Consider the following 114,884-nt stretch of genomic DNA (forward strand, 5'->3'; position numbering starts at 1 on the left):
AGGCTGGTCTGCGCACAGGCGCTGCCGGCCAGCAGCGCGGCGGTCGCCGCCATGCATGATTTTTTCTTCAATTGGAATTCCTCCTTGTTTGATCACCGTGTGTGTCTTTTTTTGAAAACCGTCTCCCGCCGCGGTATTTTTTATGTCATGTCAACTCCTCCCGATACTTGAAGACGCAGCAATTCCTCGCGGCGGCGATGTTTGACTTCCTTGGTTAAAACGAGGCCGGGGCCGCCGGGCTACAAGCGGTATTCGGCGAAAGCGCCCGGCTGATAGGGTTTGCGCGCTATCCACATGGTGCGGCTGGCAGCGTCGATCAGGGTCGTCGCGACTGTCGCGTAGTGCGCGTCGACACCTTCGGCATCAGGTTTGCGCAACACACCGCCGGCGCCGGAAAAATCGTCCGCCAGCGCCTTCTTTACCGTTGCCCAATCGATTTTTCCCGGACCATGATTGATGGCTTGCAGCATCGCCGTCTCCACGGACCGCTGGCGATAGAGGGAATCCGGATTAAAGGCCAGCCCCTGTTCGCGCAGCTTGCTGCGCGCCACCGGGCACAACCAGTGATTGGCATGCACCAGCAAGCCGTGTTGCGGCGTCAGCCAGAAAATTTCGTCCGGCGCGCACTCCAGGTCGACCGCATCGCCAATGTGCTGGCCGTCGCCGCTGACCCCGGCCTGCGCCAGCATCAGGTTGTTGGAGCAGAAGCGCCGTGTCCGCCACAGCAGCTTCATGGCTGCGTTCATGCTCGGCGCTTCCAGCATCTTGCGCCGCACCAGCACCAGCGGCACATCGGCCAGCAGGCGGTAATCGCGGTCCGAACTCAGGAAATTGCCGGTCAGGGACAGGCCGGCGCTATTGAAACCGTGCCGCGCCAGGCTGCCGGCTTCGGTGAAGACGAGCAGGTCCGGCTCCAGCGCATCGCCGCCGCGCCGGACGCGCAGGACGATGCCGGTATCCAGGCACTCTTCCCGCCAGTCCCAGTTGTGGGCATGCATCAGGCGCCCGCTTTCCGCGTTTTCCGGCAACACCACCAGGTTGGTGCAGCCGTCGTCCAGCTCCTTGCATATTGCGGCGAGCTCGCCATGGCCAAACAGCATTTCGGTCCGGCAGTTGATCAGGATGACATCCTCCAGCGGCACGCCGGCGCCGCGCGCAATGCCCTGCATTTCCTCCAGGTAGTCGGGATCGAAGCCCTTGATCGCCGGCAGCATGCCCAGCGCCAGGGCGCTTAGCCGTTCGGCGCAGACGTTTTGCCGCGCCAGCTGCTGGCGGTAAAGGCGCGCGCTGCGCACGATGCGTTCAGGCACTGCCGCGCCATGCTGCCGTCCGCGCTGGAAAGGCGAACCGCAAACATCCACCTCCGGAAACGATTCGATCGCCGCTGCAATGCCATGCATACAAGTAGCCTCCGAAATTGTCTCATTGACAATTAATAGATAATTTCGGAGTATCTTGTATTAACTTTTTGATAAAATCAATTCAATGTTACCTTTTGAGAATTGCCTTATCCATTGCAGGCGCTCGCCCCGCTTGCCCTATAGTTTACTCATATGATATTAATCATTTAACATTGAGCGAATGTAAACCTAAACAGCGGCACCTGAATGAGCAAAACCATAAAACCTAGCCGCCCCAGTCCTTTGCAACTTGACCTGGCAAATCGCCTGATCCAGCAGATCACCACCGGCGAACTGCCCGCCGGCACCCACCTGACCGAAGAAGGCCTGGCCAGCCAGTTCGACGTCTCGCGGACCCCGGTCAAAGCTGCATTGCGGCTGGTGGCGGAGCAAGAGTTGCTGGACTATCACGTCAACAGCGGCTACTTCGTCAGCAGCAATGCGCGGCCTGAAAGCGCGGCGGAAATGGTGGTCGACGGCATCAGCGGCGACACCCTGTACCTGCGCCTGATCGACGACCGCGCCCGCAACCTGCTGCCCGACACCATGACGGAAACCGATTTCCTGGAGCGCTATGCGGTGCCGCGCAGCCTGTTGCGGGGGACGCTGGTGCGCATGGCGGCGGACGGCCTGATCGAGAAGCGCCGCGGCCAGGGCTGGAATTTCCCGCCGACCATAGGTTCACCTGAGCTGATGACCGAAAGCTACCAGTTCCGGATCATGGTGGAGTGCGGCGGACTGCTGGAAAGCAGCTTCCGGATCGACCCCGTCCAACTGCAGAACAGCCGCCTGGCGCACGAAAAATTATTGCAGCAGACACCCGGCGACTATTCGGCTGCGGCGTTTTTCGCCCTCAACGCCGCCTTCCATGAAATGCTGGCGCGCTTCTCCGGCAACCGCTTCGTGCTGCAGGCGGTGCAGCAGCAAAACCAGCTCAGGCGGCTGGGCGAACATATCGCATTCCACCGCGATCCGCGCCAGATCGATTCATGCAAGGAACACCTGCAAATCATCCAGGCGCTGGAAAACGACAACCGGGAATGGGCATCTGCCCTAATGCGGCACCATCTTGGCATCGCCCGCGATATTAAGTGATTGAAATGACGATGTATTTATAAACCCAAAAGATCGGCGCCGGTTTGGAACCCCTGGCGGCCGATTCGCCCCTACTGAAAATGGCGAATGTTGTCGCCTTGCCGCATATAGGCTCGGCTAACCATGAAACCAGACACGGCATGGCGCTCTGCGCGGCCCACAACCTGCTGGATGCCTTGAGCGGCAAGGCAACGCCCAACGCGGCGAATCGCGCCTAGGAACGGTTTGCGTCGTGGTTCAGACAGGATGCGGCAAGCGGGCGTCGGCAGCGGCCAGACGTGCCTCCAGCGCCTGGATCCGTTGCAGCAGATTGAGCGCCACCGCCAGGCCTTGCGTATCGAGTTCAAAGTCGTCACGCAGGCGCCGTGCGGTCCTGGCCACCACAATAGTCTGCGACCTGAATATATGTGCGGGCGCCGGGCTGCCGGGCGCCGGGCCGCGGTCCGGTTCGATGGCGCCCAGCGCCACCAACTCCGCCAGCTCGGCGTGGCTGAGTCCGGAATATTCCGCCAGCTCTTCCAGCGTGCAGGCGTCCGCATCGTTCAGCCAGACGGCTTCTACTAACAGGCTAGTCATTGCCACTCTCCTCAATGCAAATGCTGACGCGGATCAAAAGCCGATTCCGCAGCGAGCTGCTCAAACAACTCACGCTCGCGCGCCGTGGGCGTCTTCGGCACCTCTATCCTGACTACCGCATACATATTGCCCTGCTCGCCGCCGGCGGACGGCAGCCCGCGCTTGGCCAGGCGGAACTGGCGGTTGGCGGCGGTGCCGGCGGGGACATTCAATTCCACCTTGCCGCCCAGAGTCGGCACCTGCACTACCGCGCCCAGCACGGCTTCCCACGGCGTCAGCGGCAGATCGAAATACAGGTCCTTGCCGCTAACCCGGTACAGGGGATGCGGGATCAGCTTCATCACCACGTACAGGTCGCCATGCTTGCCGCCATCGCTGCCCTGCCCGCCCTTGCCTGACAAGCGCAGGCGCTGGCCGTCTTCCGCGCCTTTCGGTATGCGTATCCGGAAGGTGCGCGGCACCCGGTGCAATTTGCCGTGCTCGTCGTATTCAGGCATGCTCAGCCGGACATCGGTTTCACCGCCCTCGTAAATCTGCTCCAGCGTGACGGGCGTGTTGACTTCGTAGTCCTCGCCCCTGCTCGGCCGCGGCCGGCCACCCTGGCGCGACGCGGCAAAAGCAGCCAGGATGTCGGCCATGTCGACGTCGCCAAAGGACGTTCCGCCATCGCTGAACCCCTGCTGCCAGGCAGGCGGCGGCTCAACGTTTTCACCGGGCTGGTGGCTGCCCAGCTGGTCGTAGGCGGCGCGTTTTTCCGTATCCTTCAGGGTCGAATAAGCTTCCGCGATTTCCTTGAATTTCTCTTCCCCGGCCGGATCCTTGGAGACATCCGGATGGTATTTGTGCGCCAGCTTGCGGTAAGCACTCTTGATCTCGGCGGCGCTGGCCGTGCGTTCAACGCCAAGGGCGCTGTAATAGTCTTTGAATTTCATGTTCAGTTTTTCAAGAACTCGACAAAATTCCGGTTGAATTCCCTGAGCTGCTCGCGCACCTGCTCGTCGACCAGCTCACCGCTTTCGTTGAATGCCTTGCCGGCGTGCGACACCATCAGGCGGCCGCCGAACCACGGTTGCATGCCCAGCGTGCGCAATACCGGCAGCCAGGCGTTCTGCGACAGCACGGTGCCGAAACCGCCGGGCGAGGCGCCGATCACCGCCACCCGGCGGCCGCGGAAGATGCGGGCGCTGTCGGCCGGCGGCCTGGACAGCCAGTCAAGCGCGTTCTTGAACACGCCTGGCATCGAATTATTGTATTCCGGCGTCACCAGCAGCAGCGCATCGGCCACCGCGATCTGTTCTTTCAGCAGCGCCACCGCGGGCGGGATACCCTCGGCCTGTTCGAGATCGCCGTCATACAGGGGGATCCCTTTGATGGTGCCGATTTCCAGCTCTGAACCGGCCGGCATCAGCTCGGCTGCCGCACGCAGCAAGGCGGCGTTCAGCGAACCGCTGCGCAGGCTGCCGGCCACTCCAACGATCTTCGACATGCGTTTCTCCTCAGGACAGGTCAGGCGCGCGGCTCAAGCGGGGCCGGATTCAAGGTAGTCTGGATTTCCGTACCTTGCCTGATGGTCTTGGTGACCGGCGTCTTTTCACAGATCTCGCCCAGCCTGCCGATCTGTTCCGGGCTGAGCCGGGCGCCGAAAGCGACCGTGCGATCGATCTTTTCGCGCCCTTGTTCGTCGCGCGAAAAGCGCATCCGCACATCGATCAGCCCCAGCTCCCATTGTTTACGATCGGCGTACATGCGTAAAGTCAAGGAGGTGCAGGCGGCCAGGCCGGCCAGCAGCAGTTCATAGGGCGCCGGACCGCTATCGGTGCCGCCGTTATCGAGCGGTTCGTCGGCCTGCAACTGGTGCGACCTGGCCTGGATTTGCTGGACATATCCAGTAATGCTTTGTAAGTGTACAGACGCCATGAGTTCCCCATATCAGGTTGGAATTTGATATGGAGACTATAGCTGTTTTAAGGGAAGGATATGCTAAAGCAGCTCGATCTGATGGCGCAAGGCGGCGCAGGCCGCCTCCAGCTGCGCCTGATCGACGGCCAGGCCGGTATTGAGCACGGCTTCAATGTGCAGCGTGGCGTCGACCATGGCTGCCATGCGGAAAATCATGGCCGCGCCTTTCAGCCGGTGCGTCGTCTGCTGCACGGCACTGTAGTCGCGGCTGGCCAGGGCTTGCTCGATGCCGGCCAGATCATGCCTGGCGCTGGCCAGGAACAGATCGTCCAGTCCAAGCTCGGATTCGTCCAAAGGCAATAGCGGATCTGGTGGCGGCTGGCTACCTTTGCTCTTGTTCATTTCATCCACTTCTAGTGTTTATCCCGGAATGCCGCGACGACTGCCCGCATGTACAGCAGGCAAGGCGCGCGGCCTGTATCCATCCTTTTATCGCCAGATGAACAGAGATAGCCTAGATTTGGAGCTTACTTGCAGCAATGGCAAACTTATATATTTCACAATCGTTAACATTGGGTAACAACAATCCGTCGGCCGCAGCCGCAAAAAACCGACGAATTTACAACATTTATTTGCCGCATGGCAATGAAAAGCGAATATTTTTCACTGGCCCGATTTAAGCCACTCGATTCAAGCTGCCCCTAGCCGCCACAGCGAAGTCAGCTCAGCGGCGCGCGCGGCGTGCAGCGGATCGGCCTCATCGCTGGCCTTGGGATGCTGCGGCCGGATATCGGTTTTTCCCAGCACTTTCAAGCCGGCCGCCTCGATCGCCGCCAGCAGCTCGGCGCGCGAACGCAAGCCCAGGTGCTCAGCCAGGTCGGACAGGATCAGCCAGCCCTCGCCGCCCGGTTCCAGATGTTGCGCCAGGCCGCCCAGGAAACCGCGCAGCATGCGGCTCTCGGGATCGTATACCGCGTGTTCGATCGGCGAGCTGGGGCGCGCCGGAATCCAGGGCGGATTGCAGATCACCAGCGGCGCCCGGCCCTCAGGAAACAAATCGGCCTGCAGCAGGGTGACCTGGCCGTCCAGCTCCAGCCGCACCAGGTTCTCGCGCGCGCAACGCAGGGCGCGCGGGTCCATATCGGTCGCCACGATGCGCTCTACGCCGCGCTTAGCCAATAACGCCGCGAGTACGCCAGTGCCGGTGCCGATATCAAAAGCCAGCTTGGTGGACGGCAACGGCGCCGCCTCCACCAGTCCGATATATTCGCCGCGCACCGGCGAATACACGCCGTAGTGTGGATGGATGCGCGCGCCCAGGGCGGCGATCTCGACGCCCTTCTTGCGCCACTCGTGGGCCCCGATCAGGCCCAGCAATTCACGCAGCGAGGCCACGAACGGCTCGGCTGGCGCGCCATAGGCTTCGTTGCAGGCGAGCTGCACATCGGGTGCGCGGCGCAGGGGGATGCTGTAGTCGGCGTCGAACGGCAGCAGCAGCATGCCCAGGGTGCGCGCCCGCTGCGACTGGGCCTGGCGATGCAGGTTGAAGGCATCGGTCGGCGACACCGGCTGTTTGCGCGGCTTGCCGCGCTTGTCGGCTTTCGGTTCGGCGCGGCGCGCCAGCGCCTGCAGCAATTGGCGGGCGTTCTGGAAATCTCCGCGCCACAGCATGCCGGTGCCTTCGCAGGCCAGGCGGTAAGCGCTGTCGGCGGTCATCCGGTCGTCCGCAATCACCACCCGCTTGGGCGCCGGATTGCCGTTTTCCGAGCGCCAGCGCGCCGAACGCGGCTGATCTTCCTCGATCCAATGGATCATCGGCTGTTCGCTCGCCGTCATAGGACGCCCGCGGGACGGTCGGCCGAAGTCAATTCGACAGTAGTGGAATTCAAACGCATGGATTGGTCTCGATCAGTGTAGGTAGGCAGGAAGCAGGTCACGATGCCTTGCAAAACATCGTCCGCGCTGTCCGTTTGCCATCATGGCAGGCGGACATCTTCGATAGCCCCAAGTATACCTCCTGACCGCGGCTATGCGCCGTTTCTTTCATCCGGACAAATTCAGGGCCGCCGGCGCCCTGCAAACCACCCTGTCAAAACGTCTCCCAGTCATCCGCATTGGACGCCGCCAGCTTGACCGCAGGGGCTTTCCATGATGTTGGCTGCGCCTTGCCGGCTGCAAGCTTGCCAGCGCCAGTGCGCGTCTTGCCAGCGGCGACAGTCTTCAGGACCGGGGGTGAGGCACGTCTAGCCGGCGCCGGTCTGGCGCTTGGCAGCGGCTCCGCACGCTTGGCCAGCGCCGGCGGCGCACTGCTGCGCGGCTGCTCAGCCATGCGGAATACCGACACCGCATCCTGCAGGCGCAGCGCCTGCCCTTCCAGCGAACCGGCCGCGGCCGCCACCTGCTCCACCAGCGCGGCGTTCTGCTGCGTCACCTGGTCCATCTGCGTAACCGCCTGGTTGACTTGTTCGATGCCGCTGCTCTGTTCTTCCGACGCCACCGTGACTTCCGCCATGATGTCGGTCACGCGCTTGACCGCCTGCACGATTTCATCCATGGTCTGGCCGGCCCGGGCCACCAGCTCGGAGCCGCCGTCGACCTTGTCGACCGAATCCCCTATCAGTTCCTTGATTTCCTTAGCCGCCTGGGCGCTGCGCTGGGCCAGGCTGCGCACCTCGGCCGCCACCACCGCAAAACCGCGCCCTTGCTCGCCGGCCCGGGCCGCCTCCACCGCTGCGTTCAGCGCCAGGATATTGGTCTGGAACGCAATGCCGTCGATTACCCCGATGATGTCGGCGATGCGCCTGGAGCTGTCGGTAATGCCTTGCATGGTGTGAACCACCTGCCCGACTACTTCGCCGCCCTTGGCGGCGATGCTGGAAGCGCTCTGCGCCAGCTGCCCGGCCTGCCTGGCGTTGTCGGCATTCTGCCGCACGGTGGCGGTCAGTTGCTCCATGCTGGCGGCGGTCTGCTGCAGCGAAGCGGCCTGCTGTTCGGTGCGCGCCGACAAATCGCTGTTGCCGGCGGAAATTTCCTTGATCGAAGCGCCGATGTTGTGGGTGCCTTCGCGAATCTCGGTGATGGCCGCCGCCAGCTGCAGCTGCATCTGCCGCATCGCATGCAGCAGGCTGGACTTGTCCTTGCCGTCGACCAGCACCGCCAGGTCCAGCTCGCCGCCGGCGATCCTGGCGGCGATGGCGGCAGCATAACTCGGTTCTCCGCCCAGGCTGCGCGTCACGCTACGGATAATCAGCAGCATGGTGGCCGACACTGTCGCACCGATGACGAACATGATCAGCAGCTGCTTGAGCAGGTTGTCGTAAAACGCCGCCTGCACATCGTTGACGAACACGCCCGACACCAGGAACCAGTCCCACGGCGCGAAATAATTCACCTGGCTGATTTTCTCGGCGCGGGTGTCGGCGGTGCCCGGCAAGCGCCCCATGTAATGGACGATGCCCTGCTGTTGCTGTTTGCCCAGCTTGACCATTTCCACGTAATACAGCTTGCCATCGGTATCCTTGCGCTCGCCGACGTTCTTGTTGACGATATCCTTGCTGGTCGGGTGCATCAGCACCACCGGCCGCGAATCGAAGACAAACACATAGTTGTCCTGCGCATAGCGCATGCTGCTGATGCGCTGCAAGGCCTGGCTTTGCGCGTCCGCCAGGCTAAGCCGGCTGGCGGCGACATCGTCGGCATACCCCTTGACGATGCCGGCCGCGGTTTCCACCACATTCTTCAGCCCGGCTTCGCGTTCCTTCATCATGGTGTCGCGCGTGTTCAGGGCGGACCAGCCGGCCAGCAGCAGCAACCCCAGCCACATGACCGCCAGCACCAGCCACAACTTTGCTTTCAGACTCAGATTTTTCATGCCTGCGTACTTTCCTTAAAAAATAAAATCTAGGCTGCTACCCGCCGCGCCGCCGGCCTGTTTCCCAATTGCGCCTGGTGCGGCGTGATATCCAACGGCCGCCTGGCGGCGCCGGCATGCAGTGCCGGGCTGGCAGGTCCGCTGTCGGTCTTGAACACGCTCACCATCTGCGCCAGGCTGACCGCCTGTTCCTGCAGCGAGGCGGCGGCAGCGGCAGCCTGCTCCACCAGCGCCGCATTTTGCTGGGTGACCTCGTCCATTTGCGTGATCGCGTGGTTGACCTGCTCGATGCCGCTGCTTTGCTCCTGGCTGGCGGTCGCGATCTCGCCGATGATGTCGGTCACCCGCTTGACGCTGGTCACCACCTCGCCCATGGTGGCGCCGGCCTGCTCCACCAGCCGGCTGCCGCTGCCGACCTGGCTGACGGAATCGTCGATCAGCACCTTGATTTCCTTGGCCGCTGCCGCCGAGCGTTGGGCCAGGCTGCGCACTTCCGCCGCCACCACGGCGAAGCCGCGTCCCTGTTCGCCGGCACGCGCTGCTTCCACCGCGGCGTTGAGGGCCAGGATATTGGTCTGGAAAGCGATGCCGTCGATGACGCCGATGATGTCGACGATTTTCTTCGATGAGCTGCGGATATTGCCCATGGTGTCGACCACCTGCGACACCACCGCGCTGCTGTTGCTCGCCACTTGCGATGCGGTCACCGCCAGCTGGTTGGCCTGCCGTGCGTTATCGGCGTTCTGCTTGACGGTCGAGGTCAGCTGTTCCATCGCCGACGCGGTTTCTTCCAGCGATCCGGCTTGCTGTTCGGTGCGGCTCGACAGGTCCAGGTTGCCGCTGGCGATCTGGCCGGAGGCGGTGGCGATGGTGTCGGCCGAACTCTTGATGTTGGTGATCGTGTGCAGCAGCGATGCGCGCATGCATTTCATCGCATACACCAGGCTGCGCGTATCGCCGGGCCGGGTCGCGATGTCCAGGCTGAGGTCGCCGCCGGCGATGCGGTTGGCGATATCGGCTGCATGGCCGGGATCGCCGCCGATCGCGGCCAGCATGCTGCGGTTGGAATAGATCACCAGCGCTACCAGCGCCAGCGCAACCGCCAGCAGGATGGCGCCGGCCTGGTACAGCGATTGCATGAAAGCCCGGTTGAGGTCGTCCACATAAATGCCGGTGGTGGCGATCCAGTCCCACGGCTGGTAGCCAAGCGCGAACGACATCTTCGGCACCGCCTCGGCCGCACCGACGCGCGGCCAGACGTAGTTGATGAAACCGCCGCCGCTCTGGCTGCCGGCCTTGGAAATCAGGACGAACACCAGGTTGCCGTCGGGATCCTTGAAGTCGCTCATCTTGCGCCCATCCAGCTCCGGCTTGATCGGGTGCATGACCATCACTTCATTCGAGGTCGACACCGAAAAATAGCCATCCTTGCCGTAGCGCATGGCCTTCAACCGTGCCAGCGCCTGCTGCTGCGCCTCGCTCTTGCCGAGGGCGCCGCTGGCGGCCATGGCGCCGTATTCCTTGATCACGTTCATGGCGACATTGGAGACATTGACCAGATCGCTTTTACGTTCGTCCAGCCGGATCTGCCGCGCCTGGTAGGCATTGAAGACGGAGATTGAAAATAGTGCGACCAGGCTGACCAGCAGCGGCAGCCACAGTTTCTGCGTAAAAGACAATCTGTTCATGAATGGGTCTCCGTTTGCCTTGGCAATTATCGATGGCGTGCGGCGTCGAAGCGCCGGCACGGGACGCAATTACTGCGTTCCTTTGCTGCTTTCTTTTACGTTAACGGCAGCGTCGCTGCATAACTGAAGGGGGGACAAAAAGAATAGTGCGCAACCACGCCGGGCACGGCTGCCGCGGCAGAATCTGCCGGACGCCAGTTTGACAATCGGAATCGCCGCTGGCGCAGGCGTAAGGGATTATCGATTGTTACCTTTGAGATTTCACAATGATATACAAATCAGTATCCAAAAATCTGCAATAATCGGCGCCCGGCACTGGTCCGGCATCGCCAAAAATTCGCCCGCTTTCGATCTGGCTGGTTTATTGTATCCACTTAGAAACTCACCGGAACGGCGCAGTTGTCAGTTCAGCAATTCAGGCCGTTCTCAAGCCGCAGACCAGGAGAACGCAGCGATCATCGCGCAGTAATCATCGATTAACGACAGGAGAGATAACACGTGAAGCAATGGACTATTCGGCAAAGAATGCTGGTCAGTTTTGGGCTTATCCTGGCGTTGATGGGATTCATGGCTGGCATCACCTATCTCAAGCTGGCGGCGATCGAACACGAAACCATCAGCTTCCAGACCGATTCCATGCCCGGCCTCGAATTGAGCACCGGCATACGCTCGACCTGGTTCCAGAGTTATCTGCTGGCGCTGCAGGTAGTGGCGCTGGACAATCCGGATGAACGCAAGCAGGACCTGGCCACCATGCGCGCCGACGCCGAAAAAATGGACAAGCTGATCGCAGACTACGACAAGACCATTTTCGAAAGCGAGGACAGGACCAACTTCAACGCCTTCAAGGCTGCGCGCGCGCAATACGACCGGCTCATGGCGGAAGTATTGAAACTGGACGACTTGCAAAAGAATCCGCAAGCGCGCGCGCTGCTGATCCAGCAGTTGGAACCGGCCTGGCAATTGGGGCGCAGCGCCGCCACCCAGCTGCGCGACTTCAACCAGCAGGCAGAAGTCCGTTCGGTGGACAAGATCGAAGCCGCGGTAGTGGTCGCCAAGAGCACCTTGCTGGTAGCGCTGGTAATCGCCCTGGTAGCGGCCCTGATCTGCGGTTTCTTCCTGCTGCGCGCCATCACGCGGCCGATGGCGGACCTGATCGCGGCGTTGGAAGTGATCCGTTCCGGCGACCTGTCGCAGCGCCTGAACCTGAATCGCCATGACGAATTCCAGGCGCTGGAAGTGGGCCTCAACCGCATGTCGGACGAATTGACCGGGCTGGTCGGGCAAGCGCAGAAATCGGCGGTGCAGGTCACCACCTCGGTGGTCGAGATCGCCGCCACCGCCAAGCAGCAGCAAGCCACCGCCAACGAAACCGCCGCCACCACCACCGAGATCGGCGCCACTTCGCGCGAGATCTATTCCACTTCGCGCGAACTGGTCAACACCATGAACGAAGTCTCGTCCGGCGCGGAGGAAGCCGCGCGGCTGGTCGGCACCGGCCAGGCCGGACTGACCCAGATGGAAGACACCATGCACCACGTGATGGATGCAGCCGGCTCGGTCAACGCCAAGCTGGCCATCCTCAACGAGAAGGCCAGCAATATCAACCAGGTGGTGACCACCATCACCAAGGTCGCCGGCCAGACCAACCTGCTGTCGCTGAACGCCGCCATCGAGGCTGAAAAAGCCGGCGAATACGGCCGCGGGTTTTCCGTGGTGGCGACCGAAATCCGCCGCCTGGCCGACCAGACCGCGGTGGCGACCTACGACATCGAACAGATGGTCAAAGAGATCCAGTCCGCGGTATCTGCCGGCGTCATGGGCATGGACAAATTCTCCGAAGAAGTGCGGCGCGGCATCGCCGACGTGCAGAACGTCGGCACCCAGCTGTCGCAAATTATCCAGCAAGTGCAGGCTTTGACGCCGCGCTTCCAGTCGGTCAACGAAGGGGTGCAAGCGCAAGCCGTCGGCGCCGAGCAGATCAGCCAGGCGCTGACGCAGCTGAGCGAAGCGGCCCAGCAAAGCGTGGAATCGCTGCGCCAGTCGAGCCAGGCGATCGATGAACTGACGCTGACCGCCAACGGCTTGCGCAACGGCGTATCGCGCTTCAAACTGAAATCCGGCTGAGGCAGCCGCAGAGTTGCGGAGTTACCGGAGTTACATACAATGCTTTTTTTATTGTTCCAAATCGGCCAGGACCATTACGCACTCGACACCCGCCAGGTGGCGGTGGTGCTGTCGCTGGCCAACCTGAAACAGATACCGGCAAGCGCGCCCTGGGTGGCCGGCGTGTTCACCTATCGCGGGCAGTCGGTGCCGGTGATCGATCTCAGCCAGCTGGCGCTGGGCCGCCCTGCCCAGCGCCGCCTCAGCACCCGCATGGTGCTGGTGCATTACCCGACGCCAGGCCCGGACAGCCGCCTGCTGGGGCTGGTGCTGGAAAAATCCAGCGAAATCATGCGCCGCGAACCTTCCGAGTTTCGCGACAGCGGCCTCGACCACAGCGATGCTCCCTACCTGGGGCAGGTCACCGACGATGCGCGCGGGCTGATCCAGTCGGTCCAGGTGCAAGACCTGTTGCCGCCTGAAGTCCGGGCGCAGCTGTTTCCGGCAGCGGAGCAATAATGCCGCTGGCAAAATTCGAAACCATGCTGAAACGTACAATGGGGCTGGATGTCCAGTCCATCGGCCGGCCCATGCTGGAGCGCGCCTTGCATGAGAGACGCGACAAAAGCGGGGTCGACGACCTTGACGCCTACTGGCTGCTGCTGCAGATGTCGGAGCAGGAACAGCTGCACCTGATCGAATCGGTGATCGTGCCGGAAACCTGGTTCTTCCGCAACCGCGAAGCGTTCAATGAAATGGCGCAGCTGCAGCCGCAGCGGCCGATCAGCGCCGGCCAGCCTTTGCGCATCCTGAGCCTGCCCTGCTCCACCGGCGAAGAACCGTACTCGATTGCGATGGCCTTGCTGGACATCGGCATGCCGCCGCAGCATTTCCGCATCGACGCCATCGACATCAGCGCACAATCGCTCGCCGTCGCGCGCCAGGCGGTATACGGCAAGAACTCGTTCCGCGGCAATTCGCTGGCGTTCCGCGACCACTATTTCGCCCTCAATGAACAAGGCTACGCGCTGTCGGAGACAGTGCGCCAGCAGGTGCGCTTCATCCAGAGCAACCTGTTTGCACCAACCCTGCTGTACGGCGAAGCGCCCTACGACATCGTCTTTTGCCGCAACCTGCTGATCTATTTCGACCGCACCACCCAGCACCAGGCCGTCACTATCCTGACCCAGCGGCTGGCGCCCGAGGGCCTGCTGTTTGTCGGCCCGGCGGAAAGCGCGCTGATGATGCAGCATGCGCTGACGCCGATCAAGGCGCCGATGGCCTTCGCCTTCCGCCAGGGCGCGCCCAAACAGGAGCCGGTCAAGCCTGCAGCGGCGCCAATCGCAGCCTTTGCGCCACAGCCGCCGGCGCCGTTGCGGCCGGCGCCAAGAGCAGCCGCCGCGCGCGCAGCGCCGTCAAGGATCCGGCCTGCGGCAGAGCTGCCTGTGCTGCCGCAGACCACCCTGGCGACAGTGCAGCTGCTGGCCGACCAGGGCCAGCTGAGCGAAGCCGCCAGCCTGTGCGAACAGCTGATCCAGCGCCACGGCCCGTCGGCCGCGGCATATTACCTGATGGGCGTGATCCATGACGCCGCCGACCGCAAGCAAGCCGCGGCGGACTGCTATCGCAAAGCCTTGTACCTGGAGCCGGCCCATGCCGGCGCCATGACCCACCTGGCGGCCCTGCTGCAAACCCAGGGCGACACCGCCGGCGCCAGGCTGCTGCAGCAGCGGGCACGGCGTTCGGCAGAAAACAACCCGTCCTGACATGCGCTTGATGCTGATATCTTCCTTCAAGGGCGTTGCCGCTTCGGGCTGGCCGAAGTTAGTGGACTGCAACAACCGAATCAAGAGCGCTTGTCACGTATCCGACGTGCATGGCGGCGTTGCAAATGCTCGCAATAGTCTCGCTATTGCTGCGCTTCGCGCGGGGCGGCCATCCGCCTTGCCCTGCGCATCGGATACGCGCCCTTCACTCTCGATTCGGCTATTACAGTCCACTAGTCGTATGATGTGCCAATCATGACTACATCACTTGATTATCAAACCGACACCATGGCATTGATCGACGATTGCTGGAACCGCATCGGCGTACGCGGCGATTCGTCCTGCGAACGCCTGGCGCTGCATATCGATTGCCGCAACTGCCCGGTCCATGCGCGCGCCGCGGCCGAGCTGCTGGACCGGCTGCAGCTGGACGGCGGCAGCGACGGCTGGCTTGAGCCGGGCGAAGAGCCGCAGCAAGACGACGCCGACCTCCACTCCCTGCTGCTGTTCCGCATCGGCGAAGAGTGGCTGGCGCTGCCGACCGCGCTGCTGGAAGAAATCACCGAACTGCGCAGCGTGCACCGCTTGCCGCACCGGCAAAACGCGGTTGTGCTCGGCATCACCAACATCCGCGGAGCGCTGGTGACTTGCGTGTCGCTGGCGGCGATGCTCGGCATCGGTGACAGCAGCAGCGACAGCAAGGCCAGCGCGCGCCAGGAACTGCTGCGGCGCATGCTGATCGTCAGGCACAACGGCCAGACCACTGCGTTCACCGCGGATGAAGTGCACGGCACCTTGCGCGTCGCCGCCTCGGCCCGGCAGCCGGTGCCAACCACCCTGATCCGGGCCACCGGCCACTTCACCGACGCCGTGATCCAGTGGAACGGGCATAGCGTCGGCCTGCTGGACCAGGAACTGCTGTTTCACACGCTGGATCGGAGCCTGGCATGAACGCCGACGAATTGCGCGACGCCTCCATGCTCGACCTGTTCCGCATGGAGGTAGAAACCCAGGCGCAAGTGATGAGCAGCGGCCTGCTGGCGATTGAACGCGCGCCGCAACATGAGCCGCCGCAACAGCAGCTGGAAGCCTGCATGCGCGCCGCCCACTCGATCAAGGGCGCGGCGCGGATTGTCGGCGTCCAGGCCGGGGTCGACGTCACCCATGTCATGGAGGACTGTTTTGTCTGGGCGCAGCAGGGAAAAGTGCAGCTTGGACCGCGCCGCATCGACCTGCTGCTGCACGGCGTCGACCTGCTGCAGCGGATCGCCGCCAGCGCAGAGGACCTGGAACTGTGGCAGGCCGGCAGCGGCCGCAAGGAAATCGAAACTTTCCTGCGCGGCCTGGAAACCAGCTTGCAGCAAGCCGATGACCGCGCCCGCGAAGCGGAATCGGTCCCGGAATTGGTCCCGTTCTCGGTCCCGATCTCGGAACCGGCAATTGTGGCGGCGGCAGAAACGGACGACGCCGTACCGGCAGCCGATGAGGCGATGACAGGCCAGAACCAGGGCAAAAACCAGGACAAGATCAAGAACCAGGACCAGGGCGACCGCATGCTGCGCGTCACCGCCGCGCACTTGAACCAGCTGGTCAGCCTGTCCGGCGAATCGCTGGTGGAATCGCGCTGGCTGCCCGCCTTCAACCAATCCCTGCTGCGCTTGAAACGGCTGCAGCAGAACACCGCGCAATCGCTGGAAGCCTTGCATGATTCGCTGCGCGAGGGCAATCTCGCAGGCGCCCACCTCAAGGCCTTGCAGGATGTCCGGCAAAATATCGACGCCAGCCAGAAGATGCTGGCCGAGCGCCTGACTGAACTGGAGCTGTTCGAACGGCGCAACAGCAGCCGCGCGCAGCGTCTGTACGACCAGGCGCTGGCCAGCCGCATGCGGCCGTTCGCCGATCGCGTGGTCGGCTACGACCGCATGGTGCGCGACCTCGGGCGCACGCTGGGAAAGCAGGTCAAGCTGGAGATCAACGGCCAGACCACCCAGGTTGACCGCGACATCCTCGAGCAGCTGGACGCGCCGCTGGTGCACCTGCTGCGCAATGCGCTCGACCACGGCATCGAAACGCCGCAGCAGCGGCGCGCCGCCGGCAAGGATGAAGAAGGCCTGGTCACGCTGACCGCGCGCCATCATGCCGGCCTGCTGCAAATCACCATCAGCGACGACGGCAACGGCGTCGACCTGGAACAATTGCGTGCCGCCGTGGTGCGGCGCGGCCTGGTGGACCACGCCACCGCGGGCCGCCTGAGCGATGCCGAGCTGCTGCATTTCCTGCTGCTGCCCGGCTTCAGCATGCGCGACACGGTGACCGAAATTTCCGGGCGCGGGGTCGGCCTGGATGTGGTCCACAACATGCTCAAGCGCATGCGCGGCACCGTCCAGATTTTCAGCGAAGCCGGCCACGGCATGCGTTTCCAGCTGCAATTGCCGCTGACGCTGTCGCTGGTGCGCAGCCTGCTGGTCAGCATTGGCGGCGAGCCCTACGCCTTTCCGCTGGCGTACGTCAACCGCACCATGATATTGGAGCGGAGCCAGATCGAATCGCTGGAAGGCCGCCAGCATTTTGCCTTTGAAGAACGCCAGATCGGCCTGGTCGCTGCCAGCCAGATCCTGCAGAGCGGCGATGCGGCCGCAAGCGGCGACCGCATTGCCCTGGTAGTGATCGGCGACCAGACCCAGACCTACGGTTTGCAGGTTGACCGACTGCTGGGCGAACACATGCTGGTGGTGCAACCGCTGGATGCACGCCTGGGCAAGATCAAGGATGTGGCGGCGGCGGCGCTGATGGAAGACGGCTCCCCGGTGCTGATACTGGACGTGGCCGACATGCTCAATTCGGTTGAGAAACTGATTGCCCAGGGCCAGCTCAGCAAGATCCAAGGCAACAGCAGCCAGCAGCAGGTGCAGACCAGCAAGCGGGTGCTGGTGGTCGACGATTCGCTTACCGTGCGCGAACTGGAACGCAAGCTGCTGAGCAACCGCGGTTATACGGTGCGCGTCGCGGTGGACGGCATGGACGGCTGGAACGCCCTGCGCAGCGAACCGTTCGACCTGGTGGTGACCGATATCGACATGCCGCGCATGGATGGCATCGAGCTGGTCACCTTGATCAAGAAAAACCTGCAGCTGAAAGCCATCCCGGTCATGATCGTGTCATACAAGGACCGCCAGGAAGACCGCCAGCGCGGGCTCGAAGCCGGCGCCGATTATTACCTGGCCAAAGCCAGCTTCCATGACGAAACCCTGCTGCAGGCGGTGGAAGACCTGATCGGCGAGGCCCACTCATGAAGATCGGTATTGTCAACGATGCGCCGATTGCGGTGGAAGCGCTGCGCCGCACGCTGGTCCAGCGCCAGGACCACGAGATCATCTGGATTGCCGAGGATGGCCAGCGCGCCATTGAGCTGTGTGCATGGCAGGTGCCGGACCTGATCCTGATGGACCTGATGATGCCGGTGCTGGACGGCGTCGCCGCCACCCGCCACATCATGGCGCATACGCCATGTGCGATCCTGATCGTCACCGGCGACGTCGGCGCCAATGTCTCGGCAGTCTATGATGCCATGGCTTACGGCGCGCTGGATGCGATCGATACCCCGAGCACCCTGAGCGGTTACCAGCGCAACGACGTCAACACCATGCTGGCCAAGATCGACTCTATCGAAAAACTGCTCAACCAGCGCCAGTCGCTGCCGGAACAGCGGGCGCCGGCTGCCGCGGCGGTCACCACGACTGCCGCCGCCGGCGCTAAAAGAACATCGCTGCCGGCCCCCGACTCAAAATACCTGATCGCCATCGGCGCTTCCGCCGGCGGTCCCGCGGCGCTGGCCACCCTGCTGTCGCAGCTGCCGGCCGATTTCCCGGCGGCCCTGGTGGTGGTGCAGCATGTGGATGCCCAGTTCGCTTCCGGCATGGCCGAATGGCTCAGCGGCCAGTCGAAACTGCCGGTGCGGCTGGCGCAGGCCGGCGACAGCCCGGCGCCAGGCCAGGTGCTGCTGGCCGGGACCGACGACCATCTGCGCCTGACCCGGCCGTTCCAGCTCGGCTACACCGAACAACCCAGCGGCTATCCCTACCGGCCGTCGATCGACGTTTTTTTCCAGAGCGTGGTCGAATTGTGGGCGGGGAAAGCGGTCGGCATCCTGCTGACCGGCATGGGCCGCGACGGCGCCCTGGGGCTCAAAGCCATGCGCGACAAAGGTTACTACACGATCGCCCAGGACCGTGAATCCAGCGCTGTGTATGGCATGCCGAAGGCAGCCGCCCTGCTCGATGCGGCCGACGCCATCCTGCCGGTGAACCAGATAGCGGCAAAGCTGGTCAGCATCATATGCAAACGATAACTGCGCAAACGACAACTGCGCAAACGACAACTGCGGCAAACGATAGCTACAATCAGTACAGATACGGAGTAAGTCATGCCTAAAGAACTCAATCTCGACATCGATCAGCCGCCGGACGACTATCCGGTCATGGTGCTGCTGGTCGACGACCAGGCCATGGTGGGCGAAGCCGTCAGGCGCGCGCTGGCGAACCAGATCAACATCGATTTCCATTACTGCGCCCATCCCGATGAAGCGATCGAAGCCGCCCAGAAAACCCGGCCCACGGTCATCCTGCAAGACCTGGTGATGCCCGGCATCGACGGCCTGACGCTGGTGCGCCAGTACCGCGCCAATCCGGCCACCCGCAACGTGCCTATCATCGTGCTGTCGACCCGCGAAGATCCCGCGGTCAAGAGCGCGGCGTTTACCGCCGGCGCCAACGACTATCTGGTCAAGCTGCCCGACACCATAGAGCTGGTGGCGCGCATCCGCTACCATTCGCGCTCTTACGTCAACCTGCTGCAGCGCGACGAGGCCTATCGCGCGCTGCGCCAGAGCCAGCAGCAGCTGCTGGAAACCAACCTGGAGCTGCAGCGCCTGACCAATTCGGACGGCCTCACCGGGCTCGCCAACCGCCGTTATTTCGATGAATATTTCAGCGCCGAATGGAAGCGCGCCGAACGCGAGCAAAGCTCGCTGTCGCTGCTGATGATCGATGTCGACGATTTCAAGCTGTATAACGATACCTACGGCCATCTGGCCGGCGACACCGCGCTCAAGCAGGTGGCGGAAAGCATCGGCCACTTTGCAAGGCGCCCGACCGATCTCGCGGCGCGCATCGGCGGTGAGGAGTTTGTACTGGTGCTGCCGTCCATGTCGCGCGAGCACATGGAGATCCAGGCCGACAAGCTGCAGGCGGCGGTGCATGCGCTGGGCATCGCTCATGCCTCATCCAGCAATGACGCCAGAGTCACGGTCAGCGTCGGTGGCGCCAGCATGGTGCCGCAGCGCGGCAGCTCGCAGGAAAAACTGGTGGAAGCGGCCGACCAGGCGCTGTATCGCGCCAAGCGCGGCGGCAAGAACCGGGTCGAGATCGCGCAGTAAGACAAGCTTGCGGCGCGTTCCGGCCGCAGCTTATTCGGCGACCGCCGTACGTCGCCTGCTTGCCTTCGGCAAAGCCAGTTGCGCCGCATGCCGCGCCGCCAGCATGCGTGCGCGGCGCTTGCGCGCCCAGATGATCACGCCGGTCGCGCTCAGCAAGGCCACTACCGCCCCCATCAAGGAAATCAGGATGCGTCCGGTAAGGCCAAGGATGCGTCCCGAATGCAAAGGAAACTGCGCCTGCATGAAAATGTCTCCGGCGCTGCCGCTGCCGGGGATCTTGGCGCCGGCAGCATGGCCGTCGGCGGCATCGTAATACAGCCAGCTGTTGCCCAGGCCGACATCGCCATGGTCGTTGCCGGCTTCGAAAAACCCGACGCCGTACAAACCGAAGGCGGAAGAATAGAATACCCCGCCGACCGGTACCATCCAGCCGCGGCGCTGTCCGTCCTCGCGCGCCAGTTGCGCTACCCGTTCGCGGCTGACCGCCGGTTCTGTCTTGGCAGCCAATGCCGGTGCGACCGGCTTGCGGCTGTCGAACGGATCCGGCGTCAGCGTCGAGAAGGTTTGCACGATGGGACGCATCACCGGGTTATACAGGTTCATCGAAACCGAGGTCACCGCCAGCAACAGCAGCAACATCCAGAGCCAGACGCCGCCGGAGCGATGCAGGTCGAAATTGAACTTGTGCCCGCCCTGGCGCCAGCGGAATGCGAACGACTTGCGCCAGCTGCGCCAGTTGGGGAACGACAGCCACAAGGCGATGAAACAGTCCAGCACCCAGACGATGCCGATGAGACCCATCAGCCATACCCCCAGCTCGATGCCACCGACCTCGGGCAGATGCATGGTGTAGTGCAGCTTGTACAGGAACGGCAGCAGGTTCTCGCGGCTGAGCGAGATGGCGCCCCACATGCGCTTGCCCTGTATCTCGGCGCTGACCGGATCGACCGCGACCTGGTTGAAGCCGAGGTCGTAGGGCTTGCCGCTGGCCGGATCGATGCGCCCTTCCACCATCATGCTGCTGGTATGCCCGGGTTCGCTTTCCGTCATCACGTAGGTGACGCGCAGGCGCGGATCCTGCGCTTCCACCCGGTTCGCCAGCTCCAGCCCTGGCAAGGCCTTGCCGGACAAGGGCTGGTCGGCGCTGTAGGCATGGAACAGCTGCGGATTAAGCCAGGCGTCGAGTTCATGATCCCAGGAAATGACGGCGCCGGTAGCGCCGGCGATGAACAGGAACACCGCAGCCGCCAGGCCGAACCAGCGATGCAGGATGACCATGAAAGGACGTGTCGTCATGATCGGCTTCAGTATTTCCAGTTAATCGCAACGCTGCCGTTGATCGGCTCGCCATAATAACCCTGGCTCGCATACAGGCTGGAAATGTACTTTTTGTTGGTGAGGTTGTTGAGGTTGGCGGTGACGCTGACCTGCTTGCTGATGTCGTAGCGCGCCATCAGGTTGAGCAAGGCATAACCTTGCTGCACCGTGGTGACGTTCTGGGTCGCGGTCAGCGCATCGGTGCGGCTGGTATTGCCTTGCCAGTTGACGCTGGCGCCTACTTTCAGCTGTTCCAGCTGCGGCAGCCGGTAGGTGGTGGCCAGCCGTACGGTCTTTTTCGGGACGTAGTTCTTGGCCGAATTGCCGTCCTGGTCCTTGATGGTCATCACGGTGTAGCCGAGGCTGCCCTGCAAACCCTTCGCCAGTTCGCCGGACAATTCCAGCTCCAGGCCTTCCGAATGGGCGTCGATGGCACGGTAATAGGCCTTGGCGCCGAGATAACCGGCCTGTTCCGCCGTGTTGTTCTGCTCCACCCTGAACAGGGCTGCCGATGCATTCAGCTTGCGGTTGAAAAATTCGCTCTTCAAGCCCAGCTCGTAGCTCTTGCCTTCGACCGGCTTGAGCGTGGCGCCGCTGATGTCGGTCTGGTACTGCGGATTGAAAATCTCGGTATAGCTGGCGTAAGCCGATACGTTGCGGTTCAGGTCGTACACCAGGCCGGCGTATGGCGTGGTGGAGCTGGCGCTGGTCTGTTGGCTGACGCCGTAGGCAATGCCGGCGGTGCTGGCGTCGGTGTAGTTGGCGCCAAGCAGCAGCTTGAGATTGTCGGCCAGGTTGAGGCGGGTTGCGCCGTACAGGGTCTTGCGCTTGCCGGTGTAGGAGCTCCCGTCGATCGAGGCGTCGAAGCTCGGTTGCGGATAACTGCCGTCGAATGCGCCCGAGGCTGTCAGCGCGGCGCCGATTCCTTGTCCGTAATGGGAAATGTCGTCCAGCGTCGAACGCGACCAGCTGGCGCCGAAAGTCAGGTCGTGCTCGCGTCCGCCCAATGCATATTTGCCGCTGACATAACTGTCGACCACGGTCTGCCGGTTGTCGGAATTGTACAGCGACGGATAACTGAACAGGCCGGCGCCGCTAGCCCGGTCCGGCGTGCCGTAGACATAGAACAGCTTGCCGTCGGTGCTCAGCTTATTGTGGCTGAGGGTGGTTTTCCATTGCCAGTCGTTGCCGAAGCGATGGTTCAGTTCGGCGAAGGCGCGCTGCTCCTCCGAATTCCAGGACGACCAGCTGGCTGAGGTGCTGGTGCCGACGCCGTAACTGGTCGGCGTGCCGTCGGTGTAATATAGCGGCAAAGCGCCCCAGATGGCGCCCTTGCCGTCGTTTTTCTGGTAGCTGTAACCCAGGGTCAGCAAGGTGTCGTTGCTCAGGTCGGCTTCGATCACGCCGTAGAACACGTCCTTGCTGGGCTGGTAGCGGTCCAGGTAGGAGTTGCCGTCTTCATGGGCCACCACCACGCGCGCCGCCACGGTCTTGTCGCTGTTGAGCGCGCCCGAGACGTCGGCATCGATGCGGCGCGTATTCCAGGAACCGTAGCTGACGCCGGCGGCGGCCTGGAAATCGTAGGTCGGACGCTTGCGCACGAAGTTGACGGTAGCCGAAGGATTGCCGGTGGAAGAAGTCAGGCCATTGGCGCCGCGCACCACTTCGACGCGATCATACAAGGCGGTATCCAGGTCGCCGTCCTGCAGGCCGAAGGTGAGCGGGATGCCGACGCCGTCGAACTGGAAATTGGTGATGTCGAAACCGCGCGCGGTGTAGTAAGTGCGGTTGGTTTCCACTTTTTCGACGGAAACGCCGGTGGTGCCGGCCAGTACCCGGTCGACGTTGTCCAGCTTGAAATCATCCATCTTGGCGCGGGTGATCACCGATACCGACTGCGGCGTTTCGCGCAGCGACATGTCCATCTTGGTGGCGGAATTGCTCCTGCGCACGGTGTAGCTGCCGGTCTTCTCGGTCGGGGCTTGGTCGTTGCCCGCCGTGACCACGACTTCCGGCAGCGCGGCATCGTTGCCTGCGGCCGCCAGCTGCTGCGCCGCAGGTTGTGCTGAAGTCAACTGCGGCGCCATGGCCGACAGCGCCAGCGTTACCGCCAGGCTCATGACGCGAAGCGATGGCTTGACTGGCGCTGTGCGTGAAAGAATACCTGCCGACGGCGTCGTCGCGGCGCTATAAGTTGTCATTTACTACCCCTGAGTTGATTGCTTGTTTTTTGTTTTAGTGTGCTGCGGTTTTGATGGAGAACAACAGTGCCGGAAACACAGGAAACCCTCTTCGCGAGAGCCTGCGCCATGCCGCGGCTGGCGCGGGATGGGAGGCACGGATCCGGAAGAATGGTGTTTAAAGCAGAGAAATTCTTCAAAAGAAGAATGATAATGCGAACGATTGCTATTATCAATCAAATATTTGGGGGATTTACATAAGGAAATAACTGCGCGTGGAATCCGCGGCGAACCGGCGATCGGCCGTCCACACTGGCCGTCCACAAATGAAAACGGATGCATGCCAGGCATGCATCCGTGTGGTTTACATCAATGTCGCCTCAGGCATGCACGTGTACCTCCTCAGGCGCACTGTAATTGCAGCCGTCCTCGGTATGGGCGCAGGGACTGAGCTCGAACTGCAGCGTGGTGTGATACACCGCAAACTGCGACGCCAGGACTTCCTTCAGCACCGGCAGCAATTGTTCCGCCGGATAAGCCGGGTCGTACACCACATGCGCGGTCAGGCTGGCCTTGCCGCTGGTGACCGCCCATAAGTGGAAATCATGCACGCTCACCACCCCTGGCACCGCGCGCAGCGCGCCCTGCACCTGTTCGATGTCCATCCCTTCCGGTACCCCTTCCAGCAGGATATTGATGCTCTCCTTGAGCAGGATCCAGGTGCGCGGCAAGACCCAGAAGCCGATCAACACCGCAATCAGCGAATCGACCCATTCCCAGCCGGTATAGCGGATCACCAGCGCGCCGACAATCACGCCGACCGAACCCAGCATGTCGCTCCAGACTTCCAGGTAGGCTCCCTTGACGTTCAGGCTGGCGTCCTTGCCGCCGCTCAGCAGGCGCATGCTGACCAGGTTGACGAGCAGGCCGAAGACGGCGATCACCAGCATGCCGGTCGACTGGATTTCAGCCGGACTGCGGAAACGCTGGTAGGCCTCGTACAGGATGTACATCGCCACCAGGAACAACAAGACGGCGTTGAATGCTGCAGCCAGGATCTCGAAACGGTGGTAGCCAAAGGTACGCTTGGCGTCCGGCGCCCTCCTGGCGATGCGGATCGCCGCCAGCGCAATCGCCAGCGCCATGGTATCGGTCAGCATGTGCGCTGCGTCCGAGATCAGCGCCAGGCTGCCGGTGATCAGGCCGCCGATCACTTCGACCACCAGGAAGGTCGAAGTCAGTCCTAAGGCGATCCAGATGTATTTTTCGTTCTGGCTGGTGGGTAAGGCGTGCGAGTGGCCTGCGCTCATGATTGTCCTTGGGTTAAGTGAGGCTAATGTACCGCCTTATTGCGGCACGCCGCAATTGCCGCAGAATTTTGCACCTGCGACCTTGGCAATGCCGCAACCGCTGCAACCCGGCGCTTGCAGGGAATTGCCGCACTGCTGGCAAAAACGTGCGCCGGCGACATTGCCGGCATTGCATTTCAGGCAATTATTCTGGGCGGGTGCGGCCGCACCCCAGGTATTCTGCTGGGCGCCGCCGTGCTTGCCGCGGTATGGCGCATTGTGGCCGCCGCCATGGTGTCCTAGGCCCAGCAGGTTTTTGAAAAAGCTCATTTTCTACTCCTTTGCGGTTGTACTTACGTTTGCATGGCTCCATTTAAAACCCTGTAGTAACTATAGGGTCAAGCAAATACATAAAAAAATCCGCAAGAAAGAAAGCGGACTACACTATTGCTTGCTTTCCCCTATAACCTGCACGAAGGAAAACACATGACTACCCTACTAAAAAATGTAAAGCCATCGTTGTTCGCTTCTGTTGCACTGGCCCTGCTGCTTGCGGCGTGTTCGACAATGTCCGCCGATACCAACCATAGCAGCGAAGTAACCCTGGACGGCGCCCATGAAGTGCCGGCCAACGGCTCGAGCGCAAGCGGCGCCGGCACCATCGTGGTCAAGGCCGACAAATCGGTCAGCGGCAGCGTCACCACCCGCGGCATACAAGGGAAAGTGGCGCATATCCATGAAGGCGCGCTGGGCAAGAACGGCCCCGTCCTGGTGGGCCTGACCAAGACCGGCGACAACATGTGGTCGGTGCCGGACGGCACCAAGTTCACCGATGCCCAGTACGCCAGCTACATGGCGGGCAACCTGTATATCAACGTCCACAGCGCCACCAATCCCGGCGGCGAAATCCGCGGCCAGCTGCTGCCCTGAGCAGGACGCCAGCAGCCGCCATGCACGCAGCGCAAGCCGGCCATGGCGGCTGACATGAAACCTTAAGCAGCTTATGCATCCAACCATCCGGATTTTCGGCGCCTTCTTCTTGGCCATCGCGCTTGCCAGCGGCGTTCTGTATGCGATCGACCATTCGCTCGGCAACGGCAAGAGCGTCGAGCAGCCGGCAAAAACAGTGGCCGCCGCGCCGCTGGCAGGCAATCCCGCGCCACTCGCTACGCCGGCATTGGCGCCGCCGGCAGCCAGCGACACTGCTCCGCCGCCGGCCGCCCCGCTCTCTGCCGACAATACCGGCGCCATCGCCAAATGCAGCATAGACGGCAAGATCGTCTATACCGACAAAGGCTGTCCGCAAGGCAGCAAGGCAAAGTCCTTGCAAATCACCGACAACGCCGTCATCCCCGGCGTCGACCAGGCGACCATCGAACGCACGCTGCGCCAGCCACTGCCTCCGCTGGCCCAGGCAGCGCCGCCCGCGGCCGTCATCGAGCCGGTGACCACGATCGGCACCGAGCCCGGCGTCAACTGCCCGGCGCTTGGACGGCGCCTTGCATGGCTGGGCGACATGGGACACCGCCGGCAACCGCCGCACATACGCGACCGCATGCGGCGCGAACGCGACGAACTGCAGACCAGGTGGTTCTGGGCCCATTGCTAGTCCGGCGGTCCTTGTCCGGCAAAGATGCTTGATATGCAAGCAGTTATTGATGCATCATTCGAGCCCATGACCCGAACCGAAAAATATCAATGCTGCATGGTGATGGCGGGCGGCGGCTTCCGCTTCGGCTACTACCTCGGCATGTACGCCGCGGCAGTCGAAACAGGCAACCGGCCGGACCTGCTGCTGGCCAGCTGCGGCGGCTCGATCGCCGCCGCCGTGATCCAGGCGCTGCCGGACGATGCGCAGCGCAAGGCCTGGATCAGCTCGCCGGCCATGTACCAGTTCCTGTGCGGCTTGCAATCGACACCCAAGGCGGCCATCGGCCGCTCGTTCATCCATGCGGTCAAACGCCGCCTGACCGCCAGCCGCGCCGCGCTCATCCCGGACCTGTTCAACGATTATTTCTTCGACATCCCGCCGCAATTGCCGCTGCCGCCGCTGCAGGCGCAAGCGCAAGACCTGCCTGCGGTCGCCATCGTCGGCGGCAAAATGCTGTTTTCCAAGGACCAGGTGGGACAGCCCAGGGCCGGCCGCAAGCTGTTTGCCGAGACCGTGTTCTGCGATCCGCGCACGGCAGCGCTGCTGGACAGCATGCCCTCGCCCATGAGCGATCCGATGTGGGGCGACAACGCCATCGCGCCGCAATTGCTGACCGACGTCCAGATGCCGATCGGCGACGCCGTGCGGATTTCGATTTCCGACATGTTTTATTTTCCCTGCCACTCGCACCAGGGCGGGCACTATACCGGCGGCGTGGTCGACCTGTTTCCCATCGAGCTGGCGAAAAAACTGGCGCAGCGGGTGGTGATGGAATTGAAGGCGCCGTTCAGCCAGGCGCTGGCGATCCCAGCCTGGCGCGCGGTGCTGGGCGTGGACGGCAACCAGCGCCTGCGCCACGTGCACAGCCAGCATGCCGACGTCTGGATCGATGCCTCGGATGTGGAAAGCGTATTCCACAAGCGCGGCATGCAGCAGAAACTGTCGTGGCCGAAAAACCGCCTGCGCCTGCTGATGCCGGCCCGCCATGAAACTTACCTGGAACATGTGGAAGCGCAATGGCAGTATGGCTATCAGCGCGGGCTGGAAGCCTTTGGCCAGCCTGGTCCTAATTACAAGCAGCACATGCGTCACGCCACCAGGCATAACAAGGCCTCGCCAGGTTAGGCCCCAGCCTCCTAGTTTTTCAGCCAGCCCTGCAGCGCTACCCGGCGCGGCTCGCCGTCCAGGTCGCCGCGCACCAGAACCTTGGAACGCATTGCGATGTAGGCCGCCATGCCCGGCTGGGCCAGTATCGGCTGGATCTTTTCCAATTCGGCGATCAGCTCAGGCGTCAGCCGGTCCAGCACCGGCCGCACATCGCGCCCCAGGTCCGGCGCGTCGTCGAAACGGCCCTGGCCTTGGCGGCGCCATTGCGCATGCAGGCCGAGCTGCATGGCCTTGCTGGCGTCGAACTGGGCCTGGAAGAAACGCCGGGCAAACACCGGATCCAGCCCTTTAGCCTGGGCCACCACGGCATCCAGTATCAATTGCTCGCGCGGCGGATCGTTGACGGCGCCGCCGGAATTCCATTTCGCCTTGGCGACCAGGGGAGCAACCGCCAGCCGCTGGTCTATCAGCGTCAGCAGGCGGTCGACCTGGGCGGCGTCGGCAGCGCCGGGCGCCGGCGCCATGCCCTGGCAGCCCGCCAGAAGAAATAACAGGAACCAGCAGGCAAAGAATTTGCCCAAGGATGGCGTTTTTGAAAATTTCATGGACTCTCTTTCAGCAACAAATCAAAACATAACATTCATTAACAACCGATTTCGATAAACTAACCGTACACTATCGACTTTGCATTTTATAAAATTTTGCATGCTATCAACACTAAAACTCATTTCCGCCGACCCCAACTCTGACAATATCGACCATCTGGTGGCCTTGATAAAGACCCTGCGCCCCAGCAAACCAGAGCTCGGACAGGAAGCGGCAGAGAATGTGCGGATGCTGGTGCAATTGCTGCACGGCGAGCCGGTACAGGCCAGCGCCCTGCGCCACTATATCCTGCGGCTGTTTTCGACACGGCGCCAGATCAGCCTGTACACCGATACCGGCATCCTGCCGAACGCCGGCTTTTTTACCGAACTGTTCCAGCGCCTGTCGTTTCGCATGCTGCCGCCGGCGCTGGATGAAAACTACCTGCGCGATTGCCTCGACCGCCTGCTGCCGGTGGAGACCGATTACCTGTGGATCAACGCCGTACCCGCGGCAGATTGGCTAAGCCTGTTCGACCTGCTGAGCCAGGCCGCGCCGTATACAGACGCCGAGAACAACGCCGCCAGCGACGCCGTCGATCGCCACAAGACCGTGGGCGAACTGCTGGAGGCGATCCAGACCCTCTCTTACCGTATCAGCGCCATGGGGCTGGAGCCGGCGCTGCTGCGGCTCTACCCGAGCATCGACGAGTTCGAATCGCCGTTCCTGATGCAGAACGTCGAACTGCACCTTTACCTGAACAGCTATCGCCGCCACCTGGCTGCCGCCGACTCGGCCTTCGACCTGGGCGAGCTGCCGCCGCTGGAAGACGCCCGCCATCTGTCGGTGATGCTGGACCAGTGCGAAACCATCGTCCTCAAGATCCGCAAGAACGCCTTGCGCATGGGCAGCAGCGTCTCCCTCACCTACCTGCTGGTGCGGCTCGAGCAAAGCATCGCGCGCCTGCGCAAGCTGCTCGACCTGGTCGACGTCGGCCCGGCCGAGGCCAGCCAGGCAGATGCAGCGCCCGATCCCGCCGCCGCCGAGGCCAGGCAACTCGCCAAACGCAGCCAGGCGCTGGCGCTGGGCCAGGAACTGATCGAAGGCCATAACCGCAAATACGCGGTGCGCGAACTGTTCACCGACAATATCAACCTGCTGGCGCGCAACGTCACCGAAAACGCCAGCCGCACCGGCGAACACTATATCGCCGAAGACCGCTCCGAATACGGCGCGATGTTCCGCTCCGCTTCCGGCGCCGGCCTGATCATCGGCTTCATGTCGCTGCTGAAGATCCTGGCGTCCTACCTGCGCGCCGCGCCGCTGGTGGAAGCATTCTTATTCAGCATGAACTATTCGTTCGGTTTCATGCTGATCCATGTCCTGCATTTCACGGTAGCCACCAAACAGCCGGCAATGACGGCGTCGCGCATCGCTTCCGGCCTGCAAAGCCGCGACGGCCGCAATATCGACCTCGACAGCCTGGTGGAACTGATCGTCAAGGTGATCCGCACGCAATTCATTGCGGTCGCCGGCAACCTGCTGCTGGCTTTTCCGGTGGCTTACCTGATCGCGCTCGGCTACCAGGCGCTGTTCGGCCATCACCTGGTGACGCCCGACAAGGCGGCGCACCTGCTGCACGATATCGATCCGTTTGCCAGCCTGGCGCTGTTCCATGCGGCGATCGCCGGCGTCTGCCTGTTCCTGGCCGGCCTGATCTCCGGCTACTACGACAACAAGGCGCTCTACACCCACATGGCGCAACGGGTAGCGCGCGCACACTGGCTGCGCAAGCTGCTGGGACAGGAACGGCTGGCCCGCTTCGGCGAATACCTGGAGCGCAACCTGGGCGGCCTGATGGGGAATTTCTACTTCGGCATCCTGCTCGGCACCATCGGCACCATCGGTTTCATGCTGGGCCTGCCGATCGACATCCGCCACATCACGTTTTCGGCGACTAATTTCGCCACCGCCCTGGTCGGCCTCGACAACCACATGAGCTGGCAAACCGCGGCCGTTTCGGTCATCGGCGTGCTGGGGATAGGCACGGTCAACCTGTGGGTCAGCTTTTCGCTGGCGCTGTTCGTCGCTCTGCGCGCGCGCCAGGTGCGCTTCCGCCATGGCCTGGCGCTGGCCAAAGGGGTGTTCACGCGTTTCAGGAAAGGTCCCAAGGATTTTTTCATTCCGCCGAAAAGACTGGTGCCGATGGAAGAGGAAAAGCCTAGCGTTTAACTATTAAAAACAGACGTTGCGGGTTAGTCCGCAATACGATTAATCAAGCAAAAACCGGCGCAACACGGTAGTATCCGAACGGCAATATATTTGAATCCGCTAGTGTGGTGTTTCGTACGTAATGGCACTTAAGAAATGGTGGATTTTCGTGCCAGGCTAGGCGCGAACCGGAGCGATAGTGGCGCTATCGCGAGGATTTGCAACGACGCATGGCGCGAAAAGACGCCGTTTATTAAGTGTCATTATGTGCGAAACACTACACTAGGTCTGAAGACATGCTGAACGCTCAGTTGCAAAGATTATTTCTAAGATACGCCGCCGCCCTGCTGTGCGTCCTGACCGCGGCTTGCTCGACCTTGCCCGACGTCAGCAACCTGGGCGCCTCTGTATCGCAGGTATCCGCAGCCAGCAGCGGCCCGATGAGCGCCTCGGCCCGGCTCAACGCGCTGGCCGCGATGGAAGAAGCGGTGACCGGCAGCCCGCTGGTCAAGGGCAACAAGGTCACCCTGCTGTTCGACGGGCCGGAGACCATGACGGCGATGATGGCCGCCATTCAACAGGCCAAAAGCACGATCAATTTTGAAACCTATATTTTCGACCAGGACCAGCTCGGCCTGCAGTTTGCCGATCTGCTGATTGAAAAGCAGCGCGCCGGCGTCCAGGTCAACATCATCTATGACAGCGTCGGCAGCATCGGCACCCCCGCCGAATTTTTCGAGCGCATGCGCGCCGCCGGCATCAAGCTGATCGAATTCAATCCGGTCAACCCGCTCAAGCGTTTCGGCCGCTGGCAGCTGAACCATCGGGATCACCGCAAGATACTGGTGGTGGACGGCAAGATCGGTTTTACCGGCGGCGTCAACATCAGCGCCGCGTACGCCAACAGCTCTCTGTTCCGCTCGCGCCGCCGTGCCAGTACCGGCGCAGGTCCAGGAACCATCGGCTGGCGCGATACCCACCTGCAGATCGAAGGGCCGGCAGTCGCTTCCCTGCAATTGCTGTTCATGCAAACCTGGGGCACCCAACACGCTGAAGATTTGCCGGACCTCGATTATTTTCCCAAGCTGGACAACGCCGGCGACAAGACCGTACATGTGCTGAGCACCCAGCCCGACAGCGACTACAGCCTTTACAAGGCCTATATCCTGGCGATCCAGCAAGCGCGCAAAAGCATACACATCACCACGCCCTACTTCACTCCCGACCGTCAGCTGGTGGATGCGCTGGTGGCCGCGGCCGGGCGCGGCGTCGATGTCACCCTAATCTTGCCGAGCGTGACCGACATCGGCCTGATGTTCTACGCCGGCCAATCGTTTTATACGCAATTGCTGAGCGCCGGCATCCGCATTTATCAGCTGCAGGTTGCAGTGCTGCACGCCAAGACCGCCGTGATCGACGGCAGCTGGTCCACCGTCGGCTCCGCCAACCTGGACATCCGCAGCTTCCTCCACAACTATGAAGCCAACGTGATCGTGATCGACGAACAGTTTGGCCGCGAAATGGAAAAAGCCTTCCGCGAAGACATCCGCGGCTCTCAGCAAATCACGCTGGAGCAATGGCAGCAGCGGCCGTTTTCCGACCACATCAAGGAATGGGCCGCGCGCTCGCTCGGCTACTGGTTGTAAGGAATCAGTTCGATGCGTGGCTGTCGGCCCAGGCCAGCATCGTTTCCATGAAGCGCCGCAAAGTCGGCCGCACCCGCGCCGCACGCTGTTCGTCGAAAGCAAACGGCAGCTGCTCTTCCATATAGGTGAGTTGCGCCTGCTCCAGCTGCACCGCGTGGATATTCTGCTGCGGCTGGCCGTAATGGCGGGTAATGTGGCCGCCCTTGAAACGGCCGTTCACCGCATGGCTGTAACCGGCCTCGGCAGCCTGGGCGGCGATGGCTTGCAATTGTTGCGTCAATTCCGGCGCGCAGGAGCTGCCGGCGCCGGTGCCCAGGTTAAGGTCGGGCAAGCGCCCTTCGAAAAAGCGCGGCACCACCGATGCGATCGAATGCGCATCCCATAGCATCGCGACGCCATGTTCGGCGCGCATGCGCTGCAGCTCCTGCTCCAGCTGCTGATGGTAGGGACGCCAGTATTGCGTGATGCGGCGCTGTACTTCGGCCTCATCGGGATCTTTCCCGACCTGATACAAGGCTTGCTTGTGGAAGGTATCCAGCGGACACAGCCCGGTCGTATCCTGCCCCGGGTAGAGGTTGACATTGTCCTCCGGCCGGTTGAGGTCGATCACGTAACGCGAATGGGTCGCCACCAGGACCGAGGCGCCCATCTCTTCCAGGAAATCATATAAGCGCGGCATGTGCCAGTCGGTATCGGCAATCTCCAGTGCTGCGGCGCTCATGCCGGCAGCGATATCGGGCGGGATATGCTCTCCCGCATGCGGCATCGACACCAGCAGCGGCAATCTGCCGCGATGAAACAGGAATTTTTCCACAGGCAAGCTCATCGTCTATCCTTAATCCAGCAATGCTTAATCCAGCAACTTCTTCATGGCGCCAGCATAAGCAGCGGCACTCTGCTCCTGCCGGCCGTGCTTATGGTCGCGGATGACCCAATGGCCGCCGACCATGACATCGCGCACCGGCGTTTGTCCGTGCTGGCAAAACACAAAACTGTCGAGCAGCTGATCGCCGTGCTTGCCGCTCAGGTCTGCGTGATGCGGATCCAGCACCAGCAAGTCGGCGCGCTGTCCGATTTCCAGGCCGCCCACCGGGCGGCCGCTGGCGGCAGCGCCGCCGCGCAGGGCTTGCCGATACAGATAACCGCCCACCGCGGCGCCGTCATTACTACTGCCGACCAGCATGTTGCGCTGGCGGTGCTGCAGGCGCTGGCTGTATTCATACAAGCGCAGTTCTTCGCTGACGCTGGTGCTGATGTGGCTGTCGGACCCTATGCCCCACACGCCATCGGCGCCGGCATAGGCGACGCCATTGAAGATGCCGTCGCCCAGGTTGGCTTCGGTAGTCGGGCAGATGCCGGCGACCGCTCCGCTGCGCGCCAGTTTTTCCGTTTCGGCGGTAGTCATGTGGGTAGCGTGCACCAGGCACCAGCGGCGGTCGACCTCGACATTCTCCAGCAGCCAGGCCACCGGCCGCGCGCCTAAAGCGGCGACGCAGTCTTCAACTTCCTTGTTCTGTTCAGCGATGTGGATATGCACGGGCGCCTGCGCATCCCATTGCCCGAGCAGCGTCAGCAACTGCAGCAGCGATTGCGGCGCTACTGCCCGCAGTGAATGGGGCGCAACGCCGTAACGCAAGCCGGCGTGCTGCGGATGGGCCGCCTGCAAGCGCTGCAGCACATCCATGATCCATTCCGGCGAATTGATGAAACGCGCCTGCCCGGCATGCGGCGCCTGGGCGCCGAAGCCACTGTACTGGTACATCACCGGCAGCAAGGTCAGGCCGATGCCAGCCTCTTGCGCCGCTTCGATCAGGCACACCAGGTTTTCGGCCGGGTTGGCATAGGGCTTGCCATCCTTGTCGTGATGCAGGTAATGGAATTCGCAGACCGAGGTGTAGCCGGCCTGCAGCATCTCGATGTACAGCTGAACCGCAATCGCCTTCAGGTCGGCCGGCGCCAGCTTGCCGGCGAACTTGTACATCAGGGTGCGCCAGCTCCAGAAACTGTCGTTCGGATCGGAGCGGTATTCGGTCAGGCCCGCCATCGCCCTCTGGAATGCGTGCGAATGCAGGTTGGCGATGCCAGGCAATACCGTGCCCGTAACAGCCAGGGCGACAGCATCGGAATCGGGGCTGACGCGGGTCAGGAGGCCGTTGTCGTCCCACTCCAGAAAGACATTGTTGCGCCAGCCTTCAGGCAACAGGGCGCGGTCGGCAATCACTTGTTTCATGACATTTCCTTTCGCGATTCGGTGCTGAATACAGTGCTGAATCTACCGCCGCGCACTATCGCACTGCAGGGATTGAGTCCCGACCAGTAGGCAAGTTCCGCCAGCGATTCCACCGACCAGAGCACGAAGTCGGCGGCGCGTCCCGCCGCCAGCAAGCCGTGGCGGTCCGCCTTGCCGAGCGCCAGCGCGGCATTAGCGCTTACCCCCATCAAGGCTTCCGCCACAGTCATGCGGAACAAGGTGCAGGACATGTTCAGCATCAGCAGCAAGGAGGTGCTGGGCGAGGTGCCCGGATTGCTGTCGGTGGAAATCGCGACCGGGATCCGGTAGCGCCGCAACAGTTCCAGCGGCGGCTGTTTTGTTTCGCGGATGAAGTAATAGGCGCCGGGCAGCAGCACGGCGACCGTGCCGTTTTGCTGCATCTCCACCACATCCGCTTCATTCAGATGCTCCAGATGATCGACCGACAGCGCCTTGTAGCGCGCCGCCAGCTGGGTTGCGCCGATATTGGAAAGCTGCTCGGCGTGCATTTTTACCGGCAGGCCGAGCTTGCCGGCGGCGATGAATACCTGCTCGCTCTGCGCCACGGAAAAGCCTATGTTCTCGCAAAACACATCGACCGCGTCGATCAGCCCTTCCGCATGCAAGGCCGGCAGCATCTGGTCGCACACCAGCCTGATATAGTCGTCGGCGCGGCCCTGGTATTCCGGCGGCAAGGCGTGGGCACCAAGGAAGGTGGTGTAGACGGTGACCGGATAAGACGCGTCCAGGCGCCGCGCCACCCGCAGCATCTTGCGTTCGGTATGCAGGTCGAGGCCGTAGCCGGATTTGATTTCAATCGTGGTCACGCCTTCCGCCAGCAGGGCTTCCAGGCGCCGCGCCGATTGCCGGAACAGGCTGTCTTCATCGGCCAGGCGGGTGGCCCGCACGGTCGATACGATGCCGCCGCCGCTCCTGGCGATTTCTTCATAACTGGCGCCGGCCAGGCGCATGGCGAATTCGTCGGCGCGGTTGCCGCCATACACCAGGTGGGTATGGCAGTCGATCAAGCCGGGCGTGATCCAGCGGTTGCCGGCATCGTGGTATGCCAGCCCGGCCAGCCCCGCTTGCCTGAACTCGTCCGGCAGCTCTGCTTCGCTGCCGATCCAGGCAATCAGGCCGTCGCGCACCACCATGGCGCCGTCGATAATGACTTGATCGGGATTGCCGGCCGGTGCGATCCTGGCCTTGTGCCAGATGCCGTCGGCTAACCGGGCTGGTTCAACTTGACTCTGCGGCATGCTGATTTTCCTATAGCAGATTGATGCTGACACTGATAACGATACTGCCGCCCTGCAGCGAACGCAACGCCAGTCCGCCTGCCTGGTCGTCGCAGACCAGGGTCTGGCGCGGCTCCAGTGTTGTCTGTTCGCCATTCTCGGTCAGCACGTCCCAGCGCCCTTGGGCGCAAAACAGCAGGCTGCAGCCGTGCGGCAGGTCCCGGTCGGCATGCCAGACGTTAACTTCGCCGGTAGCCGCGCCGCGCCGCAGCATCAGGTTGAAATCCCGGCAGGCGCCGCCTTCCAGCTGCGCGCTGACCTGTTCCTCGCCGCGAAAACGATGCGGTTGCAAAGGCAGCAACAAGACCGGTTGGCCGCCGGCCGAGGACAGCTGCATGCCCTCTCCCTCCAGCAAGGTAATCACCCGGTCGACGCCGGGAAAACTGGAAAACGCGCCCGACTGGCTGACATCGGCAATGCTCACCCGCCATAAAAATGCATCGAATGAAGCGCCGGCCGGATAACCATGCAGCTCGCGCGTGACACCGCCGCCGTTTTTCCAGGGCGTGGCCTGCAGCTCCTCGAACTTGAGCCGCCGCATGTTACTGGCCGTACAGGCCGGCAAACAAGGCATGGCAGCTGCCGCTGACCGCGCCCTGCAGCACCAGCTGCTTGGCGGCTTCGATATCCGGCGCGAAGAAACGGTCCTTGTCGTAGAACGCGACCTGCTTGCGCAACCGCTGCTGCACCTCGTCCAGCATAGGCGAAGTAGTCAGCGGCAAATGGCAATCCACGCCCTGCGCCGCCGCCAGCAATTCAATCGCGACGATGGTGGCGGTATTGTGCGCCATCTCGTGCAGGCGGCGGCCGGCGAAAGTCGCCATGCTGACGTGGTCTTCCTGGTTGGCGGAAGTCGGCAGGCTGTCGACGCTGGCCGGGTGCGCCAGCGATTTGTTCTCGGACGCCAGCGCCGCCGCGGTGACATGCGCGATCATGAAACCGGAATTGAGGCCGGACGATTGCACCAGGAATGGCGGCAGGCCCGACAGGGAGGAATCGATCAGCAAAGCGATGCGGCGTTCCGACAAGGCGCCGATTTCGGCAATCGCCAGCGCCAGCGTGTCGGCGGCAAACGCCACCGGCTCGGCATGGAAATTGCCGCCCGAGATGACTTCGTCGTGCTCGGCGTAAATCAGCGGATTGTCGGTGACCGCATTGGCTTCGATCAACAAGGTGCGCGCGGCATTGCCGATCAGGTCGACGCAAGCGCCCATCACCTGCGGCTGGCAACGCAAGCTGTAGGGATCCTGCACCCGTTCGTCGTTGACCAGGTGCGACTGGCGGATAGCGCTGCCACTCAGCAGCTGGCGGTAAATCTTGGCGGTGGCGATCTGCCCCGGCTGGCCGCGCACTTCATGCACGCGCGGGTCGAACGGCGCATCGCTGCCGCGGGCGGCGTCGACCGCCAGTGCGCCGGTGACGGTGGCCGCTTCCAGCACGCGCTCGGCCAGGAACAGGCCGTTCAAAGTCAATGCAGTGGAAACCTGGGTGCCGTTGATCAGCGCCAGTCCTTCCTTGGCCGCCAGCACGATAGGCGCGATGCCAGCCTTGGCCAGCGCATCCTTGGCGTCGACCAGCTTACCGTCGACCCGCACCTGGCCCTCGCCCAGTATCGCCAGGGTCATGTGCGACAACGGCGCCAGGTCGCCGGAAGCGCCGACCGAACCCTTGACCGGGATGCAAGGCATGATGCCGGCGTTGTAGATCGCCAGCAGAGTATCGATCACCTGCGCCCGGATGCCGGAGAAACCGCGCGCCAGGCTGCCGATCTTCATGGCCAGGATCAGGCGCACGGCGCCATCGTCGATCAGGTCGCCGGTGCCGACCGAGTGCGACAGGATCAGGTTACGCTGCAGCAGCTCCAGCTGCTCGTCCGGGATGCGGGTCTTGGCCAGCTTGCCGAAGCCGGTATTGATGCCGTAGGCGGCATCGCCGCGTTCGACGATGCGGGCCACGGTGGCGGCGGAAGCATTGATGGCGGCATACGCCGCCGGCGGCAATTCGAGCGGCACGGCCTCGGCCCAGATGCGGCGGATCTCTGCCAAAGACATTTTTCCTGGCTGCAGAGTCAACGGTGTTTTCATGGTCATTTCTTTCAGATTAGCGTAAAGCAGAATGCGATTTTATGGCAAGGTCAGCCGATCGGCCGGCCCGCCTTTTCTTGTATCAGGGGCAGCGACAATATGGCGATCAAGGCGCAGCCGATTACATACCACGAGGGCGCCAGGTTGCTGCCGGACAGCGCCATCAGCTCGGCCGCGAAAAACGGCGCGAAGCCGCCGAAGATGGAAACGCCGACACAGTACACCACGGACATGCCGGTGACGCGCACCGCGCGCGGAAACAGTTCCGGCAGCATCACCAGGCCAGGCACCGCAATAAAAGTCGTCAGCAATGACAGCAAGGCGATGGTCGGCAGCAATACAGGCAACGCTGTATGGGCGTTGATCAGCGCGAATGCCGGGTAGATCGCCAGCGACAATAGCAGGCAGAATGCGGCAAACACTTTCTTGCGGCCGACCCGGTCCGACTTTCCCGTAACCGGGAGGCTGGCCTCAGCCTGGCTTATTTCCATGAACCGTCTCCTGCTTGGTTTCCTACTGAGTTCCGGCTTATCTGGCGGCGCCGTTGCCTGCTGTTTTGGATATATGGCAACGGCGCAGCATTCGCCAGCGCTATCGGCGCAATATCAACGATCAATCATCGGCAGGTTCAGCTTATGCCGCTTGGCGCACTCGATCGCCGCTTCATAGCCGGCGTCGGCATGGCGCATCACGCCGGAGGCGCAATCGTTGACCAGCACCCGCGCCAGGCGCTTGGCGGCCGCTTCGGTGCCGTCGGCGACGATCACCATGCCGGCATGCTGCGAATAACCCATGCCGACCCCGCCGCCATGATGCAGCGAAACCCAGGTAGCGCCGCCGGAAGTATTCAGCAAGGCGTTCAGCAAAGGCCAGTCGGAAACCGCGTCGGTGCCGTCTTTCATGCTTTCGGTTTCGCGGTTCGGGCTGGCGACGGAGCCGGTATCCAGGTGGTCGCGGCCGATCACGATCGGCGCTTTCAATTCACCGGTGCGCACCATTTCGTTGAACGCGAGGCCGGCGATATGGCGTTCGCCCAGTCCCAGCCAGCAGATCCGCGCCGGCAAACCCTGGAAGGAAATGCGTTCGCGCGCCATGTCGAGCCAGCGGTGCACATGCTTGTTTTGCGGGAACAGTTCTTTGATCTTGGCGTCGGTCTTGTAGATATCCTCGGGATCGCCCGACAAGGCGACCCAGCGGAACGGCCCCTTGCCTTCGCAAAACAGCGGCCGGATATAGGCCGGCACGAAACCGGGGAAATCGAAGGCGTTCTTGACGCCCTGGTCGAATGCGACCTGGCGGATGTTGTTGCCGTAGTCGACGGTCTTGATGCCCATCGCGTGGAAATCCAGCATTGCTTGCACGTGCTGCGCGCAGGATTGCGCCGCGTCGGCAGTCAGCCGCGCCTGCTGCGACGGATCGTTCTGCGCCGCTATCCATTGCTCGACGCTCCAGCCCAGCGGCAGATAGCCGTTGATCAGGTCATGCGCCGAGGTCTGGTCAGTCACCAGGTCGGGCTTGATGCCGCCGGCCTTGGCGCGCCTGACCAGCTCTGGCAGCACTTCCGCGGCGTTGCCGAGCAGGCCGATGGAAATCGCTTCCTTGCGTTCGGTATGGTATTTGACCAGCTCCAGTGCATCGTCCAGGTTCTTGGCCTGCTTGTCGAGATAACGTGTGCGCAGGCGGAAATCGATGCTGGACTGCTTGCATTCGATAGTCAGCGAGGCGGCGCCGGCCAGGGTTGCCGCCAGCGGCTGCGCGCCGCCCATGCCGCCCAGGCCGGCGGTCAGGATCCAGCGTCCGGCCAGGTCGCCGCCAAAATGCTGGCGCCCGGCTTCGGCAAAGGTTTCAAACGTGCCTTGCACGATACCCTGGCTGCCGATGTAGATCCAGCTGCCGGCGGTCATCTGGCCGTACATAAACAGGCCTTTGCGGTCGAGTTCGTTGAAATGTTCCCAGTTGGCCCATTTCGGCACCAGGTTGGAGTTGGCCAGCAGCACCCGCGGCGCATCGGCGTGGGTCTGGAATACGCCGACCGGCTTGCCGGACTGGATCAGTAGGGTCTGGTCGTCGTCCAGCTTGGTCAGGGCCTCGACGATCTTGTCGAAACAGGCCCAGTCGCGCGCGGCGCGGCCGATGCCGCCGTAGACCACCAGGTCGTTCGGCCGCTCCGCCACTTCCGGATCGAGATTGTTCATCAACATGCGCAGCGGCGCTTCGGTCAGCCAGCTCTTGGCGGTCAGGGTGGCGCCGCGCGGGGCACGGATGGTGCGGCTGGGGTCGCGCCGCGGATCTGTATTGGTGCTCATGTTGGCTGATCTCCTTAAAAGTGGCTGCAGACCGATCTTTATCATTAAGATCGCTGGAAAACAAAACGGCAAGTTGTATAGTCCAGTAAAATATAATGCCTATACAACTTAGTCAACCGAATTTGAGCAGACTGGTAAAAATTTATGTTGACTTCAAGGCCACTTGAACTTGCATACTTGGCTGATCGGCAACTGCGCTGGTAACTGAGTTAGTATCCGTGATGAATTTCTTGAGTAGGAGCCTGCATATGCATGGCGCAACAACAAACAAAGCTGTCCCGGCATTTCAACAGGTCAAGGACCATGTCTTGCAGCAGATCCGCAGCGGCGATTGGAAACCGGGCGACCTGATTCCCTCGGAACGCGAACTGATGCTGCAATTCAGCCTGTCGCGCATGACCGTCAATCGCGCCCTGCGCGAACTGACCGACAACCAGCTGCTGGTGCGGATCCAGGGTTCAGGCACTTACGTCGCGCCCGGCAAATACCAGTCTACACTGGTCGAGATACACAGTATCGACGACGAACTGGTGGCGCGCGGCCACCGCTACCGCAGCCAGGTGCTGACGCTGGAAGCCAGCAATGCGCCGGTCGCCTTGAAGGCGCTGGAGCTGGAAAGCGGCCCGGCCTTCCATTCGGTGATCGTGCATTTTGCCGACGACATCCCGATCCAGCTGGAAGACCGCTACACCAATCCGCAGCTGTTTCCCGACTACCTGCAGCAGGATTTCCACCGCATCACGCCGAATCACTACATGGTGCAGATTGCACCGCTCGACAAAGCCGAATACAGCATCGAATCCAAGATGCCGGACGCCGCGGTGCGCAAGCTACTGCAGATGGAAGCCGGCGAACCGTGCCTGCTGCTGTCGCGCCGCACCTGGGTGCGGCAGGCGGTGGCGACTTCGGTCGCCTTGTGGCATCCCGGCTCAAGATATCAGTTCACCGGCGGATTCTGATCCGCGCGGACAGACTACGACGGCCGGGCGGCCGCAGTAAAATTTCAATCAGAACGCAGCAAACAGGACATATCGATTCATGTCAGCCACCCCTACTTCGCCCGACGCACCCTCCGCCAGCTGGGCCGACCTGCTGTCGGGGCGCAATGCCTTGCGCTCCATCACGCTGGCCGGCGGCATCGGCATGCACGCCACCAATGTCTATATCGTCACCACCATCCTGCCGTCGGTAGTCAAGGACATCGGCGGCCTGGAATACTATGCTTGGGCCACCTCGCTGTTTGTGGTGGCTTCCATCATCGCCGCCGGCCTGGCTTCGCGGCTGGTCGAATGGATCGGCTATCGTCCCGCCTGCCTGCTGGCGCTGCTGGTGTTTTCGCTGGGTTCGGCCGGCTGCGCGCTGGCGCCGCACATGGTGTGGCTGCTGCTGGCGCGCACCGTGCAAGGTTTCGGCGGCGGCGTGCTGGTGGCGCTGTCCTACGCCATGATCCGGGTAGTATTTGCCCCGCCGCTGTGGTCGCGCGCGATGGCATTGATGTCGGGCATGTGGGGGATTTCCACGCTGTCCGGCCCGGCCATCGGCGGCATGTTTGCGCAGGCCGGCAGTTGGCGCGGCGCGTTCTGGTCGCTATTGCCGGCAGCCGTCATACTTGCGCTGCTGGTGCAGTTCACTCTGAAGGTTCCGGCAGAAACGCGTGCGGAAGAGAAAGCGAACAGCATTCCCATCACAAAAATCCTGCTGCTGGCGGCGGCGGTGCTGTCGGTGTCGGCGGCCAGCCTGTTCAGCAGCGCCATCTTCAATCTCGGCGGCATCCTGCTCGGCATCGCCCTGGTCGGCCTGATCGCCTGGCTGGAGCAGCGCGGTGGCACCCGTTTGCTGCCGACCGGGGCGTTTTCCCTGCGCAGCCGCATCGGCGCCCTGTACGCCACCATGATCTTGATGATCCTGGGACTGACCACCGAAATCTACGTGCCGTATTTCCTGCAAGTGATCCAGGGCCACTCGCCGCTGCTGGCCGGCTACCTGACCGGCATCATGTCCTGCGGCTGGACTTTGGCGGCGCTGCTGTTCTCCAGTTATGGCGGGAGCCGTGCGAAATTTGTCATGAAAGCCGGGCCGCTGGTGGTGATCGCGGCATTGCTGGCGCTGTCGTTCATGCTGCCGTCGGCCGCGGCGCTGAACGACTACGGCCTGCTGCCCCTGTGCATCGCGCTGATACTGGTCGGTTTCGGCATCGGCATGGGCATGCCGCACCTGATGGCGAAGATATTGAGCAGCGCGCCCCCGGATGAAGGCAATCTCGCCGCCTATTCGCTCACCACCGTGCAATTGTTCGCCACCGCCATCGGCGCCGCCCTGGCCGGGATGGTGACCTCGCTGGCCGGGCTGGCCGACCCGGGCGGTTTGCCCGGCGCTGCAAATGCGGCACAATGGCTATTCATCTGCTTCGCGGCGGCGCCGCTGCTGGCTTTCTTTACGGTGCGCCAAGCCTTGCGCCTGAACGCCCCAGCCGTCGCCGGTGCAGTCCGCAGCGAACAACTACAGGAACCCCTGTCATGAGCAGCTCGCCTCCAAAAACGCCGGTTTCCCAGCTCAAGGCCAGTACCGAAACCGTCACCAGTGTGCATTACTGGACCGACAAGCTACTGTCGTTCCGCACTACGCGGCCGGCCGGCTACCAGTTCACGCCGGGCCAGTTTGCCCGGCTCGGGGTGACGGCCGGCGAGGAAACCCTGTGGCGCGCCTATTCGGTCACCTCGGCGGCCGGCGAAGATGAGCTGGAATATTTCCTGGTCCAGGTTCCCGGCGGCTTGTTCACTGAACAGTTGAAAAGCCTGAAGCCGGGTTACCCGATCCTGGTGGAAAAATTCAGCTACGGCTTCATGACCGTGGACCGGTTTGTAGACGGCGAAGATCTGTGGATGCTGGCCACCGGCACCGGTCTCGGCCCGTTCATCTCGATCCTGCAGGATCCGGCGGTATGGAAAAAATTCCGCAACCTGGTCCTGGTCCATTGCGTCAGGAACAGCGACGAGCTGGCCTACCAGGAACTGCTGTCCGCCCTGCCGCAGCGGCCGGAGCTGGTAGCCGGCGGCGCCAGGCTGCAACTGATACGCTCCACCACACGCGATCAGCAGGCGACCGCTCCCGGCAACCTGCAAGGCCGCATCACTACCCTGCTGAGCAACGGCGAACTGGAAGCGGCGGCCGGGCTGGATATCACAGTGGAAAAATCGCGCATCATGATGTGCGGCAATCCGGAAATGATTACCGCTACCCGCGACATCCTCTACCAGCGCGGCTTGCGCCCATGCCGGCGCGCGGTGCCTGGGCAGTTTGTGACGGAAGATTACTGGTGACCTAGGGCCTGCCGCGCGTTCGCACTCCCAAATCAAATGAGGACAGACCCTAGACTTCCAGCCATTTCTGTCGTATCTCCGGATTGGCGCGCAATTCGTCCGGAGTACCGGCAAACACGATCTGTCCGTGTCCCATCACCAGCACGCGGTCGGAGATTTCCAGCGCGATGCCGAGTTTCTGCTCCACCAGCAATACACCCAGCCCTTGCGCCCGCAATAACTGCAAATGCCGGGCCACCGACTGCACCATGTGCGGCGCCAGGCCTTCGGTCGGTTCATCCACCATGATCAGCCGCGGTTTGCCCATCAGGCTGCGGCACAGGCTGAGCATCTGCTGTTCGCCGCCGGACAGCAAACCAGCGGCCACATGCTTGCGCGCCGCCAGCTGCGGCATCAGTTGCCACATTTCCTCAATCGCCACGCGCTCGCGCTGCTGGCCCAAGAGCAGGTTCTGCTGCACCGTCAGCGTCGGAAACACGGCCCGTTCTTCCGGCACGTAAGCCAGGCCGTGGCGGGCAATCTGGAAGGTTTTCAAACCGTTCAGCTCGACGCCGCTGAAACGCACCGAGCCGCGGCTGCGCAGCATGCCCATGAGCGCTTTCAGGGTCGAGGAACGGCCGGCGCCGTTGCGCCCCAGCAGGCTGACGATTTCACCCGCTCCGACATCAAGATCGACGCCGTGCAAGACGTGGCTCTGGCCGTAAAAAGCGTGCAAGCCGCGCACTTCGAGCAAGGCCGTCATGCTGCAGGCTCCGCCTCGACGCTGCCGAGATAAGCTGCCTGCACCGCGCGATTGCCGCGGATTGCCTCTGGCGTGTCGCAAGCGATAATGCGGCCTTCGACCAGCACAGCGATCCGGTCCACCAGCCCGAACACCACTTCCATATCATGTTCGATCATCAGCAAGGTCTTGCCGACGCTGACGCTGCGGATCAGCTCGGCGGCAGCCGCCGATTCGTCCCGGCTCATGCCGGCGGTCGGTTCGTCCAGCAGGATCAAGCTGGCATCGCCGGCGATCGTGATGCCGATTTCCAGTGCGCGCTGGGCGGCATAACTGAGGTCGCCGCCAAGGGTGTCGCGCTGCGCATGCAAACCGCACGACAGCAATACTTCTTCAGTGCGCTGGTTGACAGCACGCAGGGTCGACAGGCGGCGCCAGAACACATTGCGGTAACCATGCGACGACATTACGGCGGCGCGCAGGTTTTCCCGGACGCTCAACTGCGGGAATATATTGGTGATCTGGAAGCTGCGCGCCAGGCCCAGGCGATTGACCTGGAACGGGCTGAGGCCGCTGATATCGCGGCCATGCAGCAGGATCTCGCCGCTGCTGGCGACGGTGCGGCCCGAGATCAGGTTGAACAGCGTCGATTTTCCGGCGCCGTTGGGGCCGATCAACGCCAGTCTTTCACCTTGTTTCAATTGCAGGTCTGCGCCGCGGATGATAGGCGTGTCTCCGAACTGCCTGTGCAGCTTGCGCAATTCCAGAATAACCAGGTCAGTTGCGCTCATAGGCCCGCCGTCCGCCGGTACAGCATTTCAATCAAGAATACGGATCCGCCCGCCAGCAGCAACAGGGCGGCAGAACGCAGCAAAAACGGCAGCAGAAATGGTAACGTCAGCCGTCGAACAGAGGCCAGCCGCACCAGAACGCCGGCGATGCCGCCGGGCGCAAACAGCACCACGATCACAAACAGCAGGCCAAGGTACAGCTGCCAGCCTCGCGTATAGGTCGAAAGCAAGCCAGAAAACAGCACGCCGACCAAAGCTCCTATCATCGGCCCGAAGAAATAGCCGGCGCCGCCGATAAAGGTAAACAGCAGGATTTGCGCCGAACGCAGCAAACCCAGGTTTTCGGCGCTGGCGATTTCGAAATTGATGGCGGTCAGCGCGCCGCCGACGCCGGCGAAGAACGCCGACAGCATGAACATCAGGTAACGCACGCGGCGCGGATCATAGCCGATGAAAGCCGCCCGCTCCGGGTTGTCGCGCACGGCGTTGGCGATGCGGCCCAGCGGCGTACGCGTCAGTCCGTACATGGCGGCGGCAGAGACGAACAGCCAGCAGGCGATCAGGTAATACACCTGCAACTGCGAAGCAAAATCAATGCCGAACATCGGCGCGCCGAGCACGCGATCGGTGCTGATTCCGCTCTCGCCGCCGAACCATCCCGGCAGCATCAAGGCCCCGGCTGCCACCAGCTCGACCAACGCCAGGCTGATCATCGACAAGGCAGTACCCGATTTGCGGGTAGTAATGAAACCGAACACGGCGCCGCACAACAAACCGGCGCAACCGCCGACCAGCGGCACCAGCGCCAGCGCGGCAGGACTGCCGCCGGCCCACCGGTTCATCACGTGCACTGCCGCAAACGCGGCCAGGCCGGCGTACACGGCGTGGCCGAAGGACAGCATGCCGGTCTGCCCCAGCAGCATGTTGAAAGAAAGCGCCAGGATCATCATGCTGCCGCATTGCGACAGCAGCGACAGCGCCGCGCTTTGCGGAAACACCCAGGGCGCCGCCAGCAACACCAGCGCAAACGCCAGCCAGATCCATTTTCGCGTCAAGCGTTTCTTCATCAGTCGCGCACTCCAGACAAACCGCGCGGACGCAACAGCATGACCAGCACCAGCAGCAGGTACGGCAGCACCGGCGCCAGCTGGGCCAGCGTCAGTTGCAGCAGCGGATAAGCCGCTGCCTCAGGATCGACGGTTACGCCCCAATGCGCCAGGCCGCCGGCCAGGGATACATCCAGCGCCACCGCAAAAGTCTGCAGGATGGCGATCAGCAGCGACGCCAGGAACGCCCCGCGCAGCGAACCCAGGCCGCCGACCACTACCACCACGAAGATGATGCTGCCGACCCCGGCCGCCATGCCCGGTTCGGTGACAAAGGCATTGCCGCCCACCACTCCCGCCAATCCGGCCAGGCCGCAACCGGCCGCAAACACCAGGGTGAACATGCGCGGCACGTTGTGGCCGAGCGCTTCGACCATCTGCGGATGGGTCAGCGCCGCCTGAATCAGCAAGCCAGTGCGCGACCGTTTCAGCAGCCAGCCCGCGGCCAGCAGGACCAGCAACGCCAGCAGCATCATGAAGCCGCGATAAATGGGAAACGTGGTCGAATAAAAGGTAAACAGCGGCCCGTCTAGCTGCTTTGGTATCGCATACGGCAGCGCCGATTTGCCCCAGGCCAGCTGCACCAGTTCGACGATCACGTAGGAAAGGCCAAAAGTGAACAGCAGCTCCGCCACCTGCCCGTGGCGCCGCACATGGCGCAGCCCGAAGCGCTCGACTAGCGCTCCCAGCAGGCCAACCAGCAACGGCGCCAGCAGCAGCGCCGGCCAGAATCCGAGCTTGATGCTGATCGCATAAGCGAAATAGGCGCCCAGCATGTAGAAACTCGCATGCGCAAAATTCAGCACGCCCAGCATGCTGAAGATCAGCGTCAGTCCCGACGACAACAGGAACAGCAGCAAGCCGTAACTGAGGCCGTTCAGCAAAGTGATGAGGGTAAATTCCATTGCGCAGGATTATGTGAAACGGTAACGACGGGCAGTCCGGCATTCTACCGGTTTGCCGGCCACCGGTTTGCCGGCCACCGGTTCGCCGGCCATTATCGATACAAAATAAGCATTCTTATTTTTACCAAGGTAATATTGACACGCAAATTAAACCCGGGTAATATTTATCCATCCACACATTCCATGAGAAACAGATGAGCACCATTACCCCCCACGCGGTCATCGCTTTTGCCGGCGCCCACCGCATCGCTTCCGGCCAGCTGGCCCTGGTGGCCCTGAAAGCCAAAGAACTGCTCGACAGGAACGACGCCGCAACCGTCCTGATTTTCGACGATATCACCAGCGAACAGGTCGAGGTCGACTTCCGCGGCAGCGCCGAGCAGGTGCTGCAGCGCCTGTCGGCAACCGCAGCCGCTGCTGTCGCGGCAGAACATCCCGCCGGCGCCAACGTGCAGGAAACGGCGCGCGGCCCGGGACGCCCGAAACTGGGCGTCGTCGGCCGCGAGGTCACCCTGCTGCCGCGCCACTGGGACTGGCTCAACCAGCAGTCGGGCGGCGCTTCGGTGGCGCTGCGCAAGCTGGTCGAGGAAGCGAAACGCCGCGGCGAAGAGCGCGACCTGGTACGCAAGGCGCAGGAATCGGCCTACCGCTTCATGTCGGCCATGGCCGGCAACCAGGTCAATTTTGAAGAAGCCACGCGTGCCTTTTTTGCCGGCGACCAGCTGCGCTTCGAGGAATTGAGCGAGCCCTGGGAGATCGACATCCGCGATCATGCCAGGACCCTGGCCGCCCGGGCCTTGGCTCCAGCTTCGGCCGAATAGAACAGGCGACGGGCAGCCGTGCGATACTTGAGGTTTCCCTTCTTGCCATCAGGATCAAGCTGTCATGAACAACCGCCTGGCTTTCTCCGAAGCGCCTGGAATCGAACATCTGCGCTTCGCCAATTCATTTGCCAACGCCTTCGCTGACTCGCCCGCTGCCTACACCAGGCTGGCGCCGACCCCGCTGCCGGCGCCCTACCTGGTCGCCGCCAGCGAGCAGGCGGCGCAGCTGATCGGCCTGACGCCGGCGGCATGCGGCAGCGACGATTTCATCCAGACTTTTTCCGGCAACCGTGCCGCCGCCGATTCGCAATCTCTAGCCGCAGTCTATTCCGGCCACCAGTTCGGCGTCTGGGCCGGACAACTGGGCGACGGCCGCGCCATCCTGCTGGGCGATGTCGCCGCCAGCGACGGCGGACGACTGGAACTGCAGCTCAAAGGATCGGGATCGACCCCCTATTCACGCATGGGCGACGGCCGCGCGGTGCTGCGCTCGTCGATCCGCGAATACCTGTGCTCGGAAGCCATGGCAGCGCTCGGCATCCCTACTTCGCGCGCGCTGTCGGTGATCGGTTCGGACCAGCTGGCGATGCGCGAGCGGCCGGAAACCACCGCCGTGGTGACGCGCATGGCGCCCAGCTTCGTGCGCTTCGGCTCGTTCGAGCACTGGTATTACAATAACCGCCCCGAGCAGCTGAAAACCCTGGCCGACTACGTGATCGCCGGTTTTTACCCGGAATTGCAGGCGGCCGCCAATCCTTACCAGGCGCTGCTGGCCGAAGTAACGCGCCGCACCGCCCATCTGATGGCGCAATGGCAGGCGGTCGGCTTCATGCATGGCGTGATGAATACCGACAATATGTCCATCCTCGGCCTGACCCTGGATTACGGTCCGTTCGGTTTCATGGAAGCCTACGACCCGCGCCACATCTGCAACCATACCGACCAGCAAGGCCGTTACGCTTACAACCAGCAACCGCAGATCGGCCACTGGAACTGCTTTGCGCTGGGCCAGGCGTTGCTGCCGCTGATCGGCAGCGTCGAGCAAACCGAGGCTGCGCTGAGCAATTACCAGGCCTTGTACGGTGCAAAACTGGATGAATTGCTGCACGCCAAACTTGGCTTGTTGACCCACCAGGCGGACGATGACAAGCTGCTGGACGCCATGTTTGCCCTGATGCAGGGCAGCCACGTCGATTTCACCCTGTTTTTCCGCCGCCTCGGCAATCTGCGCCTGGACGGCAGCGGCGGCGACGAAACCCTGCGCGACCTGTTTATCGACCGTGCAGCGTTCGACGCCTGGGCGTTACAATACCGGGCGCGCTTGAAACTGGAAAATAGCCAGGATCACGAGCGCAAGCTTGTTATGGATGCAAGCAACCCCAAATACGTATTGCGAAACTATTTGGCACAGACAGCTATCGAACGAGCCCAGGAGAAAGACTTCTCGGAAGTCAGGAAACTGCAGCAGATTCTTGAAAACCCGTTTGACGAACAGCCGCAGCATGCGCAGTACGCCGAATTGCCCCCGGACTGGGCGCGCGGACTGGAAGTCAGTTGTTCGTCTTAGATTGGATTAAACGATATGAGCAGCAAAGTCATCAAAACCGACGCCGAATGGCGCAGCGAGCTGGAACCGATGGAATACGAGGTGACCCGCCACGCCGCCACCGAACGGGCGTTCACCGGCAAGTTCTGGGATCATCACGAACATGGCGTATACACCTGCGTGTGCTGCAACACGCCCTTGTTCGAATCGGACGCCAAATTCGATTCCGGCTGCGGCTGGCCGAGCTATTTCAAGGCAATCAATCCCGACAACGTCGAAGAGCGCGTTGACCGCAGCCATGGCATGATGCGCACTGAAATTTTATGCAAGGTGTGCGACGCCCATCTCGGCCATGTATTCCCGGACGGACCGCCGCCCACCGGCCTGCGCTACTGCATCAATTCGGCATCGCTGCGTTTTGATCCGGCCGGCTGAAGCACCGGCCATCATTTATCCTGACTGAAAGCAAAAACACCCATGAAGTTCCTGTTCGACCTGTTCCCGGTAATCCTGTTCTTCGGCATCTTCAAATGGAGCGAAGGCCACGCCGATGCCGCGCAAGCGCTGGCCAGCCAGTACCTGTCGGGTTTTGTCTCCGGCGGCGTGGTGACAGTGGCGCAAGCGCCGGTGCTGCTGGCGACCGCGGTGGCGATCGTCGCCACGGTGGCGCAAATCGGCTACCTGCTGCTGCGCCGGAAAAAAGTCGATGCGATGCTGTGGGTATCGCTGCTCATCATCTGCGTGTTCGGCGGCGCCACCATCTACTTCCATAACGATACCTTCATCAAATGGAAGCCGACCGTGCTCTACTGGGCGTTTGCGGTGGTGCTGCTGGTCAGCCAGCTGCTGCTCAAAGAAAAACCTGATCCGCACCATGATGGAAAAACAGCTGGCACTGCCCGACCCGATCTGGCAGCGCGTCGGTTTCGCCTGGATCGCCTTCTTTATCGCCATGGGCTGCCTGAACCTGTACATCGCCTTCAACTTCCCGACCGCGACCTGGGTCAACTTCAAGCTGTTCGGCGGCATGGGACTGATGTTCGCTTTCGTGATCGGCCAAAGCATCCTGCTCTCCAAATACATCAAGGACCCAGATGAACCCAAGGCTTGATACCATTCGTAACAAATTGACAGCAACACTTGCACCGTTGCAATGTATAGTTGAGGACGAATCGGCGCTGCATGTGGGACACGCCGGTGCGGCCTCAGGCGGCGGACACTATAAAGTACGGATAGTTTGCGCAGTTTTTGAAGGCCAAAACCGCTTAAATCGGCATAGGCTGGTGTATGATTGCTTGGCTGATATGATGCATACCGAAATCCATGCACTGGCTATCACTGCCTTGGCACCATCCGAAACTAAAGCTGCATAAAATATAGTGATCTTAAAGAATAATTGTCCTTCAAACATACTTCAGTTATTCTGCCTTTGCCTCGCATTGATTTATTAACAACCTCCCCAAATTTAGGATTTGATAATGACATTTAAACCTTCACGTTTACTGGTGGTACTTTTTGCAGCTGCTACATTGCCTGTCATGGCACAAAACCTTGCAGTCGTGAATGGTAAGGCAATCCCTTCGTCGCGCGCCGACATGATGGTCAAGCAATTGTCCGCACAAGGCGGCCAGGCCGACACCCCGGAACTGCGCAACATGGTCAAGGACGAACTGATCAATCGTGAAGTGCTGATCCAGGAAGCCGACAAGCTCGGCCTGGGCAATAACGCCGACGTCAAGGCGCAAGCCGACATCGCCCGCCAGTCGATCCTGATCCGCGCCCTGGTTGCCGACTTCGTCAAGAAGAACCCGATCAAGGATGCCGACATCCAGGCTGAATACGACAAGTTCAAGGCACAAGCCGGCGACAAGGAATATCACGCACGCCACATCCTGGTCGAAAACGAAGCCGATGCGAAATCCATCATCACCAAGCTGAAAGCCGGCGGCAAGTTTGAAGACCTGGCCAAGCAATCGAAAGATCCAGGTTCGGCAGCCAACGGCGGCGACCTCGGCTGGGCGACTCCAGCTTCTTTCGTCAAGCCTTTCTCCGACGCGCTGGTGGCTTTGAAGCCGGGTCAACTGACCGAAACGCCGATCAAGACCCAGTTCGGCTACCACGTGATCAAGCTGGAAGAAGTACGCGCAGCCAAGATCCCTACCCTGGCTGAAGTCAAACCGCAAATCACCGAAGCGCTGCAACAGAAGAAACTGCAAGCTTACCAGGCTGATCTGCGCGCCAAAGCCAAGGTGCAATAAGACCTCGGCAGCAGCAAAAACGCAGTCAATAAAAAAGCGCTCCTCGGAGCGTCTTTTTTTACGTCATGTAGGGTGGGCACCTGTGCCCACGCGGAACGCTGGTCGTTCGAGGAGCGAATACAGCGTGGGCAGAAATACCTGCCCACCCTACTCCTACTTGCTTCGACCAGGCAGGATTATCCCACCCACTTGCGCGCATTGCGGAACATGCGCATCCATGGCGAATCCTCGCCCCACGACTCAGGGTGCCACGATTGCTGCACCGTGCGGAACACCCGTTCGGCGTGCGGCATGCAGACCGTGAAGCGGCCGTCCGGCGTGGTCACCGCGGTGATGCCTTGCGGCGAACCGTTCGGGTTGTACGGATAGGCTTCGGTCACCTGCCCCTTGTTGTCGGTGAAGCGCATGGCGACCAGCGCTTCCTTGATATCGCCGGTTTGCGAGAAGTCGGCGAAACCTTCGCCGTGGGCGATGGCGATGGCGCTTTGGGTGCCGGCCATGTCTTGCAGGAAGATCGATGGCGACGACTCGACTTGCACCATCGAAAAGCGCGCTTCGAATTTTTCCGACTTGTTGCGGGTGAACTTCGGCCAGGCCTGGGCGCCGGGAATGATCGCCTTCAGGTTGCTCATCATCTGGCAACCGTTGCAGACGCCGAGCGCAAAAGTGTCGCCGCGCTGGAAGAACAGCGAGAACTGCTCCGCCAGCTTGGTGTTGAACAGGATGGTCTTGGCCCAGCCCTCGCCGGCGCCCAGCACATCGCCGTAGGAGAAACCGCCGACCGCGATGAAGCCCTTGAAATCGTCCAGCCGTGCGCGGCCGGCGATCAGGTCGCTCATGTGGACGTCGACCGCGGAGAAGCCGGCCTGGTGCATCACGTACGCAGTCTCGACATGCGAGTTGACGCCCTGCTCGCGCAAGATCGCTACCCGCGGCTTGGCCGCCAGGTTGAGGAAAGGCGCAGCGATATTGTCTTGCTGGTCGAACGATATCTTCGGCGTGATGCCAGGATCGGCCGCATCCAGGATGCGGTCGTATTCGGCGTCGGCGCTGGCCGGATTGTCGCGCAGGCGGGCGATGCGCCAGCTGGTTTCACTCCACAGGCGTTGCAGGTCGATGCGGGTCTGGCTGTAGATGGTCTTGGCGTCGCGGCTGAATTCGATGACGTCGCGCGCATTCGGCTTGCCGATGATGTGGCTACAGGCGCCCAGGTTGAAGCTGCGCAGCACGTTCATGACTTCCGACTTCTGCTCGGCGCGTACTTGCAGCACCGCGCCCAGCTCTTCGCTGAACAGCGCGCGCAAGGTCAGTTCGTTGCGGCGCTCGGCCACCTGGCCGGTCCAGTTCTTGGAATCGCCCCAGTCGGCTGCGTGTTCGCTTTCCATGGTCAGGATGTCGAGATTGATCGACAGGCCGCTATGGCCGGCGAAGGCCATCTCGCACAGGGAGGTAAACAAGCCGCCGTCGGAACGGTCATGGTAAGCCAGCAGTTTCTGTTCGCTGTTGAGCTGCTGGATGGCGGCGAAGAAAGCTTTCAGGTCTTCCGCGCTGTCGACGTCCGGCGTTTCATTGCCGATCTGCTGCATCACCTGGGTCAGCGCCGAAGCGCCCATGCGGTTCTTGCCGCGGCCGAGGTCGATCAGGATGATGGCGGTGTCGCCGAGATCGGTGCGCAGCTGGGGCGTCAGCGAACGACGCACGTCGCTTACCGGAGCAAATGCGGAAACGATCAGCGACACCGGTGAAGTCACGGCCTTGGCCTGGCCTTCATCTTTCCAGGTAGTGCGCATCGACAGCGAATCCTTGCCGACCGGGATGCTGATGCCCAGCGCCGGGCACAGCTCCATGCCGATCGCCTTGACGGTATCGAACAAGGCGGCGTCCTGGCCAGGCTGGCCGCAAGCGGCCATCCAGTTGGCGGACAGCTTGACGTCGGAAATGTCGGCAATCGCCGCGGCGGCGATATTGGTCAATGCTTCGCCCACCGCCATGCGGCCCGATGCGGCGGCGTTGATGACCGCCAGCGGCGTGCGCTCGCCCATCGCCATCGCTTCGCCCAGGTAGCCTTCGAAACTCATGCTGGTGACCGCACAGTCGGCCACCGGGATCTGCCACGGGCCGACCATCTGGTCGCGCACCGAAGTGGCGCCCACGGTGCGGTCGCCGATGGTGATCAGGAAAGATTTGTCGGCCACCGTCGGCAGCTTCAGCACGCGCTGCGAGACTTCCAGCAGGTCCATGCCGGTCAGGTCGACCGCCGGCAGCACCGGATTGAGGTGCTTGACGTCGCGCAGCATTTTTGGCGGCTTGCCGAGCAAGACATCCATCGGCATGTCGACCGGGTTATTGTCGTGTTGTGGATCGATGACCTTCAACTGGCGCTCTTCGGTGGCGGTACCGACCACCGCAAACAGGCAGCGTTCGCGCTGGCAGAAGTATTCGAACAGCGGCAGGCTCTCAGGCGCAATCGCCAGCACATAACGCTCCTGCGATTCATTGCTCCAGATTTCCTTGGGCGCCATGCCGCTTTCTTCCAGCGGCACTTTGCGCAAATCGAAAATCGCGCCGCGCTTGGCGTCGTTGGTAATTTCCGGGAAGGCGTTCGACAGGCCGCCGGCGCCGACGTCATGGATCGACAGGATAGGATTCTTGTCATCCATGGCCCAGCAGGCGTTGATCACTTCCTGCGCGCGCCGTTCCATTTCCGGATTGCCGCGCTGGACCGAATCGAAATCGAGGTCGGCGGTATTCGAACCGGTCGCCATCGACGACGCCGCGCTGCCGCCCATGCCGATGCGCATGCCGGGACCGCCCAGCTGGATCAGCAGGCTGCCTACCGGCAGCTCGTTCTTCTTGGTGTGCTTGTCGGAGATGCTGCCGATGCCGCCGGCGATCATGATCGGCTTGTGGTAACCCTGCACATTGCCGCCGACGTTCTGTTCGTAGGTGCGGAAATACCCGCCCAGGTTGGGACGGCCGAATTCATTGTTGAACGCGGCGCCGCCGAGCGGGCCGTCGATCATGATCTGCAAGGCTGAAGCAATGCGTTCCGGCTTGCCGTACTGGCTGGCATCGGCCTGGCCGGCAGCGGTGACGTCGCCGGCATTTTCCCAGGCTTGCTGCGCATCCGGCAGCAGCAGGTTGGAGACGGTGAACCCGGTCAGGCCAGCCTTCGGCTTGGCGCCGCGGCCGGTTGCGCCTTCGTCGCGGATCTCGCCGCCGGCGCCGGTGGAGGCGCCAGGAAACGGTGAAATCGCGGTCGGGTGGTTATGCGTTTCGACCTTCATCAGGATGTGCGTCAGCTCATCCGACGCGCGGTAGGTATTGCCTTCGGCGGCGCCGCGCGCGTAGAAGCGCGATACGGTGGCGCCTTCGATGATGGACGAGTTGTCGCTATAGGCGACGATGGTGCCCTTCGGCGCCAGCTGGTGGGTATTCTTGATCATCGCGAACAAGGACTTGTCCTGCGCTGCGCCGTCGATGATCCAGTCGGCGTTGAAAATCTTGTGGCGGCAATGTTCGCTGTTGGCTTGCGCAAACATCATCAGCTCGACGTCGGTCGGATTGCGCTTGGCGCTGGTGAATGCAGCCAGCAGGTAATCGATTTCGTCGTCCGACAAGGCCAGGCCCAGCTCGGTATTGGCTTGCTCCAGGGCGCCCTTGCCGCCCGCCAGCAGGTCGACGAACGCCAATGGTTTGGCGTCCAGTTCGCGGAACAGGCCGGCTGCCTGTTCGGCGCTGCGCAAGACCGTTTCGGTCATGCGGTCATGCAGCACGTCGGCGATGGCGCGCGCGCTGTCGTCGCTGAGCTTCTTGGCGCCGCCCAGCAATCCGCTCTTCAGCTTGACTTGGTAGGCGATGCCGCGCTCGATGCGCTTGATATGCGCCATGCCGCAGTTATGGGCGATGTCGGTGGCTTTGCTGGCCCATGGCGAAATGGTGCCGAAACGCGGGATCACTATGAATTCCTCGCCGTCGTCGCCCGCAATGAACGGATCGCCGTAGGTCAACAAGGCGTTCAGGCGGCCGATATCATCCTGGCTGAGCGTGGTCGAAGCGTCGACAAAATGGTCGAAACGTCCTGTCACTTCGACGACATTGCTGTCGATCGCTTGTAACTGGGCTAGAAGACGTTGGGAACGGAAGGCAGGAAGGGCGTTGGAACCGGGCAAAATCAACATGGCGTGGGGGGAGTTGATGCAGCGTGGCTGCGGGTTAAATCAGAAGCCGTCATTATACAGTGCTGCTCTGCCCGCCGCCCCCTGAACTGATGACAAAATCACCTTGCCGCAGCGCGTAAAAAGCGCAATGGGCCGGAAAAGCGCAAGCGCTCCCGGCCCATCGTTGCAATTAAGGCAACCAAAGAGTTGATTAAGGCTTAAAAGTCCTTGAGGACAATCTTGCCGATCGCGCGCCCGCCTTCCAGCGTGGCGTGGGCCTGGCGCAGGTTGGCGGCATTAATCGGCGACAACACCTGGTTGACCGTGGTGACAACCACCTGTTTGTCGATCAGGCGCGCCACCTGGTCCAGCAGGTTGCCCTGTTGCTGCATGTCGGCGGTCTGGAACATCGAACGGGTAAACATGAATTCCCAGATGAAACCGGCGCTCTTGGCTTTCAGCAGGCTGACATCGAGCGGCCCACTGTTCTCGACGATGGTGCAGATCATGCCTTGCGGCGCTACTGCTGCCGCGGCGGCCGGGAAATGGCGGTCGGTATCGTTCAGGATCAGCACATAGTCGACGTTGTCGAAGCCTTGCTGCTTGAGCTGCGCCGGCAAGTCGCCGAAATGATTGATCACGTGCTGCGCGCCCAGTTCGCGCACCCATTTTTCCGACTCCGGACGCGATGCCGTGGCGATCACCGTCAGGCCGGCGACCTTGACCGCCAGCTGGATCGCAATCGAGCCGACGCCGCCGGCGCCGCCGATGATCAGGATGGATTTGGCCGATGCCGTCGTTGCGGGCGGGGTTGGCGCGAAGGTGGGTGATATGCGCAGGCGCTCGAACAGGGCTTCCCAGGCCGTGATCGTGGTCAGCGGCAAGGCCGCCGCCTGTTCGAAAGACAGCGATTGCGGCATGTTGCCGACGATGCGTTCATCGACCAGCTGGAATTCGCTGTTGCTGCCGGGACGGGTGATGTCGCCAGCATAAAACACGCGGTCGCCGACCTTGAAACGGCTGACCTCAGGCCCGACCGCCTGCACCACGCCGGCGGCGTCCCAGCCCAGCACGCGCGGCGTCTTTTCGATGGTGTCCTTGGGCGCCCGCACCTTGACGTCGACCGGGTTGACGCCGATGGCCTTGATCTCGACCAGCAGGTCGCGGCCCTGCGGCGCCGGCTTGTCGAGCTGGACGTCGAGCAGCGATTCGGGGTTCTCGATAGGCAGGTATCGGGTTAAGGCGATGGCTTTCATGTGCTAACTCCTGGAGATAACGATAGATTCACGATGAATCTGGTCTGGTGCCAGTCATTATGATAATGTTGAAATATTTTATAAATAGCCTTATATTTGATTCACTTTCAATCAGAATTTGATAATGTACTCAACCACTGACCTCCAGCTTTTCATCCACACCGCCGATCTCGGCAGCCTGTCGAATGCAGCGCGCCAGCTCGACCTGCTGCCGGCCACCGCCAGCGCCAGCCTGAAGCGGCTGGAGCAGCAGCTCAACACCAGGCTGTTCGTGCGCTCGACCCGCAGCATGCGGCTGACGCCGGAGGGAACCTTGTTCCTGGAATACAGCCGGCAGGCGCTGGCCCTGCTGCAGGAAGGCCAGGCCCTGCTCACCGCCGGCGGTCCCGTGAGCGGCCATCTGCGGTTGTCGATGCCGTCCGATGTCGGCCGCAACGTGCTGCTGCCCTGGCTCGACGCTTTCCAGGAAAACCATCCGCAGGTCACCCTGTCGCTGCAGTTTTCCGACCGCGTGGTGGACCTGTTCCGCGATCCGGTCGATGTGGCTTTCCGCTACGGTCCGCTGGACGACTCGACCCTGGTGTCGCAGATACTGGCGCCCAGCCGCCGCGTGGCGGTAGCGGCGCCCTCTTACCTGGCCCGGCACGGCAGGCCGGCCGCGCCGAAAGACCTGGCAAGTCATAACTGCCTGCTGTATTACCTGCAGCACGGCTTGTTCAACAACTGGCGCTTTTACTCCGGCAAGACCGCGCTCGACGTCAAGGTGCGCGGCGACCGCATGACCGACGACGCCGCCATCGCCCGCGCCTGGGCCATCGCCGGCATCGGCATCGCTTATAAATCGTGGCTGGACGTGCGGCAGGACGTGGCCGACGGCCGCCTGGAAATCATCCTGGAACAGTTCGTGGGCGAAGAAACCCCGCTCAGCATGGTGTATCCGCACCGCAGCAGCATGTCGCCCTCGCTGCGCGCCTTGCTGGCCTTCCTGCGCGCGCAGTTCGCCGCGCTAACGGGGGACCTTAATCCGGCGCCGTGAACGATCCGGCGTCGCGGCCGAAATGCTCGACCACGAATTCGATGAACGATGTCAGCTTGGGCGTCATCTTGCGGTTGGACGCCACCACGATGTGCATCGGGCGGTGCTCCAGTTCATAGCCGCTCAGCAGGCGCCGCAGCCGTCCCGCCGCAATTTCCCCGCACAGCAGGGCTTCCGGCTGCATGATGATGCCGATGCCGTTGAGGGCCGCGGTGCGCAGGGCCAGGCCGTTGTTGGCGCGGAAGTTGCCGTGCACTTCTATCTCCTGCTCGACGCCGTCCCTGGAAAAACGCCAGCGGTCGTAATGGTTGCCGTGGACGAAGCTCATGCAATTGTGGCCGCGCAATTGCTGCGGAGTCTGCGGCGTGCCGCAACGCGCCAGGTATTCCGGCGCCGCGCACACCAGCGCCCGGTACGGCTGCAAAGGCCGCGCCACCAGGGTCGAATCGGGCAGCGCGCCGATCCGGATCGCCACCTCGAAACCCTCCTCCACCAGGTCGACTACGCGGTCATTCAGGGACAGGTCGAGTTCGACATCCGGATAACGCTCCAGGTAGGCGCGCACCACGGCGCTCAGCATCTGGCCGCCGAAGGTGGCAGGCGCGGTCACCCGCAATACGCCGCGCGGCAGCAGCTGCATTTGCTTGACCGAAGCGTCGGCCGCCTCGATTTCCAGCAAGGCCTGCTTGCAGCGTTCAAAGTACAACTGGCCGATCTCGGTCAGACTTTGGCGGCGTGTAGTTCGGTTTAGCAAACGCACGCCGAGCTGCTCTTCCAGCTGGCGCACGTGCTTGCCCACCATTGTGGGCGAAATCCGGGCTTCTTCCGCTGCCGCGGAAAAACCGCCCTTTTCGACCACACGGACGAAAATCTGCATACTGGTCAATCTGTCCATAAATTCGATTAAACACTATTGGTTTCAAGTTATAGGAATAGTACGCCATTTATCCACCATGAAGAAGCAATCATAATGTAAGCCTGATTCCCTTACCTCTCTCGTTTTTTACGGAGCACAACATGAAAATAGCAGTCATCGGCGCCACAGGCACCATCGGCAAGGCAGTCGTCAAGCAGCTGGCGAGCCGCCATGAAATCATCGAGGTCGGCAACAGCAGCGGCCAGTACCAGGTCGACATCACCGACATCCGCAGCGTCGAAGCCTTGTTCGCAAAAATCGGCAAGATCGATGCGATCGTCTCGACCGCCGGCAAGCTGCATTTCGGCCCGCTGCAGGAACTGACGCCGGAAAAATTCGAAATCGGCCTGCGCGACAAGCTGATGGGCCAGATTAACCTGGCGCTGGTGGCGCAGCACCACCTGAACGACGGCGGCTCGATCACGCTCACCAGCGGCATTCTCAGCGACGAACCGATCCTGCAAGGCGTCAACGCCAGCACCGTCAACGCAGCGCTGGACGGTTTTGTGCGCGCCGCCGCGATCGAACTCAAGCGCGGCATCCGCATCAATGTCGTCAATCCGACCGTGCTGGAAGAGTCGCTGGAGGTCTACGGCCCGTTCTTCTATGGTTTCGAGGCGGCGCCCGCGAGCCGCGTCGCCCAGGCTTACAGCCGCAGCGTCGAAGGTGCACAGACCGGCCGCGTATACCGGGTCTGGCAATAAAAATTTCCTGGAACGCCGGATAGTTTTTATCAGAATTTTGCCATCGCGATGAATTAAGATTGGTCGTAGCAGTATTACGGCCAATCCACATCTTCAAGAGGCAACGTCATGGTGAATGTAGTCAGGCGCATCCAGGAATACAACGCAGGCCGCGATCCGCAGCGCCTGCAGCTGAAATACGACAGCATTCGCAGCGATCCGTTTACCTTCCTGCGCGGGACCTGCCACCTGTTCTATGAACGCCTGCCGCAGACCGGCCTGATGCGGACGGCGCCGCTGGCCTGGGTTTGCGGCGACCTGCACCTGGAAAATTTCGGCAGCTACAAGGGCGACAACCGGCTGGTGTATTTTGACCTCAACGATTTCGACGAATCGGCGCTGGCGCCGGTCAGTTGGGAGCTGGTGCGCTTGCTGACCAGCGTGCTGATTGCCGCCGACGGCTCGCCGCACGGCGCCGACGGCAGCCAGCTGCTGTGCCGCAGTTTCATCGACGCCTACGGCGTCGCGCTGGCTGCCGGCAAGGCCCGCTGGATCGAACGCGACCTGGCGCAAGGCATGGTCGGCGACTTGCTGAACGGCTTGCGCGGCCGCCAGCGCGTGGGCTTCCTGAATAACCGCACGGTGCGCAAAGGCAAGCGGCGCACGCTGCGCGTGGATGGCAAGAAAGCACTGCCGGTGACCGACAAGCAGCGCGCCAAGGTCACCGCATTCATGAAGCGCTTCGCCGCCGAACAACCCAATCCCGATTTCTACAAGGTGCTCGATGTAGCGCGCCGCATTGCCGGCACCGGCAGCCTCGGCGTCGACCGCTACGTCATCCTGGTGCACGGCAAGGGTTCGCCGGACGGCAACTACCTGCTTGACCTGAAGCAGGCGCTGCCGTCGTCGCTGGTGCCGCACCTGAAAGTGGCGCAGCCGAAATGGAACAGCGAGGCAGAGCGCGTGGTGACGGTGGAGCGGCGCTGCCAGGCGGTTTCCATGGCGTTCCTGCAGCCGGTCACGATGGGCAAGATCGATTATGTATTGCGCGGGCTGCAGCCAAGCGAAGACCGGGTCTCGCTCAAGCAGCCGCGCCATTCGCTGGCCGAGATCCAGCAAGTCATGACGGTCATGGGCAGCCTGGTGGCCTGGTCCCAGCTGCGCAGCGTCGGTCGCCAGGGATCGGCGCTTGCCGATGAACTGATGGTTTTCGGGCAAAGCAAGAAATGGAAGAGGCAATTGCTGGAGATTGCCCACGGTTGCGCGGCGCAAGTGCGCAAGGATTGGCAGGCCTACAGTAAAGCATATGATGCCGGCGCATTTAAATTGTAGCCGGCATGCTCTTGCCCAGGTGCACATTCGAGCCGCCACGAGGCGCGCATGCCGGGCCTCGGCGCACCTTTGCACAAGCGCTGGCGATGAGGTAATTGTGCGCTCTGCTGTCCTCTTATCAAGTAATTCAAGGTATCATTCTGATCGCCTGCAACGCGTCGTGCCGCGCAGAACCCCTTGAGAACAATAGTGATACAGCAGCAGACACAGAAACAAATCGTGGTTATCGGCGGCGGCGTGATGGGAGTCTGCAGCGCTTATTTTCTGGCCGAAGCCGGGCATCAGGTTGCCGTAGTCGAACAACGCAGCAACGTCGCGGAGCAGTCGACGCTCGGCAATTCCGGCATCCTGTCGGCCGGCGCGGCGCTGCCGTGGGCCGTGCCCGGCATGCGCCGCAAGATCCTGGCCGGCATGTTCAACCAGGAAGCGCCGAACGTGCTCAACGCCCGCTTCGATCCCACGCTGTGGCGCTGGATGCGGCGCTGGATGGCCGAATCCGAAATCCAGCGGTTTCGCTCCCATACCCACCAGATGCAAAGACTGGCCTCTTACAGCCAGGACCTGCTGGAACAGATACAACAGCATTTCCAGCTCGACTTTGAGCAGAGCCCCGGCTTGCTGCGCCTGTTTCGCAGCGAAGCGGAACTGGCGGCGCTGGCTCCTACCCGTGAATTGCTGACCGAATGCGGCGTGGCGCACCAGTTGCTCGACGAAGCTGGCGCGCGCCTGCAGGAACCGGCCCTGGCCAGCGCCGGCAAGCTGGCCGGCGGGTTGTATTTCCCGGACCTCGGTTCCGGCAATTGCACCTTGTTCACCAAACAGCTGAAAGCCATCCTGCAGGGACTGGGAGTCCAGTTTCATTTCGACAGCAAGGTCTCCGCCATCGTGCCGCAAGGCGCGCAAGTCGCCTTGCACATAGACGGCAACGTGCTGCTGGCCGACGCCGTGGTATGCGCCACCGGCGGCGCCAGCGCTCAGCTGCTGAAACCGCTCGGCCTGCGCCTGCCGCTGCACGCGATCAAGACCTATACCGCCACCGCCACCGTAAAAAACTATGAGGTTGCGCCGCGGATGGCGATGCTGGACGGCAGTTACCAGGTCACCATGGCGCGCATCGGCGACCGCATCCGGCTGGCGGGAATTGCCGAGTTCGGCGCCCAGGACATGACGTTCGACGACAAGGCCATGCGTACGCTGCTGAAAGTGGCGCACGACTGGTTTCCCGACGCCGCCAATTTCAACAGCGCCAGTTTCTGGTGCGGCCACACGCCGATGCTGGCCGACGAAGTGCCGCTGGTCGGCCACACCGGCGCCAGCAACGTGTTTGTCAATATCGGCCACGGCGGTTCCGGCTGGAGCATGGCGTTGGGCGCCGCCAAGGTGCTGGCCGACCAGGTCGACGGCCGGGCGCCCGAGATTGACCTGGACGGCTTGACAGTCGCCCGCTATCGCTGACAACAACGGCAGACCGAGGCCGGCCCTCCTTTTGCGATATGCTGGGAACCCTGGCTCCCGCTAACGGACAACACACCATGAGCGCCATCTATCCCGTTGCCGAAATCCGCAGCATCGAACAGGCAGCCTTGCGCGCGCTGCCGCCTTACAGCCTGATGCAGCGCGCCGGCCAGGCGGCGGCGCAAGCCGCTTTACGCATCCTCCCTGGCCCGCCCCACACCTCCGCCATCCTGGTGCTGGCGGGCCCCGGCAACAACGGCGGCGACGCCCTCGAAGCCGGCGCCGGGCTGGCCAAGGCCGGCGCCGAAGTGGTGGTGCTGCTCAAGGCCGTCCCCTCGCAACTGCCGGCCGATGCGGCCCAGGCGCTGGCCCGCGCCCAGCGCCACGGCGTGCACCTGATGCCGCCCGAGCAGTTTGCCGAAATCGACAGCAGCCAATGGTCCCTGGTGGTAGACGGCTTGTTCGGCATCGGCCTGAGCCGGCCGCTGGACGGCGACTGGCGCAGCCTGGTGCAAGCCGTCAATACGATGGCCTGCCCGGTGCTGGCGCTGGACCTGCCGAGCGGCCTGGACGCCGACACCGGCGCCGTGGTGGGAGGCGCTGCCGGCATTGCGGTCAAGGCCAGCCATACCGTCACCTTCATTGCCGACAAGGCCGGCCTGCATACCGGCGACGGTCCCGATTACGCCGGCAAGGTCGAAGTGGCGACGCTGGCCATCGCCGACAGCCATTTCCCCGCACCGCACATGTGGCTCAGCCAGCCAGCACTGTTCAGCGAATACCTGCGGCCGCGCCGGCGCAATTCGCACAAGGGCAGTTTCGGCGACGTCGCAGTGATAGGAGGCGCCGCCGGAATGGCCGGCGCGCCGATCCTGGCGGCGCGCGCCGCCGCCAAGTGCGGCGCCGGACGGGTGTTTGTCGGCTTCCCGGAAAACCCGCCGGCCTACGACAGTGCACAACCGGAACTCATGTGCCGCCATGCGGCCGACCTCGATTTTTCCTCGGCGGTGCTGGTGGTCGGCCCCGGCCTCGGCCTAGCCGATACCGCACTGGACTTGCTGACGCGCGCGCTGGATGCGCTCAGCTGGCTGGTGCTGGACGCCGACGCCCTCAACCTGCTGGCGCGTCAGCCGCAACTGCAAGCGCGAGCGGCGCAACGCCAGCATGCCGTGCTGATGACGCCGCATCCCCTGGAAGCCGCCCGTCTGCTAGGCGTCAGCACCAGCGAGGTCCAGGCCGACCGTGTCGCCGCCGCCCGCACCCTGGCCAGCCGTTTCAATGCCGTAGTCGTGCTGAAGGGCGCCGGCAGCATCATCGCCCGCGCCGACGGCGCAGCGGTGGTCAATTCGACCGGCAACCCCGCCCTCGCCACCGCCGGCAGCGGCGACGTCTTGTCGGGCATTTGCGGCGCCTTGCTGGCGCAGGGCTGGCCGCAGTGGGAAGCGGCGCTGGCAGCGGTATGGCTGCACGGCCGCGCCGCCGACCAGCTGGTAGCGCAAGGAATCGGCCCGGTCGGCCTGACTGCCAGCGAACTGATCCCGGAAGTCAGGCTGGTGTTGAACCAGCTGCTGCAGGAACGCTGACGGCTTGACTCGATATCACGCGCCCCAAGGCACAACCGCCACACCCATCAGTTGGCGATGGAATGTCATCGCCGGCACAGCCAGCAGCAGGCCCGAGACACAGGCAATCACATCGAACTTCAGCGCCGGGGTAAATGGCTTGTAGCTCTTGCGCTGGATCACGGAAAACAGATCGATCACGGCGTAAGCCAGGAAAGCGGCAAACAGCAGCGTTGCCTTGGCATGCCCGTTCGCCAGCAAATGCACCAGCGACCAGATCACCAGACCCAGCGCCGACAGCAAGGCAAACAATCCCTTGTAGCGATTTTCACCGAAAGCATGGACCAATTGCACCTTCAAGGGCGGCACGACGGGAATCAGATGGAGGCCGAGAAAGAGCAGCAGCCCCAGGCTCAATATTTCCAAGATCATTCTCCTTCATGACAATCACTCGGCGGGCATCGCCGCCAGACAGATGCAATGAAAAATCCCTCGGGGCGTGGCCGCCGCGAGGGATTCATTATAGATACCAATTCACGGACTCCGGCGCAGTTTTACCAGGTCCGCCGGGCTTCAATGCGCCTGGATTTCCTTGACCAGGTCAGCGCCGCCATAGACCTTGCCCAGGGTTTCCAGGATGGCGCCGCTATGCACGGCGATCGAGCGGTTGTCGCGCGGATCGAACCAGAATGCGCCGCCCAGCGAGTGGATGTTGCCATCGAAAATCAGGCCGACGATTTCACCGTTGCGATTGATCATCGGACTGCCCGAATTGCCGCCGATGATGTCGTTGGTGGTGGCAAGGTTGTAGCGTTGCGCCAGGTTCAGCTTGCTCTTGGCGGCATGCCAGGAAGCCGGCAAGGCGAACGGATCGGCGCCAGTGTCACGCTCGAAGGCGCCGCCGATCGTGGTGAACGGCGGGATCTTTTTATCGCCTTCCTGCCAGCCCTTGACTTCACCATATGACAGACGCAAAGTGAAGGTCGCATCCGGGTAAGCGCTGGTGCCTTGCTCGGCAAAACGGGCCTGTGCGATCAGCTCGGAATTCTTCTGCTGCACGGAATCCACTTCTTTTTCGTAGCGTGCGCGGATGGCGCGCGCAGCCGGATCGAGCGCCAGTTCCTGCTTGATGAACGGATCGTCGGATTTCAGGATCGCTTCCTTGCCGCCCTGCCACAGCGCCTTGCGCACCGCCGGATCGCCCAGCTTGGTGTGGTCGATCAAGGCGTCGCTGAGCTGTTCAGGCGACTGCTTGCCGAGCACCTGCTTGACGAACGGGTCGTCGGTGCCGAGCATCTCGCGCAGCTTGGTGAGCGAAAGCGACAGCATCACCTTTTCGTATTCCGGGTATACCGGTGCGGTGGAAAACAACTCTTGTTCCAGCTCCGGCAGCTTGGCGTCGGCATATTCCGGCAAGCGTTCGCCGCTCGGCTTGGCGCGTTCTTCCGCGCCGCGCACCAGGGCCCGCGCATAGCTGGAATACTTGCTGGAGAAACCGCGGCCGCCTTCGATCAGGCCGTAAGGCGCTTCGATCTGGCGATACGCCTGCTGCGCCGCCGCTATGGCGTCCCAGGCGCCGCCGACCTTGGCTTGCAGCGCCGGCTGCTTGGCCACGAACTGGCGCAAGGCAGTTTCCTCATCCTGCTTCTGCTTCATCAGCGCAGGATCCTGCAAGGCGCTCAGGCGTCCGCGAAACGCCTTGTAGGCATTCTCCACGCCGAACAAGGCATGCTCGGCGTTACGCGCCGCTTCCGGACTATTCTTGCTGTACTGTTCCAGCACGCCGCGCATTTCCGCCAGCCGGATCAGGTTGTTGACCAGCGTCAGGTCGCGCAAGGTAGTCAGCTGCGACACCGTCAGCTGGCGTTGCGTCGAACCCGGCTGGCCGGTCACGAATACCATCTCGCCTTCTTGCGCGCCGCTTTTGCTGAACGGGAAATAGTTTTCGATCTTGGCCGGCTTGCCGCCTTCATAGGCGCGCAGCAAGGTGATGTCGAGGTCGTAGCGCGGGAAATTGAAATTGTCCGGATCGCCGCCAAAGAAAGCTGCAGCTTTTTCCGGCGCCCACACCAGGCGCGTGTCCTGGAAGCGGTGGTATTTGTAGACTTGATACAAGCCGCCGTGATACAGGTCGACCACGTCGCAGCGCACGGTTTCCTTGTCGTTGCCGACACAGGCTGAGGTCAGCTTGGCCTTGACAGCGTTCTGCGCATTCTTGAATGCCGCGCCGTCCAGGCCCGCGGTTGCATTCTTGACTTCGGTAGTGACGTCGGTGATCTGTTCCAGGCGGTTCAATTCGATTTCCGGGCAGATCAGTTCCTGCTCACGGCCTTTGGCCAGAAAGCCATCCTTGATCAGGTTCTTTTTTGCTGTCGACATCTGGTCCAGGCACTCGGAAGCGCAATGGTGATTGGTCATCACCAGTCCGTCTTTTGAAACAAACGATGCCGAGCAGCCGCCGGCAATCCGCGCCGAGCCCAGCATGGTGCGCTTGATCCAGCCTTCGCTCGGGGTAAACCCGTATTCGGCCTGCATCTTCGCCTTCGGCAAATTGTCCAAAGTCCACATTCCTTCTGCCGCCAGCGCCATGCCAGGCACCAGCAGTGCTGCAAAAAGCCAATGAATTCGCATCGTCGTCCCTATCAATAATAAATTTTTAGGAGTGAAACATTACCACATTGAAATGCGACGCGTCATCATCGGCCCGCGCCGCACTATTGCAAGCGCGGCAGCAGCCGAAATCGGTGAATTTAATGAATTGCATGGTGATGTTTTCTGCTTGGAGGCGGGCTACGGATGCAACCTCTCTATTTTTATTGCATTTAAAACACAACAATAAAATCCTGCCCGAAAGTACATTTGTTGACAGCAATCTCAAAACGCACAAAAACCTCACTTTTTTACAAAAAAACAAAATGACTTGACGTGCCTTCCCTATGACGCCAATATGAACAAAAGAAAATATTTCCCCAAGGAAAATATAAGAGAGAGGATGCCGAGCATTAACAAATGTCCAAGCGGTCGCTTGGGTTTCCACAATACAAAAATGTCAATCGGGAGATTTGCCATGAAAAGGTTTGTTCGGAACGGCATCTTGCTTATCGCATCAGCAACTGGCTGTGGCGGCGCCGTAGCGGCCACCGCAACCGCCACCATGACCAACACGGTCACCATTTCCAATAACTGCAGCATTTCCACCCTCGGCTTCACGACGACCTACGATCCTATCGTCACCAACGCCACCACCAACCAGGACATCACCGCCAGCGTCACCACCACCTGCACCATCGGTGCTTCGCCGGTGATTACGCTGGGACAGGGCGCCAACGCCAATACCGGCTCGACCGACGCCGTGCCGTTGCGGCGCCTGACCAGCGGCGGCGGCACTCCGGCCTTCCTTAACTACGGTCTGTTCTCCGACTCCGGCCGTACCGTTACCTGGGGCAATACGGTCGCCACTGCGCCCGTCGCCGTGACCGCCACCGGCAGCGCCACGCCGATCACCATTTATGCGCGGGTGCCGTCCGGCCAGTCCGTCAAAGCGGCGACTTATATAGATACCGTAGTCGCCACCGTCACTTTTTAAGGCGGCCGATGATGCTCAAGCTGAAGCGATGGCCCGCTGTTGCTTTTGTCTTGTGCATGTTTTTTGCACAAGATATAAACGCAGCCTCGTTTAACGTCAATCCGATAGGTTTCGACCTGAGTGCGGAACGCGCTTCCGGCGTGCTGCAGATCAGGAACACCGGCGACGAACCGGTGCGCATACAGGTCGGCGCGGTCGACTGGAGCACCGACGGCCGCCAGGAAGTGCTGGCGGATACAGATGCCCTGCTGCTGAATCCCCCAATCTTCTCGATCGAGCCGGGACAGATCCAGTTCCTGCGCTTCGGCGTGCGCCATCCGATGACTTCCGCGACCGAAAAAAGCTACCGCCTGCTGATCGACGAAGTACCACCCAGCGGGCCGCAGGCGCCAGGCTTGAAGACTCTGCTGCGAATCAGCATCCCGGTTTTCATCGCGCCCAAGACAAAACAGGAAAAGATTTCCTGGCAGCTGAAACGGGAAAGCGGCGGCCTGGTGCTGGTGGCAGCCAACGACGGCAACGTCCATGCCAAGATCATCCATATCCAGCTGAACAATGCGCTGAACAACGGCGACAGCGGAGACGGCCTGCAGATCAGCACGCCTGCCTATGTCTTGCCTGGACAGCACAAGCAATGGTCGCTGGCGAATGGGAAGATCCGTGCCGGCGCGGTCCGGCTGCAAATTCAGACAGACAAGGGCGAGATTGAAGAACATCTCATGCTGGAGGCTGACCAAGTATCTAGCCGCTAGCCTGATCGCGTGTCACATCCCGGCTCTGGCAGCAGCTGACAAGTCAGTGACAGAACAGGAAATCATATTGGCGGTGACCGTCAACGACAGGAAATTGACGGATGCAACGCTGATTGTGCGCACCGCAGCCGACGGCATTATCGTGCCGGTGCAGTTGTTGAACGAGGCGCGCTTGCGCTTGCCGGATGTCGCCGCCATCAGCAGCCACCAGCAAAGCTATTATCCGCTGGCGGCGCTGCCTGGCGTGCGTGCCGAGATCGAGGCCAGCACACAGACATTGAACATCCATGCGGCGCCAGGCGCTTTCACCGATTCGGCATTCAACCTTGGCGAGCACCAGCCTCTGCTGCTGCAGGCCGCGGAAACCGGCGCATTCCTGAATTACGACGTCAATTACGCCAAGGGCCAAGGCCAGGGCCAAAACCAGACCAATCTCTCCGGCCTGGCGGAACTGGGCGTATTCAGCGGCGGCGGCATCTACACCAGCCGCTTCGTCGGCCAGGACCTGACCGGCCAGCGTTCGCTGTTCCGGCTCGACAGCCAGTACACGCGGGATTTCCCGCTGCAGCAGGCGACCCTGGTGGTCGGCGACAGCATTAGCGGCGGCAGCGCCCTGTCGCGCCAGGTATATTTCGGAGGTCTCCAGTGGCGCACCAAATTCTCTACCATTCCCGGCTACCAGGCCATCCCGCTGCCGGCATTCAGCGGCACCGCGGCGGCGCCTTCCGTGGTCGACATCTACGTGGATAACATCCTGCGCCTCAAGCAGCCGGTCGACACCGGCCCGTTCACCATCAACAACCTGCCAGTGTATGCCGGCCAGGGCAATGTGCAGATGGTGGTGCACGATGTGCTCGGACGCCAGCAGGTCTATACCCAGGGCTACATCACCAGCGCCCAGCTGCTGCGCCAAGGCAGCAAGGATGTCTCTTACGAAGTCGGCGCGCTGCGCGACAATTTCGGCAGCAAGGACAGCGACTACGGCCGGGTGTTCAGCTCCGCCACCGTGCGCTACGGCGTCAGCAACAGCAGCACCGTCGAAGGCCATGGCGAAATCATGCGCGGCCGCGAGTCGCTGGCGGTCGGCGGCGCCGTCGCCGTCGGCGATATCGGCTTGCTGAGCGGCGGCGTGGCTGCCAGCAATTCGGAACGCGGCAACGATACCCAGCAATACCTGCAGTTCGACCGCCAGGGAAGCATATATGCCTTGACCCTGCGCGCGCAGACTGCCGGCCCGCGCTTCTGGCAGCTGGGCCTGCCCGACGATATCCCGGCGCCGGCCCAGCAGATCCAGGCGCAGGCCAATGTCTCGCTGGGCGAACGCACCAATGCGGCGATCGGCTACCTGAGCCAGGTCAACCGCGGCCAGGACAATGTGCGCGCCATCAATGCCGGCCTCAATTTCAACCTGCGCCAGAACGGCAGCATCAGCATCGGCCTGCTGAAATCGCTGACGCAGGACCGCCAGCTGTCGGCCAACCTGGTGTGGGTCATGCCGCTGGAACATCAGAGTTTCCTGCAGGTGGTGGCCAGCGGCCAGCAAGGCAGCAAATACTTCAGCACCGAATACCAGCAGACCGCGCCGCAGGAAGGCGGCTGGGGCTACCGTGCGCGCAAGGCCTTGTTCGACAACGGCGGCGAAGACATAGGCGCCAATTACATCGGCACCACCGGCGAATACATGCTCAACGCCAATCGCGTGGATGGTCAAAACAACCTGCAGCTGGAAGCGCGCGGCGGCATCGCCCTGCTCGGCGGCCATGTGCGCGCCACGCGCTGGCTGGACCAGAGTTTCGCCATGGTGGAGGTGCCGGTGGAACAGCCTATCGATATCTACGCCAACAATATCAAGGTCGGCCAGACCGATAAATACGGCGTCGGCTTCGTGCCGCGCCTGGTTCCCTACGAATCGAACACGGTCGCGCTGGACGACGCCGGGCTGCCATTGTCGATGACGCTGGACCTGGCGCACAAATCGGTGACCCCCGGCTACCGCACCGGCAGCCTGCTGAAATTCAGCGCGCAGCAGAACCGCAGCGCGACACTGGTCCTGGTCGACGAGGACAACAAATCGCTGGCCACCGGCACCCGAGTGTATGTCAACCGCGATACCACGGCGCAGGAAGTGGCTTTGCGCGGCCAGGTTTTCATACCCGAGATCGACTATCCGGCCGAAGTCGTGGTGCGCGACGGCGGTTCCGGCATACGCTGCCGCTTTCAGATCGAGACACCGCCGCAGGCCGCCGTCATGCCGGTGCTGGGACCCTATGTTTGCGCTCAGGAGATGAAATGAAACCTGCTCTGAAATGGCTGGCGGCTGCCGGTGTCCTGGCGCTGCCGCTAAGCGCGCATGCGTTGCTTGCCACCTGCACGGTTGCCACCACCGGCATTGTGTTTCCCGCCTATGCATCGCCTGGCAGCACCAACTCGGACAGTACCGGCGACATTGCCGTCACCTGTTCCGCACTGGTGCTCGGACTCGGCAGCTATACCATTTCGGTCAGTACCGGCGCCGGCACCTATGCCAACCGCAAGCTGACCTCCGGCGCCAATTTCCTCAACTACAATATGTTCACCGACGCAGCGCGTTCGATAGTCTGGGGCGACGGCACCGCGAGCACCCAGACGGTAAGCGACAGCTACGTGATCCTGGTAGCGCCGACCACCCGCCATTACACGTCCTATGGACGGGTGCCGGGGAGCCAGAACAAGCCAGCCGGAACCTACACCGATACAGTGACGGTCACTGTCACTTACTGAATATACGGGCCGAAAAAAGCCGATCTACTGATCGGCTTTTTTCTCAGGCGGGCGGCTCGGTGAGCCGCGAACCTGGATTTAGATTTCTTCGTACAGCGGCAACGTCAGGAATTCGGCAAACGACGCCGAAGTCGACATTTCTTCGAAGATCCTGGCAGCGCGGTCATACGTTGCACCGTCGCCAACCAGCGCCTTGACCTTGACCAGCTCCTGCGGAATCATTGCGACCACCATCTCGGCGGTCACTTTCTTGCCGTCGTCGAGCACGCCCTTGGTCGAGCGTATCCATTGCCATACTTGCGCACGGCTGATTTCCGCGGTGGCCGCATCTTCCATCAGGTTATGGATAGGCACGCAACCGTTGCCGGCCAGCCAGGCGCCCAGGTAATGGATGCCGACGTTGATGTTGTAGCGCAGGCCGGCTTCGGTGATCGGCGCTTCCGGCTTGAAGTCGAGCAGGTCGGCGGCGCTGACGTTGACGTCTTCGCGCTGCTTGCTGATCTGGTTCGGCTTGTCGCCCAATACCTTCTTGAACTCGGTCATGGCCAGTTCGACCAGGCCTGGATGGGCCACCCAGCCGCCGTCGTAGCCGTCGGTGGCGTCGCGCGCCTTGTCGACGCGCACGCCGCCCATGGCGATCTCGTTCTTTTCCGGATCGTTCTTGATCGGGATCAGCGCAGCCATGCCGCCGATCGCCGGCGCATTGCGCTTGTGGCAGGTCTTCAGCAACAGCAAGGCATACGAACGCATGAACGGCGCGGTCATGGTGACCTTGGCGCGGTCGGCCAGGCAGAAGTCCTTGTCCAGCTTGAATTTCTTGATGCAGGAGAAGATGTAATCCCAGCGGCCGGCGTTCAGGCCGGAGCTGTGCTCGCGCAGTTCGTACAGGATCTCGTCCATTTCGAAAGCGGCCAGGATGGTTTCGATCAGGACTGTCGCCTTGATCGTGCCTTGCGGCAGGCCGAGTTCATTCTGGGTCATCACGAAGATGTCGTTCCACAGCCGCGCTTCCAGGTGCGATTCCAGCTTCGGCAGGTAGAAATACGGGCCGGCGCCACGCGCCAGCTGTTCCTTGGCGTTGTGGAACATGAACAGGGCGAAATCGAAAATGCCGCCGGAGACGCGCTTGCCGTCGATCAGCACATGTTTTTCATCCAGGTGCCAGCCGCGCGGACGGACCACCAGGGTCGCGACCTTGTCGTTCAGTTTGTAGGACTTGCCGTTCTGTTCCAGCGAAATCGTCTTGCGGATAGCGTCGCGCAGGTTGATCTGGCCGGTGATCTGGTTATCCCATACCGGTGAGTTCGAATCTTCGAAGTCGGTCATGTAGCTGTCGGCGCCGGAGTTGAAGGCGTTGATCACCATCTTGCGCTCGACCGGGCCGGTAATTTCGACGCGGCGGCATTCCAGCGCGGCCGGGATCGGCGCGATCTTCCAGTCGCCGTTGCGGATATGCGCGGTTTCAGGCAGGAAGTCAGGACGCTCGCCGGCGTCCAGGCGCTTGGCGCGCTCGACCCGCACTGCCAGCAATTCCTGACGGCGCGTTTCGAATGCGCGGCTCAGCTTGGCGACCAGCGCCAGCGCTTCGGGAGTCAGAATTTCTGCGTATCCGGCGCCGATGGCGCCGTTGATTTCCATACCGGCCGGCAGTGTCAGTTGAGTCATGCTTTACTCCTGTTGGTTCTATGAATTGATTGGTGTCTTGGGCCAAGCTTGCCGCACCAGCCATTGTGCGGCGCTACATTCTGTTTTTTACCATGCCGGATATGTTAAATCCTGAATGGCATTATCTAATTTTTACGCTATATAGTATATTTAAACCAAATCATCATAGGTGGAACGATTTATCATTTGATCTATGCGTTTTAGTCACAAGTGAGCGTATTATAGCTCCAGTTATAGCTCCCGCTTCCAACAAACCCGGTTCGGCGACATGGATCAATTCAAGCAGATTTCCACCTTTGTCGAAGTAGCCGCCAAGGGCAGCCTGTCCGCGGCTGCGCGCGCCGAAGGGATCGCCCCCGCCATGATCGGCAGGCGCCTGGATGCGTTAGAGGAACGCCTCGGTGTGAAGCTTTTGCAACGCACCACCCGCAAGATCGCATTGACCAACGAAGGCGAAGCCTTCCTGGAGGACTGCCAGCGCATCTTGTCCGACCTGGAAAACGCCGAATCGGCGGTTTCCGAGCGCAGCGCCCACGCCAGCGGCCATCTGCTGATTTCGGCGCCGGCCGGTTTCGGCCGGCAGCACGTGGCGCCGCTGATGCCCTCCTTTCTCACCGAACACCGCGACGTCACCCTCACCCTCAACCTGAACGACCGCGTGGTCGACCTGATCGGCGAAGGCATAGATGTGGCGATCCGCATCGCGTCGCTGTCGGACTCGTCGCTGGTCGGCGCCAAGCTGGCCGACAACAAACGCATCGTGGTGGCCTCGCCGGCCTATATCAAACGCCACGGCAAGCCGCGCACCGTCGACGACCTGCAAAAGCACAATTGCCTGGCGATCAGCAGCGAAGGCAGCCAGCGCGGCTGGAGTTTTCGCCAGCACGGCAAGATCGTCACCGTCAGGGTCGCCGGCAACATGGTCTGCAACGACGGCCAGGTGCTGCATGACTGGGCGCTGGCCGGCAAGGGACTGGCCTGGCGCTCGATGTGGGAAGTCGGCAGCGAGATCGAATCGGGCAAGCTGGTCACGGTGCTGGATGAATTCGCCGCGCCCGGCAACGATATCTACGCAGTGTTTGCGCAGCGCCGCCACCTGCCCTTGCGGATCCGGGTATTCGTCGATTTCCTGCGGCGCGCCTATGCCCAGCCGGATTACTGGCGCCATGGCTAAAAGCGCGGCTGCTCGGGCCGGTTAACATTTCTTGCTTTTGGAAAATTGGTATATAATCATGCCCAGCTGCACGGCCATTCGCGTGCGGCACCCTCTCAAAGGGGAGTAGCTCCTGAATATTGCATGACGCGCAGCTTTACAGGCCGTCCCAATGTTTTGCAAGGTAGTCGTCATCACGGAACAGGCACATCGCCTGCGCCCGGTTACCCTGGCAGCGTCGCTGTTGAGCAAGACCTTTGTCAGCATGGATTCCATGCAGGCAATGTGTCGCTCATTTTATCTAAATGAGTTCCTCGCCACTCCTGCTGTTATCCACGCTTGAGGTTATTCGTTAACCCTGTTGGAGACTTTATGGATTTTTCTGGTTTACTCTCAATGCTAGGCATGGCCGACTGGAATGCCGGCGCTTTCTTCGCTGCGCTGCTGGCTATCGTCGTCATTGATCTGGTGCTGGCCGGCGACAACGCCATCGTGATTGCGATGGCGGCCCGCAGCCTGCCCGACCACCTGCGCCGCAAGGCCATCCTGTGGGGCACCGCGGGTGCGGTCATCACCCGCGTGCTGATGACTATCGGCGTGGTGTGGCTGCTCAAGATCCCTGGCTTGCTGCTGGTCGGCGGCATCGCCCTGCTGTGGATCGCCTACCGCCTGCTGACCCAGTCGGATGACGGCGAGGCGCACGGCGTGAAAGCCACCACCATGGTAGCCGCCCTGAAAACCATCATCATCGCCGATACCGTCATGGGCATCGACAACGTGCTGGGCGTGGCCGGCGCCGCCAAGGGCAGCATGGCGCTGGTGATCATCGGCCTGCTGATTTCGGTGCCTATCATGGTCTGGGGTTCGACCCTGGCGCTGAAGCTGATCGAACGCTTCCCGCTGACGATCTTCATCGGCGCCGCGATCCTGGTCTACACCGCGATGCACATGATCGTCACGGAGCCAGTCCTGCAATCGTTCTGGGACAGCCTGCCGGGCCTTAACTATGCTGCTTACGTGATTGGTTTTGTGGTCGTGCTGGGCGGCGGCTGGCTGGTTTCGAAACGGCGCGATGGCGCCAAGGTAGCCGAGTGATATAGAAAAATGCGACGTCAAAGCCCCGCCGTTCAGGCGGGGCTTTTTTTTCGGCTCAGGTTTGTGCGTTCAGTATCCGCCGGTGGAAAGCCAGGTGGTCTTCGATCACGGTCGAAATAAAATAATAACCGTGGTCATAAGCGGCATGACGGCGCAGCGTCAGCTTCTGCCCGGCCTGCGCGCAAGCTGCTTCAAACTGCTCCGGCAATAATTGCTCGGCCAGGAATTTGTCTCCCAGACCCTGGTCAATCAAGATCTCTTGCGGAAACGGTTGCGGCAAGTTCAGCATCAGCTGCGTCGCATCGTAATCCTGCCATGCCGCCTGGTCCGGCCCCAGGTAATTGCCGAACGCTTTTTGCCCCCATGGACAGAGGCTGGGCGCGGCAATCGGCGCAAACGCCGACACCGAACGGAATACCTCCGGATTACGCAAGGCCAGCACCAGCGCGCCATGGCCGCCCATGGAATGGCCAAAAATGCCGATGTTGCCGGCTTGCGCCGGGAATTCCCGCACGATGGTTTGCCGCAGCTCATGCAATATGTAAGAGTACATCCGGAAATGCGCGGCCCATGGCGCTTGCGTCGCATCCAGGTAAAAACCGGCGCCGTTGCCGAAATCCCAGCCGGCGTCGACGCCGGCGATGCCGGTGTCGCGCGGGCTGGTGTCCGGCGCTACCAGCATGATGCCGTGCTGCGCCGCATAGCGCTGAGCCCCGGCCTTGATCATGAAGGTTTCTTCGGTACAGGTCAGCCCGGCCAGGAAAAACAGCACTGGCACCGGCCCCAGCCTGGCTTGCGGCGGCTGGAATACGGAAAAGCGCATCGGCAAGCCGATTTCCTTCGAAGCATGGCGGTAGAAGCCCTGCGTGCCGCCGAAACAGGCATGCTCGCTGATGACTTCCATCAATAGATCACCACCGAACGGATCGATTCACCGCTCTTCATCAGGTCGAAGCCTTCATTGATGCGCTCCAGCGGCAAGCGGTGTGTGATCAAGTCATCGATGTTCAGCTTGCCGTCCATGTACCAGTCGACGATTTTCGGCACATCGGTGCGGCCGCGGGCGCCACCGAAAGCGGAGCCCTTCCAGACCCGGCCGGTCACCAGCTGGAACGGCCGTGTGCTGATTTCCTGGCCGGCAGCGGCGACGCCGATCACGATCGACTGGCCCCAGCCCTTGTGGCAGCACTCCAGCGCCTGGCGCATGGTGGTGGTGTTGCCTATGCATTCGAAACTGTAGTCGGCGCCGCCATCGGTCAGGCCGATGATGGCGTCAACCACGTTCTCGATTTCCTTGGCGTTGATGAAATGGGTCATGCCGAACTTGCGCGCCATCGCTTCGCGCGCCGGGTTGATATCGACGCCGATGATCTTGTCGGCGCCGACCATGCGCGCCGCCTGGATCACGTTCAGGCCGATGCCGCCGAGGCCGAACACCACCACATTGGCGCCGGCTTCCACCTTGGCGGTGAACAGCACCGCGCCGACGCCGGTGGTGACGCCGCAGCCGATATAACAAACCTTGTCGAACGGCGCGTCTTCACGGATCTTGGCCAGGGCAATTTCCGGCACCACGATGTAGTTGGAGAAAGTCGAAGTACCCATGTAATGGAAAATCGGCTTGCCGTCGATCGAAAAACGGCTGGTGGCGTCCGGCATCAGGCCGCGGCCCTGGGTCGAGCGGATCGACTGGCACAGATTGGTTTTCTGCGACAGGCAGAATTTGCACTGGCGGCATTCCGGCGTGTAGAGCGGAATCACGTGGTCGTTCTTTTTCAGGCTCTTGACGTCCGGCCCGACATCGACCACCACGCCGGCGCCTTCATGGCCCAGGATGGATGGGAAAATGCCTTCCGGATCGGCGCCCGACAACGTGTAATAGTCGGTATGGCAGATGCCGGTAGCCTTGATCTCGACCAGTACTTCACCGGCGCGCGGGCCGCCCAGTTCGACTTCTTCGATGGTCAGCGGCTGGCCGGCTTTCCATGCAATGGCTGCTTTGGTTTTCATGTGATGACCTTTACCAGAATGGGTTTGGAAATAAGGGATTATTCGGCATTCACGATAATCCTGCCAATTACTCGGCGTCGCGTATCTTGCTCAAAGCGTCATCGATGCGTTCGACGCCGATCACTTTCAAACCTTCGATCTCTTGCTTCGGCATGTTCGCCTTGGGAATCATGGCAATCGAGAATCCCAGCTTGGCGGCTTCGCGCAAACGTTCCTGGCCGCGCGGCGCCGGCCGGATCTCGCCCGCCAGGCCAACCTCGCCGAACACCACCAGCCCGCGCGGCAGCGGCCGGTTGCGCATGGACGAATTGATCGCCAGCAGCACCGCCAGGTCGGCCGCCGGTTCGGTGATCTTGACGCCGCCGACCGCGTTGATGAACACATCCTGGTCGAAGGCGGCAATGCCGGCATGGCGATGCAGCACCGCCAGCAGCATTGCCAGGCGGTTCTGCTCCAGCCCGACCGACAGCCGGCGCGCGTTCGGCACATGCGAAGCGTCGACCAGGGCCTGGATCTCAACCAGCAGCGGCCGCGTGCCTTCCTGCGTCACCATCACGCAGGAGCCGGGCACCTGGTTGTCGTGCTGCGACAGGAACAGCGCGGACGGATTCGAGACGCCCTTCAATCCCTTTTCCGTCATGGCGAATACGCCGAGCTCGTTGACCGCACCAAAGCGGTTCTTGAATGCGCGCACCAGGCGGAAGCTGGAATGGGTATCGCCTTCGAAATACAAGACCGTATCGACGATGTGCTCCAGCACGCGCGGCCCTGCCAGCGCGCCTTCCTTGGTGACGTGGCCGACCATGATGATGGTGATGCCGGATTGCTTGGCGACCCGCGTCAGCTGCGCCGCGCATTCGCGCACCTGGGCCACCGAACCGGGCGCGGAACTGAGCGCATCCGAATAGACGGTCTGGATCGAGTCGATGACCGCCACTTCGGGTTTATGCTCGACCAGGGTGTTGAGGATCTTTTCCAGCTGGATTTCAGCCTGCAGCTTGAGATCCTTGGCGTCCACCGCCAGCCGCTTGGCGCGCAGGGCGATTTGGGCGCCGGATTCTTCGCCGCTGACATACAGCACTTTTTTCAGCTTCGACAAGTTCGCCAGCGCCTGCAGCAGCAAGGTCGACTTGCCGATGCCGGGATCGCCGCCGATCAGCACCACGCCGCCGGCCACCAGGCCGCCGCCCAGCACCCGGTCGAATTCCTCGATGCCGGTGCCGAAGCGCGGCACGTCGATGGCTTCGATGTCGGCCAGGGTCATCACCGGCGCGGTCTGCGCCAGGCCCTGGTGCTGGTTTGAAAAACGGTTGCCGACCGCCTCCACGAGGGTTTCCACCAGCGTGTTCCATTGCCCGCACGACGGGCACTGGCCGGTCCATTTATTGGCGACGCCGCCGCATTCGGTGCAGGTGTAATTGGTTTTAGCTTTGGCCATTCGGTTCTACAGTCATATGATTGATATTTTCTAAAATCCTGACAAATCTTGTTTGTCCATCGCTACCGTAGGGTGGGCACTCTGTGCCCACGCGTAACCGTGATAGCCGGAGTACAGGCCCAAGCCACATCGAAACAGGCAAATATGTAGTGCGAATTCACGCGTGGGCACAGGTGCCCACCCTACCGTCTATATCGGCACGCAGGCGCATGGCGCCATCACAACTCCACGACTTTAACCCGGGTAGCCAAAGCGCACATCAGTTCATATCCTATGGTGCCGGCCGCATGCGCCACTTCGTCGATAGGCAAGCCATCGCCCCACAAGGTCACCGCGCTGCCCACCCCGGCGCCAGGCACGCTGGTGAGGTCGACCGAGAACATGTCCATCGATACCCGGCCGACAGTGACGGTGCGCATACCGTCGACCAGCACCGGCGTGCCGTTCGGCGCATGGCGCGGATAACCGTCGGCATAACCGCAGGCGACCGCGCCGATGAGCATCGGTGCGGAAGCGACAAAACGGCTGCCGTAACCGATGGCGTCGCCGGCGCCTATGCGCTGGACGCCGATGACCTTGCTGCTGAGCGTCATCGCCGGTTTCAGGCCGAACTGTTCGGCGCTGGCGCCGCCGGGAGTAGCGCCATACAGCATGATGCCGGGGCGCACCCAGTCCGACTTCAGCTCCGGATGCATCAGGTCGGCGGCGGAATTGGCGATGCTGCGTTCTTCGTTCAGGCCTGAAACGCCCTGCTCGAACTGCTGTACCTGCTGCTGCAGCGGCAGGCCCGGATTCAGCGGATCGTCGGCATTGGCGAAATGGGTCATGAGCGTGATCTTGCGCACCGCGGGAACCGCCCGCAAGCGCTGGTAGGCGGCACGATAGGCTTCCGGCTTGAAACCGAGCCGGTTCATGCCGCTGTTCATTTTCAGGTGGACATCCAGCGGCCCCTTCAGCGCGGCCTGCTCCAGCCAGGCGATCTGTTCGTTGCAATGCACGGCGAAATCGAGCCGGGCCCGCACCACGGTTTCCAGGTCTGAGGCGTCGAAAATGCCTTCCAGCAGCAGGATCGGCTTTTGCCAGCCCAGCTCGCGCAGGCGCAGCGCATTGTCCGGCTCGATCAGCGCCAGCCCGTCCGCCTCTGCAAAACCGCGTACGCCGCGCTCCAGGCCATGACCGTAGGCATTGGCCTTGACCACCGCCCAGATTTTGGCGGCCGGCGCATGCGATTTGGCAATGCGCAGGTTGTGATGCAGTGCAGAAATGTCTATGGTGGCGACTAAGGGTCTGGGCATGAATGTGCAGGGTTTGTGAAGATTCGTTGCGAAGATTCGTAGAGCTGCCTATTTTACCGGATGCACCGGCAAGCAAGGATTGGCAATCCCCATAACTCAACTAAAATTCTGCTGAACGTTTTCTCTTTTGCATGTCTCATAATCACGAATCGGTCATATTTTCATGGTATAAAGCAGGCCGGGGACACATTGTTACATTCTGGGATGCGGATGAATCGCGGTTTTTACACCATCATGGCAGCGCAGTTTTTTTCTTCGCTGGCCGACAACGCCCTGCTTATAGCAGCAATCGCCTTGCTGGCGGAAATGTCCTCGCCGGGCTGGATGACGCCGCTGCTGAAACTGTTTTTTGTCCTGTCTTACGTGCTGTTGGCTGCTTTTGTCGGCGCTTTCGCCGATTCGCTGCCCAAGGGCCGGGTCATGTTCATCACCAACATGATCAAGATCGCCGGCTGCCTGATGATGTTCACCGACGTCCATCCGCTGATCGCCTACGGCGTGGTCGGCTTCGGCGCGGCCGCATATTCGCCGGCCAAATACGGCATCCTCACCGAATTGTTGCCCGCTGAAAAACTGGTGGCCGCCAACGGCTGGATCGAAGGCCTGACCATGGCTTCCATCATTCTCGGCACGGTCCTCGGCGGCGCCCTGGTCAGTCCCCACGTCGTCTCGATCTTGCTGCAGTGGCACATACCGATTTTCGACTGGCACCTGAACACGCCGACCCATGCGGCGTTGATAGTGATCGGCATCTTGTACATTATTGCGACCGTCTTCAACCTCAAAATCCCTGACACCGGCGCCCGCTATCCGCACCAGCAACGCCGGCCGAGCAAGCTGATCGTGGATTTCGCCAACTGTTGCGCGATCCTGTGGAAGGACAAGCTGGGGCAGATTTCCCTGGCCGTCACCACCCTGTTCTGGGGCGCCGGCGCCACCTTGCAGTTCATCGTATTGAAATGGGCCGAAAAATCGCTCGGCATGCCGCTCGACAAGGCTGCCATCCTGCAAGGCGTGGTAGCGTTCGGCGTGGCCATCGGCGCCAGCGCCGCGGCGCGCATGATCCCGCTGAAAAAATCGCTGACGGTAATGCCCATGGGCATCGTGATGGGCCTGGTCGTGATGGCCATGACCGTGGTGCACTCGGTGTGGGTGGCCTACCCCTTGCTGATCATCATCGGCGCGCTGTCAGGTTATTTCGTGGTGCCGATGAACGCGCTGCTGCAGCATCGCGGCCACGTGCTGATGAGCGCCGGCCATTCGATCGCGGTGCAGAATTTCAATGAAAACCTGTCGGTGCTGACCATGCTGGTGCTGTATGCGCTGATGATCAAGATCAACCTGGACGTGAATATCGTCATCCTGCTGTTCGGCTCGTTCGTCGCCTGCATCATGTTTCTCATCATGCGCAAGCATGCGGCCAACCAGCGCGAGCATGATTCGCTGGCCTTGATTGGCGAAGTCAAGCATTAGCCAGATAGCGCAGCCGGCAAATAAAAAAAGCGGGTTTCCCCGCTTTTTTTATTTGCCGGCCGGATTCGATGCAATGCCGGCAGCTTGCTTAAAACTCTTTCTGTACGGTCAACGAAGCGGCAATGGAATTCCAGGTGCCGACATAGTTGCTGCGTTTGCCGAAATGGGTTCCGCTCAGGCCCGGAGTAATGTTCCAGCCTTTGACCGGCGTGTAGCGCAACTGAGCTCCGCCGGCTATCGAGTTATAGCTGGAAAGACCCTGATAGCTCTCAAAACGGCCGGCGCGGACAAATGGAACCAAGGTGAGTTGCTGCGATGCCTGCCACATCAGGTAGGCGCCCAATCCGGCGTTGTCAGGACCGCCCTGCACTTTTTCAACATCGAGTGAAAAAGCTGTCTTGATGGCCGGGGTGAATGTGTGCAGGTAGCTTGCTTCCGCATTGATAAATCCGGACGAACCGCTGTGATGCAGGACAGATGCCCGGAGCAGCACTTCATTGTTGCCGTCGGCGCTTTTGAAAGCGCGATATTTCACGCCGAAAGTTGCATCGGTGAAGCCCTTGTCGCCGTCAAAGCCTTCGGAACCCTGCATGCCGCCATACGAATAATGCGATTCGGCGTGATTGCGCAGGACATATGGCAGGCTCGCAAACAATTCGACACCGTGGCCCAGGCCGACATTTCCCGCAACAGCTGCGCGGCTTACATAATTGCGCTGCTCCCCCGAGAATCCCGGGGCATAGGGGCTGCTGTACGACGAGTTGCTGCGGCTCCCCGACAAGCTGCCGTCCAGGGCAAACTGCCCTTGGTCCCGAACAGTGAAACGAGAGATGATGTCATCCGCCTGGACGGCAGACGAAAAAAAAGCACCGATCAGTGCTGAGGAGATTACGACTAATTTACGCATTTATTCCCTTGATATTGCTGTTACGTTTTTTAAATTACGCTGTTGCCAACATATTATGCGGGGAATAATATTGTTTGAGAAGAAATTCTTAGCTGAAAGAAATTTACTCCTGGCGCATTGAATAAGGCAAATCTGCTAGCGGCTCAGGCTACGCAGGGCGGCAGCACGCTCTGGCCAGTCGTCAGGCACCACAAAACCTCTATCGGTCTCCAGTCCGTAGCCGCTTTCTGGCCGCAGAGAGACCAGCAGCACCGGTGACATATCGCCGGCAAAATGCTGCGACAATGCAACGCGCATTTGCGCCGGGCTCGATACATCCGCAAGCGCCACCTTGGCCGGCGCCAGCCAGCGCTGGCGAGGCAAGAGATGGTATACGGTCGTTTCATCCAGCACCAAGTCGGACAAGGTACACCAATAGCCGCGGCAAGCGTTTGCAGAAACACCGGGCACGGCAGCAGGATGCTGTTGGTCCTGGTAAAACAGCCAGCCCTTCATCAGCACCTGCGCCGCAACAACTGCCTCGCTCAGGTGCGGCTGGGAGGCCGGATGCTGCGACAAGGCTAGCTGATGATGCAAAAGCTTTTGCATTTTCGAACCCAGCGAGTCAGCCATGTCGCGGCCGATAAAATCATCCGCCTGCAGACTGACGCCGCTGGTTTCCAGTAAATAGAACTTGCTCGCGAACTCCCAGTGGACCAGGCCGCCGTCAAGCCGCAGCAGGAAATCGAATTCGCCTACCGTGTCGTTCTTGCTGGCCCGCACCTGCACGCTGTGCGCCACCAGCATCCGGCGCTGTTCGAAATAGAACGCCAGCAGCTTCTCCGCATACAGGCCGAGGCGGGTCGACGGCAGGCTGTCGATATGGCGGTGCAAGGCTTGCAGTTTTTCCGGCGTCTGCTCCAGTTCGGCCAGCCATGCCGCCAGGTCGGCGTCGGCATAACTGGCGACCTTTCCCTGCCATTGCGCGGCCAGGGGATCCAGCAGGTCGGGCGCATCCAGCAGCCAGGCCAACGCCCTGACGTGAGGATCGGACAGATGATTCCAGCGCTGGTGAAACTGTTGCTGGCAGGTCTGCAGGTCGGTCTGCACTACAGGGTTATTCGGCAGCGTTGGCATAGGCGCTCATGGCCAGGCACAGGTCGCTCCAGACCTTGCCTTTGTCGCCCAGCTGGCGCAGCAGGTAAGCCGGGTGATAAGTCACCACCAGCGGACGGTCGGCGTAGCGATGTACGGTGCCGCGCAGTTTCGACACCGGCGTCGCCGCATCCAGCCCGAGCAGCGACAAGGCTGCGGTCTTGCCCAGCGCAACCAGGATGGTGGGCTGTATCAGCTCGATCTGGCGCTGCAGATACGGCATGCAAGCCGCCACTTCGTCTGCCGCCGGCGGACGGTCGCGGCCGGTGCCGTCGGTGGGCCGGCATTTGACGATATTCGCGATGTAGGCGTTGTCGCCGCGCTTCAGGCCCATCGCCAGCAGGATATTGTCGAGCAGCTTGCCGGCCGGGCCGACAAACGGTTCGCCCTGGATATCCTCGTTGCGTCCCGGACCCTCGCCGATAAACAGCCATTTTGCCTTGCTGTCGCCGACGCCGAACACGGTATTCTTGCGCCCCTGGCAAAGTCCGCAAGCAGTGCAGCCGGCCACGGCCGCCTGCAATTGCGTCCAGTCCATGGCGGCCGGAGATTGCGCTGCATGGACGGCTGCCGATGGTGCGGATATGGGCTCGTCGTCGCCCCAGGCCGAGATCTCGGCCTTGTCCTGCACTGCATGCGCCACCGGTGCGGGCTGTTGCCCGTGCAGTGCCGCTGCAGGAATTTCCTCCATGGGCGCCATGTCGTCGGCTTCGATCGGCTCGGCGCTCGCCAAGCCGCCATCGCGCCGCAGCCACAGCGGGCCGAGGCCTATCTCGTCGAGGAAAACGCTACGCCTGGTCATCTCGCTCATAAAGGCAGCCTCATCACGATGGCTTCTTCGCGCTTGTCGCCAGCCGCCGGATAATAATCGCGGCGGCGGCCGATCTCGGCGAAACCGTAACGCTGGTAGATCGCAATCGCGCGCGTATTCGAGGGCCGCACTTCCAGCAGCACCGATTGCATCTGCAGCCGGCGCGCCAGCATGCACACCTGGTCGAGCAGCATCTTGCCGATGCCTTGCCGCTGCACATCCTCGCGCACGCTGATATTCAGCAGATGCGCTTCATCCAGCGCCTGCATCATGAAAAAATAGCCGAGCAGTACCTGTTCCGCATCGCGCAGTACCCAGCATTGATAACCGCTCTGGATCGAATCGACAAAATTGCCATGGGTCCAGGGATGCGAATACACGGCCTTTTCGATCGCCACCACTTCGTCCAGGTCTTCGATGCGCATGGCGGCAAATGCAAGCGGCCGCATGCCGGGCCTCGGTTGGGCGTTGGCGTTCATGTGTTCACCTTGGCGGCGCGTTCGGCGGTTGTGAGCGCGACCTTGTTACGCAAATACAAAGGCTGCGCATCCACCGCACTCAAACCGCCGCCCTGCGCCAGCGCCACGCTGCCCAGTTGAGCGACCTGGCGCGCATTCGGCATCACCGCCGGCAAGCCTGCGGCGGCGTACGGAGCCGCGGCAAACGCTTCCGGGTAGGCCGCCAGGCCGTTGCCGCAGGCTTGCAGCACGCCGCCCAGCACCGGCAAAGGCGCTACCTGCGACGGCGCCGACAGGACCGGCTCGACCACCACTTGCCAGGCATTGGCGGCGAAACGATATTGGGCCCAGTAGACCTCGCCCATGCGCGCGTCCAGCACCGCCAGCACTTCGCCGGCGCCATTCAGGTCGCGGCAAGCCTGGGCCATGGCGGCCAGCGTCACCACCGGCAGCACCGGCAGGTCGGCGCCGAACGCCAGTCCCTGCACGATGCCGCAGGCGGTGCGCACGCCGGTGAAGGAGCCGGGGCCGACGCCGAACGCCAGCGCATCGCACTGTGCCAGGCTGATGCCGGCCTCGGCCAGCAACTCTTGCACCATCGGCAGGATGGCAAGCGAATGAGTCTGGACGCCCGCCGATTCGCGGGTAATCACATGGCCGTCGCGCAGCAAGGCGGCGGAGGCCAGTTCGGTAGATGTTTCAATGGCAAGAATGGTCTGCATGGGCCGTATTTTACCGCGCTCGACGCTGCTTCGGCTGCACTCCGCGCGATTGAGTGGGCCAATGAGCGGACCAATCCAGCCGCAAGTACCCCGCGAACTCTGAAACCACGGGTATTCAAGCAGAATCCGGCGCACTCACTGTAAAATATCGCGAATGCTGATCCTCACTCTCGATAACGACAACCATCAGGAACTTGCCGCCACCCTGGCCGACGACGGCTGGGTCGCAGCCTGCCTGTGCGCAGCCTGGTGCGGCAGCTGCCGGGAGTATTTCGCTAATTTCACGGCGCTGGCGCAACGCCACCCGCAAGTGCAATTCGTCTGGATCGACATCGAAGACCAGGCGGAGCTGGTCGGCGACCTGGATGTCGACAATTTCCCTACCCTGCTGATACAGCGCGGCGATGTGGTGGCGTTCCTGGGTCCGGTTGAAATGGACCTGCGCCTGGCTGAAAGAATCCTGCTGGCGCAGATGGAGAAGAACCTGCCCGAACTGCAGGCCGAAGCCTTGAGCAGCGCCGAGCGACGCCATTGGCAGCTGGAAGCCAATTTACTGCGGCGCCTGGCGGATATCTAGGATGCCAGCCACGGCTAGGATGCCAGCCACGGATCGCAATCCGGATGCGGAAACTGCGCCATCATGAAATCGACAAAACTGCGCACCTTGGCCGACAGCAGGCGCCGGCTCGGGTAGACCAGGCGCACCGCCACCTTGTTGATCTGGTGGTCGGGCAGCACCCGCACTACCCGTCCCGCCACCATATCGTCGCCCAGCGTATACGAGGTGCGCATGGCGATGCCCATCCCCGCCAGCAAGCATTGGCGCAGCAAATCGGTATTGTTCGACATGACCTTGCTGGTGATCGGAATAATCGAAGCGCCTTCGGCCGACTGGAAAGTCCAGTGGTGGCGCAAATGTTCCATCGAAAAATTGAGGCAGGAATGCTGGGCCAGCTCCTCGGGCGTCTGCGGCACGCCATGTTCGGCGATATAAGCCGGCGAGGCGCACAGCAGCACTTCGGCGATGCCAAGCTGGCGCGCCACCATGCTGGCGTCGAATTTCTGGTTGACTGAAAAGATGCCGAGGTCGAAACCCTCTTCGATCAGGTCGACGGTGCGGTCCGACAAGGTCACGTCCAGCCGCACATCGGGATACTGTTTCGAATACAGCGGCAGCAGGCGCGCCAGCTGGGTCTGGCCGAAACCGATCTGGGAATAGATGTGCAAGGTGCCTGCAGGCTTGGTCGACAATACGGAAGCGGCGGCTTCCGCCTCGTCGATTTCATCCAGGATCTGGCGCACCCGCTCCAGGTAGGCCTGGCCCGGCTCGGTCAACGCCATGCGGCGCGTCGAACGGTGCAGCAGGCGGATCCCAAGATGGTTTTCCAGATCGGCCACCAGCCGCGTGACCACCGCATTCGACATGTCCAGCACCTGGGCCGCGGCGACAAAGCTGCCTTGCTCCACCACCTTCGCAAATACCCGCATTGACTGCAAGCGATCCATATTATTCTTTCATCCTATCTTAGGCTGCGGCCCTGCTCGACAAAGCCACAACGGCGACCACCAAGGCCAGTGCACTAAGGCCCAGCGCCAGTCCGCACAATAGGCTGGCGCGCCGCAATCTTGCATCGGCTTGCTGCGCTGCTTGCCGCATTTCCTGTTCAAGCAAAGGCAGCGCGGTCTGGAGCTGCTCGGCGAGCGCCTTGATGTCGCCCAGATTCTGCAGCGACGCCGCCTGCAGCTCGCTCACCTGCTGCTGCAGGATCTGCAGCTGGCTCTCTTCCGTATTTCCTTTGCGCCGGGTGAACACCGGCGCCGCGACGGAAATGATATCGCTGATATACGGCAGCACTGCTTTTGTTACTGACAACCATGTCGACATGCACTACCCTCCGGATTCTTTTCTTTGCTATTGGAATATCTGTGCATCGGCAGCCGTGGTATCGCCCGGGCGCAACAGGCGGCCGGCGGCGATCGTGATGGTCTGGCGGCACTGCATGGCGATCGAGGTATCGTGCGTCACCAGCACCAGGGTTGAGCCGCGCTCCTGGTTGAGGTCGAACATCAGCTGGATAACCGCATCGCCGGTAGCCGCATCGAGGCTGCCGGTGGGTTCGTCGGCGAACAAGAGCGGCGGCTCGGTCACGAAAGCGCGCGCCAGGGCCACTCGCTGCTGCTCGCCGCCAGACAGGTATTTCGGATAGTGTTGCAAGCGCGTCGCCAGGCCGACCCGCTCCAGCTTGGCTTGCGCCTTCTCTTTCGCGTCCTTGTCGCCGCGCAGCTCGAGCGGCAGCATGACGTTTTCCAGTGCGCTCAAATGGCTCAGCAACTGGAAAGACTGGAATACAAAACCGAGCTTTTCCTTGCGCAAGCCGGCCCGGCCGTCTTCATCCAGGGCAAAGATATCGCTGCCGTCGATATGCACGGTGCCCGAGGACGGCGTATCGAGGCCGGCCAGCAAGCCCAGCAAGGTCGACTTGCCGGAACCGGAAGCGCCGACAATCGCCAGCGTAGTGCCGCCCTGGACGTTAAAATTGATATCATCGAGAATTACCAGCTCGCCGCTGGCGTCGGCAACCCGCTTGGTCAAGCGCTGGACGTCTATGGCCGGGGCCGTTGCAGGTTTAACAGAAGAGGACTGATGCATGCAGATTATCGACTCCGGGTTGGGGAATGGTTTTCAGAACTTGACCGAGGGCTGGCGCCGTAAAATCGCCGGCCACCTGCGGCTGGCCATCCTGCTGCTTGGCCTGCTCAGCCTAGTATGGACGAACAATGCCTATTCTGCATCAAAATCGATACTGGTGTTAGGCGACAGCCTTTCCGCCGAATACGGACTGGCGCGCGGCAGCGGCTGGGTCGCCTTGCTGCAGCAGCGCCTGAAAGCGGAAAATATCGACGGCAGCGTGGTCAACGCCAGCATTAGCGGCGAAACCAGCAGCGGCGGCAAGACGCGCCTGCCGGCCCTGCTGCAGCGCCGGCCGGATATCGTCATCATCGAACTGGGCGGCAACGACGCCCTGCGCGGCTTGCAGCTGAGCGCTACCGAAAGCAACCTGCGGGCAATGATCGGCGCGGCCCAGCAAGCCAAGGCCAAGGTCTTGCTGGTGGGCATGCGGATTCCGCCCAACTACGGCCGCGACTACACCGAAAAATTCTTTTCGCTGTATGCAACGCTGGCCAAGCAAAACAAGGTGCCGCTGATTCCGTTTCTGCTGGACGGTGTGGCGGACAAGCCGGAACTGTTCCAGGCCGACCGCATCCATCCGGTCGCCCAGGCCCACCCGATCATGCTGAACAATGTCTGGACCGGATTGAAGCCCTTGCTGGCCAAATAGCATGCGACGCGCGTGAAATGTCGAGGGAACAAATCGCCGCATTCAAGGCGATCTTCCACGACAACCACCGCCTCTTGCAGAAACTGAACCAGCGCGACGTGAGCGAAGAATAATAAAAAAATGCCCATCCCGCTTGCGCCGGATGGGCATTTTTCAGATCAGCCAGGCTAATCAGTTCTGCGTCAGTTTTGCTTGGTGCCGTCGTCAGCCGGTGATGCGGTCACGACCGGCTTCAGGATCTTGACCTTGGCTTTCTCTTTCAGCACGTCCACGTAGGCCAGCATTTCCTGTTGCGCCAGGACGCCGGTGATCTGCTGCTGTTCGGCAGTGCGCCGGGCCTGGTCCTGCGCCGCCGGCTGGCCGACCTTGGCGATCCGGTACAAGCCGTAGCCCTGCTGCGGCAGCACTACGCCGACAAAGGCAGGCAGCTTGTTGACATTGGCCTTCATCACCGCCTCAAATCCGGCAGGATTGATGCCCTGGTTCTTTACCCGCGACACGGTCTGCGTTGCGCCGAAACCGCTGCCGCTGTCTTGCGCGCGCAAGGCAGCCAGCTTTTCTTCGCCGGCTTTCTTGGCCAGTGCAGCTTCTTCCGTGCGGGTGACCTTGTCGGTGATAATTGCCTTGACCTCTTCAAACGAACGCTTGGTCACTGGCTTGTATTCGGTGACATGGCCGGCGATAAACGTGTTCGGCGCGATCTCGACCGCTTCGGTGTTGTGCTTGTTCTTCAGCGACTCGTCGGAATACAGTGCAGTCAGGAATTTCTGGTTGTTGTAGGGAGCGGCGGCTGCGGCAGGATTCGGCTGGCGGCCGAGGTTCGCGGCCGACTGGATCTGCAGGTGCAGCTTGTCGGCAACCGGCTTCAGGCTGTCGGCCTGTTCATACACCGTGTTGCTGAAAGCTTCCGCCAGTTCCGTGAATTTGCGTGCTGCCAGCTGCTTCTTGATCTCGGCGCCGATATCCGCCTTGACTTCGTCCAGCGGCTTGACCACCGCTGGCTTGATGCCGGTCAGTTCGATGATGTGATAACCGAAATCGGATTGCACCAGGTCGCTGATCTCGCCCTGCTTCAGCTTGCTGGCCGCATCTTCGAAAGGCTTGACCATGCTGCCGGCGCCGAAATAACCGAGATCCCCGCCCAGCTCGCCGGAAGCGGTATCCTGCGAATTCGCCTTGGCGATTTTCGCAAAATCGGCCGGCGTCTTGCGCACTTGGGCCAGCAGGCCTTCCGCCTTGGCCTTGGCGGCAGCTTGCTCGGCGGCCGGCGCATCTTTTTTCACGGCGATCAGGATGTGGCTGGCGCGGCGTTCTTCCGGCACCGTATAGCGGGCGACATTCTGGTCATAATAGGATTTGATGTCGGCATCGCTGACCGTTACCTGGGCAGCAACCGCGGCGCTGTCGAGCAGGACGTAGTCGGCCTTGATCTGTTCGGGGATTTCGAATTCCTTGGCGTTCCTGACGTAATAGTCCTGCAGCATGGCGTCAGTGACTTTCACTTGCGCGGCATAGTCGGCAGTCTTGAACAGCAGTTCCTGCACGTCGCGTTCCTGGTCGTTGATGTCAGACAAACGCATGGCTACCGTTTTAGGCGTAAACGCCGTGGTCTGCACCGCGCCGTTCAGTTGCTGCATCGCCATATCCTGGCGCAGGCGCGCCTCGTACATGGTCGGCGTCATGCCCTGCGCCGCCAGCAAGGCCTTGTAGCGCTCGTTGTCGAACTTGCCGTCCGCGCCGTGCAATTCCGGCACGCCCATGATGGCTTGCTGCAAACTCTGGTCGGATACCGACAGATGTTCGCTGCCGACCGCGGCAACCAGCACGCGCTGCGCGATCAGGTTGTCCAGCACGCCTTGCTTGGCTTGCGGCGTCTCGACCATCTTCGGGTCGAAACGGTCGCCGAACGCCTGGCGCATGCGGTCCATCTGCTGGCGCAAGGCGGCATCCCAGTCTTGCTGGGTGATCGGCTGGCCGGCGACTTTCGCCACCGTGTTGGCGCCGTCGCCAAAGCTGCTATAGCTTTGCAGCCCGACCAGTGCAAACGAAGGGATGATCAAGAGCAGCAACAAGAACTGCATCAAGCGCTGATGGGTACGGACAAATTCAAACATGGTCTGCCAATCAAGATCAAAAAGGAAGGCTGCAATAAGAAGGCTGCATTACAAACCGGACGTACATAAGAAAAAAGGCGAACTCTCGTTCGCCTTTTTTGTATTTTGGCGGAGTGGACGGGACTCGAACCCGCGACCCCCGGCGTGACAGGCCGGTATTCTAACCAGCTGAACTACCACTCCTAAAACTGCTTACAAATCTCAGTTGACCTCGAAAACCTACTGCGCGGCCCAATCTCGGTACTGCGATGCTCACCGTGCTTTCGCACGCCTCCGCTTCTCCTACCGACCTTGGGTCGCTCGCTACGGTTTTGCAAGGCCCACTTATTTGGCGTTTGTCACCACGCCAAAAGACGCTAGTTTACAGCATCTTTCAACGCTTTGCCAGGCTTAAATTTAGGAACTTTCGCTGCCTTGATCTTGATTGCTTCCCCGGTACGCGGATTGCGGCCGGTGCGCGCTGCGCGTTTGCCTACCGAGAACGTGCCGAAGCCGACCAGCGTTACTGAGCCGTTCTTTTTCAAAGTGGTTTTAACTGCGGCGATCACGGCATCCAACGCGCGGGTCGACGCGGCCTTGGAAATGTCTGCTGACTTGGCGATGTGATCGATTAATTCGGTTTTGTTCACTGAAGCCCCCTCACATGAATTGAAATTCGAGATGATGCTTGTTCCGCATTTGTGCGAAAAATCATCGCAGATGGACTGCAGAAAAAAATCTGCAGCTGGTATTAAACAAGCCGCAAAGCCTTGTGTCAAGCGGTTTGCCGGGGATATGGAAAGGTTTAACCTGATTTTACAAACTTGATATATTCAACACATCCGTATATAAAAAAAGCGCTCTTGCGAGCGCTTTTTTGCGAACAGGAATCAGACCGGCGGATTCGATAGCTTATCCGAATCCGCCGCGGGCTTAGTGCTTGACCACGCTAGGGTCGGTCTTCTCGCTGCTCTTGGCGACGCTTGCATCGAGCACTGCTTCCTCGTCGGTCAAAGGCACAGGCTGCCGCTCCAGGGCGATTTCCAGCACCTTGTCGATCCAGCGCACCGGCACGATTTCCAGCTTGTTCTTGACGTTGTCCGGAATTTCGGCCAGGTCCTTCACATTCTGCTCTGGAATCAATACCGTCTTGATGCCGCCGCGATGCGCCGCCAGCAGTTTTTCCTTCAGGCCGCCGATAGGCAGGACTTCGCCGCGCAAGGTGATTTCACCTGTCATGGCGACATCCGCCCGCACCGGAATCCCGGTGAAGATCGACACCAGGGCGGTCGTCATGCCGACGCCGGCCGACGGTCCGTCCTTCGGCGTCGCGCCTTCCGGCACGTGGATATGGATATCGCTCTTCTCGAACGCCTCACCCCGGATGCCCAGTTTCGCGGCGCGGCTGCGCATCACCGTACGCGCTGCCTCGATCGATTCCTTCATCACATCGCCCAGGGTGCCGGTACGGATGATTGCGCCCTTGCCCGGCATCTTGACGGCTTCGATGGTCAGCAGTTCGCCGCCCACTTCAGTCCATGCCAGTCCGACCACCTGGCCGATCTGATTTTCTTTTTCGGCGACACCGAAGTCGAAACGCCGCACACCGAGGAATTTATCGATGTTCTTGGAGGTGACTGCGACCTTCTTCTCTTGTTTCTTCAACAGCAGCAGCTTGACCACCTTGCGGCAGATCTTGGAGATTTCCCGTTCCAGCGAACGCACACCCGCTTCACGCGTGTAGTAGCGGATGATGTCGCGGATCGCGCTTTCGGCCAGGGTGATTTCCTCGACCTTCAAACCATTGTTCTTGATTTGCTTAGGCAGCAGGTAACGCAAGGCGATGTTGGTCTTTTCATCTTCGGTGTAGCCGGACAGGCGAATCACTTCCATCCGGTCCAGCAGCGCCGGCGGAATATTGAAGGAATTCGACGTCGCCACGAACATCACGTCCGACAAGTCGAAATCGACTTCGATGTAATGGTCCGAGAAAGTATGGTTCTGCTCCGGATCCAGCACTTCCAGCAAGGCCGAAGACGGATCGCCGCGGAAATCCATGCCGAGCTTGTCGATCTCGTCCAGCAGGAACAGCGGATTGCGCACCCCGACCTTGGCCAGGCTTTGCAATATCTTGCCTGGCATGGAGCCGATGTAGGTACGGCGATGGCCGCGGATCTCTGCTTCGTCGCGCACGCCGCCCAGGGCCATCCGCACGAACTTGCGGTTGGTGGCGCGGGCGATCGACTGCCCCAGCGAGGTTTTACCCACGCCCGGAGGACCGACGAAACACAGGATCGGCGCTTTCAGCTTGTCGACGCGCTGTTGCACGGCAAGATATTCCAGGATGCGTTCTTTAACTTTATCCAGGCCGTAGTGGTCGCCTTCCAGCACTTTCTCGGCATTGCCCAGTTCGTTGTTGACCTTGGATTTTTTCTTCCAAGGCAAACCGACCAGCGTATCGATATAGTTGCGCACCACGGTCGCTTCGGCTGACATCGGCGACATCAGCTTCAGCTTCTTCAGCTCGCTCTGCGCCTTTTCCAGCGCTTCCTTAGGCATCTTGGCGGACAGGATCTTCTTTTCCAGCTCTTCCAGGTCCGCGCCTTCTTCGCCTTCGCCCAATTCCTTCTGGATCGCCTTGACCTGCTCGTTCAGGTAGTATTCGCGCTGCGATTTTTCCATCTGGCGCTTGACGCGGCCGCGGATGCGTTTTTCAACTTGCAGGATATCCAGTTCGCCTTCGAGCTGGCCCAGCAGGTGCTCGTAACGCTTGGCGATATTGAAGATTTCCAGGATCACCTGTTTTTGCTCAAGCTTCAGCGGCAAGTGCGCGGCAATGGTGTCGGCCAGGCGGCCGGCGTCATCGATGCCGGACAGCGAAGTGAGGATCTCAGGCGGAATCTTCTTGTTCAGTTTGACGTACTGGTCGAATTGCTGAACGATGGCGCGACGCATCGCCTCCACCTCGGCCTCGTCGCCCAGTTCGGAGTCGACCGGCGTCAGGTCCGCCACAAAATGCGTGTCGAGCTCGCTGATGTGATGGATGCGCGCACGCTGCGCCCCTTCCACCAGCACCTTGACGGTGCCGTCGGGCAGTTTCAGCATTTGCAAGATATTGGCGACGCAGCCGATTTCATAAATATCGTCCGGCGACGGTTCGTCCTTGGCGGCGGCTTTCTGGGCCGCGAGCATGATGCTCTTGCCTTGCTCCATGGCAGCTTCAAGCGCCTTGATCGACTTTGGACGACCGACGAACAATGGAATCACCATATGCGGGAATACCACGACATCCCGTAAAGGCAACAGAGGCAACTGAGTTTGTTCAGTAAATGTAGAAGTCGTCATGGTGAGCCCTATCAAAAAATCTTATTAATGATGTTGGCACGAGTGGCCGAAACTCAAGCCCCGGTTTCAACAATAAATCACCACTTCTATTTGCAGCACTAGACTAATAGTTTGCGATGGCCAATAAAAAAGCCACACGCGAAGGTAACTTCGGGTGGCTTTGCGATTGAAGCCGAATCGTATGTTTTGGCAAATTGTACTACTTTTGGCCCAAAAACCTGCTTAAACCCCTGTTTTTTACATGGCTTTACAAATTTTCGGGTTTTATGCCGCCGCCGGCAGCCGGCCCTGGGCAAGGCCAACCCGGCGGGATAAACGCCGGCGCGCCGCCAGCGCCTTATTTCGCGCCAGACACCTTCGGTTGTTCATGGTAAATCAGCAACGGTTTGGCGCCGCTGTTGACGGTATTTTCATCCACCACGACCTTGGCGACATTCTGCTGGCTTGGCAAATCGTACATAACGTCCAGCAACACGTGCTCCAGGATCGAACGCAGGCCGCGGGCGCCGGTTTTGCGCGCCAGGGCACGCTTGGCGATGGCTTGCAGCGCCGCCGGGCGGATTTCCAGCTCGGCGCCTTCCATCTGCAGCAGCTTGGAATACTGCTTGACCAGGGCGTTCTTGGGCGCGATCAGGATCTCGATCAGCGCTTCCTCGTTCAGCTCGGCCAGGGTGGCAATCACCGGCAGGCGGCCGACCAGTTCCGGGATCAGGCCGAAGCGCGTCAGATCCTCGGGTTCGGCATCCAGCAGCACCTCGCTGGAAGTGCGCTGGCTCTGGCTCTTCACATTTGCCGAAAAACCAATGCCGCTCTTTTCCGAGCGCTCGGAAATGATCTTGGCCAGGCCGTCGAAAGCGCCGCCGCAGATGAACAGGATGTTGGTGGTGTCGATCTGCACGAAATCCTGGTTCGGATGCTTGCGCCCGCCTTGCGGCGGCACCGATGCCATGGTGCCTTCGATCAGCTTCAGCAGCGCCTGCTGCACGCCCTCGCCCGAGACGTCGCGGGTAATCGACGGGTTGTCCGATTTGCGCGAAATCTTGTCGATTTCATCGATGTAGACGATGCCCCGCTGCGCCTTCTCGACTTCGTAATTGCAATTCTGCAGCAGCTTCTGGATGATGTTCTCGACGTCCTCGCCGACATAACCGGCTTCGGTCAGGGTCGTCGCATCGGCGATCACGAAAGGCACGTTCAGCATGCGCGCCAGGGTCTGCGCCAGCAGCGTCTTGCCGGAGCCGGTCGGACCGACCAGCAGGATATTGCTTTTCGCCAGCTCGATGTCGTCCTTCTTGCCGAGATGCTTGAGGCGCTTGTAATGGTTGTACACCGCCACCGACAAGATCCGCTTGGCAGGTTCCTGGCCGATCACATACTGGTCGAGCAGTTCGCTGATTTCCTGCGGAATAGGCAGTTCCGATTTTTGACCATCCAGCGTTTCGACATTCGATGCTTCATCGGTAATGATGTCATTACAGAGGTCGATACATTCATCGCAAATGAATACCGATGGCCCAGCGATGAGTTTTTTCACTTCATGCTGGCTTTTGCCGCAGAAGGAACAATAAAGCAGTTTTTCGCCGCTGGAAGATTTTTTATCAGACATAAAGGCAGAGTTTAAGTAACACTATAAGGAGGTGGGCCACCGCATTGATTCGCGATATTGATTGCAGTATTGGTTCGCAGTATAGGTTTTATCTTACCCGCGAAATCCAGATTCGTCACGCCCGGGCGATTTTTGAAAAGCAAAACGCCCGCGCCTTTGGGGCCGGGCGTTTTATCCGGTTTTATCCCGGGATTATGCGTTCTGCAGCAATCAAGCGCGTGTCGCCAGGACTTTATCAATCAGGCCATACTCCACAGCCGCATCCGCGGACATGAAATTGTCCCGGTCCGTATCCTTGCTGATCTGCTCAATGCTTCTGCCGGTCTTGTCCGCCAGGATGCCGTTCAGGCGTTCGCGCAGGTACAGGATTTCACGCGCCTGGATTTCGATATCCGAGGCCTGGCCTTGGGCGCCGCCCAGGGGCTGGTGAATCATGATGCGCGAATTAGGCAGCGAGAAACGTTTGCCCTTGGCGCCTGCAGCCAGCAGGAAAGCGCCCATCGAGGCCGCCATGCCGGTGCACAAGGTGGAGATTTCAGGCTTGACGAACTGCATGGTGTCGTAAATCGCCATGCCGGCAGATACCGAACCGCCGGGAGAATTGATATATAAAGAAATATCCTTATCCGGATTTTCACTTTCCAGGAACAGCAGTTGCGCCACCACCAGGTTGGCGGTCTGGTCGTTGACCGGACCTACCAGGAAAATGATGCGTTCGCGCAGCAGGCGCGAATAGATGTCATAGGAACGCTCGCCGCGGCCACTCTGCTCAATCACGATAGGCACCATGCCGAGCATGTCAGTATCCAGTGCCGAATTACGATTAAAGCCTGTCATATTTTTCCTTATGGAGAGCGCTCAAAACTTAATCAAACCACCGAACCGGTCCAGGCTCGCGGCCTGGACCTGAGGTACAGCTTAAAATACCGGCTGATTAAGCTTGTTGCCCGTTGTTGCTCATTAATTCATCGAATGCAACCGACTTTTCAGTCACTTTCGATTTGCCCAGCACATAGTTAACGACGTTTTCTTCCAAAACAAGGGCTTCGACCTCTGCCAGGCGGCGGCGATCGCTGAAATAATATTTCAGGACTTGTTGCGGGTCTTCGTAGCTCTGCGCAAAGTCTTCGACCTGGGCTTTGACTTGCTCTGGCGTTGCCTGCAGCTGGTTTTCCTTGACCACTTCGGCCAGGATCAGGCCCAGGCGCACACGACGCTCAGCCTGGGCTGTGAACAGCTCCGGCGGGAACGGCATGTCGTTGACCTTCATGCCGCGCTGCGCCATGTCCTGGCGTGTCATTTCAACCAGGCGCTCGACGTCTTGGTCGACCAGCGCTTTCGGTACTTCCAGGTCGCTCACCTTGATCAGCGCATCCATCACGCTGTCTTTGTTCTTGGCCTTGACGCGGGAACCGACTTCACGCTCCAGGTTGAGCTTGATGTCAGCGCGCATCTTGGTCAGGTCGCCGTCTTCGATGCCCAGGGTTTTAGCAAACTCGGCATCGACTTCCGGCAGGTGCGCCCATTCCAGCTTCTTCAGCGTGATGGTGAATTCCGCAGTCTTGCCGGCGACGTCCTTGCCGTGGTAATCGGCAGGGAAAGCCAGTTCAAAGGTCTTGGCTTCGCCGACCTTCAGGCCGATGGTCGCGTTTTCGAACTCAGGCAGCATGCGGCCTTCGCCCAGCACGTAAGCGTAGTCATCGGCTTTGCCGCCCTGGAATTCAACGCCATCGATCTTGCCGACGAAATCGACAGTCACGCGGTCGCCGTTCTTGGCTGTCAGGTCGCTGCCGCCATCGCCGTGCGCGCCTTGCTCGCCCTTGACGTGGTAGTGCACGCGCTGCTTGCGCAGGATGTCGATGGTCTTGTCGATTTCGGCATCGCTGACTTCAGCCTTGGTCTTTTCGACTTCAACGCTGGTCAGGTCGCCGATCTTGACTTCAGGATAGATTTCGAAAGTAGCATCGAACGCCAGCGTGCCTTCAGCCACGCCTTCGCTGCCCTTTGGCTCGATACGCGGATAACCGGCAACGCGCAGGTTGTTTTCGTTGGCAGCGGTGTTGAAGGCATTGCCGACCTTGTCGTTCAGCACTTCGGTTTCGACCTGGTAGCCGTATTGTGCAGCGACCATCTTCATCGGCACTTTACCTGGGCGGAAGCCAGGCGCTTTTGCAGTGCGGGCGCGGACCTTCAGGCGCTTTTCGACTTCGGTTTGCACTTCGCTCACAGCGATTGTGAGGGTCAGGCGGCGTTCAAGTTTATCCAGAGTTTCGACTGCAGTTGCCATGTGGATCGTCCAAAAATTAAAAATTCCGTGGTGCGGCTAAGGCCAATGCGGGGTAAAACGATGAAATGTTGTCATTTCCACCCCAACCCTGCCGCGCTAAAGTCCGATATTCTATACGTAAAACAGGCCGTTGCGCCAAAACGCATCGCTCCGCGCAGGCAATAAGCCCGCTTATTTGAGCGGAATCGGGCTGCCGGGAGGCACCGGCACCGCGGTAACGCTGTTTTGCGGACTGCCGTCGACCAGCTTATCCGAATAGGTCAGGTAAACTAGTGTATTCCGCTTCGGATCGACCAGCCGCACAATATGCAGGCGCTTGAACAGCACCGACATGCGCTCGGTAAACACGTCTTCCTGCAGCGGCAGCTTGGCGCTGAACTGCACCGCACCGACCTGGCGGCAGGCGATCGAGGCTTCCGCCCTGTCCTCCGCCAGCCCGACCGTGCCCTTGACGCCGCCGGTGCGTGCGCGCGACACATAACAGGTCACGCCTTGCACCTTGGGATCGTCGTAAGCCTCGACCACCACCCGGTCATTGCGCCCGACCCAGCGGAACGCGGTGCTCACCTCGCCCACCTGTTCCGACGCCGCTTGCGCAGAACCTGCAGCGATTGCTGCAAAACCAAGCAAGCCAACTAAAGCGGCCACTCCCAGGGATTTTGTATGCATGTTTGTTCCAGGAAAGAAATTGCGATTGTATGCCGAACAACCGGTCCGCTGCCCGTCATTTCAAGACCGGTGGGCGCAGACGTAAAAAAACCCTCTTCAAGAGGGTTCTTCCATGCTTGGCCAGCCGCCAATACGTCGACATTATCGACACAGCTGGTGCGACCGAGAGGACTCGAACCTCCACAAGATTGCTCTCGACAGGACCTAAACCTGTTGCGTCTACCAATTTCGCCACGGTCGCATTTCCAACAAATACAGTGCAATCCTGCTCGGCAAAAACGGCTAGACAGGATTGGACAGCCCGCTATTCTACTGCAAGCCATCCGATATGGCGAGAGGCTGCCTTGTTTTCTCGCCATATTTCTACACGCTTAACCGTGGTTGTCCGCAGCGTTCTCCGGCTGCGGCTTCTTGACCCGGAACCAGGCCGCATACAGCGCCGGCAGGAACAGCAAGGTCAGGCCGGTGGCCACGATCAGGCCGCCCATGATCGCTACCGCCATCGGTCCCCAGAATACCGAACGCGACAAGGGGATCATCGCCAGCACGGCCGCCGCCGCGGTCAGCATGATCGGCCGGCAGCGCCGCACCGCCGACTCGACAATCGCATTCCACGGCGCCACGCCATTGGCGATATCGTGCTCGATCTGGTCAATCAGGATCACCGAATTGCGGATGATCATGCCGAACAGTGCGATCACCCCCAGTTGGGCGACAAAACCGAACGGCCGGTGCAGCAGCAGCAGCGCCGCAGCCGCCCCCGCCACGCCGAGCGGCCCGGTCAGGAACACCAGCAAGGAGCGCGAAAAGCTGTGCAGCTGCAGCATCAGCAAGGTGAAGATAATGAAAATCACCAGCGGCACATTGGCGGCGATCGAATCCTGCGCCTTGCCGCTGTCATGGGCGGCGCCGGCGACGTCGATGATATAACCCGGCGGCAGCTGCGCCCGGATCTTGTCGAGCTGCGGATCGATCTGGGCAGTCACGGTCGGTCCTTGCACGCCGTCGATCACGTCCGCCTGCACCGTGATCGCCCAGTTGCGCCATTCGCGCCATACCACGCCCGGCTCCCACACCAGCTTGACCGTGGCGACCTGCGCCAGCGGCACCGATTTGCCGCTGGCGGTCGGCACGTTGGCCTGGTTCAGGGCGTCGATGGTGGCGCGCTCATCCAGCGGCTGGCGCACCACGATATCGATCAGGCGGTCATGCTCACGGTACTGGCCGATGGTGGTGCCGGTCAGCATGGTGTTGACCGTCTGCATCACGGTTTGCGAACCGATGCCGAGGGTGCGCAATTTATCCTGGTCGAGGTCGATCCGCAGCACCTTGACCGATTCGTTCCAGTTGTCGTTGAGGCCGATGATATTCGGATTGCCGTTCATGACGCTCTTGACCTGGTCGGCAATCGTCCGCACCTTGGCGGCGTCGGTGCCGCTGACGCGGAACTGCACCGCATATGGCACCGGCGGGCCGCTCGGCAGCAGCTTGACGCGCCCGCGCACTTCCGGGAAACCATGCTTGAATGCCTCGGTGATGCGCAACCGCAATGCATCGCGCGACGCCAGGTCCTTGGTCAGCAGCACCAGTTGTGCCACATTGGTCTGCGGCAGGATCTGGTCGAGCGGCAGGTAAAAGCGCGGGCTGCCGCTGCCGACGTAGGTGGTCATGCTTTCCAGTTCGGGCGCGGCATGGATGTACGCTTCGAATTTCTTGGCCTCGGCCTCGGTCGCGGCAAACGACGAACCTTCCGGCAGCCACAACTCGATCATCAGCTCGGGCCGGCTGGAATCGGGGAAAAACTGCTCTTCGATGAACTTGAAGCCGAACACGCCCAGCGCAAACACCATCAGGGTCAAGGCGATGGTGGTCTTGCGCCACTCGACGCACCAGTTGACGGTGCGCCGCACGCGCGTATAGAACGGCGTATTGAACAATTCATGATGGCCGTCGGCGCCGGCTGCCGGCTTCACCTTCAGCAGCAGGAAACCGATATAAGGTGTAAACAGCACCGCCACCAGCCATGAAATCAGCAGGGCCAGCGCATTCACCGAGAACATGGAAAACGTGTATTCGCCGGCGGCCGACTTGGCCAGGCCGATCGGCAGGAAGCCGGCGGCGGTGATCAGGGTCCCGGTCAACATCGGCATCGCAGTAGAAGTATAGGCAAAGGTTGCCGCCTCCAGCCGCGACAAGCCCTCTTCCATCTTGCGCACCATCATTTCCACCGCGATGATGGCGTCGTCCACCAGCAAACCTAGGGCAATGATCAGCGCGCCTAGCGAGATCTTGTGCAGGTCGATGCTGAAGATGCTCATGAACAGGAAGGTCACCGCCAGCACCAGCGGAATCGTCAGGGCCACCACCAGGCCGGGCCGGACATCGATGCGGAACGGCTTGGTATGGAAACCGAGCGACAGGAAACTCACCGCCAGCACGATCAGCACCGCTTCCATCAAGGTCTTGAGGAATTCGTTGACCGATTCGGCGACGATTTTCGGCTGGTTCGAGACCCGCTCCAGGTCGATCCCGACCGGCAGCTTGGCCTTGATCTGGGCCGTCATCCGCTCCATGTCCTTGCCGAGCGAGATGATGTCGCCGCCCTTTGCCATCGAGACGCCGAGCCCGATCACTTCCTTGCCGTTGAAACGCATCTTGGTCTGCGGCGGATCCTGGTATTCGCGTTTGACGACAGCGAAATCGCCCAGCCTGAAGGTAGTGTTGTTGGCCCGCAGCTGCAGGTTTTCCAGGTCCTTGGGCGAGGCCAGCGCGCCGCTCACGCGGATCTGCAGGTTGTCGGTGGCAGTAGCCAGCACCCCGGTCGACTGCAAGGCGTTTTGCGCGCTCAGCTGGTTGACGATGTCCCGCACCGTAATGCCCAGCTGCGAGAATTTTTTCTGCGAAAACTCGATGAATATCTTTTCATCCTGGACGCCGAACAAGTCCACCTTGGCCACCGACGGCAACGTCAGCAACTGCTGGCGCACGAAATCGGCGTAATCCTTGACGTCGGCATAATTGAAGCCATCGCCCGAGACCGCAAAAATCGAGCCGTAGGTTTCACCGAATTCATCGTTGAAGAACGGCCCCACCACGCCTTGCGGCAAGGTCAGCTTGATGTCGTTGATCTTCTTGCGCACCTGGTACCAGGCGTCCGCGGTTTCCTTGGGCGGGGCCGATTCCTGCAAGGTCAGGATGATCAGCGTTTCGCCCGGCTTGGAATAGCTGCGGATGGTGTCGATATGCGGCGTTTCCTGCAGCTTCTTTTCCAGCTTGTCGGTGACCTGGTCCGCCATCTGCAAGGCGGTGGCGCCCGGCCACTGGGCCGACACCACCATCGCGCGGAAGGTAAACGGCGGATCTTCATCCTGCCCCAGGCGGCCGTAACTGAGGATGCCGCCGATCACCAGCACCACCATCAGGTAGCGTGTCAGCGGTATGTGTTCCAGGGCCCAGCGGGAGAGGTTGAAACCGGTTTTTTTGCCGTCGCTCATCGCGCCGCTCCGCCCGCGGTGGCGGCCAACGGCGGGCTTGAAGCCGCGTTACCGGGCGGCAAGCTGCCTTCCGGCCCATTCAGGATGGTGACTTTCTGTCCCGCCTTGAGCTGGTTGACGCCGGCGGTCACCACCTGCTGGCCGGCGCGCAAAGCGCCTTGTATCCATACTTCATTGCCGTGCTGGCCGCTGATCTGCACCGGCACCTGGCGCACCTGATGCACGGTGGTGCCCTCCACCACCCACACCGCGCTATGGTCCTGCACCCGCAACAGCGCGGTGAGCGGCACCTTGATCGCATCGTCGCTGGTCTTGCTGGTGAAACTGGCGTAGGCGGTCATGCCCAGCTTGACGTTAGGCGTATCGTCCGGGATGGCGATCTTGATGGCGTAGGTGCGCGTCACCGGATCGGCGATCGGCGACACCTCGCGCACCGTGCCGTGGATCACCTGCTTGGGATCGGCCCACAGACGCACTTGCACGTCGCCGCTGCTGCGCAGCTTGTCGACCTGGTTCTCGGGCGCGCCGACCACCACTTCCTTGGCGCCCTGGCGCGCCACGCTGACCACCGGCGTGCCTGCCGCCACCACTTGGCCGGCCTCGGCATTGATGGCGGTCACCACGCCGTCCACATCCGACTCCAGGGTGGCGTAGGCAGTCTGGTTCAGTTGCCCCTTGAATGCCGCCTCAGCCTGGTCGAAAGTCGCTTGCGCCGCCTTGTACGCCGTATCTTTCGCATCCAGCACGGCCTGGCTGACAAAGTTCTTGTCGCGCAGGTCCTGGTAGCGTTTCAAGTCGGCCTTGGCGGTGTCGCGGTTGCTGGCCGCCGAACTGACGGCGGCCACCGCCTGCGCCTGGGCCAGTTGCAAATCCTTGGGATCGAGCCGCATCAGCACCTGGCCGCGCTTGACGACGCTGCCGACATCGACCTGGCGCGCGATGATCTTGCCCGCCACCCGGAAGCCCAGCTGCGACTCATAGCGGGCTTGCACCGCGCCCGGCAATTCGGAGGTGACATCGGCATTGGCCGGATTCAGCACCACCACCCGCACCGGACGGATATCTTCGACCTTTTCAGGCGGTTTGGAACAAGCTGCCAGCAGCAATGTGCAAACAAGCAACAAAGCGGGAGCGCGCATGTGCGCTGAAGCAGTAGCAGCCGGACGCGGATTTATCTGGGTCAACACGTTTTTTCCTTTACTATTCTGGGCTGTCGTTAGCTGTCGTTGCCGGTTTATGCACCACCGTTCGGCGCGCCATAAAACAATCGATTGCCGAAGCTTCTCACAAATTAATAACTTTCAGGTCAGTTATTATAATTGCGCCGGATCAAGTTTGACCAAAGCTTTTTTGCATCTGGCGACAAGAAGCAAAAATAATGCTCTTTTGATAAAATATTCTGCCCGCCCTAATGTCCATCAACCATTACGAAAATTTCCCGGTCGCCTCCCTGCTGCTGCCAGCCCGGTTGCGTCCGGCAGTCAGGGCAATCTACGCCTTTGCCCGCAGCGCCGACGACCTCGCCGATGAAGGCGACGCCGCTCCCGAGCAGCGCTTGCGTGCGCTGCACGCCTATGAAACGGCCCTGGACAGGATAAAACATAAGCAGGCGGCGGAAAGCAGCTTGTTCCAGACGCTGGGACAGGTGATCGTGGAATACCGGCTGCCGCTGGCGCCGTTCCGCGACCTGCTGTCCGCCTTCAAGCAGGACGTGGTCACCACCCGCTACAGCCAGTTTCCCGAGCTGCTCGACTATTGCCGGCGCTCGGCCAATCCGGTCGGCGCCCTGATGCTGCACCTGTACGGTGCGGCGACCGAGCAGAACCTGCGCGACTCGGACGCCATCTGCTCGGCGTTGCAACTGATTAATTTCTGGCAAGACGTCGCCATCGACTGGGACAAGGCCCGGATTTACCTGCCGCTGGAAGACTTGCAGCGCTTCGGCGTATCGCAGGCGCAGCTGGCCGGCGGCACGGTTGACCATGCCTGGCGCCGCCTGATGCAGTTCGAGGTGCAGCGCGCACGCAGCATGATGACCGGCGCCCAGGCGCTGGCGCTGCGGCTGCCGGGCCGGATCGGCTGGGAGCTGCGGCTGGTGGTGCAAGGCGGCCTGCGCATCCTGGAGCTGCTGGAAGCAGCGGATTACGACATGTTCCGCCGGCGGCCGAAACTGGGCAAAGCCGACTGGTTGCTGCTTGCCTGGCGTGCCTTGCGCATGAGGTAAGCTAACAAAAATCGGCAAACCACAACGCCACGACACGTTTCTTACGTATACTTCGGGCAAATTGTTTTTTAAGCTGCTTCCCACATTCATGTCCCCAGACGATTACTGCCAGCAAAAAGCCGCCCAGAGCGGCTCCAGTTTTTATTACAGCTTCCTGTTCCTGCCGGCGGAACGGCGGCGCGCCATCACTGCGCTGTACGCCTTCTGCCGCGAAGTGGACGATACCGTCGACGACTGCACCGATGAAAGCGTGGCGCGCACCAAGCTGATGTGGTGGCGCAAGGAAATCGCCGCCATGCTGGCCGGCAATCCCTCCCATCCGGTGACCCAGGCGCTGCAGCCTCACCTGCAGACTTACGGACTGGACGGCAAGCACCTGCAAGCGATCATCGACGGCATGGAAATGGACCTGAACCAGACCCGTTACCTGGATTACCCCGGCCTGAAGCAATACTGCTGGCATGTGGCCGGCGTGGTCGGCATCCTGTCGGCCAGCATTTTCGGCGTCAGCCAGCCGCAGACCTTGCAGTTCGCCGAACAGCTCGGCCTCGCGTTCCAGCTCACCAATATCATCCGCGACGTCGGCGAAGACGGCCGCAAAGGCCGCATCTACCTGCCGGTCAACGAACTGCAGCAGTTCAACGTCACCGCGGCCGATATCCTGAATGCGCGTTACAGCGAGAATTTTGTCAGCCTGATGCGCTTCCAGGTGGCGCGCGCGCAGCAGGCTTACGACGATGCGTTTGCCTTGCTGCCCAAGGAAGACCGGCGCGCCCAGCGCCCCGGCCTGATGATGGCGGCCATCTACCGCGCCCTGCTGGACGAGATCGAGCGCGACGGCTTCCATGTGCTGAACCAGCGCATTTCGCTGACGCCGATCCGCAAGCTGTGGCTGGCGTGGAAGACCTATGTGCGCGGCTGATTCCCTCGCGTCACCGCTCTTTGCTCTGCGCTGACATGGCTACCGAAGCGCAGCAAGTCGCGGTAATCGGCGCCGGCTGGGCCGGCTGCAGCGCCGCCGTGGAACTGACCGAGGCCGGCCACCAGGTGACCTTGTTCGAGGCCAGCCGCCAGCTCGGCGGCCGGGCCCGGCGCGTCGACATTAACGAAACCATACTGGACAACGGCCAGCACATCCTGCTCGGCGCATACAGCCAGACCTTGCAAATGATGCGCAAGGTCGGCATCGATCCGGCCAGCGCCATGCTGCGCCTGCCGCTGCAGATGTGCTATCCGGCCGGCAGCGGCGGCATGACTTTTGTGGCGCCGCGCCTGCCCGCGCCTTTGCATCTGCTGGCGGCGCTGTTGCGCGCAGACGGCCTGCAGCGCCAGGACAAACTGGCGCTGGCGCGTTTTTCGTCGGCGGCGCGCTGGATGGGCTGGCAGCTGCATGACGATTGCAGCGTCAGCACGCTGCTGGAACGCTTCGACCAGACCGAGCGCCTGATCCAGCTGATGTGGCGTCCGCTTTGCATCGCGGCGCTGAATACGCCGCCGGCACAAGCTTCGGCCCAGGTTTTCCTGGCGGTGCTGCGCGACAGCCTGGGCGCGCGCAGGAGCGCCTCGGACATGCTGCTGCCGCGCACCGACCTCAGCAACCTGTTCCCACAGCAGGCGGCGGCCTTCATCGAAGAACGCGGCGGCAACGTCGAGTCCGGCCACAGCATCAGGCAATTGCAGCGCAGCGATGGACAAAACGGACGATGGCAGCTGCAAAGCGGCGCGGCCAGCATGGATTTCGACGCCGTGATCATCGCCACGCCGCCTGAAACCGCGGCGACGCTGCTGGACGGCAGCGCCGATGCCGCGCTGCTGACAACGTTGCGCAGCTTCGACTACGAGCCGATCACCACCTGCTACCTGCAATACGCCGCCGACACGCGCCTGCCGCGGCCGTTCTTGGCCTTGCTGGACGATCCCGAAAATGCCGGCGGCAGCGCCGCCTGGGGCCAGTTCGTATTCGACCGCGGCCAGCTCGATCCAAGCCAGGCCGGCCTGCTGGCGGTAGTCATCAGCGCCTCGTCCGAAGCCATACAAGCCGGCCACGAGGCGCTGGCGCAGGCGGTCGCCGCCCAGTTGGCCGCGGCCTTCAAACAGCCGCAGCTGGCGTCGCCGTCCTGGAGCCAGGTCATTTCAGAAAAACGCGCTACTTTCGCCTGCACCCCGGGCCTGGCCCGGCCGGCCAACGACACCGGCCTGGACAAGCTGCTGCTGGCCGGCGACTACACCGCCAGCGACTATCCGGCGACGCTGGAATCGGCGGTGCGCAGCGGCAGGCAGGCCGCGCAGGAATTGCTGGCGCAGATACGTCGGGCGTCGATACGTCGGGCGTAGACAGGTCAAACTACGTCAAACGCCGGCCAGGTGAAAAAGCTTCATGCCAGACGTCAATCGAATTGCATCGTGCATGCATGGTTTTCATCTAAGATAGTGGCAAAGGTGCGGCAATAGCCACACATAAAAACACCACACGGAGAGCCCCAATGTCTGTAATCACCTGCGTCGAAGACCTGCGCCTGCTGGCCAAGAAGCGCGTGCCAAAAGCGTTTTACGACTATGCCGACAGCGGCTCCTATACCGAATCCACCTACCGCGCCAACAGCAGCGACCTGGCCGCCATCCACCTGCGCCAGCGGGTGGCCATCAACGTCGACCAGCGCTCCACCCGCAGCACCATGATCGGCCATGACGTGACGATGCCGGTGGCGATTGCCCCCACCGGCCTGACCGGCATGCAATGGGCCAACGGTGAAATGCTGGGCGCCATCGCCGCCGAAAAATTCGGCATCCCGTTTACCCTGTCGACCATGAGCATCTGCTCTATCGAAGATGTCGCCAGCGTCACCACCAAGCCGTTCTGGTTCCAGCTGTACGTGATGCGCGACCGCGGTTTCATCAAGTCGCTGATCGAGCGCGCCAAGGCCGCCAAATGTTCGGCCCTGGTGCTGACGCTGGATCTGCAGATTCTCGGCCAGCGCCACAAGGACCTGAAAAACGGCATGTCGGTGCCGCCGAAAATGACCCTGGCCAACCTGCTCGACCTCGCCACCAAGCCCGGCTGGGCCTTGCGCGCGCTGGGCGGCCGCAAGTCCTTCGGCAACCTGGCCGGCCACGTCTCCGGCGCCGACGGCATCATGACCCTGAGCAAATGGACCGCCAGCCAGTTCGACCCGACCCTGTGCTGGGACGACATCGCCTGGATCAAGGAACAATGGGGCGGCAAGCTGATCCTGAAAGGGATCCTGGATGTGGAAGACGCCAAGATCGCCGCCACCACGGGCGCCGACGCCATCGTCGTCAGCAACCATGGCGGCCGCCAGCTGGACGGCGCGGTATCGTCGATCTCGGCGCTGCCGGCGATTGTCGAGGCGGTGGGTGACCAGGTCGAAGTCTGGTTCGACGGCGGCATCCGCAGCGGCCAGGACGTGCTGAAAGCGGTGGCCCTGGGCGCCAAGGGCACCATGATCGGCCGCGCTTTCCTGTACAGCCTGGGTGCGATGGGGGAAGCCGGCGTCACCAGGATGCTGCAGATCCTGCAGCAGGAACTGGATGTCAGCATGGCGCTGACCGGCACCAAGGATATCAAGGATGCGGGACCCCACATCCTTACTTGAAGACAGACACGTGAAGACTACAGTTTGCCGGCCTTCTTGAGGCGGCTGGTCAAGCCGTCAGCGATGTCGTTGTGATCGAATTTCTTGGCCAGGTCGATGGCAGTCATGCCGACATCGTTTTTCAGGGTGACATCGGCGCCGCTATCGAGCAGCAGCTTGACGGTCTCGATCTTGCCGCCGCGCGCGGCCATCATGATCGGCGTCGTATTGTTGGGCGAGCCGGCATCGATATAGGCTGATGCATCCAGCAGCATCTGCACGATTTCATTATTGCCGATCGCCGCCGCGTAATGCAGCGCGGTCCAGCCGGTATTGTTGGGTTCGGCTTCCTTGTCCAGCAAGGCCTTTACCGCCGCCACATCGCCCTTGTAGGAAGCCACCATCAAAGCGGTGTCGCCGTTGCGCGCACGCAGGTTGAGATCGATACCTTTTGCATTGAGCAAAAGCCCGAAGACTTTCTTGGAGTCTTCGTGCAAGGCCAGGATCAGGCCGGTGTCGCCGCGCTGTTTCTCCGCCAGGTTCGGGCTGACGCCCGCAGCCAGCAATTTTTTCATGCCGCGCTCGTCATCCAGCTTGACGGCCTTGACATAGTCGTCGAGGTTGCTGGCCTGGCTCAATAACGGCAAGCATGCCAGCGCCAACAGTAACAGCGATGCCGAAAACCGCGAACGGCCGTTGCTGCGGCCAGTTAAGTCGGAAATGCGGTTAAAAATCCGGTTAAACATGCGCCTGATCCTTTGCCAGTTTGAACAGATTGAAAAAATTATCGGTGGTCTGCTGCGCCACCTCGGCCGCCGGCACACCCTTCAGATTCGCCAGGAACTCGCCGACATGCATGACCCAGCCCGGCTCGTTCATCTTGCCGCGGTGCGGCACCGGCGCCAGGTAAGGCGAATCGGTTTCGATCAGGGTGCTGCTCAAGGGCACCGCCAGCGCTACCGCCTGCAATTCCTTGGCGCTCTTGAAAGTGACGATGCCGGAAAACGAAATATAAAAACCCATCGCCATCGCCGCTTCGGCTACTTCCAGCGATTCGGTAAAACAATGCATCACGCCGCCGGCGCCGCCGGCATCGGTGCCGGCACCCTCTTCCTGCATGATGCGGATGGTGTCGGTGGAAGCGGCGCGGGTATGGATGATCAACGGCTTGCCGGTCGCGCGCGAGGCCCGGATGTGGCGGCGGAAACGCTCGCGCTGCCACTCCAGGTCGCCCTGCAGACGGTAATAGTCGAGGCCGGTTTCGCCGATGGCGATGATTTTCGGATGATCGGACAGGCGCACCAGGTCGTCGACGCTGGGTTCCGGCGTGTCTTCATAATCAGGATGCACGCCTACCGAAGCGTAGATATGCGGATAGGTCTCGGCCAGTTCCAGCACTTGCGGGAAATCGGGCAAATCGACCGATACGCACAAGGCATGGGTCACCTGGTTTTGCGCCATCTTGGCGAGCACTTCCGGCATCCTGGCGGACAGCTCCGGAAAATTGATATGGCAATGGGAATCGATATACATGGACAGGATTATATCGCTTGCGGGCGCACCTCATTGACGAAGTGCGCCTGCGGCGGATATTCAATCTCTGGATTTTGCCGGCGGCGGGATGTCAGTCGGCCAGGCCCAAAGCCTGTTTCTGCAGCTGGATCAGCTCGCCGATCCCGCCCTGCGCCAGGTCCAGCAGGCTGTTCAGCGTCGGACGATCGAAGGCGACGCCTTCCGCGGTGCCCTGCACTTCGATGAAATGGCCGGTATCGGTCATCACCACATTCATGTCGGTGTCGCAGCCGGAATCTTCGACATAATCCAGGTCCAGCACCGGTGTGCCCTGGTAGACGCCGACGGAAATCGCCGCGACAAAGTGCTTGAGAGGAATCGCCGCAATCGCCTTGCTTTCCAGCAGCCGCGCAAACGCATCGTAAGCGGCGACCATGGCGCCGGTGATGGATGCGGTGCGGGTGCCGCCGTCGGCCTGGATCACGTCGCAGTCAAGGTGCAAGGTGCGTTCGCCGAAAGCTTGCAGGTCGAACGCCGCGCGCAGCGAGCGGCCGATCAGGCGCTGGATTTCCTGGGTGCGGCCGGATTGTTTGCCGCGCGCCGCTTCACGGTCCATGCGGGTATTGGTGGAACGCGGCAGCATGCCGTATTCGGCGGTCAGCCAGCCTTGTCCTTTGCCCTTCAGGAAACCCGGGACTTTTTCTTCCAGGCTGGCGGTGCAGATGACCTTGGTGTCGCCGAACTCGACCAGCACCGAACCTTCGGCGTGTTTGGTGTAGTTGCGGGTCAGGCGCACGGTACGCAAGGCATCGGCGGCGCGTCCGCTAGGACGGGTAATGGTTGACATGTAGTTCCTTAAATATTCTTCTCTATAGCGCCGCGGATTTCCGCAATCGCCTGTTCAATGTCGGCGTCGCTGAAACCGTCCGGCGTGTCTGTCGCGCCGAGGCGCGGCGCCTGGATGGTGGTGGTCAGGCTGCCGATCGGCAAGGTATGGGTGACGATCGAGCTGGAAGGATCGTCGAGGTTCGGGTCGGCGCCCCAGGCCATTGCCAAAGCGGTAACATTATCGCTTGTTTTGCCGGCAATCCCAAGCGCATTGTTGACCAGCTCCGGCACCGCCCGCACGATGGTGCTGGTTTGCAGCCGTTGCGCCAGCACATGGTCGGGCAGCATTGACCACAGGCCGTCCGAGCACAGCAGCATGACGTCGCCCGCCTGCAGGCTGACCCGGCGCGACAGTTCGACGATCGGCATGTTGGTCGCGCCGAGGCAGTTGAACAGCTTGTTGCGGTCAGGATGGGTGGCGCGTTCGGAAGGGTCGGCCTTGCCTTGTGCAATCAGGCTTTCGATGCGCGAGTGGTCGCGCGTGCGCGCCAGGATCTGGCCGTTGCGCATCCAGTACAGGCGCGAATCGCCGCAATGTGCCCAGAATGCGCTGTTGTGCTGGATCAGGCAGGCCACCACCGTGGTGCGCGGGGTTTCCGACAGCTTGTGCACTTCCCGGTAACGGTGGATCTCCATGTGCGCGGCATAGAAAGCATCTTCCAGGAAGCGCTCCGGCTTCTTGATGTACGGCTGGGCATTCTTCTGGAACAGCGAGCCGATGGTCTGCATCGCGATGTTGGCGGCGATCTCGCCGTGCAGGTGGCCGCCCATGCCGTCGGTCAGCAACAGCAGCAAGGCGTCACGCGTGAAGCTGTAGCCCATCCGGTCCTGGTTGACTTTGCGGCCGCCGATATGGCTTTCTTGGTAAACTGAAAATCGCATGACTATGTCTGATTCTTACTAAAAGTACAGCTAAAACTGGGGCGGTGAAGCGGCGCGTTTTTTACTTGTTTGTTGTTGCTGGCCTACTGCGTGTTTTCCTGGATGGTCGTATCCGGATTGCTCTCGGCCTTGCGGCGGAACTGGATATGCGTGAAAAAGACGTTGCGGATCTTGCGCGTGACCATGTCGCGCACGCTGACCTCCTCCTCCTGCACCGGCTCCATCAGGGCGCGCTGCACCGCGAACACGCTTTGCGGCCGCTGCAGCGGGTCGATCATCAGGCACCAGCGCACTACCTGGATCAGTTCCGGCGAATACAAGCCTTCCAGCTTACGGAAATGGCCTTCCATCTTGTCGTTGACCTTGCGCTGGTCCACAGGCTGCGGCGGCGCGCCGACCATGCAGGCGAAAATCGAGGCGCCGATGCTGTAGATATCGGTCCACGGCCCCAGGTTGCCATTACGCTCATATAATTCGGCCGGGGCGAAGCCCGGCGTATACATCGGATACAGCTTGGGCGAATCGGAACGCAGGGTCTGGCGGGCGGCGCCGAAGTCCAGCAGGATCGGGGTGCCGTCGGCGCGCAGGTAGATATTTGCCGGCTTCAGGTCCAGGTGCAGCAATTTATGGGTATGCACTTCGCGCAAGCCGTTCATCACGTGGCGGAACATCTTGCGGATGAATTTTTCCGACACCAGCGGTTTTTCGCCCTTGTCGCGGCGGCGCAGGATGTGTTCCTGCAGCGAGCGCCCCGATTCGTAGGCCATCACCATGTACACGGTTTCATTGGCGCGGAAGAAGTTGATCACGCTCACCACGTTCGGATGGGCGATGCGCGCCAGAGCGCGGCCTTCCTCGAAGAAGCATTTGAGGCCGATGCGGAAGGTCGGCAGGTTTTCCGGCGAAATCGCCGGCGCCAGCTCTCCCCATTGGCGTAAAGCCAATGAACTCGGCAGATATTCTTTGATGGCGACTGCGTTGCCATCCTCGTCGTATGCCAGATAGACAATACTGAACCCGCCAGAAGCAATCTTCTTTACAATGCGGTATCCAGCAATTTTTAGCCCGTCAGGCAATGGTGCATTGTTTTGCGCGGCCATGCGATCCTACCTTAGTCAATGCTTAGTTGATAGTGTAGGGATTGTCTTGATAAATCGTTGGATTGTAAAGAAAAACCCTTGCAACCCAGAAACAAAGGACCGCATCTTGACTATCTGCAGCATGACAGGTTACGCCGTCAACAACCGCGAGACGGCCGCAGGCACGATTACCATCGAAATCAAGAGCGTCAATTCGCGCTTTCTCGACCTGCAGTTCCGCATCAACGACGACTTGCGTTCGCTCGAACCGGCGCTGCGCGAAGCCATCATCGGCCGGGTTGCGCGCGGCAAGGTCGAATGCCGGCTGAGTTTCGGCCGCAAGACCGCTTCCGGCGCATCGCAGGCGCTCAACACTACGCTGCTGGCCTCGCTGGCCGATCTGCAGAGCGCGGTGCGCCAGCAGTTCATCGAAGCGGCGCCGCTCACGGTCAATGAATTGCTGCGCTGGCCGGGCGTGATCGAGGAAGCGGTGATCAGCCAGGATACGCTGCAAGCCGACGTCCAGTCCACCATGAACGCCACGCTGGAAGCTTTTGTCGATTCCCGTGCGCGCGAAGGCGCCGCGCTGCAGGCCACCTTGATTTCCCGCATCGACGCCATGGAAGCCATCGTGCAAAGGATCACGCCGCTGGTGCCGCAGGTGGTGGCGCAGTTCCAGCAAAAAGCCATCGAGCGCATGCAGGAAGCACTGGGCCTGGCGCAGCAGGATGCCGGCAACTCCAGCCTGTCGCGCGAAGAAGCGCTCGACCGGATCCGCCAGGAAGTCACGCTGTACGGCATCCGCATCGACATCGCGGAAGAGTTGTCCAGGCTGGCGGCGCACTTGGGCGAAACCCGCCATATCCTGAAAAAAGGCGGCCAGGTCGGCAAGCGCCTCGATTTCATGATGCAGGAACTCAACCGCGAAGCCAACACCGTCGGTTCCAAGGCAGCGATCAAGGAACTCGCCGACGCCTCGATGGAACTCAAGCTGCTCATCGACCAGATGCGCGAGCAAGTGCAAAACCTCGAATAAACACCGCATCGCCGGCGCTGCAGGAACAGGGTTTCTGCAGCGCCTTCATCCTCCTCGGAAAAAATCCCGCCTCGCCTCAGCCTGATCCTACAGGCAATCACCATTGGCATTATTGCAATACCAGCCACCCTTGCGTAGCATCGACCTCGATTAAATGCCAAATAAATAACATTCACCCGATCTGCGAGCGCCCGTCGCCCAGCTAGGGTGCGAGGAGACTGTAGTGAGAATCCATGATGCAGCGCGCTATCTGACGCCGCTGGCGGCCATCGCAATGATGAACACCCCTGCGGCTGGCGCCGAAGCCGGCGCCAGCCATGCGGCGGCAGTCGCAGTGCATGCCCGCGCCGCCGGCAGGGCTGAAGAACACGGCGAGCATGGCGTGATCGATGGCGAAGCTATCGATCAAACCCATTCCGCGCCGCTTTCGCCGGTGACGATGTCACGGCAAGCCGACAGCCAGGGCCTGCTTGCCGGCAGCCATCTGAAATTCCTGTTGCGCAGTTATACAGACCATCTCGAAACCCGGGGAGCCAACACACGCAACGCCTGGGTGCTCGGCTCCCAGCTGAATTTCGAATCCGGTTTCAGCACCGGCCCGATCGGCTTTGGCGTCGATGCCGGACTGTTCAGCGCATTAAAACTCAATGGCGGCAGCGGCGCAGGCAATATGGTGCACGTCGATCCCGACGGCGGTGGCGGCAACCGGGCGGCCTGGACTTACCTTGGGCTGTACGACTTGAAAGCGCGCGCTTCGAACACGGTCCTGAAATACGGCGCGCAGATATTGCACAACCCTTTCCTAGAGCCGCACGACAATCGCGCCCTGCCGCCGACTTTCCTCGGCACCTCCATCATCAGCGCAGAGATCGCCGGCCTCAATCTTGCCGCCGGCAGCTTCACCAAAACCTATGCGCGCGGGCAAACCCGGCCGCAGCCCTTGGGCACGGTCTATGGCGGCACCCAATTCAAACGCTTCAGCTATCTGGGCGGCGACTACAGTTACGATCCCGACACCAGGTTTTCACTATATGCCAGCCGCGCCGAGAACGTATGGGATCAGTATTATTCCGCCTTCTCCCACAGCATGGGCGACGCCAAAGCCATCCGCTGGACCGGCCAGCTCAACTATTACGCCACCCGCAACCAGGGCAGCAGCCAGCAGGGGCCGATCAACACCAATGCCTACAGCATCGCGCTCAGCGCACAGCACCAGGCGCATACCGTGATGCTGGCTTACCAGAAAATCCAGGGCAGGCAATTCTTCGATTATGTCGGCGAAGGCGCCGGCGATTTCCTGAGCAACTCCATGAACGTCGACTACAACGCGCCTGGCGAACAATCGCTGCAGCTGCGCCATACGGTCGACTTCGGCAGCTACGGCCTGCCCGGTCTCAAGATCATGAGCTGGCTGGTGCAAGGCTGGGGCGCCGATGCCTCGGCGGTGGCCGCCAACTACGCCGATCCTGCCAGCAGCCTGCATGGGCTGTACTGGAAAAATGGCGAGGCGGTGCATGGCAGGCATTGGGAAATCGGCATGATCCCGACTTATGTGATCCAGGGCGGCAGCCTGAAAGGCAGCAGCATCAACCTGACCCTGATGCACCACCACGCCACCTCGCATTATTCGGATCCGAGCAACAATATCTACCGGCTGGTGCTGAACATGCCGTTCGACATTTTCTGACGAGGACGAAAAAAAACGCAGCAGATCATTCATCTGCTGCGTTTTTATCAGAGCGCGGAAGCGCCCGCTATCTTTCCGTAGAAACGGCCGCTTAGCCCAATTCTTCCAGCCGGATCTTGGTCACCGTGCCGACCACGGTCGCCAGCGCTTCGATCTTGACGATCGCCGCTTCGACATTCTTTTCCTGGGTCTGGTGCGTCAGCATGATGATGTCGGTGCGGGTTTCGCCCGCGGCCGGTTCTTTTTGCAGCATGGCGT

General features: G+C 61.4%; 102 protein-coding genes, 2 tRNA genes and 2 pseudogenes (2 of these 106 cut by a window edge). 45 read left to right on the top strand and 61 right to left on the bottom strand.

The features are described from left to right. Together CFU_RS12165 and CFU_RS12170 are read right to left on the bottom strand one after the other, a co-directional pair. On the bottom strand, nucleotides 1-71 hold the beginning of the coding sequence (locus CFU_RS12165; protein WP_014006335.1) for a porin. It extends 985 nt beyond the left edge of the window; the window shows 71 of its 1,056 coding nt (coding positions 1-71); it begins with the start codon at nucleotides 69-71; its stop codon lies off the left edge, out of view. Nucleotides 72-239: 168 nt separating this feature from the next. Beyond that, complete coding sequence (locus tag CFU_RS12170) at nucleotides 240-1,400, bottom strand: C45 family autoproteolytic acyltransferase/hydolase (RefSeq protein WP_014006336.1); 1,161 nt, start codon at nucleotides 1,398-1,400, stop codon at nucleotides 240-242. Nucleotides 1,401-1,607: 207 nt separating this feature from the next. On the opposite strand from CFU_RS12170, the gene CFU_RS12175 reads away from it, so the two are divergent. Together CFU_RS12175 and CFU_RS23860 are read left to right on the top strand one after the other, a co-directional pair. After that, entirely contained in the window at nucleotides 1,608-2,495 is an 888-nt protein-coding gene (locus CFU_RS12175; RefSeq protein WP_014006337.1) for a GntR family transcriptional regulator, read from the top strand. 35 nt (nucleotides 2,496-2,530) lie between these two features. After that, nucleotides 2,531-2,713 (top strand): annotated as a pseudogene (locus CFU_RS23860) (bifunctional glyoxylate/hydroxypyruvate reductase B); the annotation flags it as partial. A 19-nt stretch (nucleotides 2,714-2,732) separates the two neighbouring features. Here the strand turns inward: CFU_RS23860 and CFU_RS12180 are convergent. From CFU_RS12180 to CFU_RS12215, 8 genes are all read right to left on the bottom strand, one after another. Beyond that, the gene (locus CFU_RS12180) at nucleotides 2,733-3,071 is read right to left on the bottom strand and encodes a chaperone modulator CbpM (protein WP_041741882.1); all 339 of its coding nucleotides are present in this window, start codon (nucleotides 3,069-3,071) and stop codon (nucleotides 2,733-2,735) included. A gap of 11 nt (nucleotides 3,072-3,082) precedes the next feature. Further along, nucleotides 3,083-4,003 carry a DnaJ C-terminal domain-containing protein gene (locus CFU_RS12185; RefSeq protein ID WP_014006340.1) on the bottom strand — a complete coding sequence of 307 codons (921 nt, stop codon included), beginning with the start codon at nucleotides 4,001-4,003 and terminating at the stop codon, nucleotides 3,083-3,085. A gap of 2 nt (nucleotides 4,004-4,005) precedes the next feature. After that, nucleotides 4,006-4,557, bottom strand: a complete 552-nt coding sequence (locus tag CFU_RS12190) for an NADPH-dependent FMN reductase (protein ID WP_014006341.1) — start codon at nucleotides 4,555-4,557, stop codon at nucleotides 4,006-4,008. A gap of 20 nt (nucleotides 4,558-4,577) precedes the next feature. After that, on the bottom strand, nucleotides 4,578-4,988 hold the full coding sequence (locus CFU_RS12195; RefSeq protein WP_014006342.1) for an OsmC family protein: 411 nt from the start codon (nucleotides 4,986-4,988) through the stop codon (nucleotides 4,578-4,580). Between the two features lie 63 nt (nucleotides 4,989-5,051). Next, entirely contained in the window at nucleotides 5,052-5,372 is a 321-nt protein-coding gene (locus CFU_RS12200) for an Hpt domain-containing protein (RefSeq protein ID WP_041741884.1), read from the bottom strand. A gap of 288 nt (nucleotides 5,373-5,660) precedes the next feature. Beyond that, complete coding sequence (locus CFU_RS12205) at nucleotides 5,661-6,806, bottom strand: methyltransferase (protein ID WP_014006344.1); 1,146 nt, start codon at nucleotides 6,804-6,806, stop codon at nucleotides 5,661-5,663. Between the two features lie 253 nt (nucleotides 6,807-7,059). Next, complete coding sequence (locus CFU_RS12210) at nucleotides 7,060-8,841, bottom strand: methyl-accepting chemotaxis protein (protein ID WP_014006345.1); 1,782 nt, start codon at nucleotides 8,839-8,841, stop codon at nucleotides 7,060-7,062. 29 nt (nucleotides 8,842-8,870) lie between these two features. Continuing rightward, nucleotides 8,871-10,529, bottom strand: coding sequence for a methyl-accepting chemotaxis protein (locus tag CFU_RS12215; protein WP_081466463.1), 1,659 nt, complete (start codon nucleotides 10,527-10,529; stop codon nucleotides 8,871-8,873). Nucleotides 10,530-10,728: 199 nt separating this feature from the next. On the opposite strand from CFU_RS12215, the gene CFU_RS24495 reads away from it, so the two are divergent. The 8 genes from CFU_RS24495 (at nucleotide 10,729) to CFU_RS12250 (ending at nucleotide 19,835) form a co-directional block, all read left to right on the top strand. Continuing rightward, complete coding sequence (locus CFU_RS24495; RefSeq protein ID WP_148264830.1) at nucleotides 10,729-10,998, top strand: hypothetical protein; 270 nt, start codon at nucleotides 10,729-10,731, stop codon at nucleotides 10,996-10,998. 29 nt (nucleotides 10,999-11,027) lie between these two features. Continuing rightward, on the top strand, nucleotides 11,028-12,656 hold the full coding sequence (locus tag CFU_RS12220; RefSeq protein ID WP_014006347.1) for a methyl-accepting chemotaxis protein: 1,629 nt from the start codon (nucleotides 11,028-11,030) through the stop codon (nucleotides 12,654-12,656). 39 nt (nucleotides 12,657-12,695) lie between these two features. After that, nucleotides 12,696-13,154, top strand: coding sequence for a chemotaxis protein CheW (locus CFU_RS12225; RefSeq protein ID WP_014006348.1), 459 nt, complete (start codon nucleotides 12,696-12,698; stop codon nucleotides 13,152-13,154). Beyond that, nucleotides 13,154-14,401, top strand: coding sequence for a CheR family methyltransferase (locus CFU_RS12230; protein WP_014006349.1), 1,248 nt, complete (start codon nucleotides 13,154-13,156; stop codon nucleotides 14,399-14,401). The genes CFU_RS12225 and CFU_RS12230 overlap by 1 nt, the downstream gene beginning before the upstream one ends. A gap of 255 nt (nucleotides 14,402-14,656) precedes the next feature. Continuing rightward, the gene (locus CFU_RS12235) at nucleotides 14,657-15,352 is read left to right on the top strand and encodes a chemotaxis protein CheW (protein ID WP_081466464.1); all 696 of its coding nucleotides are present in this window, start codon (nucleotides 14,657-14,659) and stop codon (nucleotides 15,350-15,352) included. Then, complete coding sequence (locus CFU_RS12240) at nucleotides 15,349-17,694, top strand: hybrid sensor histidine kinase/response regulator (RefSeq protein ID WP_014006351.1); 2,346 nt, start codon at nucleotides 15,349-15,351, stop codon at nucleotides 17,692-17,694. The genes CFU_RS12235 and CFU_RS12240 overlap by 4 nt, the downstream gene beginning before the upstream one ends. Next, on the top strand, nucleotides 17,691-18,749 hold the full coding sequence (locus CFU_RS12245) for a chemotaxis response regulator protein-glutamate methylesterase (RefSeq protein WP_014006352.1): 1,059 nt from the start codon (nucleotides 17,691-17,693) through the stop codon (nucleotides 18,747-18,749). The genes CFU_RS12240 and CFU_RS12245 overlap by 4 nt, the downstream gene beginning before the upstream one ends. A gap of 75 nt (nucleotides 18,750-18,824) precedes the next feature. Continuing rightward, nucleotides 18,825-19,835 (top strand): GGDEF domain-containing response regulator, encoded by a 1,011-nt coding sequence (locus CFU_RS12250; RefSeq protein ID WP_014006353.1) that lies wholly within the window; start codon nucleotides 18,825-18,827, stop codon nucleotides 19,833-19,835. 30 nt (nucleotides 19,836-19,865) lie between these two features. Here CFU_RS12250 and CFU_RS12255 read toward each other — a convergent pair whose 3' ends face one another. The 4 genes from CFU_RS12255 to CFU_RS12270 all read right to left on the bottom strand — a co-directional run bounded on the left by CFU_RS12255 (nucleotide 19,866) and on the right by CFU_RS12270 (nucleotide 24,951). After that, complete coding sequence (locus CFU_RS12255) at nucleotides 19,866-21,131, bottom strand: PepSY-associated TM helix domain-containing protein (protein WP_014006354.1); 1,266 nt, start codon at nucleotides 21,129-21,131, stop codon at nucleotides 19,866-19,868. 8 nt (nucleotides 21,132-21,139) lie between these two features. Beyond that, the gene (locus CFU_RS12260) at nucleotides 21,140-23,353 is read right to left on the bottom strand and encodes a TonB-dependent siderophore receptor (protein ID WP_014006355.1); all 2,214 of its coding nucleotides are present in this window, start codon (nucleotides 23,351-23,353) and stop codon (nucleotides 21,140-21,142) included. Nucleotides 23,354-23,712: 359 nt separating this feature from the next. After that, a complete protein-coding gene (locus CFU_RS12265) occupies nucleotides 23,713-24,642 on the bottom strand; it encodes a cation diffusion facilitator family transporter (RefSeq protein WP_014006356.1) in 930 nt (309 codons plus the stop codon). 36 nt (nucleotides 24,643-24,678) lie between these two features. Then, the gene (locus CFU_RS12270; RefSeq protein ID WP_014006357.1) at nucleotides 24,679-24,951 is read right to left on the bottom strand and encodes a double zinc ribbon domain-containing protein; all 273 of its coding nucleotides are present in this window, start codon (nucleotides 24,949-24,951) and stop codon (nucleotides 24,679-24,681) included. Between the two features lie 156 nt (nucleotides 24,952-25,107). On the opposite strand from CFU_RS12270, the gene CFU_RS12275 reads away from it, so the two are divergent. From CFU_RS12275 to CFU_RS12285, 3 genes are all read left to right on the top strand, one after another. After that, entirely contained in the window at nucleotides 25,108-25,551 is a 444-nt protein-coding gene (locus tag CFU_RS12275) for a CHRD domain-containing protein (RefSeq protein ID WP_050808575.1), read from the top strand. Between the two features lie 73 nt (nucleotides 25,552-25,624). Beyond that, a complete protein-coding gene (locus tag CFU_RS12280) occupies nucleotides 25,625-26,230 on the top strand; it encodes a hypothetical protein (RefSeq protein ID WP_014006359.1) in 606 nt (201 codons plus the stop codon). Nucleotides 26,231-26,296: 66 nt separating this feature from the next. Then, nucleotides 26,297-27,397: a patatin-like phospholipase family protein gene (locus CFU_RS12285; protein ID WP_238531302.1), complete on the top strand. Its 1,101-nt coding sequence runs from the start codon at nucleotides 26,297-26,299 to the stop codon at nucleotides 27,395-27,397. An 11-nt stretch (nucleotides 27,398-27,408) separates the two neighbouring features. On the opposite strand, the gene aroQ is transcribed toward CFU_RS12285, so the two are convergent. Continuing rightward, entirely contained in the window at nucleotides 27,409-27,984 is a 576-nt protein-coding gene (aroQ, locus tag CFU_RS12290; protein WP_014006361.1) for a gamma subclass chorismate mutase AroQ, read from the bottom strand. Between the two features lie 100 nt (nucleotides 27,985-28,084). Here aroQ and CFU_RS12295 point away from each other — a divergent pair, with 100 nt between their 5' ends. Then, complete coding sequence (locus CFU_RS12295; protein ID WP_041741892.1) at nucleotides 28,085-30,196, top strand: site-specific recombinase; 2,112 nt, start codon at nucleotides 28,085-28,087, stop codon at nucleotides 30,194-30,196. Nucleotides 30,197-30,471: 275 nt separating this feature from the next. Further along, nucleotides 30,472-31,821, top strand: coding sequence for a cardiolipin synthase (gene cls / locus CFU_RS12300; protein ID WP_041741894.1), 1,350 nt, complete (start codon nucleotides 30,472-30,474; stop codon nucleotides 31,819-31,821). 4 nt (nucleotides 31,822-31,825) lie between these two features. Here cls and hutG read toward each other — a convergent pair whose 3' ends face one another. From hutG to hutU, 7 genes are all read right to left on the bottom strand, one after another. Next, a complete protein-coding gene (gene hutG, locus CFU_RS12305) occupies nucleotides 31,826-32,647 on the bottom strand; it encodes an N-formylglutamate deformylase (protein WP_014006364.1) in 822 nt (273 codons plus the stop codon). Between the two features lie 24 nt (nucleotides 32,648-32,671). Then, entirely contained in the window at nucleotides 32,672-34,051 is a 1,380-nt protein-coding gene (locus CFU_RS12310) for a formimidoylglutamate deiminase (RefSeq protein WP_014006365.1), read from the bottom strand. Continuing rightward, nucleotides 34,048-35,331, bottom strand: a complete 1,284-nt coding sequence (gene hutI / locus CFU_RS12315) for an imidazolonepropionase (RefSeq protein WP_041741896.1) — start codon at nucleotides 35,329-35,331, stop codon at nucleotides 34,048-34,050. The genes CFU_RS12310 and hutI overlap by 4 nt, the downstream gene beginning before the upstream one ends. 10 nt (nucleotides 35,332-35,341) lie before the next feature. Then, nucleotides 35,342-35,911, bottom strand: coding sequence for a HutD/Ves family protein (locus CFU_RS12320; protein WP_014006367.1), 570 nt, complete (start codon nucleotides 35,909-35,911; stop codon nucleotides 35,342-35,344). A gap of 1 nt (nucleotide 35,912) precedes the next feature. Beyond that, the gene (gene hutH / locus CFU_RS12325; RefSeq protein WP_014006368.1) at nucleotides 35,913-37,460 is read right to left on the bottom strand and encodes a histidine ammonia-lyase; all 1,548 of its coding nucleotides are present in this window, start codon (nucleotides 37,458-37,460) and stop codon (nucleotides 35,913-35,915) included. Between the two features lie 44 nt (nucleotides 37,461-37,504). Further along, nucleotides 37,505-37,945, bottom strand: coding sequence for an MFS transporter (locus CFU_RS12330; RefSeq protein ID WP_014006369.1), 441 nt, complete (start codon nucleotides 37,943-37,945; stop codon nucleotides 37,505-37,507). A gap of 114 nt (nucleotides 37,946-38,059) precedes the next feature. Next, on the bottom strand, nucleotides 38,060-39,760 hold the full coding sequence (gene hutU / locus CFU_RS12335) for a urocanate hydratase (RefSeq protein ID WP_041741898.1): 1,701 nt from the start codon (nucleotides 39,758-39,760) through the stop codon (nucleotides 38,060-38,062). Nucleotides 39,761-40,008: 248 nt separating this feature from the next. Between hutU and hutC the strand changes: the two genes are divergently transcribed. From hutC to CFU_RS12350, 3 genes are all read left to right on the top strand, one after another. Continuing rightward, nucleotides 40,009-40,719, top strand: coding sequence for a histidine utilization repressor (gene hutC / locus CFU_RS12340; protein WP_238531303.1), 711 nt, complete (start codon nucleotides 40,009-40,011; stop codon nucleotides 40,717-40,719). Nucleotides 40,720-40,798: 79 nt separating this feature from the next. After that, nucleotides 40,799-42,280, top strand: coding sequence for an MFS transporter (locus tag CFU_RS12345; protein ID WP_014006372.1), 1,482 nt, complete (start codon nucleotides 40,799-40,801; stop codon nucleotides 42,278-42,280). Further along, on the top strand, nucleotides 42,277-43,080 hold the full coding sequence (locus tag CFU_RS12350) for a ferredoxin--NADP reductase (protein ID WP_014006373.1): 804 nt from the start codon (nucleotides 42,277-42,279) through the stop codon (nucleotides 43,078-43,080). Before CFU_RS12345 ends, CFU_RS12350 begins: the two co-directional genes overlap by 4 nt. Nucleotides 43,081-43,129: 49 nt before the next feature. On the opposite strand, the gene CFU_RS12355 is transcribed toward CFU_RS12350, so the two are convergent. Genes CFU_RS12355 through CFU_RS12370 form a run of 4 tightly spaced genes read right to left on the bottom strand, consistent with a single transcriptional unit; the run spans nucleotide 43,130 to nucleotide 46,603 of the window. Continuing rightward, a complete protein-coding gene (locus CFU_RS12355; RefSeq protein ID WP_014006374.1) occupies nucleotides 43,130-43,822 on the bottom strand; it encodes an ABC transporter ATP-binding protein in 693 nt (230 codons plus the stop codon). After that, the gene (locus CFU_RS12360) at nucleotides 43,819-44,592 is read right to left on the bottom strand and encodes an ABC transporter ATP-binding protein (RefSeq protein ID WP_014006375.1); all 774 of its coding nucleotides are present in this window, start codon (nucleotides 44,590-44,592) and stop codon (nucleotides 43,819-43,821) included. The genes CFU_RS12355 and CFU_RS12360 overlap by 4 nt, the downstream gene beginning before the upstream one ends. After that, entirely contained in the window at nucleotides 44,589-45,659 is a 1,071-nt protein-coding gene (locus CFU_RS12365; protein ID WP_014006376.1) for a branched-chain amino acid ABC transporter permease, read from the bottom strand. The genes CFU_RS12360 and CFU_RS12365 overlap by 4 nt, the downstream gene beginning before the upstream one ends. Beyond that, nucleotides 45,659-46,603: a branched-chain amino acid ABC transporter permease gene (locus CFU_RS12370; protein ID WP_014006377.1), complete on the bottom strand. Its 945-nt coding sequence runs from the start codon at nucleotides 46,601-46,603 to the stop codon at nucleotides 45,659-45,661. The genes CFU_RS12365 and CFU_RS12370 overlap by 1 nt, the downstream gene beginning before the upstream one ends. A gap of 194 nt (nucleotides 46,604-46,797) precedes the next feature. Here CFU_RS12370 and CFU_RS12375 point away from each other — a divergent pair, with 194 nt between their 5' ends. From CFU_RS12375 to CFU_RS12395, 6 genes and pseudogenes are all read left to right on the top strand, one after another. Next, nucleotides 46,798-47,424: a DUF2239 family protein gene (locus CFU_RS12375; RefSeq protein WP_014006378.1), complete on the top strand. Its 627-nt coding sequence runs from the start codon at nucleotides 46,798-46,800 to the stop codon at nucleotides 47,422-47,424. A 64-nt stretch (nucleotides 47,425-47,488) separates the two neighbouring features. Beyond that, nucleotides 47,489-48,994: a protein adenylyltransferase SelO gene (locus CFU_RS12380; protein WP_014006379.1), complete on the top strand. Its 1,506-nt coding sequence runs from the start codon at nucleotides 47,489-47,491 to the stop codon at nucleotides 48,992-48,994. A gap of 15 nt (nucleotides 48,995-49,009) precedes the next feature. Next, complete coding sequence (msrB, locus tag CFU_RS12385) at nucleotides 49,010-49,408, top strand: peptide-methionine (R)-S-oxide reductase MsrB (protein ID WP_014006380.1); 399 nt, start codon at nucleotides 49,010-49,012, stop codon at nucleotides 49,406-49,408. A gap of 42 nt (nucleotides 49,409-49,450) precedes the next feature. Further along, nucleotides 49,451-50,084 (top strand): annotated as a pseudogene (locus tag CFU_RS12390) (septation protein A). Next, entirely contained in the window at nucleotides 50,068-50,346 is a 279-nt protein-coding gene (locus CFU_RS23865; RefSeq protein ID WP_014006382.1) for a BolA family protein, read from the top strand. The pseudogene CFU_RS12390 and the gene CFU_RS23865 overlap by 17 nt, the downstream one beginning before the upstream one ends. Nucleotides 50,347-50,451: 105 nt before the next feature. Then, nucleotides 50,452-51,231: a peptidylprolyl isomerase gene (locus tag CFU_RS12395; protein WP_041741900.1), complete on the top strand. Its 780-nt coding sequence runs from the start codon at nucleotides 50,452-50,454 to the stop codon at nucleotides 51,229-51,231. A gap of 176 nt (nucleotides 51,232-51,407) precedes the next feature. Here the strand turns inward: CFU_RS12395 and purL are convergent, their stop codons facing one another. Then, nucleotides 51,408-55,412, bottom strand: a complete 4,005-nt coding sequence (gene purL / locus CFU_RS12400) for a phosphoribosylformylglycinamidine synthase (protein WP_014006384.1) — start codon at nucleotides 55,410-55,412, stop codon at nucleotides 51,408-51,410. A gap of 197 nt (nucleotides 55,413-55,609) precedes the next feature. Beyond that, complete coding sequence (locus CFU_RS12405) at nucleotides 55,610-56,647, bottom strand: zinc-binding alcohol dehydrogenase family protein (protein WP_014006385.1); 1,038 nt, start codon at nucleotides 56,645-56,647, stop codon at nucleotides 55,610-55,612. A gap of 124 nt (nucleotides 56,648-56,771) precedes the next feature. Here CFU_RS12405 and CFU_RS12410 point away from each other — a divergent pair, with 124 nt between their 5' ends. After that, nucleotides 56,772-57,683 (top strand): LysR family transcriptional regulator, encoded by a 912-nt coding sequence (locus CFU_RS12410; RefSeq protein WP_041741902.1) that lies wholly within the window; start codon nucleotides 56,772-56,774, stop codon nucleotides 57,681-57,683. Here the strand turns inward: CFU_RS12410 and CFU_RS12415 are convergent. Then, nucleotides 57,667-58,578: a LysR family transcriptional regulator gene (locus CFU_RS12415; protein WP_014006387.1), complete on the bottom strand. Its 912-nt coding sequence runs from the start codon at nucleotides 58,576-58,578 to the stop codon at nucleotides 57,667-57,669. The two genes, CFU_RS12410 and CFU_RS12415, sit on opposite strands and share 17 nt — an antisense overlap. Before the next feature lie 122 nt (nucleotides 58,579-58,700). Between CFU_RS12415 and CFU_RS12420 the strand changes: the two genes are divergently transcribed. The 4 genes from CFU_RS12420 to CFU_RS12435 all read left to right on the top strand — a co-directional run bounded on the left by CFU_RS12420 (nucleotide 58,701) and on the right by CFU_RS12435 (nucleotide 63,652). Continuing rightward, entirely contained in the window at nucleotides 58,701-59,303 is a 603-nt protein-coding gene (locus CFU_RS12420; RefSeq protein WP_014006388.1) for a short chain dehydrogenase, read from the top strand. A 108-nt stretch (nucleotides 59,304-59,411) separates the two neighbouring features. Then, the gene (locus tag CFU_RS12425) at nucleotides 59,412-60,614 is read left to right on the top strand and encodes a DUF2252 domain-containing protein (RefSeq protein ID WP_014006389.1); all 1,203 of its coding nucleotides are present in this window, start codon (nucleotides 59,412-59,414) and stop codon (nucleotides 60,612-60,614) included. A 177-nt stretch (nucleotides 60,615-60,791) separates the two neighbouring features. Further along, nucleotides 60,792-62,069, top strand: coding sequence for a D-amino acid dehydrogenase (locus CFU_RS12430; protein WP_014006390.1), 1,278 nt, complete (start codon nucleotides 60,792-60,794; stop codon nucleotides 62,067-62,069). Between the two features lie 77 nt (nucleotides 62,070-62,146). Then, entirely contained in the window at nucleotides 62,147-63,652 is a 1,506-nt protein-coding gene (locus tag CFU_RS12435; RefSeq protein ID WP_041741904.1) for a bifunctional ADP-dependent NAD(P)H-hydrate dehydratase/NAD(P)H-hydrate epimerase, read from the top strand. Nucleotides 63,653-63,667: 15 nt separating this feature from the next. Here CFU_RS12435 and CFU_RS23325 read toward each other — a convergent pair whose 3' ends face one another. Both CFU_RS23325 and CFU_RS12445 read right to left on the bottom strand, forming a co-directional pair. After that, on the bottom strand, nucleotides 63,668-64,057 hold the full coding sequence (locus CFU_RS23325) for an NnrU family protein (RefSeq protein ID WP_190275148.1): 390 nt from the start codon (nucleotides 64,055-64,057) through the stop codon (nucleotides 63,668-63,670). Between the two features lie 147 nt (nucleotides 64,058-64,204). Then, nucleotides 64,205-66,262, bottom strand: a complete 2,058-nt coding sequence (locus tag CFU_RS12445; RefSeq protein ID WP_041741906.1) for a S46 family peptidase — start codon at nucleotides 66,260-66,262, stop codon at nucleotides 64,205-64,207. A 31-nt stretch (nucleotides 66,263-66,293) separates the two neighbouring features. Here CFU_RS12445 and CFU_RS24890 point away from each other — a divergent pair, with 31 nt between their 5' ends. From CFU_RS24890 to CFU_RS12465, 5 genes are all read left to right on the top strand, one after another. Next, the gene (locus CFU_RS24890; RefSeq protein ID WP_238531304.1) at nucleotides 66,294-66,470 is read left to right on the top strand and encodes a hypothetical protein; all 177 of its coding nucleotides are present in this window, start codon (nucleotides 66,294-66,296) and stop codon (nucleotides 66,468-66,470) included. A 255-nt stretch (nucleotides 66,471-66,725) separates the two neighbouring features. Next, complete coding sequence (locus tag CFU_RS23870; RefSeq protein ID WP_041741908.1) at nucleotides 66,726-67,217, top strand: spore coat protein U domain-containing protein; 492 nt, start codon at nucleotides 66,726-66,728, stop codon at nucleotides 67,215-67,217. A gap of 56 nt (nucleotides 67,218-67,273) precedes the next feature. Continuing rightward, a complete protein-coding gene (locus tag CFU_RS12455) occupies nucleotides 67,274-67,969 on the top strand; it encodes a fimbrial biogenesis chaperone (protein ID WP_190275150.1) in 696 nt (231 codons plus the stop codon). 46 nt (nucleotides 67,970-68,015) lie between these two features. Further along, nucleotides 68,016-70,262, top strand: a complete 2,247-nt coding sequence (locus CFU_RS12460; protein ID WP_190275151.1) for a fimbria/pilus outer membrane usher protein — start codon at nucleotides 68,016-68,018, stop codon at nucleotides 70,260-70,262. Continuing rightward, on the top strand, nucleotides 70,259-70,729 hold the full coding sequence (locus CFU_RS12465) for a spore coat protein U domain-containing protein (protein WP_041741913.1): 471 nt from the start codon (nucleotides 70,259-70,261) through the stop codon (nucleotides 70,727-70,729). Before CFU_RS12460 ends, CFU_RS12465 begins: the two co-directional genes overlap by 4 nt. Before the next feature lie 78 nt (nucleotides 70,730-70,807). Here CFU_RS12465 and aceB read toward each other — a convergent pair whose 3' ends face one another. Continuing rightward, complete coding sequence (aceB, locus tag CFU_RS12470; protein ID WP_014006398.1) at nucleotides 70,808-72,394, bottom strand: malate synthase A; 1,587 nt, start codon at nucleotides 72,392-72,394, stop codon at nucleotides 70,808-70,810. A gap of 268 nt (nucleotides 72,395-72,662) precedes the next feature. Here aceB and CFU_RS12475 point away from each other — a divergent pair, with 268 nt between their 5' ends. Further along, nucleotides 72,663-73,568: a LysR family transcriptional regulator gene (locus CFU_RS12475; protein ID WP_014006399.1), complete on the top strand. Its 906-nt coding sequence runs from the start codon at nucleotides 72,663-72,665 to the stop codon at nucleotides 73,566-73,568. A 375-nt stretch (nucleotides 73,569-73,943) separates the two neighbouring features. Next, complete coding sequence (locus CFU_RS12480) at nucleotides 73,944-74,642, top strand: TerC family protein (protein ID WP_041741915.1); 699 nt, start codon at nucleotides 73,944-73,946, stop codon at nucleotides 74,640-74,642. 55 nt (nucleotides 74,643-74,697) lie between these two features. Here CFU_RS12480 and fghA read toward each other — a convergent pair whose 3' ends face one another. From fghA to alr, 4 genes are all read right to left on the bottom strand, one after another. Continuing rightward, the gene (fghA, locus tag CFU_RS12485; RefSeq protein WP_041741917.1) at nucleotides 74,698-75,546 is read right to left on the bottom strand and encodes an S-formylglutathione hydrolase; all 849 of its coding nucleotides are present in this window, start codon (nucleotides 75,544-75,546) and stop codon (nucleotides 74,698-74,700) included. Beyond that, complete coding sequence (locus CFU_RS12490) at nucleotides 75,546-76,652, bottom strand: S-(hydroxymethyl)glutathione dehydrogenase/class III alcohol dehydrogenase (RefSeq protein WP_014006402.1); 1,107 nt, start codon at nucleotides 76,650-76,652, stop codon at nucleotides 75,546-75,548. Before CFU_RS12490 ends, fghA begins: the two co-directional genes overlap by 1 nt. Nucleotides 76,653-76,719: 67 nt before the next feature. Further along, nucleotides 76,720-78,090: a DNA repair protein RadA gene (gene radA / locus CFU_RS12495; protein ID WP_014006403.1), complete on the bottom strand. Its 1,371-nt coding sequence runs from the start codon at nucleotides 78,088-78,090 to the stop codon at nucleotides 76,720-76,722. A gap of 218 nt (nucleotides 78,091-78,308) precedes the next feature. Then, complete coding sequence (gene alr, locus CFU_RS12500) at nucleotides 78,309-79,385, bottom strand: alanine racemase (RefSeq protein WP_014006404.1); 1,077 nt, start codon at nucleotides 79,383-79,385, stop codon at nucleotides 78,309-78,311. 210 nt (nucleotides 79,386-79,595) lie between these two features. Between alr and lplT the strand changes: the two genes are divergently transcribed. Next, complete coding sequence (gene lplT, locus CFU_RS12505) at nucleotides 79,596-80,858, top strand: lysophospholipid transporter LplT (protein WP_041741919.1); 1,263 nt, start codon at nucleotides 79,596-79,598, stop codon at nucleotides 80,856-80,858. Nucleotides 80,859-80,946: 88 nt separating this feature from the next. On the opposite strand, the gene CFU_RS12510 is transcribed toward lplT, so the two are convergent. The 5 genes from CFU_RS12510 to tsaB all read right to left on the bottom strand — a co-directional run bounded on the left by CFU_RS12510 (nucleotide 80,947) and on the right by tsaB (nucleotide 84,890). Further along, nucleotides 80,947-81,765, bottom strand: coding sequence for a hypothetical protein (locus CFU_RS12510; protein WP_014006406.1), 819 nt, complete (start codon nucleotides 81,763-81,765; stop codon nucleotides 80,947-80,949). Between the two features lie 135 nt (nucleotides 81,766-81,900). Then, nucleotides 81,901-82,881 (bottom strand): DUF1853 family protein, encoded by a 981-nt coding sequence (locus CFU_RS12515; protein ID WP_014006407.1) that lies wholly within the window; start codon nucleotides 82,879-82,881, stop codon nucleotides 81,901-81,903. After that, nucleotides 82,862-83,710, bottom strand: coding sequence for a uracil-DNA glycosylase (locus CFU_RS12520; RefSeq protein ID WP_014006408.1), 849 nt, complete (start codon nucleotides 83,708-83,710; stop codon nucleotides 82,862-82,864). Before CFU_RS12520 ends, CFU_RS12515 begins: the two co-directional genes overlap by 20 nt. Beyond that, nucleotides 83,707-84,189 carry a ribosomal protein S18-alanine N-acetyltransferase gene (gene rimI / locus CFU_RS12525; RefSeq protein WP_014006409.1) on the bottom strand — a complete coding sequence of 161 codons (483 nt, stop codon included), beginning with the start codon at nucleotides 84,187-84,189 and terminating at the stop codon, nucleotides 83,707-83,709. The genes CFU_RS12520 and rimI overlap by 4 nt, the downstream gene beginning before the upstream one ends. Further along, nucleotides 84,186-84,890: a tRNA (adenosine(37)-N6)-threonylcarbamoyltransferase complex dimerization subunit type 1 TsaB gene (gene tsaB, locus CFU_RS12530; RefSeq protein WP_041741921.1), complete on the bottom strand. Its 705-nt coding sequence runs from the start codon at nucleotides 84,888-84,890 to the stop codon at nucleotides 84,186-84,188. The genes rimI and tsaB overlap by 4 nt, the downstream gene beginning before the upstream one ends. Before the next feature lie 154 nt (nucleotides 84,891-85,044). On the opposite strand from tsaB, the gene CFU_RS12535 reads away from it, so the two are divergent. Continuing rightward, a complete protein-coding gene (locus CFU_RS12535; protein ID WP_014006411.1) occupies nucleotides 85,045-85,467 on the top strand; it encodes a thioredoxin family protein in 423 nt (140 codons plus the stop codon). A gap of 14 nt (nucleotides 85,468-85,481) precedes the next feature. Here the strand turns inward: CFU_RS12535 and CFU_RS12540 are convergent, their stop codons facing one another. Genes CFU_RS12540 through CFU_RS12550 form a run of 3 tightly spaced genes read right to left on the bottom strand, consistent with a single transcriptional unit; the run spans nucleotide 85,482 to nucleotide 87,540 of the window. Beyond that, entirely contained in the window at nucleotides 85,482-86,396 is a 915-nt protein-coding gene (locus CFU_RS12540; protein WP_014006412.1) for a LysR family transcriptional regulator, read from the bottom strand. Between the two features lie 19 nt (nucleotides 86,397-86,415). Continuing rightward, nucleotides 86,416-86,775: a hypothetical protein gene (locus CFU_RS12545; protein ID WP_014006413.1), complete on the bottom strand. Its 360-nt coding sequence runs from the start codon at nucleotides 86,773-86,775 to the stop codon at nucleotides 86,416-86,418. 27 nt (nucleotides 86,776-86,802) lie between these two features. Then, the gene (locus tag CFU_RS12550) at nucleotides 86,803-87,540 is read right to left on the bottom strand and encodes an ABC transporter ATP-binding protein (RefSeq protein WP_014006414.1); all 738 of its coding nucleotides are present in this window, start codon (nucleotides 87,538-87,540) and stop codon (nucleotides 86,803-86,805) included. Between CFU_RS12550 and CFU_RS12555 the strand changes: the two genes are divergently transcribed. Continuing rightward, a complete protein-coding gene (locus CFU_RS12555; RefSeq protein ID WP_014006415.1) occupies nucleotides 87,539-88,231 on the top strand; it encodes an arylesterase in 693 nt (230 codons plus the stop codon). The two genes, CFU_RS12550 and CFU_RS12555, sit on opposite strands and share 2 nt — an antisense overlap. Before the next feature lie 182 nt (nucleotides 88,232-88,413). Here the strand turns inward: CFU_RS12555 and CFU_RS12560 are convergent, their stop codons facing one another. From CFU_RS12560 to CFU_RS12610, 11 genes are all read right to left on the bottom strand, one after another. Then, a complete protein-coding gene (locus CFU_RS12560) occupies nucleotides 88,414-90,345 on the bottom strand; it encodes a SurA N-terminal domain-containing protein (protein ID WP_014006417.1) in 1,932 nt (643 codons plus the stop codon). Nucleotides 90,346-90,451: 106 nt separating this feature from the next. Beyond that, a tRNA-Asp gene (locus CFU_RS12565) sits at nucleotides 90,452-90,528 on the bottom strand. Between the two features lie 173 nt (nucleotides 90,529-90,701). After that, nucleotides 90,702-90,974, bottom strand: a complete 273-nt coding sequence (locus CFU_RS12570; RefSeq protein WP_014006418.1) for an HU family DNA-binding protein — start codon at nucleotides 90,972-90,974, stop codon at nucleotides 90,702-90,704. A 283-nt stretch (nucleotides 90,975-91,257) separates the two neighbouring features. Continuing rightward, entirely contained in the window at nucleotides 91,258-93,669 is a 2,412-nt protein-coding gene (lon, locus tag CFU_RS12575; RefSeq protein WP_014006419.1) for an endopeptidase La, read from the bottom strand. A gap of 337 nt (nucleotides 93,670-94,006) precedes the next feature. Further along, on the bottom strand, nucleotides 94,007-95,275 hold the full coding sequence (clpX, locus tag CFU_RS12580) for an ATP-dependent Clp protease ATP-binding subunit ClpX (protein WP_014006420.1): 1,269 nt from the start codon (nucleotides 95,273-95,275) through the stop codon (nucleotides 94,007-94,009). Nucleotides 95,276-95,485: 210 nt separating this feature from the next. Further along, the gene (gene clpP, locus CFU_RS12585; protein WP_014006421.1) at nucleotides 95,486-96,112 is read right to left on the bottom strand and encodes an ATP-dependent Clp endopeptidase proteolytic subunit ClpP; all 627 of its coding nucleotides are present in this window, start codon (nucleotides 96,110-96,112) and stop codon (nucleotides 95,486-95,488) included. Nucleotides 96,113-96,209: 97 nt separating this feature from the next. Further along, nucleotides 96,210-97,562, bottom strand: coding sequence for a trigger factor (gene tig / locus CFU_RS12590; RefSeq protein WP_014006422.1), 1,353 nt, complete (start codon nucleotides 97,560-97,562; stop codon nucleotides 96,210-96,212). A 171-nt stretch (nucleotides 97,563-97,733) separates the two neighbouring features. Next, nucleotides 97,734-98,231 carry a CreA family protein gene (locus tag CFU_RS12595; RefSeq protein WP_014006423.1) on the bottom strand — a complete coding sequence of 166 codons (498 nt, stop codon included), beginning with the start codon at nucleotides 98,229-98,231 and terminating at the stop codon, nucleotides 97,734-97,736. A 154-nt stretch (nucleotides 98,232-98,385) separates the two neighbouring features. Beyond that, nucleotides 98,386-98,472, bottom strand: a tRNA-Leu gene (locus tag CFU_RS12600). A 130-nt stretch (nucleotides 98,473-98,602) separates the two neighbouring features. Next, entirely contained in the window at nucleotides 98,603-101,725 is a 3,123-nt protein-coding gene (locus CFU_RS12605; protein ID WP_014006424.1) for an efflux RND transporter permease subunit, read from the bottom strand. Then, entirely contained in the window at nucleotides 101,722-102,912 is a 1,191-nt protein-coding gene (locus tag CFU_RS12610; protein ID WP_014006425.1) for an efflux RND transporter periplasmic adaptor subunit, read from the bottom strand. The genes CFU_RS12605 and CFU_RS12610 overlap by 4 nt, the downstream gene beginning before the upstream one ends. 224 nt (nucleotides 102,913-103,136) lie before the next feature. Between CFU_RS12610 and hpnC the strand changes: the two genes are divergently transcribed. The 4 genes from hpnC to CFU_RS12630 all read left to right on the top strand — a co-directional run bounded on the left by hpnC (nucleotide 103,137) and on the right by CFU_RS12630 (nucleotide 107,563). Further along, complete coding sequence (gene hpnC / locus CFU_RS12615; protein ID WP_014006426.1) at nucleotides 103,137-103,949, top strand: squalene synthase HpnC; 813 nt, start codon at nucleotides 103,137-103,139, stop codon at nucleotides 103,947-103,949. Nucleotides 103,950-104,037: 88 nt separating this feature from the next. Further along, nucleotides 104,038-104,871: a presqualene diphosphate synthase HpnD gene (gene hpnD, locus CFU_RS12620; protein ID WP_041743424.1), complete on the top strand. Its 834-nt coding sequence runs from the start codon at nucleotides 104,038-104,040 to the stop codon at nucleotides 104,869-104,871. Between the two features lie 35 nt (nucleotides 104,872-104,906). Further along, nucleotides 104,907-106,283, top strand: a complete 1,377-nt coding sequence (gene hpnE / locus CFU_RS12625; RefSeq protein ID WP_041741924.1) for a hydroxysqualene dehydroxylase HpnE — start codon at nucleotides 104,907-104,909, stop codon at nucleotides 106,281-106,283. 149 nt (nucleotides 106,284-106,432) lie between these two features. Next, nucleotides 106,433-107,563, top strand: coding sequence for an alpha-hydroxy acid oxidase (locus CFU_RS12630; RefSeq protein WP_014006429.1), 1,131 nt, complete (start codon nucleotides 106,433-106,435; stop codon nucleotides 107,561-107,563). A 17-nt stretch (nucleotides 107,564-107,580) separates the two neighbouring features. Here CFU_RS12630 and CFU_RS12635 read toward each other — a convergent pair whose 3' ends face one another. The 5 genes from CFU_RS12635 to CFU_RS12655 all read right to left on the bottom strand — a co-directional run bounded on the left by CFU_RS12635 (nucleotide 107,581) and on the right by CFU_RS12655 (nucleotide 111,924). Further along, nucleotides 107,581-108,288, bottom strand: coding sequence for an ankyrin repeat domain-containing protein (locus tag CFU_RS12635; RefSeq protein WP_014006430.1), 708 nt, complete (start codon nucleotides 108,286-108,288; stop codon nucleotides 107,581-107,583). Continuing rightward, nucleotides 108,281-109,075, bottom strand: a complete 795-nt coding sequence (locus tag CFU_RS12640) for a TatD family hydrolase (protein ID WP_014006431.1) — start codon at nucleotides 109,073-109,075, stop codon at nucleotides 108,281-108,283. The genes CFU_RS12635 and CFU_RS12640 overlap by 8 nt, the downstream gene beginning before the upstream one ends. Nucleotides 109,076-109,166: 91 nt before the next feature. Continuing rightward, on the bottom strand, nucleotides 109,167-109,901 hold the full coding sequence (gene rph / locus CFU_RS12645; RefSeq protein WP_014006432.1) for a ribonuclease PH: 735 nt from the start codon (nucleotides 109,899-109,901) through the stop codon (nucleotides 109,167-109,169). A gap of 8 nt (nucleotides 109,902-109,909) precedes the next feature. After that, nucleotides 109,910-110,824, bottom strand: a complete 915-nt coding sequence (locus tag CFU_RS12650) for a PP2C family protein-serine/threonine phosphatase (RefSeq protein ID WP_014006433.1) — start codon at nucleotides 110,822-110,824, stop codon at nucleotides 109,910-109,912. Between the two features lie 83 nt (nucleotides 110,825-110,907). Beyond that, nucleotides 110,908-111,924: a serine/threonine protein kinase gene (locus CFU_RS12655; RefSeq protein WP_014006434.1), complete on the bottom strand. Its 1,017-nt coding sequence runs from the start codon at nucleotides 111,922-111,924 to the stop codon at nucleotides 110,908-110,910. A gap of 106 nt (nucleotides 111,925-112,030) precedes the next feature. Here CFU_RS12655 and CFU_RS12660 point away from each other — a divergent pair, with 106 nt between their 5' ends. Together CFU_RS12660 and CFU_RS12665 are read left to right on the top strand one after the other, a co-directional pair. Further along, nucleotides 112,031-112,939: a YicC/YloC family endoribonuclease gene (locus CFU_RS12660; RefSeq protein ID WP_238531305.1), complete on the top strand. Its 909-nt coding sequence runs from the start codon at nucleotides 112,031-112,033 to the stop codon at nucleotides 112,937-112,939. A gap of 223 nt (nucleotides 112,940-113,162) precedes the next feature. After that, on the top strand, nucleotides 113,163-114,626 hold the full coding sequence (locus tag CFU_RS12665) for an OprD family outer membrane porin (RefSeq protein WP_014006436.1): 1,464 nt from the start codon (nucleotides 113,163-113,165) through the stop codon (nucleotides 114,624-114,626). Between the two features lie 91 nt (nucleotides 114,627-114,717). Here the strand turns inward: CFU_RS12665 and CFU_RS12670 are convergent, their stop codons facing one another. Next, nucleotides 114,718-114,884 carry the end of a homoserine dehydrogenase gene (locus tag CFU_RS12670; RefSeq protein WP_014006437.1) on the bottom strand. It continues 1,144 nt past the right edge of the window, so only the last 167 of its 1,311 coding nucleotides appear in the window; its start codon lies beyond the right edge, outside the window — the gene reads right to left on this strand; the stop codon is at nucleotides 114,718-114,720.

Source organism: Collimonas fungivorans Ter331, assembly GCF_000221045.1.
Taxonomy (GTDB): domain Bacteria; phylum Pseudomonadota; class Gammaproteobacteria; order Burkholderiales; family Burkholderiaceae_D; genus Collimonas; species Collimonas fungivorans_A.

Bases quoted from the DNA above. Each gene is read 5' to 3' on its own strand.
- CFU_RS12180 (WP_041741882.1), bottom strand. From the start codon at position 3,071: ATGACTAGCCTGTTAGTAGAAGCCGTCTGGCTGAACGATGCGGACGCC.
- CFU_RS12655 (WP_014006434.1), bottom strand. From the start codon at position 111,924: ATGGCCGCGCAAAACAATGCACCATTGCCTGACGGGCTAAAAATTGCT.
- CFU_RS12175 (WP_014006337.1), top strand. From the start codon at position 1,608: ATGAGCAAAACCATAAAACCTAGCCGCCCCAGTCCTTTGCAACTTGAC.
- CFU_RS12540 (WP_014006412.1), bottom strand. From the start codon at position 86,396: ATGGATCGCTTGCAGTCAATGCGGGTATTTGCGAAGGTGGTGGAGCAA.
- fghA (WP_041741917.1), bottom strand. From the start codon at position 75,546: ATGGAAGTCATCAGCGAGCATGCCTGTTTCGGCGGCACGCAGGGCTTC.
- CFU_RS12410 (WP_041741902.1), top strand. From the start codon at position 56,772: ATGTACTCAACCACTGACCTCCAGCTTTTCATCCACACCGCCGATCTC.
- CFU_RS12275 (WP_050808575.1), top strand. From the start codon at position 25,108: ATGACTACCCTACTAAAAAATGTAAAGCCATCGTTGTTCGCTTCTGTT.
- CFU_RS12420 (WP_014006388.1), top strand. From the start codon at position 58,701: ATGAAAATAGCAGTCATCGGCGCCACAGGCACCATCGGCAAGGCAGTC.
- CFU_RS12515 (WP_014006407.1), bottom strand. From the start codon at position 82,881: ATGCCAACGCTGCCGAATAACCCTGTAGTGCAGACCGACCTGCAGACC.
- CFU_RS12270 (WP_014006357.1), bottom strand. From the start codon at position 24,951: ATGAGCTTTTTCAAAAACCTGCTGGGCCTAGGACACCATGGCGGCGGC.
- msrB (WP_014006380.1), top strand. From the start codon at position 49,010: ATGAGCAGCAAAGTCATCAAAACCGACGCCGAATGGCGCAGCGAGCTG.
- CFU_RS12320 (WP_014006367.1), bottom strand. From the start codon at position 35,911: ATGCGGCGGCTCAAGTTCGAGGAGCTGCAGGCCACGCCCTGGAAAAAC.
- CFU_RS12425 (WP_014006389.1), top strand. From the start codon at position 59,412: ATGGTGAATGTAGTCAGGCGCATCCAGGAATACAACGCAGGCCGCGAT.
- lon (WP_014006419.1), bottom strand. From the start codon at position 93,669: ATGACGACTTCTACATTTACTGAACAAACTCAGTTGCCTCTGTTGCCT.
- CFU_RS12330 (WP_014006369.1), bottom strand. From the start codon at position 37,945: ATGGAAATAAGCCAGGCTGAGGCCAGCCTCCCGGTTACGGGAAAGTCG.
- CFU_RS12380 (WP_014006379.1), top strand. From the start codon at position 47,489: ATGAACAACCGCCTGGCTTTCTCCGAAGCGCCTGGAATCGAACATCTG.
- CFU_RS12185 (WP_014006340.1), bottom strand. From the start codon at position 4,003: ATGAAATTCAAAGACTATTACAGCGCCCTTGGCGTTGAACGCACGGCC.
- CFU_RS12560 (WP_014006417.1), bottom strand. From the start codon at position 90,345: ATGTTTGAATTTGTCCGTACCCATCAGCGCTTGATGCAGTTCTTGTTG.
- hutG (WP_014006364.1), bottom strand. From the start codon at position 32,647: ATGAGCTTGCCTGTGGAAAAATTCCTGTTTCATCGCGGCAGATTGCCG.
- CFU_RS12605 (WP_014006424.1), bottom strand. From the start codon at position 101,725: ATGAGCGACGGCAAAAAAACCGGTTTCAACCTCTCCCGCTGGGCCCTG.
- CFU_RS12240 (WP_014006351.1), top strand. From the start codon at position 15,349: ATGAACGCCGACGAATTGCGCGACGCCTCCATGCTCGACCTGTTCCGC.
- CFU_RS12480 (WP_041741915.1), top strand. From the start codon at position 73,944: ATGCTAGGCATGGCCGACTGGAATGCCGGCGCTTTCTTCGCTGCGCTG.
- CFU_RS12230 (WP_014006349.1), top strand. From the start codon at position 13,154: ATGCCGCTGGCAAAATTCGAAACCATGCTGAAACGTACAATGGGGCTG.
- clpX (WP_014006420.1), bottom strand. From the start codon at position 95,275: ATGTCTGATAAAAAATCTTCCAGCGGCGAAAAACTGCTTTATTGTTCC.
- CFU_RS12630 (WP_014006429.1), top strand. From the start codon at position 106,433: ATGTCTGTAATCACCTGCGTCGAAGACCTGCGCCTGCTGGCCAAGAAG.
- hpnC (WP_014006426.1), top strand. From the start codon at position 103,137: ATGTCCATCAACCATTACGAAAATTTCCCGGTCGCCTCCCTGCTGCTG.
- CFU_RS12520 (WP_014006408.1), bottom strand. From the start codon at position 83,710: ATGAGCGAGATGACCAGGCGTAGCGTTTTCCTCGACGAGATAGGCCTC.
- CFU_RS12435 (WP_041741904.1), top strand. From the start codon at position 62,147: ATGAGCGCCATCTATCCCGTTGCCGAAATCCGCAGCATCGAACAGGCA.
- CFU_RS12465 (WP_041741913.1), top strand. From the start codon at position 70,259: ATGAAACCTGCTCTGAAATGGCTGGCGGCTGCCGGTGTCCTGGCGCTG.
- CFU_RS12535 (WP_014006411.1), top strand. From the start codon at position 85,045: ATGCTGATCCTCACTCTCGATAACGACAACCATCAGGAACTTGCCGCC.
- CFU_RS12375 (WP_014006378.1), top strand. From the start codon at position 46,798: ATGAGCACCATTACCCCCCACGCGGTCATCGCTTTTGCCGGCGCCCAC.
- CFU_RS12415 (WP_014006387.1), bottom strand. From the start codon at position 58,578: ATGGACAGATTGACCAGTATGCAGATTTTCGTCCGTGTGGTCGAAAAG.
- CFU_RS12250 (WP_014006353.1), top strand. From the start codon at position 18,825: ATGCCTAAAGAACTCAATCTCGACATCGATCAGCCGCCGGACGACTAT.
- hpnE (WP_041741924.1), top strand. From the start codon at position 104,907: ATGGCTACCGAAGCGCAGCAAGTCGCGGTAATCGGCGCCGGCTGGGCC.
- lplT (WP_041741919.1), top strand. From the start codon at position 79,596: ATGAATCGCGGTTTTTACACCATCATGGCAGCGCAGTTTTTTTCTTCG.
- hutH (WP_014006368.1), bottom strand. From the start codon at position 37,460: ATGACCATGAAAACACCGTTGACTCTGCAGCCAGGAAAAATGTCTTTG.
- CFU_RS12365 (WP_014006376.1), bottom strand. From the start codon at position 45,659: ATGAAGAAACGCTTGACGCGAAAATGGATCTGGCTGGCGTTTGCGCTG.
- CFU_RS12345 (WP_014006372.1), top strand. From the start codon at position 40,799: ATGTCAGCCACCCCTACTTCGCCCGACGCACCCTCCGCCAGCTGGGCC.
- CFU_RS12205 (WP_014006344.1), bottom strand. From the start codon at position 6,806: ATGACGGCGAGCGAACAGCCGATGATCCATTGGATCGAGGAAGATCAG.
- CFU_RS12255 (WP_014006354.1), bottom strand. From the start codon at position 21,131: ATGACGACACGTCCTTTCATGGTCATCCTGCATCGCTGGTTCGGCCTG.
- CFU_RS12640 (WP_014006431.1), bottom strand. From the start codon at position 109,075: ATGTATATCGATTCCCATTGCCATATCAATTTTCCGGAGCTGTCCGCC.
- aroQ (WP_014006361.1), bottom strand. From the start codon at position 27,984: ATGAAATTTTCAAAAACGCCATCCTTGGGCAAATTCTTTGCCTGCTGG.
- CFU_RS12490 (WP_014006402.1), bottom strand. From the start codon at position 76,652: ATGAAAACCAAAGCAGCCATTGCATGGAAAGCCGGCCAGCCGCTGACC.
- CFU_RS12545 (WP_014006413.1), bottom strand. From the start codon at position 86,775: ATGTCGACATGGTTGTCAGTAACAAAAGCAGTGCTGCCGTATATCAGC.
- rph (WP_014006432.1), bottom strand. From the start codon at position 109,901: ATGTCAACCATTACCCGTCCTAGCGGACGCGCCGCCGATGCCTTGCGT.
- CFU_RS12370 (WP_014006377.1), bottom strand. From the start codon at position 46,603: ATGGAATTTACCCTCATCACTTTGCTGAACGGCCTCAGTTACGGCTTG.
- CFU_RS12355 (WP_014006374.1), bottom strand. From the start codon at position 43,822: ATGACGGCCTTGCTCGAAGTGCGCGGCTTGCACGCTTTTTACGGCCAG.
- CFU_RS12200 (WP_041741884.1), bottom strand. From the start codon at position 5,372: ATGAACAAGAGCAAAGGTAGCCAGCCGCCACCAGATCCGCTATTGCCT.
- CFU_RS12285 (WP_238531302.1), top strand. From the start codon at position 26,297: ATGACCCGAACCGAAAAATATCAATGCTGCATGGTGATGGCGGGCGGC.
- hutU (WP_041741898.1), bottom strand. From the start codon at position 39,760: ATGAGCACCAATACAGATCCGCGGCGCGACCCCAGCCGCACCATCCGT.
- clpP (WP_014006421.1), bottom strand. From the start codon at position 96,112: ATGACAGGCTTTAATCGTAATTCGGCACTGGATACTGACATGCTCGGC.
- CFU_RS12510 (WP_014006406.1), bottom strand. From the start codon at position 81,765: ATGCGTAAATTAGTCGTAATCTCCTCAGCACTGATCGGTGCTTTTTTT.
- CFU_RS12280 (WP_014006359.1), top strand. From the start codon at position 25,625: ATGCATCCAACCATCCGGATTTTCGGCGCCTTCTTCTTGGCCATCGCG.
- CFU_RS12295 (WP_041741892.1), top strand. From the start codon at position 28,085: ATGCTATCAACACTAAAACTCATTTCCGCCGACCCCAACTCTGACAAT.
- CFU_RS12555 (WP_014006415.1), top strand. From the start codon at position 87,539: ATGCAGATTATCGACTCCGGGTTGGGGAATGGTTTTCAGAACTTGACC.
- hpnD (WP_041743424.1), top strand. From the start codon at position 104,038: ATGTCCCCAGACGATTACTGCCAGCAAAAAGCCGCCCAGAGCGGCTCC.
- CFU_RS12215 (WP_081466463.1), bottom strand. From the start codon at position 10,529: ATGAACAGATTGTCTTTTACGCAGAAACTGTGGCTGCCGCTGCTGGTC.
- radA (WP_014006403.1), bottom strand. From the start codon at position 78,090: ATGGCCAAAGCTAAAACCAATTACACCTGCACCGAATGCGGCGGCGTC.
- CFU_RS12455 (WP_190275150.1), top strand. From the start codon at position 67,274: ATGTTTTTTGCACAAGATATAAACGCAGCCTCGTTTAACGTCAATCCG.
- CFU_RS12210 (WP_014006345.1), bottom strand. From the start codon at position 8,841: ATGAAAAATCTGAGTCTGAAAGCAAAGTTGTGGCTGGTGCTGGCGGTC.
- CFU_RS23865 (WP_014006382.1), top strand. From the start codon at position 50,068: ATGAACCCAAGGCTTGATACCATTCGTAACAAATTGACAGCAACACTT.
- tsaB (WP_041741921.1), bottom strand. From the start codon at position 84,890: ATGCAGACCATTCTTGCCATTGAAACATCTACCGAACTGGCCTCCGCC.
- rimI (WP_014006409.1), bottom strand. From the start codon at position 84,189: ATGAACGCCAACGCCCAACCGAGGCCCGGCATGCGGCCGCTTGCATTT.
- CFU_RS12170 (WP_014006336.1), bottom strand. From the start codon at position 1,400: ATGCATGGCATTGCAGCGGCGATCGAATCGTTTCCGGAGGTGGATGTT.
- CFU_RS12395 (WP_041741900.1), top strand. From the start codon at position 50,452: ATGACATTTAAACCTTCACGTTTACTGGTGGTACTTTTTGCAGCTGCT.
- CFU_RS12225 (WP_014006348.1), top strand. From the start codon at position 12,696: ATGCTTTTTTTATTGTTCCAAATCGGCCAGGACCATTACGCACTCGAC.
- CFU_RS12550 (WP_014006414.1), bottom strand. From the start codon at position 87,540: ATGCATCAGTCCTCTTCTGTTAAACCTGCAACGGCCCCGGCCATAGAC.
- CFU_RS12265 (WP_014006356.1), bottom strand. From the start codon at position 24,642: ATGAGCGCAGGCCACTCGCACGCCTTACCCACCAGCCAGAACGAAAAA.
- aceB (WP_014006398.1), bottom strand. From the start codon at position 72,394: ATGACTCAACTGACACTGCCGGCCGGTATGGAAATCAACGGCGCCATC.
- CFU_RS12195 (WP_014006342.1), bottom strand. From the start codon at position 4,988: ATGGCGTCTGTACACTTACAAAGCATTACTGGATATGTCCAGCAAATC.
- CFU_RS12475 (WP_014006399.1), top strand. From the start codon at position 72,663: ATGGATCAATTCAAGCAGATTTCCACCTTTGTCGAAGTAGCCGCCAAG.
- tig (WP_014006422.1), bottom strand. From the start codon at position 97,562: ATGGCAACTGCAGTCGAAACTCTGGATAAACTTGAACGCCGCCTGACC.
- CFU_RS12310 (WP_014006365.1), bottom strand. From the start codon at position 34,051: ATGAAACAAGTGATTGCCGACCGCGCCCTGTTGCCTGAAGGCTGGCGC.
- CFU_RS12260 (WP_014006355.1), bottom strand. From the start codon at position 23,353: ATGACAACTTATAGCGCCGCGACGACGCCGTCGGCAGGTATTCTTTCA.
- CFU_RS12350 (WP_014006373.1), top strand. From the start codon at position 42,277: ATGAGCAGCTCGCCTCCAAAAACGCCGGTTTCCCAGCTCAAGGCCAGT.
- CFU_RS12445 (WP_041741906.1), bottom strand. From the start codon at position 66,262: ATGCGAATTCATTGGCTTTTTGCAGCACTGCTGGTGCCTGGCATGGCG.
- CFU_RS12360 (WP_014006375.1), bottom strand. From the start codon at position 44,592: ATGAGCGCAACTGACCTGGTTATTCTGGAATTGCGCAAGCTGCACAGG.
- CFU_RS12235 (WP_081466464.1), top strand. From the start codon at position 14,657: ATGACTACATCACTTGATTATCAAACCGACACCATGGCATTGATCGAC.
- cls (WP_041741894.1), top strand. From the start codon at position 30,472: ATGCTGAACGCTCAGTTGCAAAGATTATTTCTAAGATACGCCGCCGCC.
- purL (WP_014006384.1), bottom strand. From the start codon at position 55,412: ATGTTGATTTTGCCCGGTTCCAACGCCCTTCCTGCCTTCCGTTCCCAA.
- CFU_RS12595 (WP_014006423.1), bottom strand. From the start codon at position 98,231: ATGCATACAAAATCCCTGGGAGTGGCCGCTTTAGTTGGCTTGCTTGGT.
- alr (WP_014006404.1), bottom strand. From the start codon at position 79,385: ATGCCCAGACCCTTAGTCGCCACCATAGACATTTCTGCACTGCATCAC.
- hutI (WP_041741896.1), bottom strand. From the start codon at position 35,331: ATGCCGCAGAGTCAAGTTGAACCAGCCCGGTTAGCCGACGGCATCTGG.
- CFU_RS12190 (WP_014006341.1), bottom strand. From the start codon at position 4,557: ATGTCGAAGATCGTTGGAGTGGCCGGCAGCCTGCGCAGCGGTTCGCTG.
- CFU_RS12245 (WP_014006352.1), top strand. From the start codon at position 17,691: ATGAAGATCGGTATTGTCAACGATGCGCCGATTGCGGTGGAAGCGCTG.
- CFU_RS12635 (WP_014006430.1), bottom strand. From the start codon at position 108,288: ATGTTTAACCGGATTTTTAACCGCATTTCCGACTTAACTGGCCGCAGC.
- CFU_RS12405 (WP_014006385.1), bottom strand. From the start codon at position 56,647: ATGAAAGCCATCGCCTTAACCCGATACCTGCCTATCGAGAACCCCGAA.
- CFU_RS12650 (WP_014006433.1), bottom strand. From the start codon at position 110,824: ATGCGATTTTCAGTTTACCAAGAAAGCCATATCGGCGGCCGCAAAGTC.
- hutC (WP_238531303.1), top strand. From the start codon at position 40,009: ATGCATGGCGCAACAACAAACAAAGCTGTCCCGGCATTTCAACAGGTC.